Raw genomic sequence first — 111,176 nt, 5'->3', positions numbered from 1 at the left:
GATGTCGATGCGGCCATCGCCATGGGCCGGATGATACGCAAGAACAAGCTCGACATCGCGGTCGGCAGGACGTGGTTCGTCGGCTGCGAGCCGGGGATGAAAAACTGCAAGGAGAACGACGCCAGAGGCGCGCACTATATCGGCAGCCCCTATGTGCTCGGCAGCTATTGCGCGTCCGCTTGTCCAATGATGCTGGCCGGCGGCACCAGGCGCCTGGTCGGGCCGCTGGCCTATCTCGGCGTCCACCAGATCACGACCACGATCGTGCAGATGAACGTGCAGTATCAGGTCCGCTACCGGATCGTGAAAGGCAAGAAGCGGGTCATCAGCAAGAAGGTCGTCAGCCGCAAGAACACCGGCAGCTACAAGACCTACGAGATGAGCAAGGGGGTGGAGCGCAAGCTGTCCGCCTATTTCAAGGAGATGGGTGTCGACCTCAGCATCATCGAGACGATGAAGAGCACGCCGGCCAGCGACATCCAGCAGATCGACCTCAGCGACATGCTGACAATGAAGCTGGTCACCAGCGACGACGCTGCAGATTTGCTGACCAGCGCAAGCCTGTGCAGGCTGAACCTTCCGGCTCCGAATTGCCGGGAGATACCGGAGAACAAGCCAGCCGGCGGCCTGCCGGACGTGGCAAAGGCTGCGCCGCTGCCGGTGAAGCCGGAGAGCGCGCCGCACGATGACGGCATGCGCTTTGTCGTGGTTCGCGGCAGCAACCCGCTCTGCAATCCCGACTGCCCGGAATGGATTGCAGCGCAAGGCGCGATTACGCCCCAGACGCCGCAGAAACTCAGCCAATTGCTCGCCACGCTTGGCAACCGGCGGCTGCCGGTGGTGATCAGCTCGCGAGGCGGAGACCTCTCCGGCGCCCTGGCGGCGGGCCGGATCATCCATGAAAAGAAGCTCGACGTTGCCGTTGCCCGCACCGATTTCGTCGGCTGCGACCCGGCAGAGTGGAATTGCCTGGCCAAGGACGGCGCCTATGCCGGGCTGAGCGTCGATGGCGACGGCGAGTGCGATTCGGCCTGCGCGCTCATGCTGGCCGGTGGCGCCAGGCGGCTTGTCGGTTCCCAGGCGCGGCTCAGCCTCTATCTGATGGGGCAGAAGCAGGCGGTCAAATCCTACCTCGACGAGATGGCGATCAGCCCCGCTTTGTTCCGGGCGCTCCAGGGCAGTTCGGTCGAGCGTCAGCTCGAACCCGACATGATGCTGGAGGTCGGCCTGACGACCGGGCGCCAGTCGGTGGATGCGCTGACGGGGTCCAGCATCTGCAGATCGGCGCCGAAACCTGAGAATTGCCGCGTGGTGCCGTCGTCCAATGGCTGATCGCGCCTATCGTCATGGAAGAGAAGCCTTGCTTCGCCTTCCGTGAAGGCGGCCGCACCGTCGTGCCGGCGTCGTCATCACCATCGAGAAATAGTCGAGCCGGTGTCAGCCGGATGGACCAGGAAAAGGGCGGTCTTTGGGGCTGCCTTTTTGTTTCCGGCGTTGCGCGGCACAAGTATTGCACGATTGTTTCAAAGCTATTGCAAGCACCGTCGCCGCAACTATTATGGATTGCATTGAGGGGTTTGCCGGGCGTGGTTTTGGGACAACGTTCAGACACTGTGGGACGGTGGCGGCGCGGGCTGGTCCGGCTGTCGACGGTGGCCGCGATGGCGATGGCTGCCTTCGCCGCGAAGGCCGAGGATGCCTCCCCCGGGACATGGCAGACAGTACCCCCTCTGCAGGGAGTGCTCTATCCGACCGATCCGACGATATGGACCGACGATCACTCGGAGATGCAGTTTGTCGTCACGCGCAGCAGCGCACCTGGCTGCGAGCCCAATTGTCCGGAGTGGATCTCCGCCGAAGGCGACATCTCAGCCGGCACGCCAGCCTTGCTCAAGCGTACCTTGAAGAAGCTTGGCAGCCGCAAACTGCCCATCATCGTCAATTCCTTTGGCGGCAACGTCAATGCAGCGCTCGAACTTGGCCGGATAATCCGCAAGAACAAGCTCGATATCGCCGTAGGCAAGACCGAGTTTTCCGACTGTTGGCCCGGGACGGATGGTTGTGGTTTTAGTTACGGCAAAGGTTCCGCCTATCTCGGCCGGGCGTCTGATGGCGCCAGCTGCAACTCCGCCTGTCCGCTGATGTTTGCCGGTGGCGTCCGCCGCGTGGCCGGCGGCTGGAACTATCTGGGTGTTCATCAGATCACCACCACCTGGTTCCCCTCCACAACGCACTACCGGACCACATATCGCGTCAAACGGGGCAAAAAATATCGGGTCACCACGCAAACGGTCACTCAAGGTGAAAGCTACAAGACCTATGAGATGAGCAAGGGGTACGCGAGAAAGATCTCGGCCTATCTCCGAGAGATGGGTATCGGGCAGGGCGTGCTGGACTTGATGAAGGCGACGCCGGCGAGCGACATCAGGCAGATCGGCCTCCACGATATGCTGACGATGAAACTGGCGACCAGCACGGACACTCTTGAGCTGTTTACCAGAGCAAGTTTGTGCATGTTCGACCCGCCGGCTCCGAACTGCCGGGAAGTGCCTGGACCGGCAGGCAAGCCGACGCCGCCGGTCGCTGCCACGACGGTCGCAGTCAAGCTCGCGAATGTGGCAGCCAAGCCCGCCGCTGTCACAAAGCCTTTGCCGGACCCCGCAGCGGCTCGTGTGGATATGAGCTTTGTCGTGGTCCGCGGCAGCGACCAGCATTGCACGCCGCAGTGTCCGCAATGGATTTCTGCGCAAGGCGCGATCACGCCTCAGACACCGCAAAAATTGCGCCAATTACTCGACACGCTTGGCAACCGGCGGCTGCCCGTGGTGATCAGCTCACGAGGCGGAGACTTGTTCAGCGCTCTGGCGACCGGACGGATCATCCATGAAAAGAAGCTCGACGTCGCCGTTGGCCGCACCGATATCGGTGACCCGGTCGAGGACGGCATCTATGCCGGGCTGAGCTTCGACGCCGGAGCCGACTGCGATTCGGCCTGCGCGCTCATGCTGGCCGGTGGCGCCAGACGGTTTGTCGGCCCCCAGGCGCGACTCAGCTTCTACCTGATGGGACAGAAGCAATTGGTGAAGACGTATCTGAATGAGATGGCGATCAGCCCCCGTCTGTTCACAGCGCTTCAGGACCGTTTCGCCGAGCGTGAGCTCGACCCTGATATGATGCTGGAGGTCGGGCTGACGACCGGGCCCCAGTCGGTGGATGCGCTGACGGGTCCCGGCATCTGCAAGTCGGTGCCGAAAGCTGAGAACTGCCGCGTGGCGCCGTCGCCCAACGCCCAGGCCGAAGCGCCGGCCAAATTGTAGCGCGGCGGGTTCACACTCGCCATCGAGGCAGGTTGAGCAGGGCGCGATTTCCGCTATCGTCGTGCCGGCGCCGGGCTGGCGGAGGATCGACAATGAGCCAGGACATCCCGACACTCTACGAATGGGCCGGCGGCATCGAAGCCCTCAACCGGCTGACGGAAACCTTTTACGACAAGGTGTCGCGCGACCCGGTGGTCGGCCCAGTGTTCAAACACATGTCGCCGGATCATCCCGCGCATGTCGCGGCCTTCATCGGCGAGGTTTTTGGCGGACCCAAGACCTACAGCGAACAGCATGGCGGCCATCGCGAGATGGTCATGCATCACTTGGGCAAGCATCTGACGGAGGAACAGCGCCGCCGCTGGATCAGCCTGCTTGCCGATGCCGCCGATGCGGTCGGGCTGCCGGACGATCCCGAATTCCGTTCCGCCTTCATGGGCTATGTCGAATGGGGGTCACGGCTTGCCAAGATGAATTCCACCCTCGGCGAGACCTGCGACCCGCAGACCGAACCGATGCCGGCCTGGGGCTGGGGCGTGCCGGGCGGGCCGTACAAGCCGCCGGCCGGGGGCTGAGCGCCGGCATGCGGCTTCAGGCAGGCGAAAAATCGAGATAGGCAGGGACGGGCTGGTCATCACCTATTCGGATTTTGGCAAAGGATCTGAAAGCGCGTCAGACAACTCTTTACAGCGCGCCCGGAAGCTTTTAGGAAGCGCCTGCGCTGAAACGCGCGTACGGGCATAGCTCAGTTGGTAGAGCGGCGGTCTCCAAAACCGCAGGTCGTAGGTTCGAGCCCTGCTGCCCGTGCCATTTTCCTCGTTGGAATCCGGCATTTTAGAAACGCCTTGTTTTGGCTCCTCGTTTGGTTGGGCTGAAGCCGCGTACTCGACGAGCGACGTTCCGAAGGCATGCGCAGAGCGAGAGCGCTGATGCGCAATGCCGAAGTCGGCGTATTTCCACGAACCAATTTCCTTGATTCAACTGCCATTGGCGAGCCAATTGCCATTTGCGTTCACAATTCAGAATAGGCCTATTTTGCTGCCGCCAGCTGCTTTTCAGCGGCTGCGAATTATTGGAAGCGGGATGCTGGCCTGGCTACTGGAATTTTTTTGAACAGGGCTCTTGAACCGGTTTTCAGCCCTTCCTAATTCGTTTCCCGCCGAGGCCGATTGGCTTGGCAAAAGGCGGCGCTGCTGGGCGGCGCCCTTGTACCCATGTTGCTTCAAGGAGGATGTGGCTATGAGAACCTTTGACTCTCTCTATCGCAGCACCGTCGGTTTTGACCGTCTTTTCGACATGCCCGACAATGGTACGCGGCCCGACTGGCCACCCTATAACATCGAGAAGGTCGACGAGAACGATTACCGTATCTCGATGGCCATCGCGGGCTTCAGCCAGGATGAGGTTGAGTTGACCCAGCATGGACCCGAACTGGTCGTGGCAGGCCAGAAGGCTGATGACCAGAGCGGACGCCAGCTGCTGCACCAGGGCATCGCCTACCGCAGTTTCAGGCAGACGTTCAAGCTTGCCGACCACATGAAGATCAAGGCAGCAAACCTTGAGAACGGTCTCCTGACCATCGACATCGTCCGTGAGATTCCCGAAGAGCTGAAGCCGCGCCGCATTAGCATCGGGGCCGGCGACGCCCAGGTGGGCAAGCAGATCGCCCAGGATACGGAACGCACCCGCAAAGCGGCCTGATCGTATCGATTCAGTTATCCCTGCGGTCCGCCTCCCGGCTTCGGCCGGGAGGCCCAGATTGCGGAGAATGGAGATGGACAACTTCTACGAGACACCGACACTTTCTGCGGCACGCTCGGGCAAAATTGAAACTTCTTTGTGCCTGCTCGACAATCCAGACGACGTCATCAACCATCCACGCCTCAGCCGTGGAGAAAAGCGGGCACTGCTTTCCTCGTGGGCGTCCGATGCCTGCGCGGTGGAAAACCAGCCTGCCTTGCGCCGCCTGGACAACGGCACGGTAATCCCTGTCGACCAGATTCTGAGGGCGTTGAAGGCTCTGGATGAGAAACCCACGCTGGGGAAAGAGACTTCAGGCCGGGTGCTGCCTTGGCGACCCTCCTCGCGCCGCAGCGGTCTCAAAGCTTGGCGGCGTCGTGGCCGTTCTTTCGGCCCCGACGATGACGACGACCCGCCCCCGTGCCCGGCAGTGATCGCGCCGCGCCCACGCCCACCATGCGGAATCGGCGCAGTGGCCGGGGTCGAACTCGCCTGTGCCTAACTAACCCTGGGTTGATCCAGCTGCCTCGGCATGGGCAGCTGGATTCCAATCTTGCGTGCGCTTCATTTGGTTTCCAAAACAGCAGGTCGCAGGTTCGTCCGCAACGCCATTTCCTCGAACTTGTAATCGCGTGCCTGATTTCCGGATCCACCTCCTGGAATTGGGGTCAGGCATTGAAAAAGGGCAGGTGGCTTGCCATATTGGGCGAACTGAGGCATAAGGCCTCGATAGCCGGGACGGGACGACTGGATGGTTCCGAGGCGGCGTTTGGTCATAAAGCGGACACTTGCCACTTGCGTGGATCAAGAATCGGTTTTATGTAGACACAACAGACACGCGACGCGTGGAGCTGGGAAGCCGGCTTTACGCGTCCGATTTGCATGGGCGAAATGGCGCTGATTCGGCGCCGACTTGAACCCAGGCGGCACGTCCCGGCCAGCGGGATCATCCAGGAGACCCGGCCAACGGGTCTTGAAGACAGAGCGGCATATGGCTTCGAAAACCACAAATCCTTTCGTCTTTCTCCAGCAGGTCCGCGCGGAAACTGCCAAGGTGACTTGGCCGTCGCGCCGGGAGACGATGATCTCGACGGTGATGGTGCTCGTATTCGCGGTCATCGCGATGATCTTTTTCTTCACCGCCGACGTGGCCATGGGCTACGCGATCGAGCGGTTACTGAGCCTCGGCCATTAAGTCCGGCGATTACGGAGAAGTCTTGAAATGACCGCGCGCTGGTACATCGTCCACGCCTATTCGAACTTCGAAAAGAAGGTCGCCGAGGACATTGAGAACAAGGCCAAGCAGAAGGGCCTGTCCGCCGATATCGAGCAGATCGTGGTGCCGACCGAGAAGGTCGTCGAAATCCGCCGCGGCCGCAAGGTCGATGCCGAGCGCAAGTTCTTTCCGGGCTATGTGCTGCTCAAGGCCAATCTGACCGATGCGGTGTTCTCGCTGGTCAAGAACACGCCGAAGGTCACCGGCTTCCTCGGTGACTCCAAGCCGGTGCCGATCACCGAAGCCGAGGCGCAGCGCATCCTGAACCAGGTTCAGGAAGGCGTCGAGCGGCCGAAGCCCTCGGTCACTTTCGAGATCGGCGAGGCGATCCGCGTTTCGGATGGTCCGTTCGCCTCGTTCAACGGTTTCGTCCAGGAAGTGGACGAGGAGCGGGCGCGGCTCAAGGTGGAAGTTTCGATCTTCGGGCGCGCCGTGCCGGTCGATCTGGAATTCGGACAGGTCGAAAAGGGCTGATCCGAAAACCCTGCGCCGGTTCGCCGGCAAGGGGAGGCGGCGCGGAAAGCGCGCGGCCATGAACGGGTGGGAGGCGAATGCGGCTTTAGCCGGCCGCGCGGACCGCACCACCAGACTGCAACCGCCGGTGTTCCCGATACTGGGGCCGGCATGAGATAAAGGCAGGAAAGAGATGGCTAAGAAAATTGCAGGCCAGCTCAAGCTCCAGGTCAAAGCGGGATCGGCTACGCCGTCTCCGCCGATCGGCCCGGCACTTGGTCAGCGCGGCATCAACATCATGGAATTCTGCAAGGCGTTCAACGCGCAGACCCAGGAAATGGAAAAGGGATCGCCGATCCCGGTCGTCATCACCTATTACCAGGACAAGTCCTTCACCTTCGTCATGAAGACGCCGCCGGTGAGCTACTTCCTGAAAAAGGCGGCGAACTTGACGTCAGGTTCGAAAGAGCCGGGCAAGATCAAGGCCGGCACGATCGGCCGCGACAAGGTGCGCGCCATCGCCGAACAGAAGATGAAGGATCTGAACGCAAACGACGTCGAGGCGGCCATGCGCATGGTCGAGGGCTCCGCCCGCTCGATGGGTCTGGAAGTGGTGGGCTGAGATCATGGCGAAGATTGCAAAGCGTGTATCGAAGTCCCGCGACGGCATCGACCCCAACAAGGCCTATGCCCTTGGTGAGGCGCTGAAGCTGCTCAAGGACCGTTCGACGGTGAAGTTCGACGAGACCATCGAAGTTGCGATGAACCTCGGCGTCGACCCGCGCCATGCCGACCAGATGGTCCGCGGCGTGGTCAACCTGCCGAACGGCACCGGCCGCTCTGTCCGCGTCGCCGTGTTCGCACGTGGCGGCAAGGCCGATGAGGCTCGCGCCGCCGGCGCCGACATCGTCGGTGCCGAGGATCTGGTCGACATCGTCCAGAAGGGCACGATCGACTTCGATCGCTGCATCGCCACGCCGGACATGATGCCGCTGGTTGGCCGTCTGGGCAAGGTGCTCGGCCCGCGCGGCATGATGCCGAACCCGAAGGTCGGCACCGTCACCACCGACGTCGCCGCCGCCGTCAAGGCATCGAAGGGCGGCGCTGTCGAGTTCCGCGTCGAGAAGGCCGGCATCGTTCATGCCGGCGTCGGCAAGGTCTCGTTCGACGTCAAGGCGCTGGAAGAAAACGTCCGCGCCTTCGCCGATGCCGTGACAAAGGCAAAGCCGGCTGGCGCCAAGGGCAACTACGTCAAGAAGGTGTCGGTCACCTCGACGATGGGCCCGGGCCTCAAGCTCGACGTCTCGACGCTCGCAGCGTCTTGATACGAACATCTGGATCGGCTGCCAAGGCGCTGATCCGCAAGTGAATTCCGGGCCTCCGACTTGTCGGCGGCCCGGTACCGGAAGTCGAGAGGCTTCCGGACATCCTGTCCGAGATTGCAGGCGGCCCAGAAGCCTTAATTGAATTGGGCCTGCATGAGACGGGTGAAAACCGGACAACGGAGCGACAAGCTCCAATGAAAGGTTCGAACCGTGTTTGCCTTTTGTCTGCGCATCTCCGGCTTGCCGTCGATGTGGCGAAAGGGGGCAGGATCCTCGAGCGTCGTTCGGGAGATCTGTAATGGATGGCCCGGCCGGCAAAAAGGCAACCCGACGCCTGTCCCACTAGCGGGGCAGGGGTCAACTGGAGATAGGCAGTGGACAGAGCGGAAAAACGCGAACTCGTCACGGGCCTGAATGGTGCTTTTGCAGGCGCTGGTTCAGTCGTCGTGGCCCACTACGCCGGTATCACCGTCGCGCAAATGAACGACCTTCGGTCGAAAATGCGCGCTGCCGGTGGCACCGTCAAAGTCGCGAAGAACCGTCTCGCCAAAATCGCTCTTCAGGGCACGGACTCCGCATCGATCATCGACCTGTTCAAGGGACAGACGCTGATCGCTTATTCGGAGGATCCGATTGCGGCGCCGAAGGTCGCGTCCGATTTCGCCAAGGGAAATGACAAGTTGGTCATTCTCGGCGGCGCAATGGGCACCACCTCGCTCAACGCCGACGGTGTGAAGGCACTCGCCACACTTCCGTCGCTCGATGAGCTGCGCGCCAGGCTGGTTGGCATGATCGCCACGCCGGCAACCCGGATCGCCCAGATCGTCAATGCGCCAGCGGCTTCGGTCGCGCGCGTCATCGGCGCTTACGCCCGGAAGGACGAGGCGGCATGAGGCCGTTCCTCGCTATCACAAACACACGTTCGAACCTGATGAAGGAATACAACAATGGCTGATCTGGCAAAGATCGTAGACGACCTTTCGAAGCTGACCGTCCTCGAGGCGGCCGAGCTGTCGAAGCTTCTGGAAGAAAAGTGGGGCGTTTCGGCTGCTGCTCCGGTGGCGGTTGCCGCTGCCGGCGGCGCTGCCGCTGCTGCTGCTCCGGCTGAGGAAAAGACGGAATTCGACGTCGTCCTCACCGAGGCAGGCGCTCAGAAGATCAACGTCATCAAGGAAGTCCGCGCCATCACCGGCCTGGGCCTCAAGGAAGCCAAGGATCTGGTCGAAGCAGCTCCGAAGCCGGTCAAGGAAGCCGTTTCCAAGGCTGACGCTGAGAAGTTCAAGGCCCAGCTGGAAGCAGCCGGCGCCAAGGTCGACCTGAAGTAAGCGTAAAAGCGGCGGGCGGCCTCGCGCCGTCCGCCACTCCCTTCATCAGAGGGGAGGATGCGTAGCGCGAGATGTACGAGAACCTCTTTCCTGAGGGCCGAAACCGGCCTTCAGGAAACGGGTTTTCTCCCGTTTTAGCCGTCGCCGCCAGGCGGCGGGAAACAGATCAGGGGCCGCCGCCGAGGTGGCCGCGCATGCAAGGTGAGCCGCGGCGAGGCTCGCCCCGAGTTTATAGCTAAGGAGCGACGATGGCCCAGACCCAGACTTTCAATGGCCGCAGACGCGTACGCAAGTTCTTCGGAAAGATTCCGGAAGTTGCGGAGATGCCGAACCTGATCGAGGTTCAAAAAGCATCCTATGACCAGTTCCTGATGGTGGCGGAGCCCAAGGGTGGGCGTCCGGACGAGGGACTGCAGGCCGTTTTCAAGTCGGTTTTCCCGATCTCCGATTTCTCCGGCTCCTCGATGCTGGAGTTCGTGAAGTACGAGTTCGAAGGACCGAAATTCGACGTTGACGAATGCCGTCAGCGCGACCTGACCTATGCCGCGCCACTCAAGGTGACGCTGCGCCTCATCGTGTTCGATATCGACGAGGATACCGGCGCAAGGTCGATCAAGGACATCAAGGAGCAGGACGTCTATATGGGCGACATGCCGCTCATGACGCTCAACGGCACCTTCATCGTCAATGGCACGGAGCGCGTCATCGTCTCGCAGATGCACCGTTCGCCGGGCGTCTTCTTCGACCATGACAAGGGCAAGTCGCACTCCTCGGGCAAGCTTTTGTTTGCGGCGCGCGTCATTCCCTATCGCGGTTCGTGGCTCGACATCGAGTTCGATTCCAAGGACGTCGTGCATGCCCGCATCGACCGCCGCCGCAAGATTCCGGTGACGTCGCTCTTGATGGCGCTCGGCATGGACGGCGAAGAGATCCTGTCGACCTTCTACAACAAGATCACCTACAAGCGCGCCGGCGACCACTGGCGCATCCCGTTCAACGTCGAGCGTTTCCGCGGCCTCAAGGCCGTTGGCGACCTCGTCGATGCCGACACAGGCGAAGTTGTCGTCGAGGCCGGCAAGAAGATCACCGCCCGCCAGGCAAGGGCGCTTGGCGAAAAGGGTTTGAAGGCGATCAAGGCGACCGACGAGGATCTGCTCGGCAATTACCTGGCCGAGGACATCGTCAACTACGGCACCGGCGAGATTTTCCTCGAAGCCGGCGACGAGATCGATGAAAAGACGCTGAAGGTGCTGCTCGGCACGGGCGAAAGCGAGATCAAGGTTCTCGACATCGACCACGTCAATGTCGGCGCCTACATCCGCAATACGCTCAACGTCGACAAGAACGAGAGCCGCCAGGACGCACTGTTCGACATCTACCGTGTCATGCGCCCGGGCGAGCCGCCGACGCTTGAAACCGCCGAAGCCATGTTCAACTCGCTGTTCTTCGACTCGGAGCGCTACGACCTGTCGGCCGTCGGCCGCGTCAAGATGAACATGCGCCTCGAGCTCAAGGCTGAGGATACCGTGCGCGTGCTGCGCAAGGACGACATCCTGGCCGTGGTCAAGACGCTGGTCGAGCTGCGCGACGGCAAGGGCGAGATCGACGACATCGACAATCTCGGCAACCGCCGCGTGCGTTCTGTCGGCGAGCTGATGGAGAACCAATACCGCGTCGGCCTGCTGCGCATGGAGCGCGCGATCAAGGAACGTATGTCCTCGATCGAGATCGATACGGTGATGCCGCAGGACCTGATCAACGCCAAGCCGGCGGCTGCCGCCGTGCGCGAGTTCTTCGGTTCCTCGCAGCTGTCGCAGTTCATGGATCAGACCAACCCGCTGTCGGAGATCACCTACAAGCGCCGCCTGTCGGCACTTGGCCCGGGCGGTCTGACCCGCGAGCGCGCCGGCTTCGAAGTGCGCGACGTGCACCCGACGCATTACGGCCGCATCTGCCCGATCGAGACGCCGGAAGGCCCGAACATCGGTCTGATCAACTCGCTGGCGACCTTCGCGCGCGTCAACAAGTACGGCTTCATCGAAAGCCCGTACCGCAAGATCGTCAATGGCAAGCTGACCAATGAGGTCGTCTATCTCTCCGCTATGGAAGAGTCCAAGCACCACGTTGCGCAGGCCAATGCCGAGCTCGACAAGAATGGTGGTTTCGTCGACGAATTCGTCATTTGCCGCAGCGCCGGCGAAGTGATGATGGCGCCGCGCGAAAACGTCGATCTCATGGACGTGTCGCCCAAGCAGATGGTGTCCGTGGCCGCGGCGCTGATCCCGTTCCTCGAGAACGACGACGCCAACCGCGCGCTGATGGGCTCCAACATGCAGCGTCAGGCCGTGCCGCTGGTGCGCGCCGAAGCGCCGTTCGTAGGCACCGGCATGGAGCCGATCGTTGCCCGTGACTCGGGTGCCGCCATCGGCGCCCGCCGCGGCGGCATCGTCGACCAGGTGGACGCGACGCGTATCGTCATCCGCGCCACGGAAGATCTCGATCCCGGCAAGTCTGGCGTCGACATCTACCGGCTGATGAAGTTCCAGCGTTCGAACCAGAACACCTGCATCAACCAGCGTCCGCTGGTGCGCATGGGCGACCGCGTCAACAAGGGCGACATCATCGCCGACGGTCCGTCGACCGAGCTCGGCGATCTGGCGCTCGGCCGCAACGTGCTGGTCGCGTTCATGCCGTGGAACGGCTACAACTACGAGGACTCGATCCTGCTCTCCGAGCGCATCGTGGCCGACGACGTGTTCACCTCGATCCACATCGAGGAATTCGAGGTCATGGCCCGCGACACCAAGCTCGGACCGGAGGAAATCACGCGCGACATTCCGAACGTTTCGGAAGAAGCGCTGAAGAACCTCGACGAAGCCGGCATCGTCTATATCGGCGCGGAAGTGCAGCCGGGCGACATCCTGGTCGGCAAGATCACGCCGAAGGGCGAAAGCCCGATGACGCCGGAAGAAAAGCTCCTGCGCGCCATCTTCGGTGAAAAGGCGTCGGACGTTCGCGACACCTCGATGCGCATGCCTCCGGGCACCTTCGGCACCGTCGTCGAAGTGCGCGTGTTCAACCGCCACGGCGTTGAGAAGGACGAGCGCGCCATGGCGATCGAACGCGAGGAGATCGAACGCCTCGCCAAGGACCGCGACGACGAGCAGGCGATCCTCGACCGCAACGTCTATTCGCGCCTTTCCGACGTTCTCGTCGGCAAGGAAGCGATTGCCGGGCCGAAGGGCTTCAAGAAGGGCTCGAAGCTGTCGAAGGACACGCTTGACGAGTATCCGCGTTCGCAGTGGTGGCAGTTTGCGGTGGAGAACGAAAAGCTCCAGAGCGAACTGGAAGCCCTGCGTGGCCAGTACGACGATTCCAAGAAGGCGCTCGAGCAGCGCTTCATGGACAAGGTCGAGAAGGTCCAGCGCGGCGACGAAATGCCTCCGGGCGTCATGAAGATGGTCAAGGTCTTCGTGGCCGTGAAGCGCAAGATGCAGCCGGGCGACAAGATGGCGGGACGTCACGGCAACAAGGGTGTCGTGTCGCGGATCGTTCCGGTCGAGGACATGCCTTTCCTCGAGGACGGCACGCATGCCGATATCGTGCTCAACCCGCTGGGTGTGCCGAGCCGCATGAATGTCGGCCAGATCCTGGAAACGCATCTGGGCTGGGCATGCGCGGGCATGGGCAAGAAGATCGGCGAGCTGATCGACGCGTACAAGACGGCTGGAGACATCAAGCCGTTGCGCAAGACGCTTGAGAGCTTCATCCCAGCCAACGACCGCAACGAGCCGGTCCGCGAATATGACGACGAGAGCATCGTTCGCCTGAGCGAGCAGATGCGCCGCGGCGTCTCTATCGCGACACCGGTGTTCGACGGCGCGCATGAAGTCGACATCAACATCATGCTGGAGCAGGCAGGCCTGCACACCAGCGGTCAGTCGCAGCTCTATGACGGACGCACCGGCGAGCCGTTCGATCGCAAGGTGACGATGGGCTATATCTATATGCTCAAGCTTCACCACCTGGTGGACGACAAGATCCACGCGCGTTCGATCGGTCCGTACTCGCTCGTTACCCAGCAGCCGCTGGGCGGCAAGGCGCAGTTCGGTGGCCAGCGCTTCGGCGAAATGGAGGTCTGGGCGCTGGAAGCCTATGGCGCCGCCTACACGCTGCAGGAAATGCTGACGGTGAAGTCGGACGATGTCGCCGGCCGCACCAAGGTCTACGAGGCGATCGTGCGCGGCGACGACACGTTCGAGGCCGGCATTCCCGAGAGCTTCAACGTGCTCGTCAAGGAAATGCGGTCTCTCGGCCTCAATGTCGAGCTGGAGAACACCAAGCTCGACGACAACCCTGTCCGGCTGCCAGATGCTGCCGAATAGGGGCGCGGCCGAGTAAGCAAGACATCCGGTCGCGGAACGCCGCGACCGGATGCAACAAATTCTACGGCCAGTGGGCCGACCACTCAGCGGGCATTTGGCCCGCGTTAGATGCAAGGGGTTTTCGAGGACCCCGAAAAGGAGAACGGCATGAACCAAGAGGTCATGAATCTCTTCAATCCGCAGGCGCCGGCGCAGGTGTTCGATTCCATTCGGATATCGCTCGCCAGCCCTGAGAAGATTCTGTCCTGGTCGTTCGGCGAGATCAAGAAGCCGGAGACCATCAACTACCGCACCTTCAAGCCGGAGCGTGACGGTCTGTTCTGCGCTCGCATTTTTGGCCCGATCAAGGACTATGAATGTCTGTGCGGCAAGTACAAGCGCATGAAGTACAAGGGCGTCATCTGCGAAAAGTGCGGCGTCGAAGTCACGCTGTCGCGCGTTCGCCGCGAACGCATGGGCCATATCGAGCTGGCGGCACCCGTCGCTCACATCTGGTTCCTGAAGTCGCTGCCGTCGCGCATCGGCACGCTGCTCGACATGACCCTGAAGGACATCGAGCGCGTCCTCTACTTCGAGAACTACATCGTCACCGAGCCTGGCCTAACCGCGCTGAAGGAGCACCAGCTGCTCAGCGAGGAAGAGTACATGATCGCCGTCGACGAGTATGGCGAGGATTCGTTCACCGCCATGATCGGCGCCGAGGCCATTCATGACCTTCTGGCCGGCATGGACCTGGAGAAGATCGCCGGCGACCTGCGTTCGGAACTGGCTTCGACCACGTCCGAGCTGAAGCAGAAGAAGTATCTGAAGCGACTCAAGGTCGTCGAGAACTTCATGGAGTCCGGCAACCGTCCGGAATGGATGATCATGAAGGTGGTTCCGGTGATCCCGCCGGACCTGCGCCCGCTGGTTCCTCTGGATGGTGGACGTTTCGCGACGTCCGACCTGAACGATCTCTATCGCCGCGTCATCAACCGCAACAACCGTCTGAAGCGGCTGATCGAGCTGCGCGCCCCCGGCATCATCGTGCGCAATGAAAAGCGCATGCTGCAGGAAGCCGTCGATGCGCTGTTCGACAACGGCCGTCGCGGCCGCGTCATCACCGGCGCCAACAAGCGTCCGCTGAAGTCGCTGTCCGACATGTTGAAGGGCAAGCAGGGCCGGTTCCGCCAGAACCTGCTCGGCAAGCGCGTCGACTATTCGGGCCGTTCGGTCATCGTCACCGGTCCGGAGCTCAAGCTGCACCAGTGCGGCCTGCCGAAGAAGATGGCGCTCGAACTGTTCAAGCCGTTCATCTACGCCCGCCTCGACGCCAAGGGGTTCTCCTCGACCGTCAAGCAGGCCAAGAAGCTGGTCGAGAAGGAGCGTCCGGAAGTCTGGGATATCCTCGACGAGGTCATCCGCGAGCATCCGGTGCTGTTGAACCGTGCGCCGACGCTGCACCGCCTTGGCATCCAGGCGTTCGAGCCGATCCTGATCGAAGGCAAGGCGATCCAGCTGCATCCGCTGGTCTGCACGGCCTTCAACGCCGACTTCGACGGCGACCAGATGGCCGTTCACGTGCCGCTCTCGTTGGAAGCGCAGCTTGAAGCCCGCGTGCTGATGATGTCGACCAACAACATCCTGCACCCGGCTTCCGGCGCGCCGATCATCGTGCCTTCGCAGGACATGGTCCTGGGTCTCTACTATCTCTCGATCGTCAATCAGAACGAGCCGGGCGAAGGCATGGTGTTTGCCGACATGGGCGAACTCCAGCACGCGCTCGAGACCAAGGCGGTGACGCTGCACTCCAAGATCAAGGGTCGTTTCCGCACGGTCGACGCCGAAGGCAAGGTCGTGTCGAAAATCTACGACACCACGCCTGGCCGCATGATCATCGGCGAGCTGCTGCCGAAGAACGTCAATGTGCCTTACGAGACGGCCAACCAGGAGATGACCAAGAAGAACATCTCCAAGATGATCGACACCGTCTACCGCCACTGCGGTCAGAAGGAGACGGTCATTTTCTGCGACCGCATCATGGCCCTCGGCTTCAGCCACGCCTGCCGCGCCGGCATTTCGTTCGGCAAGGACGACATGCTGATCCCGGACGCCAAGATCAAGCTGGTTTCCGACACCGAGGCTTTGGCCAAGGAATACGAGCAGCAGTACAATGACGGCCTGATCACGCAGGGCGAGAAGTACAACAAGGTCGTCGACGCCTGGGCGAAGTGCTCGGAAAAGGTCGCCGACGAGATGATGGCCCGCATCAAGGCCGTCGAGTTCGAGGACAGTGGCCGTCAAAAGCCGATGAACTCGATCTACATGATGTCGCATTCGGGTGCGCGTGGTTCGCCCACCCAGATGCGTCAGCTCGCCGGCATGCGCGGCCTGATGGCAAAGCCCTCGGGTGAAATCATCGAGACGCCGATCATCTCGAACTTCAAGGAAGGCCTGACCGTGCTCGAGTACTTCAACTCGACCCACGGCGCCCGCAAGGGTCTGGCCGACACCGCCTTGAAGACGGCGAACTCGGGCTACCTCACCCGTCGTCTGGTCGACGTGGCGCAGGACTGCATCGTCAACTCCGTGGATTGCGGCACCGACAAGGGCCTCACCATGCAGCCGATCGTCGATGCCGGTCAGGTCGTCGCTTCGGTCGGCCAGCGCGTGCTGGGCCGCACCTCGCTCGACGACATCACGCATCCGGTTTCGGGTGAGGTTCTGGTCAAGGCCGGAACGCTGATGGACGAACGTGACGTGGAAAAGATCGAAAAGGCCGGCGTGCAGTCGGTCCGCATTCGCTCGGCACTGACCTGCGAGGTCAGGATCGGCGTCTGTGCGGTCTGCTACGGACGCGATCTTGCCCGCGGCACCCCGGTCAACCAGGGCGAAGCCGTCGGCGTCATCGCGGCGCAGTCGATCGGCGAGCCGGGGACCCAGCTCACCATGCGTACCTTCCACATGGGCGGTACGGCGCAGGTGGTGGACAGCTCGTTCCTTGAAGCCTCGTATGAGGGCAAGGTCGAGATCCGCAACCGCAACGTGGTGCGCAACTCGGACGGCCAGCAGATGGTCATGGGCCGCAACATGGCGGTGCTGATCCTCGACGAAGCCGGCAAGGAGCGTGCCTCGCATCGCCTTACCTATGGTTCGCGCATCTTCGTGGACGATGGCGACAAGGTGAAGCGCGGCCAGCGTATCGCCGAATGGGATCCCTATACCCGCCCCGTCCTCACCGAAATCGAGGGCAAGGTGTCGTACGAGGATCTGGTCGACGGCATTTCCGTTCAGGAAACGGCCGACGAATTGACCGGCATCACCAAGCGCGAGGTCATCGACTGGCGCTCGACGCCACGCGGCAACGACCTCAAGCCGGCGATCGCGATCCTTGACCCCAAGGGCAAGGTCGGCAAGCTGTCGAAGGGCGGCGACGCCCGCTTCCTGCTCTCGGTCGAGGCCATTCTTTCGGTCGAGCCGGGTTCGCAGGTTCGTCCCGGCGACGTTTTGGCGCGTATCCCGATGGAAAGCGCCAAGACCAAGGATATCACCGGTGGTCTGCCGCGTGTTGCCGAACTGTTCGAGGCACGTCGTCCGAAGGATCACGCCATCATCGCAGAGATCGATGGCACGATCCGCTTCGGCCGCGACTACAAGAACAAGCGCCGCATCATCATCGAGCCGCATGACTCGACGCTTGAGCCGGTCGAATACCTGATCCCGAAGGGCAAGCCGTTCCATCTCCAGGACGGCGACGTCATCGAGAAGGGCGACTACATCCTCGACGGCAATCCGGCGCCGCACGACATCCTGGCGATCAAGGGTGTGGAAGCACTTGCTTCCTACCTCGTGAACGAAATCCAGGAAGTCTACCGTCTGCAGGGCGTGTCGATCAACGACAAGCATATCGAGGTGATCGTTCGCCAGATGCTGCAGAAGGTCGAGATCACGGTGCAGGGCGACTCGACCTACATTCCGGGCGACCACGTCGACGTGATCGAACTGGAAGAGGTCAACGAGCGCCTGGTCGAGGACGGCAAGAAGCCGGCCGAAGGCCAGCCGGTGCTGCTGGGCATAACCAAGGCCTCGCTGCAAACGCCGTCCTTCATCTCGGCCGCCTCCTTCCAGGAGACGACCAGGGTGCTGACCGAAGCTGCGGTTGCCGGCAAGACCGACATGCTGCAGGGCCTGAAGGAAAACGTCATCGTCGGCCGGCTGATCCCGGCCGGTACCGGCGGCACGATGAGCCAGATCCGGCGCATCGCCACCTCGCGCGACGAACTGATCATCGACGAGCGCCGCAAGGCCTCCGGTGTCGAGGTCGCCGAGCCGATGCTGACCGACATGGTCAACGCCGCGCAGTAAGCGCGGTAGGACGAGAAGAAGGAAGGGGGCCCCAGTGGCCCCTTTTCGCGTTTTGACCCCTAATCGAATCGAGGAAAACATGAGCAAGAAGGTTTGGACTGACGTCGACGACTACATCGTTTCCTCTCTCTTCGAGGCGGATCCCGTCCTTGACGCGGTGCTTGCGGCCAACCGCGACCAGGGCCTGCCGGCCATCGACGTATCGCCGGCGCAGGGCAAGCTGCTGTCGCTGCTGGTCCGCATCAGCGGCGCCAGGAAGGTGCTGGAGATCGGCACGCTCGGCGGCTACTCGACCATCTGGATGGCAAGGGGATTGCCCGTCGGCGGCAAGATCGTGACGCTCGAACTCGAGCCGCATCATGCAAAAGTCGCGCACTCGAATCTCGAGCGGGCAGGGGTGTCGGACAAGGTCGAGCTCAGGATCGGCCCCGCGCTTCAGTCGCTTGAGACGCTGGCTGCCGAAAATGCCGGTCCGTTCGATCTGATCTTCATCGACGCCGACAAGCCGAACAATCCGAATTATCTGTCATGGGCCATGCGCCTGTCGCGGCCGGGGACGGTCATCATCTGCGACAACGTCATCCGCGACGGCACCGTGCTCAACGACGATGGCCGTGACGCCTATGTCGAAGGCGCACGCGGTGCGTTTTCATTCATCGGCGGCGACAAGCGCCTGGACGGCACCGCCATCCAGACCGTCGGCGCCAAAGGCTATGACGGCTTTGCGATTGCGATCGTCGAGTAAGGCTGCATGGTGAGTGTCCGGACTGCGGTCCGGCAGAACTCATCGTTCAATCGAAGAACGCTCCCACCACATTGCGCTTGCCGAGCATGAAGGCGTCGGCCACGTGCTGCAGGGGTGCCAAATCGACATCGGAGACGCCGGCGCGTACGATTTCAGCGAAGCGCCGGTAAAGCTGGGGATATTCGGCCTCCGGCTCGTCGTGAACCACCTTGCCGTCGATGGCGAGCTTGGTGCCGCCGCCGGACAGCACCATCTTGCCCTTGTCGGTGTCGGCCAGGATGTCCCAGCTCTGTGGTCCCGTCTGCAGCCAGTCGAGCTCCATGGTCACCGGCAATCCATCCGAGGTGCGGAAGGTAACGTGGGCCGCCACAGGCGAGGCGCGGTTTTCCGGGAAGTCGAGGACGGCCGAGGTGATGAACATCGCCGGCAGGATGTGGGTTGCGATCGACAGTGCGTTTATGCCGGGATCGAAGACACCGAAGCCGCCCGGCGCCCAGATCCAATCCTGGTTCGGATGCCAACGGCGGACATCTTCCTTCCAGACGATGGCGGCCGAGTTGACCTTGGCCGACGCCAGGAAGGCACGCGCGGCTTCCACCGCCGGCGCGTAGCGCGAATGCCAGCTGGCGAACAGTGAGACGCCACTGGCTGCCGCCAGTCTCTTCAGGTCCTCGACCTCGCTGACGGTGGCGCCCGGCGGCTTCTCCAGGAAAACATGCTTCTTCGCAATCAGCGCCGTGCGTGCCGCGTCGTAGCGGAACTGCGGCGGCATGCACAGCGACACGGCCTCGAGTTCCGGCACCGCGTCGAGCATCGCCTCAATGGTCGGAAAATTCGGGATGCCGTCCACCTTGCCGTGCCGGCTGGCGGCGGCGATGAGGCGGTAGTCCGCATCCTTGGCCACTGCCGGCAGATGCTGGTCGCGCACGATCTTGCCGACGCCGACGATGCCGAGCTTGATGGGACCATTGTTCGAGGGCATGGGAACTCCGCGGATTCGAATTTGGCTGGTTAAGTCGCTCGGTTCTTAGCAGAGAACCGGTGCCGGGCAAGCCGGCGCGGTGACAGGCGCAAGCAGCCGGCCACGCTCAGAGCGGAACCTCGAACGTAACGATCGACACTTCGCCTTCGAGCGCACCCTGAAAGGCTGACAGATGCGGCTCCTCGTCGGGTTCGCCGTCCATATCGCCGATCTGGTCGAGCTCGACCTCGGCATAGCCTTCGGCCGCAAGCGATTCGAGCACCCGGCGCACGGCCGAATCGTCGTCGGGCGCAACCAGCATCACATGGACGCCTTCCGGCTTGCCGCCCTTCTTTTTCCAGACCCGGCCGGTGACGATGGTGACCGGGCGTTCCTCATTGTCGTTCACGGGCTGATTCCTCTTGAGACGGGGGCGGGCGAGGGGTTTTGGGCTGTCCATGGCGCCTTTTGCCATGAAGAACCCGCGCATGACAGCCAAAAGCCGGTCACTTTCTTGTCTGCCCCGGTCACTTTCTTCCTCTGCCTTGCAAAACGAAGAAAGAAAATTACATGCGTTTTTCGCATGGCTGCCAAGCCGTCGTCAGCGCGCAATATTTGGCGTGCCGGGGTTGACGGTTCACGGTCTTGCGAGTAGAAGCCGCCCAGTCAGAACCGATGTGAGGCTCTCCCTTCCGAAGCGACACGCTTTGGAGTTTGCCTCAAACAGGGTTCGTTTTACGAGCGAAAAGACATTTCCGGCGCGCATGAAGCGGTTCCCGCTTCCTCTGCATTTTGTTCGGGCAGGACCGCGAGGCGCGGTTTATGGCCCGAATTTGCGTATGGAATTGGCGCTTTGAGCGGCCCTGACCGGGCGAGACACGGAATTGAGAGACAAGAGGGTTTAATGCCTACCGTCAACCAGCTGATCCGCAAGCCGCGCATTGCGCCGGTGAAGCGCAACAAGGTCCCGGCCATGCAGCAGAACCCGCAGAAGCGGGGCGTCTGCACGCGCGTCTATACAACGACGCCGAGGAAGCCGAACTCGGCACTGCGCAAGGTGGCCAAGATCCGCCTGACCAACGGCTTTGAAGTGATCGGCTACATCCCCGGCGAAGGCCACAACCTTCAGGAACACTCCGTGGTCATGATCCGCGGCGGCCGCGTAAAGGATCTTCCGGGCGTGCGCTACCACATCATCCGCGGCGTGCTCGACACGCAGGGCGTGAAGAACCGCAAGCAGCGCCGTTCGAAGTACGGCGCCAAGCGTCCGAAGTAAGGGGCGTCCGAAGTAAGATTTTCCGGCCCTGGCGCTGCTTGAATGCGTCGGGCTACGAGATTGAGAGACAAAAGCCATGTCGCGTCGTCACAGTGCAGAAAAGCGTGAGATCAATCCGGACCCGAAGTTCGGCGATCTGATCGTCACCAAGTTCATGAACGCCGTTATGTATGACGGCAAGAAGTCGGTTGCCGAGACCATCGTCTACGGTGCGCTCGACCAGGTTCAGTCGAAGACCAAGCAGGAGCCGGTCACCGTCTTCCATCAGGCGCTCGACAATGTCGCGCCGCATGTGGAAGTCCGGTCGCGCCGCGTCGGCGGCGCTACCTACCAGGTTCCGGTCGATGTGCGCCCCGAGCGCCGTCAGGCCCTGGCGATCCGCTGGCTGATCGCCGCGGCCCGCAACCGCAACGAGACCACCATGGTCGACCGCCTCTCCGGCGAGCTGATGGACGCGGCCAATAACCGCGGCACCGCCGTGAAGAAGCGTGAAGACACCCACAAGATGGCAGAAGCCAACCGCGCTTTCGCACACTACCGCTGGTAAAGCGCGAACGAGACTGAGAAGGCATCCAAGATGGCCCGCGAATATAAAATCGAAGACTACCGCAATTTCGGTATCATGGCGCATATTGACGCCGGCAAGACGACGACCACCGAGCGCGTCCTCTATTACACGGGCAAGTCGCACAAGATCGGCGAAGTCCACGACGGCGCTGCCACCATGGATTGGATGGAGCAGGAGCAGGAACGCGGCATCACGATCACGTCCGCCGCCACCACGACCTTCTGGAAGGGTCGCAGCGGCAAGATGTACCGCTTCAACATCATCGACACTCCCGGACACGTCGACTTCACCATCGAAGTCGAGCGTTCGCTGCGCGTGCTCGACGGCGCCATTGCGCTGCTCGATGCCAATGCCGGTGTCGAGCCGCAGACCGAGACTGTCTGGCGCCAGGCCGACAAGTATAAAGTTCCGCGCATGATCTTCTGCAACAAGATGGACAAGATCGGCGCCGACTTCTACCGCTCGGTCGAGATGATCGGCTCGCGTCTTGGTGCGCATGCCGTCGTCATGCAGCTGCCGATCGGCGCCGAGACCGAGTTCAAGGGTGTCGTCGATCTCGTCGAGATGAACGCGCTGGTCTGGCGCGACGAGACGTTGGGCGCTGCCTGGGACGTCGTCGAGATCCCTGCCGACCTTCAGGCCCGGGCCGAAGAATACCGCGAGAAGATGATCGAAGCCGCCGTCGAAATGGACGAGACGGCCCTCGAGAATTACCTCGAAGGCAAGATGCCGTCGAATGACGAGATCCGCGCGCTGATCCGCAAGGGCACCATCGCGGTCAAGTTCTACCCGATGTTCTGTGGCTCGGCCTTCAAGAACAAGGGCGTGCAGCCGCTGCTCGACGCCGTCGTCGAATACCTGCCGTCGCCGGCCGATGTTCCCGCCATCAAGGGCGTCGACGCCAAGACCGATGCCGAGATCGAGCGTCATGCCGACGACAACGAGCCGCTGTCGATGCTGGCCTTCAAGATTATGAACGACCCGTTCGTCGGTTCGCTGACCTTTGCCCGCATCTATTCGGGCAAACTGACCAAGGGCATCTCGGTCGATAACACCGTCAAGGGCAAGAAAGAGCGCATCGGCCGCATGCTGCAGATGCATGCGAATTCGCGCGCCGACGTCGAAGAAGCCTTTGCCGGCGACATCGTTGCTCTGGCCGGCCTCAAGGACACGACCACCGGCGATACGCTCAGCGATCCGCTGCACCCGGTCATCCTCGAGCGCATGGAATTCCCGGATCCGGTCATCCAGATCGCCATCGAGCCGAAGACCAAGAACGACCAGGAAAAGATGGGCCTCGCCCTTCACCGCCTGGCCGCCGAGGATCCGTCATTCCGCGTCAAGACCGACGAGGAAAGCGGCCAGACCATCATTTCGGGCATGGGCGAACTTCACCTCGACATCATCGTCGACCGCATGCGTCGCGAGTTCAAGGTTGAGGCCAATGTCGGCGCGCCGCAGGTGGCTTACCGCGAGACCATCACCCGCAGGCACGAGCAGGACTACACCCACAAGAAGCAGACCGGCGGTACCGGTCAGTTCGCTCGCGTCAAGATCGTGTTCGAACCGAACCCGGAAAGCTCGGAGTTCGAGTTCGAGACCAAGATCGTCGGCGGTGCGGTTCCCAAGGAATACATCCCGGGTGTCGAAAAGGGCATCAACAGTGTCATGTCGTCGGGTCCGTTCGCGGGCTTCCCGATGATCGGCGTCAAGGCGACGCTTATCGACGGCGCTTACCACGATGTGGACTCCAGCGTCCTGGCGTTCGAAATCGCCGGCCGCGCCTGCTTCCGTGAAGCCGCACCCAAGCTTGGCGTGCAGCTGCTCGAGCCGATCATGAAGGTCGAAGTCGTGACCCCGGAAGACTACGTCGGCAGCGTCATCGGCGACCTGAACGGCCGTCGTGGCCAGATCCAGGGCCAGGAAGCTCGCGGCGTGGCTGTCGTCATTAACGCGATGGTGCCGCTGGCCAACATGTTCAAGTACGTCGACAACCTGCGCTCGATGAGCCAGGGCCGCGCGGCCTACACGATGCAGTTCGATCACTATGAGCCTGTGCCGACCGCGGTCGCCCAGGAAGTCCAGAAGAAATACGCGTAACCTGAACGGGTTGCATCGGTAACTTAATTCAAGGCCCGTACGGGCGAGCAGATTGGAGACATCACATGGCAAAAGGTAAATTCGAGCGTAACAAGCCTCATGTGAACATTGGCACGATTGGCCATGTCGATCATGGCAAGACGTCGCTGACGGCGGCGATCACGAAGTATTTTGGCGAATACAAGCGCTACGACCAGATCGATGCGGCGCCCGAAGAGAAGGCCCGCGGCATCACCATTTCGACGGCGCACGTCGAATACGAGACGGCAGCGCGCCATTATGCCCATGTCGACTGCCCCGGCCACGCCGACTATGTGAAGAACATGATCACGGGCGCTGCGCAGATGGACGGCGCGATCCTGGTGGTGTCGGCCGCCGACGGCCCGATGCCGCAGACCCGCGAGCACATCCTGCTTGCCCGTCAGGTCGGCGTGCCGTCGATCGTGGTGTTCCTGAACAAGGTCGACCAGGTCGACGATGCCGAGCTGCTCGAACTGGTCGAGCTCGAGGTTCGCGAGCTTCTGTCGAAGAACGAGTTCCCCGGCGACGACATTCCGATCGTCAAGGGTTCGGCGCTGGCTGCTCTGGAAGATTCCAACAAGACCATCGGCGAAGATGCGATCCGCGAGTTGATGGCTGCGGTCGATGCCTATATCCCGACGCCGGTTCGTCCGCTGGACAAGCCGTTCCTGATGCCGATCGAAGACGTGTTCTCGATCTCGGGCCGTGGCACGGTCGTGACCGGCCGCGTCGAGCGCGGCATCGTCAAGGTCGGCGAGGAACTGGAAATCATCGGCATCCGTCCGACGACCAAGACGACCTGCACGGGCGTCGAGATGTTCCGCAAGCTGCTCGATCAGGGCCAGGCCGGCGACAACATCGGCGCGCTGCTGCGCGGCGTTGATCGTGAAGGCGTCGAGCGCGGCCAGGTTCTGGCCAAGCCCGGTACGGTGAAGCCGCACAAGAAGTTCGTGGCCGAAGCCTACATCCTGACCAAGGACGAAGGTGGCCGTCACACGCCGTTCTTCACCAACTACCGTCCGCAGTTCTACTTCCGCACGACCGACGTGACCGGCATCGTGTCGCTGCCGGAAGGCACGGAAATGGTTATGCCCGGCGACAACATCACGGTCGATGTCGAGCTGATCGTGCCGATCGCCATGGAAGAGAAGCTGCGCTTCGCCATCCGTGAAGGCGGCCGTACCGTCGGTGCCGGCATCGTCGTCACCATCAAAGAGTAATTTAGACTTAAACCGATCTGTCGCGGGCGCAGGATTTGCCCGCGCCGCGCCAGAACAAGGAAGTGACGCATGAACGGACAGAATATCCGCATCCGCCTGAAGGCGTTTGATCACCGCGTGCTTGACGCCTCGACGAAAGAAATCGTGTCGACGGCCAAGCGCACCGGAGCAAACGTCCGCGGCCCCATTCCGCTGCCGACGCGGATCGAAAAGTTCACGGTCAACCGGTCGCCTCACGTCGACAAGAAGAGCCGCGAGCAGTTCGAGATGCGCACGCACAAGCGTCTGCTCGACATCGTCGATCCGACCCCGCAGACGGTCGATGCTTTGATGAAGCTCGATCTGGCCGCCGGTGTCGACGTCGAGATCAAGCTCTAAGGGAATGAGAGCGCGGTAAGGGGCGGTGCCCCTGGCCCGGAACTCTAAAGGAATTGAACCGATGCGTTCAGGTGTGATTGCAAAGAAGGTGGGAATGACCCGCATCTATAATGATGCCGGGGAACATGTTCCCGTCACCGTTCTCCAGATGGAGAACTGCCAGGTCGTGGCTCAGCGCACGCAGGAGAAGAACGGCTATACGGCCGTCCAGCTCGGCGTTGGCCTTGCCAAGGTGAAGAACACGTCGAAGGCGATGCGCGGCCATTTCGCGACCGCTTCCGTCGAGCCGAAGGCGAAGGTCGCCGAGTTCCGCGTCTCCGCCGACAACATGATCGATGTCGGCGCCGAGATCACCGTCGAGCACTTCGTCGCCGGCCAGAAGGTCGATGTGACGGGCACGACGATCGGCAAGGGTTTCCAGGGCGTCATCAAGCGCCACCACATGGGTGGTGGCCGCGCGACGCACGGTAACTCGGTTTCGCACCGTACGCACGGTTCGACCGGCCAGCGTCAGGATCCGGGCAAAGTGTTCAAGGGCAAGCATATGGCTGGCCACATGGGCGACACCCGCGTCACCACACAGAATGTCGAGATCGTTTCGACCGACGCCGATCGCGGCCTGATCCTGATCCGCGGTGCGGTTCCCGGATCGAAGGGCGCCTGGATCCTGGTCCGCGATGCGGCCAAGGTGGCACTGCCGGCCAATGCGCCGAAGCCTGCCGCGATCCGCCCGGTTGCTGCAGCTAGCGCTGCCACGAACGAGGCTCCGGCCGCAGAGGGAGCAGAATAATGGATCTCAAGATCACAACGCTTGGCGGCAAGGACGCCGGCAAGGTGAAACTCTCCGAGGAGATTTTCGGCCTTGATCCGCGCGAGGACATCCTGCAGCGCGTCGTGCGCTGGCAGCTGGCCAAGCGCCAGCAGGGCACGCACAAGGCCAAGGGCCGCGCCGAAATCGCGCGCACCGGCGCCAAGATGTACAAGCAGAAGGGTACGGGCCGCGCCCGTCACCATTCGGCACGCGCTCCGCAGTTCCGCGGCGGCGGCAAGGCCCACGGCCCGGTCGTTCGCAGCCACGAGCACGATCTGCCGAAGAAGGTGCGCGCTCTGGGCTTGCGGCATGCTCTCTCGGCCAAGGCCAAGAGCGCGTCGATCATCATCATCGACGAGCTGAAGCTGACCGAGGCCAAGACGAAGGCGCTGATCGCGAATTTCGCGACGCTGGGCCTGACCAACGCCTTGGTGATCGGCGGTGCCGAGCTTGACCAGAACTTCAAGCTGGCGGCGACCAACATCCCGAACATCGACGTGCTGCCCATCCATGGCATCAACGTCTACGACATTCTGCGCCGCGGCACGCTGGTCCTTTCGACGGCCGCCGTCGAGGCTCTCGAGGAGCGCTTTAAATGACCGACCTCCGTCATTACGACGTGATCGTCTCGCCGGCGATCACGGAAAAGTCGACCATGGCTTCCGAGAACAACCAGGTTGTTTTCAACGTCGCCAAGAAGGCGTCGAAGCCGGAAATCAAGGCCGCTGTCGAAGCGCTGTTTGGCGTCAAGGTTACGGCCGTGAACACGCTTGTCCGCAAGGGCAAGATCAAGCGCTTCCGCGGCACGATCGGCCGCCAGAGCGACGTCAAGAAGGCGATTGTGACACTGGCCGACGGCCAGTCGATCGACGTCGCGACGGGTCTCTGAGCTAGGCCGCGAGGACAACAAACATGGCACTTAAAAAATTCAACCCGGTAACGCCGAGCACCCGCCAGCTGGTCATCGTCGACCGCTCGGGCCTCTACAAGGGCAAGCCCGTCAAGGGCCTGACCGAAGGCCTGACCAAGTCGGGCGGCCGCAACAATCACGGCCGCATCACGGCCCGCTTCATCGGCGGCGGTCACAAGCGTTCGTACCGCATCATCGACTTCAAGCGCCGCAAGTTCGACGTCGTCGGCACGGTCGAGCGCATTGAATACGATCCGAACCGCACCGCCTTCATCGCGCTGATCAAGTATGACGATGGCGAGCTGTCCTACATCATCGCTCCGCAGCGCCTTGCCGCCGGCGACAAGATCGTGGCCGGTGAATCGGTCGACGTGAAGCCGGGCAATGCGATGCCGCTGGCCTCGATGCCGGTCGGCACGATCGTCCATAACATCGAGCTGAAGCCGGGCAAGGGCGCCCAGGTTGCCCGCTCGGCAGGTGGCTACGGCCAGCTGGTCGGTCGCGATCAGGGCATGGCGATCCTGCGCCTCAACTCGGGCGAGCAGCGTGTCGTTCACGGCTCCTGCATGGCCACCGTCGGCGCCGTGTCGAACCCCGACCACGGCAACATCAACGACGGCAAGGCCGGCCGCACGGTCTGGCGCGGCAAGCGCCCGCACAATCGCGGCGTGACCATGAACCCGGTCGACCATCCGCATGGCGGTGGCGAAGGCCGCACCTCCGGTGGCCGTCATCCGGTCAGCCCGTGGGGCAAGCCGACCAAGGGCAAGAAGACGCGGTCCAACAAGGCGACCGACAAGTTCATCCTGCGCTCGCGCCATCAGCGCAAGAGCTAAGAAGAGGTAACGCCAAGTGACTCGTTCTATTTGGAAAGGCCCCTTCATCGACGGCTACCTTCTCAAGAAGGTGGACAAGGTTCGTGAAGGTGGTCGCAATGAGGTGATCAAGATGTGGAGCCGTCGCTCCACCATCCTGCCGCAGTTCGTCGGCTTCACCTTCGGTGTCTACAACGGCCAGAAGCATGTTCCCGTCTCGGTGAACGAGGACATGGTCGGTCACAAGTTCGGTGAATTCGCTCCGACCCGGACCTATTACGGTCACGGCGCGGATAAGAAGGCGAAGAGGAAATAATCATGGGCAAGGCCAAAGCTCCGCGCAGGCTTGCTGACAACGAAGCGCGCGCCGTTCTGCGCACGATCCGTATCAGCCCGCAGAAGCTGAACCTGGTTGCCGCGCTGATCCGCGGCAAGAAGGTCGCGACAGCGCTTTCCGATCTCGAATTCTCGGCCAAGCGGATTTCCGGCACGGTCAAGAAGACGCTGGAATCGGCGATCGCCAACGCGGAAAACAACCACGACCTTGACGTCGATGCGCTGATCGTGGCGGAAGCCTATGTCGGCAAGTCGATCGTCATGAAGCGGTTCCATGCTCGTGGCCGCGGTCGCGCCAGCCGTATCGAAAAGCCGTTCTCGCACCTCACGATCGTCGTTCGTGAAGTCGAAGAAAAAGGGGAGGCCGCATAATGGGCCAGAAAGTCAATCCGATCGGTCTGCGCCTCGGCATCAACCGCACCTGGGATTCGCGCTGGTTCGCGAACACCGGCGAGTACGGCAAACTGCTGCATGAGGACATCAAGATCCGCAAATATCTTGAAAAGGAACTCAAGCAGGCTGCGATTTCGAAGGTCGTGATCGAGCGCCCGCACAAGAAGTGCCGCGTCACCATCCATGCGGCGCGCCCGGGCCTGATCATCGGCAAGAAGGGCGCCGACATCGAAAAGCTTCGCAAGAAGCTGATGGAGATGACGAAGTCCGAGACGCACTTGAACATCGTTGAAGTGCGCAAGCCGGAAATCGACGCGACCCTGGTCGCCCAGTCGATCGCCCAGCAGCTCGAGCGTCGTATCGCGTTCCGCCGCGCCATGAAGCGCGCCGTTCAGTCGGCGATGCGCCTGGGCGCCGAAGGCATCCGCATCAACTGCGCCGGCCGTCTCGGCGGCGCCGAGATTGCGCGCATGGAATGGTACCGAGAAGGCCGCGTGCCGCTGCATACGCTGCGCGCCGATGTCGACTACGGCACGGCCGAAGCGCATACGGCTTACGGCATCTGCGGCGTCAAGGTCTGGGTGTTCAAGGGCGAAATCCTCGAGCACGATCCGATGGCTTCGGAGCGTCGCGCGACCGAGGGTGATGCTGCGCATGGCGGTGGTGGCGATCGCGAACGCGGTCGTCGTCGCGAAAACGCCTGATTATTTAGGAATTTGGAGTTAGAACGATGCTGCAGCCAAAGCGCACAAAGTTCCGCAAGCAGTTCAAGGGCCGTATCCATGGTACCGCAAAGGGCGGCACCAACCTGGATTTTGGTGGTTTCGGGCTGAAGGCGCTTGAGCCGAACCGCGTCACCGCGCGTGAGATCGAGGCGGCCCGCCGCGCGATCACTCGTGAGATGAAGCGTGCCGGCCGCGTGTGGATCCGTATTTTCCCTGATGTGCCGGTGACGTCGAAGCCGACCGAAGTGCGCATGGGCAAGGGCAAGGGCGCTGTCGATTACTGGGCGGCGCGCGTCAAGCCGGGCCGCATCATGTTCGAGATCGACGGCGTCAACGAAGAAACCGCCCGTGAGGCGCTGCGTCTCGGCGCGGCCAAGCTCTCGGTCAGGACGCGCTTCGTACAGCGCATCGCAGAATAAGGACGGGCTGATCATGAAAGCCGAAGACATCCGGACGAAGACCCAGGACCAGCTGACCGACGATCTGGCCAGCCTGAAGAAGGAGCAGTTCAACCTGCGCTTCCAGAAGGCCACCGGCCAGCTCGAGAAGACCGCGCGCGTGCGGCAGGTTCGCAAGGACATTGCGCGTATCAAGACCATCGCTGCGGAAAAGTCCGCGGCCAAGAAGGCTTAAGGACGAAAATCATGCCAAAGCGCATTCTGCAGGGCACTGTCGTCAGCGACAAGAACGAGAAGACGGTAGTCGTCAAGGTCGAACGGCGCTTCACGCATCCCGTGATGAAGAAGACCGTGCGCATGACCAAGAAGTACAAGGCGCACGACGAGAACAACGCCCACAAGGTCGGCGATCAGGTGTTCATCCAGGAATCGAAGCCGATTTCCAAGGACAAGCGCTGGATCGTCGTGTCTTCGGACCAGGCGTAACAAACCGAATTTTGGACAGACCGGGGAGGGGCTTTGAGCCCGTCCCGTTAGAAGAGAAGAAGGCGGCCAGTCATGATTCAGATGCAAACAAACCTCGACGTCGCGGATAATTCCGGCGCCCGTCGTGTCATGTGCATCAAGGTGCTGGGCGGCTCGAAGCGGAAATACGCTTCCGTAGGCGACATCATCGTGGTGTCGATCAAGGAAGCCATTCCGCGCGGCCGCGTTAAGAAGGGCGATGTGATGAAGGCGGTCGTGGTTCGCACGGCCAAGGACATCCGCCGCCCGGACGGCAGCGTGATCCGTTTCGACAAGAACGCGGCCGTTCTCGTCGACAACAAGAAAGAGCCGATCGGCACGCGTATCTTCGGACCGGTTCCGCGCGAACTCCGCGCCAAGAACCACATGAAGATCATCTCGCTCGCGCCTGAAGTGCTGTAAGGAGCCGGACCAATGCAAAAGATTAGAAAAGGCGACAAGGTCGTCGTGCTGGCCGGCAAGGACAAGGGCCGTTCGGGCGAAGTCCTCTCGGTTCAGCCGAAGGAAGACACCGCGCTGGTGCGCGGCGTCAACATGATCCGTCGTCACCAGAAGCAGTCCCAGTCCCAAGAGGGCGGGATCATCACCAAGGAAGCGCCGATCCAGCTGTCGAACATCGCGCTCGCCGACCCCAAGGATGGCAAGCCGACCCGCGTCGGCTTCATCTTCCAGAAGGACGGCAAGAAGGTGCGCGTCGCCAAGCGCTCGGGAGAAGTCATCAATGGCTAAGGCTCAAACCACGAAGCCCAAGGCTGAAAGCAAACAGTCCAAGGCCCAGAACACGCCGCGCCTCAAGCAGGTCTACAACGAGACCATCCGCAAGGCGCTGCAGGAGCAGTTCGGCTACGAGAACGAGATGCAGGTTCCGCGCATCGACAAGATCGTGCTGAACATGGGCGTCGGCGAAGCGACCGCGGATTCGAAGAAGCCTTCGATCGCGGCCGAAGACCTGGCGATGATCGCCGGCCAGAAGGCCGTCGTCACCCGCGCCCGTAATTCGATCGCCGGCTTCAAGGTCCGCGAGAAGATGCCGATCGGCGCCAAGGTCACGCTGCGCAAGGAACGCATGTACGAGTTCCTCGACCGTCTCGTGAACATCGCACTGCCGCGCGTCCGCGACTTTCGCGGACTGAATCCGAAGAGCTTCGATGGCCGTGGCAACTACGCCATGGGCATCAAGGAACACATCGTGTTCCCGGAGATCAACTACGACAAGGTTGATCAGATCTGGGGCATGGACGTCATCGTTTGTACGACTGCGAAGACGGACGACGAAGCCAGGGCATTGCTCAAGGCCTTCAACTTCCCCTTCCGCCAGTAACGGCAGCGAGAAAAGGAAAAATCTGAAATGGCAAAGACCAGCTCAGTCGAGAAGAACAACAGGCGCCGCAAGCTTGCCGACCAGTACGGTCCCAAGCGCGCTGCCCTGAAGGCGATCATCATGGATCAGTCCAAGCCGATGGAAGAGCGTTTCCGCGCTCAGCTGAAGCTTGCTGCCCTGCCGCGCAACTCGGCCAAGATCCGCATCCGCAACCGCTGCGAAGTTACCGGCCGTCCGCGCGCCTATTATCGCAAGCTCAAAGTATCGCGCATCGCGCTTCGTGATCTCGGCAATAACGGCCAGATCCCGGGCCTGGTCAAGTCGAGCTGGTAAGGAGGACATAACATGTCATTGAGCGATCCTCTCGGCGATATGCTGACCCGCATCCGCAACGCGTATGGCCGCAAGAAGTCGAGCGTTTCGACGCCGGCCTCGCGCCTGCGTACCCGCGTCCTCGACGTGCTGAAGGCTGAAGGCTATATCCGCGACTACAGCCAGACCGACTTCGACAACGGCAAGTCCGAGATCGAAATCGAGCTGAAGTATTTCGACGGTGCTCCGGTCGTGCGCGAAATCGCCCGCGTCTCGAAGCCGGGCCGCCGCGTTTACGTCTCGGCCAAGTCGATCCCGCACGTCGCCAACGGCCTCGGCATCGCCATCCTTTCGACGCCGAAGGGCGTGATGGCCGACCACGAAGCACGCGAACAGAATGTCGGTGGCGAGATCCTCTGCCAGATCTTCTGATCTGGCAGCTGACCGCAAAGTGGAATCCGGTCTTCGGATCGTTCCCGAAGACAGAGACCTGAAACAAGAGAAGTGACGAGGACAACCAAATGTCTCGTATTGGAAAGAAACCCGTTTCGCTGCCGCAGGGCGTGACCGCGACCGTCAACGGCCAGACCGTGACGGCGAAGGGCCCCAAGGGCGAGCTGAAGTTCGTGGTGAACGACGAAGTGCTGGTCAAGATGGAAGGCAGCGAAATCGCTGTCCAGCCGCGCGACCAGACCAAGACCGCCCGCTCCAAGTGGGGCATGTCGCGCACGCAGATCGTCAACATCCTGCAGGGCGTCAAGGACGGTTTCGAGAAGAAGCTCGAGATCACCGGCGTCGGCTATCGCGCGGCACTCCAGGGCAAGAACCTGCAGCTGGCACTTGGCTTCAGCCATGATGTCGTCTACCAGACGCCGGCTGGCATCACGATCACTGTGCCGAAGCCGACGGAAATCACCGTGACCGGCATCGACAAGCAGCAGGTCGGCCAGGTTGCCGCCGAGATTCGCGAGTATCGCGGTCCCGAGCCCTACAAGGGCAAGGGTGTCCGCTATGCCGGCGAGAAGATCGTCCGCAAGGAAGGCAAGAAGAAGTAGTAGGCCTGGCCCCGAAAAGTTGCAGACTTTTCGGAAAAGGCCAAGCCAAAGAACTGCAACGCCGCGGGGAGCGGTCGCGGGAGGCGCTTTCGCCTACCGCACATGGCGGCCCCCCGTTTTTTGAAGGCAAGGAAGACTATCATGGCTACCAAGGAATCCATCCAGCGCCGCGCGCAGCGCGTTCGCCGTCAGATCAAGAAGGTCGCCGGCGAGCGCCCGCGTCTCTCGGTTCACCGCACGTCGAAGAACATCTACGTGCAGGTCATCGACGACGCCAAGGGCCATACCATCGCGGCTGCATCGACACTCGAGAAGGACCTCAAGGGTTCGCTCAAGACCGGCGCCGACACCGAGGCAGCAGCCGCTGTTGGCAAGCTGATCGCCGAGCGTGCTTCGAAGGCCGGCGTCAAGGAAGTCGTCTTCGACCGCGGCGCCTATATCTATCACGGCCGCGTCAAGGCGCTGGCCGAGGCTGCCCGTGAAGGCGGTCTGAGCTTCTAATTGCCTGATCCCGAACCGAAGGTCAGCGCAGCAAAAAGTTGCAGACTTTTCGGACAAGATCATGCAAGGAAAAATAATTCGCCCCCGGTGACCCAAAGAGGCGCACCGGATCTTATCAGCAACCGTGCTTCCGGAAAAAAACAAGGAACAGGATATGGCACAGGAACGTAGGGATGGCGGCCGCGGCCGCGATCGTGAAGAACGCGATGACGGCATGGTGGACAAGCTCGTCCACATCAACCGTGTCGCCAAGGTCGTCAAGGGCGGCCGTCGCTTCGGTTTTGCAGCACTCGTCGTCGTCGGCGACCAGAAGGGCCGCGTCGGCTTCGGTCACGGCAAGGCGCGCGAAGTGCCGGAAGCGATCCGCAAGGCAACCGAGTCGGCCAAGCGCGACATGATTTTCGTGCCGCTGCGCTCGGGCCGCACGCTGCACCACGACGTCGAAGGACGCTGGGGTGCCGGACGCGTGCTGCTGCGCGCTGCCAAGCAGGGTACCGGCATCATCGCCGGCGGCCCGATGCGCGCTGTCTTCGAGACGCTCGGCATGCACGACGTGGTCGCCAAGTCGATGGGTTCGTCGAACCCCTACAACATGGTTCGCGCCACGTTCGACGCGCTGAAGAGCCAGATGCATCCCAAGGATGTGGCTGCTGCGCGCGGCATCAAATATTCGACCCTTCAGGCCCGCCGCGGCACCGCCGTTGCGGCTGAAGAATAGTCGATCTGACCAGGGATTTTGACCATGGCCAAGAAAGCAACCAAGACCATCACCGTTGAGCAGATCGGTTCGCCGATCCGCCGCCCGAAGGAACAGCGCGCAACGCTGGTCGGCCTCGGCCTCAACAAGATGCACAAGCAGCGCACGCTGGAGGACACTCCCTCGGTGCGCGGCATGATCGCTGCCGTCCAGCATCTCGTCCGCGTCGTGGACGAGGGCTGAGCAAAAGCGCAGGAGAACCCAGATGAAACTCAACGATCTGCGTGACAAGGACGGCGCGACGCACTCCAAGAAGCGTCTCGGCCGTGGCATCGGCTCCGGCTCGGGCAAGACCGGCGGTCGCGGCGTCAAGGGCCAGAAGGCGCGCTCCGGCGTTGCCATCAACGGCTTCGAGGGCGGCCAGATGCCGCTCTATCGGCGCCTGCCGAAGCGTGGCTTCAATAACATCTTCGCCAAGAGCTTTGTCGTCGTTTCGCTGGCTCGTATCCAGACCGCGCTCGATGCCAAGAAGCTTGACGCCAAGGCGACCGTGACGGCCGAGGCACTCGTTGCCGCCGGCGTTATTCGCCGCGTCAAGGACGGCGTGCGCATCCTCTCGGACGGCGAGCTCAAGGCAAAGCTTGTCTTCGACGTCGCCGGCGCCTCCAAGGCCGCGATCGAGAAGATCGAAAAGGCCGGCGGTTCGGTCAAGCTGCCGGAAGCGGCAGCGGAGTAACGGCAATTTGAAGTGCGGCCGGCAGGAACGGTATCCGTTTTTGTTCACGATTGCGCTTTGATCCGATCAATTAGGCGGCCGCGTCAACGCGGCCGCTTGCATGTTTAGAGCCCGGAGCTTATCTCGTGAGCTTCGGTGCCACGCGCCGCCTGAGCTGCGGGCATCGAGCGTGACATACAAATCAAAGAAGTAGCGCATGACGTTGTCCGAAAACCGCTTCACACTTTTCGGCATCATGCTCTAGCGGAGAATCAGGCATGGCTTCGGCTGCTGAACAACTAGCCTCGAATCTGAATTTTGCGGCTTTCGCCAAGGCGGAGGACCTGAAGAAGCGAATCTGGTTCACCGTCGGCGCGCTGCTCGTCTATCGCCTCGGCACCTATATCCCGCTGCCCGGCATCAATCCGGATGCATTCGCGCAGGCCTTCTCTTCGCAGGCCAAGGGCGTGCTCGGCATGTTCAACATGTTCGCCGGCGGCGCCGTGCAGCGCATGGCGATCTTCGCGCTCGGCATCATGCCTTACATCTCAGCCTCCATCATCATGCAGCTGATGACCTCGGTCATTCCGTCGCTGGAGGCGCTGAAAAAGGAAGGCGAGCAGGGCCGCAAGGTCATCAACCAGTACACGCGCTACGGCACGGTACTCCTGGCGCTGGTGCAGGCCTACGGCATTTCGGTGGGCCTGGAAGGCGGCAACGGCATCGTCAACGATCCCGGCATGTTCTTCCGCATCTCGACCGTCGTCACGCTGGTTGGCGGCACCATGTTCCTGATGTGGCTGGGCGAGCAGATCACCGCCCGCGGCATCGGCAACGGCATTTCGCTGATCATCTTCTCCGGCATCGTCGCCGGCCTGCCGCGCGCCATCTCCGGCACGCTGGAGCTCGGCCGCACCGGCGCTCTATCGACCGGGCTGATACTCGCGATCATCGTGCTGGCCATAATCGTCATCGCGCTGATCGTGTTCTTCGAGCGCGCGCAGCGCCGCCTGCTGATCCAGTATCCGAAGCGCCAGGTCGGCAACCGCATGTTCCAGGGCGATACCTCGCATCTGCCGCTGAAGCTCAACACGTCGGGCGTCATTCCGCCGATCTTCGCGTCGTCGCTGCTTTTGCTGCCGGCAACGGTCGCTGGCTTCTCGCAGACGACAAACCTGCCGGCCTGGGCAAGCACCGTGCTCGCTTCGCTCGGCCACGGCCAGCCGCTCTACATGCTGTTCTATGCGGCAATGATCGTGTTCTTCGCCTTCTTCTACACGGCCATCGTGTTCAATCCGAAGGACACCGCCGACCAGCTCAAGAAGCATTCCGGCTTCATTCCGGGCTACCGTCCGGGTGAGCGCACCGCCGATTACATCGACTATGTCCTGACGCGCATCACCGTCGTCGGCGCCATCTATCTGGTGCTGGTGTGCCTGCTGCCCGAGTTCCTGATTTCGGCAACTGGCGTACCATTCTACCTCGGTGGCACATCGCTTCTGATCGTGGTCAGTGTAACCCTCGATACGGTGGCGCAGATCCAGGGTCACCTGATCGCGCACCAGTATGAGGGCCTGATCAAGAAGTCGAAGCTGCGCGGGGGGAAGAAGGCCAGATGAGATTGATATTGCTTGGGCCGCCAGGAGCGGGCAAGGGGACGCAAGCACAAAGACTGGTAGAAAAATACGGCATACCGCAGCTGTCGACGGGCGACATGCTGCGGGCCGCCGTACAGGCCGGCACTGAAGTCGGCAAGCGCGCCAAGGCGGTGATGGATGCCGGCGAGCTGGTTTCCGACGCCATTGTCAACGCGATCGTGGCCGAGCGCATCGACCAACCCGATTGCACCAGCGGTTTCATCCTCGACGGATATCCGCGCACGCTGGTGCAGGCTGATGCGGTTGAATCGATGCTCGCCGAGCGCGGCATTGGCCTCGATGCCGTGATCGAGTTCGTCGTCGACGACAAAGCGTTGGTCGGCCGCATCGTCAAGCGCGCCGACGACGCCAAGGCCGCCGGACAGCCGGTGCGCAAGGACGACAATCCGGTGGTGTTCGAAGAGCGCCTGCGGGAATATTACAAGAAGACGGCGCCGCTGATCGGCTATTATTACGCCAAACGCTCGCTTAGGAGTGTCGACGGCATGGCTCCTGTCGACACCGTGACGGCGGAGATTGAAGCGCTGCTCGCGGCGGTGACGCGGGAGACCGTTACGGTAAAGTAAAGATTGCGCTTGACTGGAACGGTTCGCTGGGTTATGGCGGCCCGTCTTCCTATCAGGCATGAGGCTTGCTTGTCCGCAAGGGCAAGGCAGCCGCATTGAAACTAGGGAACTCCCGCAAGGGCCGGCCTCCACCGGACGCGGGGTAATTTGAACAGCGCCGCGCATGCCTTGTTTTGAAGGCCGGCCGGTCCCACATGGAGAAGAGAAGAATATGGCTCGTATAGCCGGCGTCAACATTCCGACCAACAAGCGCGTCGTCATTGCGCTTCAGTACATTCACGGCATTGGCAAGAAGTTCGCCCAGGAGATCGTCGACAAGGTCGGCATCCCGGCCGAGCGCCGCGTCAACCAGTTGACCGACGCGGAAGTGCTGCAGATCCGCGAGACCATCGACCGCGACTACCAGGTCGAAGGCGACCTGCGCCGCGAAGTGTCGATGAACATCAAGCGTCTCATGGACCTCGGCTGCTACCGCGGTCTGCGTCACCGCCGTTCGCTGCCGGTTCGCGGCCAGCGCACGCACACCAATGCACGCACCCGCAAGGGCCCGGCCAAGTCGATCGCCGGCAAGAAGAAGTAAGTGAGCGAATAGCGAGTAGCCATTAGCGAGTAGGGGTCCCTATTCGCTGGTCCCTATTCACTACTCGCTTTCAAAGGTGGAGCCGCTGGCATTACGGCGGTGTAGAGATCAACTGAAAGGACTATCATGGCCAAGGAAGCCGCTCGTGTTCGCCGTCGCGAACGCAAGAACATCTCGTCGGGCGTTGCCCACGTCAATTCGACCTTCAACAACACGATGATCACCATCACCGACGCGCAGGGCAATTCCATTGCCTGGTCGTCGGCCGGTGCCCAGGGCTTCAAGGGTTCGCGCAAGTCGACCCCGTTCGCCGCCCAGATGGCTGCCGAAGACGTCGCCAAGAAGGCCCAGGAACACGGCATGCGCATGCTCGAAGTCGAGGTCTGCGGACCCGGCTCCGGTCGTGAATCGGCGCTTCGCGCCCTGCAGGCGGCCGGCTTCACCATCACTTCGATCCGTGATGTGACGCCGATCCCGCACAATGGCTGCCGCCCGCGTAAGAAGCGCCGCGTCTAAGACATTACCGAACGCCGCGTGAGCGCCTCAAGGCGCTCCTCCACGGCACTCCAGGTCGCCCGCCACGATTGGATGGTGGCGGGTCAACGGAAGGAAAGCATCATGATCCAGAAAAATTGGCAGGAACTGATCAAGCCGAACAAGATCGAGTTCTCGTCGAAGAAGAAGACGCTGACCACGCTGGTCGCCGAGCCGCTCGAGCGTGGCTTCGGCCTGACGCTCGGCAACGCGCTGCGCCGCGTGCTTTTGTCTTCGCTGCGCGGTGCGGCTGTCACCGCCGTGCAGATCGACGGCGTTCTGCATGAATTCTCGTCGATTGCCGGCGTGCGTGAGGACGTGACCGACATCGTCCTCAACATCAAGGAAATCGCCATCCGCATGGAAGGCGATGGTCCCAAGCGCATGGTCGTTCGCAAGCAGGGCCCGGGTGCGGTTCTGGCTGGCGACATCCAGACGGTTGGCGACGTCGAGATCCTCAACCCCGACCACGTCATCTGCACGCTGGACGAGGGCGCTGAAATCCGTATGGAATTCACAGTCGACACCGGCAAGGGTTACGTGCCGGCAGACCGCAACCGCGCCGAAGACGCGCCGATCGGCCTGATCCCGGTCGACAGCCTGTATTCGCCGGTCAAGAAGGTCTCCTACAAGGTCGAGAACACCCGCGAGGGCCAGGTTCTCGACTATGACAAGCTGACCATGACCATCGAGACCGACGGTTCGATCTCGGGCGAGGACGCGGTGGCTTTCGCTGCCCGCATCCTGCAGGACCAGCTTGGCCTGTTCGTCAATTTCGACGAGCCGCAGAAGGAAGTCGCCACCGAGGCCGTCACCGAGCTCGCCTTCAACCCGGCGCTGCTCAAGAAGGTGGACGAGCTCGAGCTTTCGGTGCGTTCGGCCAACTGCCTGAAGAACGACAACATCGTCTACATCGGCGATCTCATCCAGAAGACCGAAGCCGAGATGCTGCGCACCCCGAACTTCGGCCGCAAGTCGCTGAACGAGATCAAGGAAGTGCTCGCGGCGATGGGCCTGCACCTCGGCATGGAAGTGCCGGACTGGCCGCCGGAAAACATCGAAGACCTCGCCAAGCGTTACGAAGACCAATATTGAGCATGAATTTCCAAGGATCGGCGGCGTGAGCCGCTCGATCCGACGGTCATGCGGAAAACCATCAGAGGCCACGGCCTCTTGAACAACTGAAGAAGGAAAAGAGCCATGCGCCACGGTTTTAAAGGCCGCCGCTTCGCCCGAAGCATTAGCCATCGCAAGTCGATGTTCGCCAACCTCGCCGTGTCGCTGCTCGAGCACGAACAGATCGTCACCACCCTGCCGAAGGCGAAGGATCTGCGTCCGATCGTCGAGAAGCTGGTGACGCTCGGCAAGCGCGGCGACCTGCATGCGCGCCGCCAGGTGATTGCCCAGATCGGCAATGAAGGCGTCGTCAAGCGTCTGTTCGACACGATCGCGCCGCGCTACGCCACCCGCAATGGCGGCTATCTGCGCATCATGAAGGCGGGCTTCCGCCACGGCGACAATGCCGCCATGGCGGTCATCGAGTTCGTCGACCGCGACACCTCGGCCAAGGGCGCCGGCGACCGCGCCCGCATCGAGGCCGAAGGCACCGACGAGGAAGCCGCTGCCGCATAAGGCTCGGTTTTTCAGGAATGACTTCAAGGGGCCTTCGGGCCCCTTTTTTGCATTGTCGCGAGGGCATGCTTCGCGAGGCTTTTTTGCCTGCCGGCCAAGTGCTTTTGCACGACAATCGCCGCATTTCAGTGCATTAGCCTTTCATTCTGCACAATCGTCGGGACAATGCCCCCGAACTTGCCTTGGAGGATTCGCGAATGCGCGCCAACCGACTGTCTCTTGTTCTGCTCTTCGCCATGATGGCGTTCGCAGCCGCGCCGACAGTCAGGCAGGCGCTGGCCGAGGACGCCGCCAAGCCAGCCGATCCGGGGCTCTCCGATGTGCTGACCGACCTCTTGCATGGCGTCGAGGGCGAGAACGGCACCTCCGGTCCCGACAAACGCGTGCCGTTCGGCCGCGAGGAGGTGCAGCTTTCGTTCGCGCCGCTGGTCAAGCAGACGGCGCCGGCGGTGGTCAATGTCTATGCCTCACAGACGGCCAAGGTCACGTCGCCCTTTGACGGCGACCCGTTCTTCGAGGAATTTTTTGGCCGCGCACAGCCGCGCGCGCAATCCTCGCTCGGCTCGGGTGTGCTGGTTGACCCGAGCGGCGTCGTCGTCACCAATTTCCACGTGATCAAGGATGCTGACGAGGTCAAGGTCGCGACCGCCGACGGGCGCGAATTCACCTCGAAGGTCATGCTCAAGGACGAGACGCTTGACCTCGCCGTGCTCAAGATCACCTCCGACAAGCCGTTCCCGGTGATTGCCATCGGCGATTCCGACGCGCTCGAGGTCGGCGACCTGGTGCTGGCCATCGGCAATCCGTTCGGCGTCGGCCAGACCACCACCAGCGGCATCGTGTCGGCGCTTGCCCGCAGCCATATCGGCGTTTCGGATTCGGGCTACTTCATCCAGACCGACGCCGCCATCAATCCCGGCAATTCCGGCGGCGCGCTGATCAACATGGGCGGCCAGCTGGTCGGCATCAACACCGCCATCTACAGCCGCAGCGGCGGCTCGATCGGCATCGGCTTTGCCATCCCCGCCAACATGGTGCGCGCCTTCGCCGACGCGGCCAAGGCCGGGCTCGATTTCTTCGAGCGGCCCTATATAGGCGCCGAGTTCGAAGCGGTCACACCGCAGATCGCTGAATCGCTTGGCATGGAGAAGCCGACCGGCGCGCTGGTGTCGTCGGTTGAGGAAGCCGGACCGGCGGCCAAGGCAGGGCTGAAGCCCGGCGATGTCGTGCTGCAGCTCAATGGCACGACGGTCGAAGGCATCGAGGCGCTGGATTACCGCATGGCGACCCTGTCGATCGGCACCAAGGCGACCTTCGCCATCCTGAGCAAGGGCCAGCAGGCGACGATGGAGATTGCACTGGAGCGCGCGCCGGAAGGCGCCAAGGCGTCGGAAGTGACCCTGCATGGCCGCAGCCCGTTCTCCGGCGCCAAGGTCGCGGAACTGTCGCCCAGGCTCGCCCAGCGGCTCGGCCTGCGCACCGACCTCAAGGGGGTAACCGTGGTCGACATCAACCGCGATTCGCCGGCCGCCGATTTCGGCTTCCAGCCGGGCGACATCGTGCGCGAGGTGAACGGCACGACGGTCGATACGGCGGCGACACTGGCGCAGCTTGCCCAGCAGGATACACGCTGGTGGCGCTTTACCGTCGAGCGCGGCGGGCAGATACTGCGCCAGGTGTTGCGTTACTGAGGCGATCTTCCCATTTCTGAGGATCGTGCTCCAACCAGAAGACCTAGATGGCCGATCTGTTCAGCGTCGATGAACCGGAAAGAGCGCCGCCCGGCCGGCCTTTGGCCGATCGGCTGCGTCCGAAAAACCTCGGCGAGGTTGTCGGCCAGGAGCATTTGACCGGGCCGGACGGCGCGCTGACGCGGTTGATCAACTCCGGTTCGCTCGGCTCGATGATTTTCTGGGGGCCACCCGGCACCGGCAAGACCACGGTGGCGCGGCTGCTGGCCGGCGAGACCAGCCTTGCCTTCGAGCAGATCTCAGCGGTGTTTTCCGGCGTTGCCGATTTGAAGAAAGTGTTCGAGGCGGCAAAGCTGCGTCGCACCAATGGCCGCCAGACGCTGCTGTTCGTCGACGAGATCCATCGCTTCAACCGCGCCCAGCAGGATTCGTTTCTCCCGGTCATGGAGGACGGCACCGTCGTGCTGGTTGGCGCCACGACCGAAAATCCGTCCTTCGAGCTGAACGCCGCGCTTCTGTCGCGCGCGCGGGTGCTGGTGTTTCACTCGCTGGGCGAGGACAGCATTGCCAAGCTGATGACGCGCGCGGAGGAGACGGAGGGCAGGGCGCTGCCGCTCGACGACGAGGCGCGGGCGATGCTCATCCGCATGAGCGATGGCGACGGCCGGGCCTCGCTGACGCTGGCCGAGGAAGTCTGGCGCGCCGCCAAACCCGGCGAGGTTTTCGATCCCGAAGGGCTGCAGCGCATCGTCCAGCGCCGCGCGCCGATCTATGACAAGGGCCAGGACGGTCACTACAATCTGATCTCGGCGCTGCACAAATCGGTGCGTGGGTCCGACCCGGACGCGGCGCTTTATTATCTTGCCCGCATGTTCGACGCCGGCGAGGATCCGCTCTATCTCGGCCGCCGGCTGGTGCGCATGGCGATGGAGGATATCGGGCTGGCCGACCCGCAGGCGCTGGTTATCGCCAACGCCGCCAAGGACGCCTACGACTATCTCGGCTCGCCCGAAGGCGAACTGGCCTTCGCCGAGGCCACCGTCTATCTCGCCACCGCGCCCAAATCCAACGCCGTCTATACAGCCTTCAAGGCAGCCACGCGGGCGGCGAAGGAGTTCGGTTCGCTGCTGCCGCCCAAGCACATCCTCAACGCGCCGACCAAGCTGATGAAAGAGGAGGATTACGGCGCCGGCTACCGCTACGATCACGACCAGCCCGATGCTTTTTCCGGCCAGGACTATTTCCCCGAAAAGATGGGCCGGCAGACCTTTTATGATCCGCCCGAACGCGGCTTCGAGCGCGATATCAAGAAACGGCTGGACTATTGGGCAAAGCTGCGCAGCGAGCGGGAAAAATAGGTGCGCGGGACAAACGGGACGAACTCGGCCTGCCCGCGATGAACTGAAATTCTGTCCCCGCCAGTCACAGCAGTGTGATTGTACCGCATGACAAAAAGCCCTATCACGTCGCATGACTCGGCCGGGAGGCTGCCAGGACGGGCGATAATTCGGAACGGGGACAGCGCGCCGCGCGAACAGAAATGACAAAATCCCTTCGCAAAACGCTTCGCCAGGCTGTGATTGCTGTCCCGCTGCTCGCGCTCGGCTTCTATTTCATTCCGATCCTGACCACGATCTGGATCGTCTGCGGCCTGATCGATGTGCTGCGCAACGCCAGCAAGGATCTGTCGCTGTTGCGCGGCTATTTCCTCGGCAATGGCATCTTCACCTGGCTGCTGTCGCCCTTCAATCTGCTGGTGGACCTCGTTTGCTACCGCAACCCGGGTGTGTGGAAGCTGGAGCAGTTTCCTGCCGATTATCAGCGCGAGGTCAACGAGGTTCTTGACGTCTTCAAGGCGCGCAAGGACGAGATCATCGCCGATATCGACGCCAATTTCGGCACCGGTCGTCGCGGCATGTATGTCTATCAGTGGTACGGCAAGCACCGGATCGACAATGTTGCGGAATTCAACAAGGATTTCAAATACATCAAGACCATTGCCGTGTCTGTCTTCAGAGGCAAGGAATCGACTTCCTGGCATTTCGGACCGCTGCGGCTCAGCCTGCGCATCCTCTACAATCTCTTGCCGGTGAAGGCAGAGGTTTTCGTCGAATGCAACGGCGCCAGGAATTACTGGCACGACAACCCGCTCTATATTTTCGACGACACGCTGCTGCACCGCTCGGTCAACGAGTATGATGGGCGCCGCTACTGCGTGTTCATGGACATCATCCGCCCGTCGCCGTTCCCCGGTTTCATCGCCGGACTTCTGGCCATCGTTTCGGTCACCGTCGAGCGCATCAATTCCATGTTCTACAAGAACTGGAAGATGATCGGCTCGAGCAAGGCAAAGAAGGTCGAGACGACCTGAGGCGTTAGCCTGAAGGGATTGACCGCACTGCCTTGGCCGGGCAGTAAACGGGCATGTTCAATCTGCTTCTTGTTGTGGTCGGCGGCGGCATCGGCGCCGGCATCCGCCACCTGACCAACATCGGCGCCTTGCGCCTCGTCGGCCCCAACTACCCCTGGGGGACGATGGCGATCAACATCCTCGGCTCCTTTGTTATGGGGCTGTTCGTCGCCGCGCTGATGCGGCGCGGCGGTTCCAATGAGCTCCGGCTGTTCGTCGCCACGGGCATCCTTGGCGGCTTCACCACCTTCTCCGCCTTTTCGCTCGATTTCGCGACCCTGTGGGAGCGCGGAGCGACGCTGACGGCGTTGGGATATGCGCTTGCCAGCGTCGTTGGCGCCATTATCGCCCTGTTTCTGGGACTTTGGCTCGCAAGAACCGTTTCATAGTGTTATTGCCCCGACCTGGAGCACGCCGCATCCTCTGGACGCGCTGCAGAAACTTTGATCTTGCGCATGATCCTTTCCGAAAGCCGGAGTAGATTTTCGGGGTCACGCGTTAGAAACGGATAAAGCGAAAATCATGGCAGGCGTAGAACAGATCACGGTGGAGGCCGGCGAGGCGGGCATGCGGCTCGATCGCTGGTTCAAGACCCATTTCCCCGGCCTCGGCTTTGGCCATCTGCAGAAGTTGCTGCGCTCGGGCCAGATCCGCGTCGATGGCGGCCGGGTCAAGGCCGACAGCCGTGTCGAGCCCGGCCAGGTGGTGCGTGTGCCGCCGCTCGAGGTCGACAAGAAGGGCGAGAGTGCGCTTACGGGTTACTCGATCCGCAACCAGGGCGACGCCGATGTGCTGGCCAAGATGCTGATCCACGAAGATCCAAAAGTCTTCGTCTTCAACAAGCCGGCCGGCCTGGCGGTGCAAGGCGGCTCGGGCGTCACCCGCAATGTCGACGACATGCTGGAGGCCTGGCGCAGCCAGAAGGGCGAGAAGCCGCGCCTGGTGCACCGGCTCGACCGCGACACGTCGGGCGTGTTGGTGGTTGCCCGCACCAGGCTTGCGGCGATGAAGCTTTCCGAGTCATTCCGGGCGCGCGAGACCAAGAAGACCTATTGGGCGCTGGTCAAGGGCGTCCCGCCCAAGCGTGAGGACAAGATCTCGACCTGGCTGATCAAGGAGCCGACCGAGGACGGCGACCGCGTGCGCGTGGCAGCCCATGGCGAAAAGGGCGCCGACCACGCCGTGTCCTACTATCGCATCATCGAGCAGGCGGCTCAGACGATGACCTGGCTGGAAATGGAGCCGTACACTGGCCGCACCCACCAGCTGCGCGTTCATGCCGCCTATATCGGCTGCCCGATCCTCGGCGACCCCAAATATTTCGAGGCCGACACCAACTGGGACTTTCCGGGCGGCATTCAGAACCGCCTGCATCTGCATGCGCGCCGCATCGTCATTCCGCACCCGGACAAGGGCGTCATCGACGTCACCGCGCCGATGCCGCCGCATATGCGCCAGAGCTGGAACCTGATCGGCTTCGACGACGCCAGCGCGGAGGACTGACATTGGCCGTCGCCTCGGCATTGGATCGCCGCGATGCGGTCGATCTGGCGGCTGCTTCCATCATGGTCGGGCTGACCTTTTCCTGGGGGCTGAACTACGTCGCCGCCAAGATCTCCTATGCCGGCTTCGATCCGGTTTTCGTCTCGATCGCACGTTCGATCATCGGCGGGCTCTGTGTGCTCGGCTGGTGCTGGCTGCGCGGCATCAGGCTGTTTAAGGCCGACGGGTCGCTTGTCGCCGGCATCATCGTCGGCGTGCTGTTCGGCGTCGAGTTCCTGTGCCTCTATATCGGGCTGGAATACACGACCGTTGCCCGCAACACACTGCTGGTCAACACCATGCCGTTCTGGGTCCTGATCGGCGGCCATTTCCTGCTCGGTGAGCGTATCAACGCGCGCAAGCTTGGCGGGCTCGTGCTTGCCTTCTGTGGCCTGGTGGCGGTGTTTTCCGACGGGATTGCCGGCGGCACCGACGTGACCTTGATGGGCGATCTGCTCAGCCTCGGCTCGGGCATCCTGTGGGCGGCGACCAGCATCGTCATCAAGCGTTCGAAACTGGTCGAGACCAGTGCCGAGAAATTGCTGCTTTATCAGCTGGCCGGTGCGGCCATTGTCGGTGTCCTGGTTCTGCCTTTCGCCGGCCCGCCGATCCGCGCGGTCAGTGCCTTGCCGACATTGGCGCTGCTGTTCCAGTCGCTCTATATAGTTGCCTTCACCTATGTGCTGTGGTTCTGGCTGCTCCGGCGCTATCCGGCATCGGGCCTGTCGAGCTTCGCCTTCCTGTCGCCGGTGTTCGGCGTCCTCTGCGGCGCTATCATTCTTGGCGAGGCGCCAACGACCAGGATCTTTGTGGCGCTTGGGCTGATCGCAGTCGGCCTGATCATCGTCAACCGGCCGGCGCGCAAGCAGGTACCTGGATAGAAAGTTCGACCATGCGTGACATCCTCAACGACCTCGAAGCGGGAAAGCATCTGTCCGATCCGGATCCGGTCCGCCGCGCCCAGATCCAGATGAAGACGCACCTGCCGAAGCGCTTCTACAAGGACGTGTCGGTCGTAGCTGTGGAGGACGGTTTTGCCGTCCACCTCGATGGCAAGCTGGTGCGCACGCCGGGCAAGGCGCTGCTGGCGCTGCCGACCGAAAAGGCCGCCGCCCTGGTCGCCAATGAGTTCGCTGCACAGGGCGAGACCATCGACCCGGTCACGATGCCGGTGCTGCGTCTGGTCAACACCGCCATCGACGGCGTCGCCAGCGACCCGCAGGCGGTGCTGGAGGACGTCTTGCGCTTCGCCTCGTCCGATCTGACCTGCTACCGCGCCGACGCGCCGCAGGGGCTGGTCGAGCGGCAGAACCAGCATTGGGATCCGGTGATCGACTGGGCGAGGGCGACATTAGGGGCTCGGTTCAACCTCGCCGAGGGCATCATCCATGTCGAGCAGCCGCGCGAAAGCCTCGCCGTCCTCGGCGCCCATCTTGCCCAGCGTGCCGAGCCGCTGCGGCTGGCTGCAATCCATGTCATGACTTCGCTGACCGGGTCGGCGCTGCTGGCGCTGGCGGTCGATTACGGCGCGCTCGACGGCGACGCGGCCTGGGCCGCCGGCCATGTCGACGAGGACTGGCAGGTCGAGCACTGGGGCCAGGACGCCGAGGCTGTCGCACGCCGCTCGGCCCGCAAACGCGACATGATGGCGGCCGTCGGCCTGCTCGACGCGCTGAAGACCTGATCCTCGGCCTTTTGCCGCACTGCACCTAATACCAAAGTCATAAATCCAAGGTCTGTCTGCCTCCGGCGGTCGCTTTCTGTCATTTTTTACGCCGATGGCTGGTTCGAGTCGCGTTCAGAGGGAACGCCGACGATGACGCCCAGCCTCGAGGACAGACGGGATTTCACGGGAGGACAGTTCAATGGCATTGGCATCGACCGCCGGCGGAGCCAGCCGCGGCATGACACGAGAGGAGAAGAAGGTCATCTTCGCCTCCTCGCTGGGCGCGGTTTTCGAATGGTATGATTTCTATCTCTACGGAGCGTTGGCCGGCGCGATCGGCTTGACCTTCTTCAACTCGTTTCCCGAAAGCACCCGCTACATCTTCACGCTGCTGGTCTTCGCCGCCGGCTTCATCGTGCGCCCGTTCGGCGCGCTGGTGTTCGGCCGCATCGGCGATCTCGTCGGCCGCAAATACACATTCCTTGTCACCATCATGATCATGGGTCTGTCGACTTTCCTTGTCGGCCTGCTTCCGGGCTCAGAGACACTGGGCATTCTGGCGCCGATCCTGTTGATCGCGCTGCGCATGCTGCAGGGCCTGGCGCTTGGCGGCGAGTACGGCGGCGCCGCGACCTATGTCGCGGAACATGCGCCGGACGACCGTCGCGGCTTCTACACGTCATGGATCCAGACGACGGCGACGCTCGGCCTGTTCCTGTCGCTGATTGTCATCCTGCTGGTGCAGAATTCTGTAAGCAAGGACGCCTTCAACGCCTGGGGATGGCGCATTCCTTTCCTGGTCTCGGCCATCCTGCTCGGCATTTCGGTCTGGATCCGGCTGTCGCTTTCGGAATCGCCGACCTTCCTGCGCATGAAGGAAGAGGGCAAGAGTTCCAAGGCGCCGCTGTCGGAAGCCTTCGGCCAGTGGAAAAACGCCAAGATCGCCATCCTGGCGCTGTTCGGCCTCACCGCCGGTCAGGCCGTGGTCTGGTACAATGGTCAGTTCTACGCACTGTTCTTCCTGGCCAATGTGCTCAAGGTCGACGCGCAGTCGGTGAACATCATGATCGCCATTGCGCTGGCACTCGGTACGGGCTTCTTCGTCTTCTTCGGCTGGCTGTCCGACAAGATCGGCCGCAAGCCGATCATCATGGCCGGCCTTGCGCTGGCGGTCGTCACCACCTTCCCGCTGTTCAAGGCGTTGACCTGGGCCGCCAATCCGGCGCTCGCCACCGCACAGCAGAACACGCGCGCCACGGTGACGGCGGCTCCGGGAGACTGCAACTTCCAGTTCAACCCGACCGGCACGCGCGTACCGGTCAGTTCGTGCGATATCGCGACCGACTTCCTTGCCAAGAACTCGGTGCCTTACGACATCGTCTCTACCGCGGCGGCGGGGACCCCGGCGAGTGTCATGATCGGCAGCGAAACTGTGGCGTCTTATGATGCCAAGGCCGCGGGCGACAAGAAGGCTGCAAGCGACGCTGCCTTCAAGAAGGGTATCAACCTCGCGCTTCAGGGTGGCGGTTACCCGTTGAAGCGCGCTGCCGCCAAGGTTGCCGACCAGAAGCTCGACGCCTTTGTCGCGGCCAATCCTGAACTGAAGCTCGATGCGGCAGCCATCCGCGCCGGCGAAAAGACCGCGGTCCCGACCGAACAGGCCATCAAGGACAAGGTGCTGACCAAGGATGAGGCCGCGGGCGCCACCGAGGTGACCGTGTACAGCGTTCCGGCAGCGGGCGCGTTCGCGATGTTTGCCGACCCCGCACAGGTCAACTGGGCAAAGGTCATCGGCATCCTGTTCATCCTGGTCCTCTACGTGACCATGGTCTACGGGCCGATCGCGGCGATCCTGGTCGAGATGTTCCCGACACGCATCCGCTACAGCGGCATGTCACTGCCCTATCACATCGGCAATGGCTGGTTCGGCGGCCTGCTGCCCGCGATCGTGTTCGCGTTCAGCGCCTACAAGGGCGATATCTATTACGGCCTTTGGTATCCGGTGGTGATCGCGGCGGTGACGCTGATCATCGGCATGATCTTCGTCAGGGATACGCTCGGCACCGACCTGCATACCAAGCAGTAGCCGACGGCTCTGTATCAAACAAAAAACCCGGCGCGAGCGATCGCGCCGGGTTTTGATTTGTGGGCCTGTTCGATCTATCAGCGCGGAAGACGCCTAGCTCTTGCGAGGCTGTTCGGCCTCCGCAATGGCGGCCTCATGATACCAGGCCTCGCCATGGGCAAGCGGGTGATCGCGCAGCGAAGCAAGCTCTGCCGCAAACTTGGCCTTTACGCCTAAATTTGAGGCACCCGCACGCGCTGCCACCGGGAACATCAGGATTTTGGCCGACGGACGGGCTGAGGTGATTTCCATGGTCGGTCTCCTTTCTTCTGGAGAGGCTCTTCGATTCATCTTTCCATCAAAATAGGTCCTGCAAACCACTTAGGCAAGATGCCTAAAGAAAGATCAGCATTTGCCTGTTATTTAAGCAAATTCTGCCTTTGATCGATCCCGGCGCATTGCTTAGGCGGCTTGGATGCATCGCCGGGATGAAAGGGCATTTTTGCCGCACCCCGCGCAGCGGAAATGGCACATGACTTGCATTTTATCGACCGGCAGCTGGGCTGCTGGATGGCTCGGCGCGCCGGCGTCATCCAGGTTCGGTGATCAAGCAACGAGAGGCTCTAGAATGACGAAATACAAGCTCGAGTATATCTGGCTCGATGGTTACACGCCGGTCCCCAATCTTCGCGGCAAGACCCAGATCAAGGAGTTCGCCGAGTTACCGACGCTCGAGCAGCTGCCGCTGTGGGGCTTCGACGGTTCTTCGACGCAGCAGGCCGAAGGCCACAGCTCCGACTGCGTGCTGAAGCCGGTCGCCGTGTTCCCGGATCCGGCCCGCAGCAATGGCGTGCTGGTGATGTGCGAAGTGATGATGCCAGATGGCGTGACGCCGCATGTGTCCAACAAGCGCGCCACCATCCTCGACGACGAGGGCGCCTGGTTCGGCTTCGAGCAGGAGTATTTCTTCTACAAGGACGGCCGTCCGCTCGGCTTCCCCGAGAGCGGCTATCCGGCGCCGCAGGGCCCGTACTACACCGGCGTCGGCTATTCGAATGTCGGCCCGATCGCGCGCCAGATCGTCGAGGAGCATCTCGACCTTTGCCTCGCAGCAGGCATCAACCATGAAGGCATCAACGCCGAAGTGGCCAAGGGCCAGTGGGAATTCCAGATTTTCGGCAAAGGCTCCAAGAAGGCCGCCGACCAGATGTGGATGGCCCGCTATCTCTTGCAGCGCCTGACCGAAAAGTACGAGATCGACATCGAGTATCACTGCAAGCCGCTCGGCGACACCGACTGGAACGGCTCGGGCATGCACGCCAACTTCTCGACCGCCTATATGCGCGAAGTCGGCGGCAAAGCCTATTTCGAAGCGCTGATGGCTCAATTCGACAAGAACCTGATGGACCACATCGCCGTCTACGGCCCGGACAACGACAAGCGCCTGACCGGCAAGCATGAGACCGCTCCGTGGAACCGCTTCAGCTACGGCATCGCCGACCGAGGCGCCTCGATCCGCGTGCCGCATTCCTTCGTCAACAATGACTACAAGGGTTACCTGGAAGACCGCCGTCCGAACTCGCAAGGCGACCCCTACCAGATCGCTTCGCAGATCCTGAAGACCATCGCGGAGGTTTCGACCAGCGCGCAGGTTTCGGCGGCTGCCTAAGCATCTATAGCGGCGCAGGCTTCGTAAGCCTGCGCCGTAGCCTGCTGCTACCACGTCTACGGTCTGCTATTGGTCAAACAAAAACCCCGGCGTCTGAACTGACGCCGGGGTTTTTCCTTGTCGCTGAGGCTTATCGTTCAGACCGAATAGTACATGTCGTATTCGACCGGATGCGGGGTCATTTCGAAGCGCATCACTTCGGCCATCTTGAGCTCGATATAGCTGTCGATCTGGTCGTCGTCGAAGACGCCGCCGGCTTTCAGGAAGCCGCGGTCCTTGTCCAAGCTTTGCAGCGCTTCGCGCAGCGAACCGCAGACGGTCGGAATCTTCTTCAGTTCCTTCGGCGGCAGATCGTAAAGATCCTTGTCCATCGGCTGTCCCGGGTGGATCTTGTTCTTGATGCCGTCGAGGCCGGCCATCAGCATGGCGGCGAAAGCGAGGTAGGGGTTCGCGCCCGGATCGGGGAAGCGGACCTCGACGCGCTTGGCTTTCGGCGACGAGCCGAACGGAATGCGGCAGGAGGCCGAACGGTTGCGCGCGGAGTAGGCGAGCAGCACCGGGGCTTCATAGCCAGGCACAAGGCGCTTGTAGGAGTTGGTCAGCGGGTTGGTGAAGGCGTTGATGGCCTTGGCGTGCTTGATGATGCCGCCGATGTAGAACAGGCACGACTCCGACAGGCCGGCATATTCATTGCCGGCGAAGGTCGGCTTGCCGTTCTTCCAGATCGACTGGTGGACGTGCATGCCCGAGCCGTTGTCGCCGAAAATCGGCTTCGGCATGAAGGTGGCCGTCTTGCCATAGGCGTTGGCGACCTGGTGCACGACATATTTGTAGATCAGCATCTTGTCGGCGTTGCGGACCAGCGTGTCGAACTTGATGCCGAGCTCGTGCTGGGCAGCGGCAACCTCGTGATGGTGTTTTTCGACGCGCACGCCCATTTCGGCGAGCACGGTCAGCATTTCGGAGCGCATGTCCTGCGCGCTGTCGATCGGCGGCACAGGGAAGTAGCCGCCCTTGACGCGCGGGCGGTGGCCGAGATTGCCGGTCTCGTAGTCGGTGTCGTCATTGGACGGAAGTTCGGTCGAGTCCAGCTTGAACCCGGTGTTGTAGGGATCGGCCTTGTACTTGACGTCGTCGAAGACGAAGAACTCGGCTTCGGGGCCGACATAGATGGTGTCGCCGATGCCTTCGGCCTTCATGTAGGCCTCGGCCTTCTTGGCAGTGCCGCGCGGATCGCGGTTGTAGGATTCGCCGGAGACCGGATCGAGAATGTCGCACAGGATGACCATGGTCGACTGGGCGAAGAACGGATCCATGTGGACGGTGTCCGCATCGGGCATCAGCACCATGTCGGACTCGTTGATCGCCTTCCAGCCGGCGATCGAGGAGCCGTCGAACATGACGCCGTCGGCGAACATGTCTTCCTCGACCTCGATGACATCCATCGTCACGTGCTGCAGCTTGCCCTTCGGATCGGTGAAGCGCAGGTCGACGAATTTCACGTCGTTGTCCTTGATCTGCTTCATGATGTCTTTGGCTGTCGTCATGTCGTTTCTTCCCTGTGTGATGACGTTTCGAGGAGACGTTAATCTGAAATCAGAAAGCTCAGACGGCGTCCATCCCCGTTTCGCCGGTACGGATGCGAACGACCTCCTCGATGTTGGAGACGAAGATCTTGCCGTCGCCGATGCGGCCGGTCTGCGCCGCCTTGCGGATGGCTTCGATGGCGCCTTCGACGGCGTCGTCGCCCAGCACCACTTCGATCTTCACCTTGGGCAGGAAGTCGACGACATATTCGGCGCCGCGATAGAGTTCGGTATGGCCTTTCTGGCGGCCAAAGCCCTTGGCCTCGGTGACGGTAATGCCTTGCAGACCGGCCTCCTGAAGCGCTTCCTTCACTTCGTCTAGCTTGAACGGCTTGATGATCGCTTCGATCTTTTTCATGTAAAAAGTGGCCTCCACTGCCAAAAAAAACGGGTTGTGCGCCCCGCTTGCGCCTCCATCAAGCACGAACTGTGCCAATTTCAGCCCACGCGAAGCGGTTTCGCGCAATTCCAATGCCGCGCCGCGCCGGGATGCACATTCGCGTCATCCTCTGCTTCGGCTGCGGCAAAGCTGCCCGAAGCCTACACATTGCCGCTTCGGGCGTCTGCACGATTATTAGGCAGATTGCGCATTTTGCAGGCCCGCGCGGATCCGGCGCGCCAGTCTGCGAAAGGATTGGCCGCATGCCAACGCAGCGCCTGGCCGTTTGCTTCGAACCCGAAACTGGACAATGCTCGACCGAAACAGAAGTCGAGCGAAATGCGGATCGGCAATCCATGAGCAATGAAGTCCTGTCGCCGGCCGAGATGGGCGAGGCCGACCGGCTGGCAATCGCAGCCGGTCCGCTCGACGGCTATGGCCTGATGCAGCGTGCCGGCGAGGCGGTCGCTGCTGTCGTGCTGGCGCGCTATCCCGCGGCGAGCCGTGTCCACGTGCTGTGCGGCCCCGGCAACAATGGCGGCGACGGCTATGTTGTAGCGCGGTTGCTGGCCGAGGCCGGTGTGAATGTGGCGCTCTGGGCCGAAGGCAAGCAGAAGCCCGGGAGTGATGCGGCGCGAGCTTCCGAGGCCTGCAATCTGCCGGTCGAGCACATCGGACACTGCTACCCGGAACCGGGTGAAGTCGTCGTGGACGCGCTCTATGGTGCGGGATTGTCGAAGAAGATATCCCTGCATGCCTCTGCCGTCTCAGGATTGGCCGCGGCGGAGCGCGTGCCTGTGGTGTCAATCGATCTGCCTTCTGGTGTGTCGGGCGAGACCGGCTTGAGCAACGCTTATTTCAAGGCCGACGTGACGGTGACGTTCGTGCGGAAAAAGCCCGGCCATCTGCTGATGCCGGGGCGCAGCCTCTGCGGTGAGATCATCATCGCCGATATCGGCATTCCGGATGCGATCGTCGATGAGTTCAAGATCAAGACGTTCGAGAACACGCCTGACTTTTGGCTATACAGTTTTCCGAAAACGGCGGTCGATACACATAAGTATAAGCGCGGCCACGTCAGCGTCTTTTCCGGCGGGCCGAGCGCGACAGGTGCGGCGCGGCTGTCGGCGATGGCTGCAGCCAGAGCCGGGGCAGGGGCGGTGACCGTGCTCTCGCCTGAAAATGCCATGCAGGTAAACGCCGCGCATCTGACATCGATCATGCTGCGCGAGGCCGGTTCGATGGAGGAAGTGCAGGAATTTTTGTCGGCGAGGCACCCCGAAGTACTTGTGTTCGGACCAGGGCTCGGGCCGAAACCCAAAGTGGGGGATTTCGCGTTGCAATTGATCGCGACGGTCGCTGACCTAAACCGCACGTCGACGAGTTCATTCGGAATTCAGCGCCCTGCCATTGTCTTGGATGCTGACGCCATCACGTCATTGGCGCATCAGCCTCAGGCCCTGTTCGACGCCGCGCTGCTCCCGTTGGCGCCGGTATTGGTGCTGACGCCGCATGAAGGCGAATTCGCCAGACTTTTTCCCGACATCGCGAAGGACAAGAAGCAGTCGAAACTCGCCAAGGCGCGCGCAGCCGCTGAACGAGCCAACGCCATCATGGTCTACAAGGGCGCCGACACCGTCATCGCGGCTTCCGACGGCCGCGCCGCGATCAACGCCAATGGCGCGCCATGGCTGGCCACCGCCGGGTCAGGGGACGTGCTTGCCGGCATAATTGCCGCGCTGCTGGCGCAAGGCATGTTGCCCTTCGAAGCAGCTTGCGCCGCTGTCTGGATCCATGCCGAGGCCGGCAGCCGCTTCGGTGCTGGATTGATCGCGGAGGATCTGCCGCTGGCCCTGGTGCCGGTGCTGCGTGAACTGGTCGATGCACGGCAGAAGGTGGCGATCAGATGAAGCATTTCGCGTTCGTCGTTGCGGCCATCATCGCGCTGTTCGCATCGCATGCCGTGCGCGCCGAGCAACCGGTGACCATTGTCGACGATCCGGCGGTGCTCGCCGCCCTCGATGCCAAGGGCTTTGGTTTCGCCGGGGTTTTCGCCGTCGATGGCGAGGACGATTTGAAGTCGCTCTACGGCGAGGCGCCGGCCTATCGTGCAATCGTCGACATGGTGGCGACCGATATTGCCACGCTGCGGGCCGAGATAAAGGCCGGCGGGCGCACGCTCTACGAGGTGACCGACGGCAATGTCGGCCGCATCATGGATATGCGCTGGCTGAAGACCGAGGCCGCGCGCTTCCGCCTGGTCGGCGTCGTCAACCGGCTGGACCGGCGTGACTTCACCGCGCTGCAAGGTGACAAGAGCTGTGGCGAGGTGCGCTTTGTCTATCGCCTGGCCTACAGTTTCCGCAAGAACGGCAAGGTTCTGGCATCGCGGCTGCCATTCAATTTCAACGCCGTCTACAGCGTGGCGCCGGATGCCGATGGCGGCTGCGTCGGCGTTGCCGGGCGCTGGACACCGCAGATCGACGAAAACGTCGATGCCGGCTGGCTGGTCGGCGGGCCGCTGGCACCGGAGGAACTGACTTTCAAACAGCTCGAACTCAACGCGCAAGTGGTGCGCTTTCCCTCGGGCCAGGAGACCGAGTTCGGCGGGCAGGCGGCCTATCTGATGCGGATCTTCGGCATCGATGGCGCTGCCATCAGCGAGAAGCCGCTGGAGAATACGCCTGACGTTGCGCGGCTCTCGGACAATGCTGCACTCAAGAAAAGGCTCGCCGACTACGTCAGCGCCAATGTCGCGGCCGTCGATCTCGGCGTCTACGAAATCCCCGACGAATTCCTGGCGAAGAAAATCATCTCGTGGTCGACCTTCGGCAGCGCGAGACGGGCCAACCATCCGTTCACGCCGCTGTTCCAGCCAGCGGATTTCGCCGGCCTGGACTATGCGGCGCTGAAACTGGTGCGGACACCGGAGGCGCTGGTCGAGCGGCTGGACAATGGCGCCTGCCAGGGCTGCCACCAGGCAGGCTCGACGGCCGGCTTTCACTTCATCGGCCTCGACGACAAAACGACGTCGCCTCTCAACCGGATCGAGGTCGGCATCTCGCCGCATCTCCATGCCGAGATTCCGCGACGTGAGGCCTGGCTGCGCGCGACGGAAGAAGGCAAGGAGCCGAACCGCTACCGGCCGCTGTCCTTCGCGCCGCCGGCGACATGGACCGATGCCGGCGATGTCGGCTACGCCCCGGCCGAGATCGCGATGCCGTGCCTGATGCCGGATGATGCAAAACGCTTCGGCGCGACTTGGCAATGCGGTGGCGGCACCGTCTGCACGCCGCTGGCGACGGCCTCAGGCGTGCGCACCACGCTGGCGCAATGTCTGTTGCCCAAGGACAGTCCAAAGATGTTTTCGGGCCATCCCTGCCTGACCGGGTCGATCTCCAGCAACCCGTCTCAGCCGTTCAACGACCGCTACAAGATCACCGGCCAGTTCGCCGCTTTTGCGCCGACCCTTTCGCGGACCGCCTACACCTGCCGGCCACCGAAAATCGGCGTACCGGCAGGCATCGCTTATCGCGCCTGCGACGACAAGGACCGCAGCTTCGCCGCCTTCAAGACGGGCAAGCCGATGCCATCGGAAATTTGCGGCATGGTCGGCGGCAAGAAATTCGACACCTGCGTCGCCACCAACAATTTCGACCAGTGCCTCGGCGGCGCGGTCAACCGCGGCAACCGTCCCGCATGTTCGGCCGATCATTTCTGCCGCGAGGATTATATGTGCCAGTCGCTGCCGCCGGACACGCCGGGCGCCGACAAGGTAAAAGGCATCGGCTACTGCTCGCCGACCTATTTCATCTTCCAGATGCGCATCGACAACCACGCAACGCCTTGGGCGACCGCGACCAGCGCCCCCAGGGATGCGGGGTTCGGCGCGGCGGAAGAGGAGTGAGCCTGCGAGTTGGGCGACCACCAGTTCAGCGCTGGAGATAGTCTTCCATCCGCGCAGTCCATTTGGTGTCGAATTCCGCAATATGCCGCTGTGCTACGCTCGAGTTCAGCAGCGTCGAGAGCGCGGTCACGGCGATCGGGTCCAGGTCGGGCGGCTCCGTGTAGCCAAGCGCCGCCAGCCGTTGAGCCCATGATGGATGGGTAGACTTTGCGTCATCCGGGCTTGCCCACGCCTTGCGGGCGCAAACATTGAGGCAAATGGGTTCTCGCAGCTGGCCGGCAGCTTCCAGCACGCGCTCGAGCGGCGCTCGCGGCGGACGCAAAGCACCTCGCAATTCATGCTGCAAAGGGTCATAGACCGTCTCCGTGAAATGCACGTCTGCCGTGGCAAGAAGCAACAGCGCGCGTGCGGCGTGCTCGGCGTCGCCGGAGGATGCCGCGTGTCGATCTGCCTTGATCTCCGCTTCGCGCGAAAGCCGGATTTCTTCCCGCTCGAACGATTGCGCCAGCCAGCCGATAGCGGCGTGGAGCAGGCTGCCTGTGATCGTGGTTCCGGGCGGGGCATACTCGAAGACAAATCCGAAACCGTTTTCGAACTCAGCGAGATTGAGGCTGCCATTGGTATCCTTGTTGCGCACATGCGCGTCCTCATGGGCAAGGATCGCGGCAAGCGCTCTTTCATCGGTCACTGCGAGGAGAGGGATGCCAATGGTTAGAAACAGCCGATTGCCGAGAAGGCCGAGAAGCGTGCGCTCTTCGCGCACGCTGGCGTTCAGGTTGCCCTCTAGTATGACAACCGTGCGCGCAGCACGGCGCGGTCCGGCGACGCTCCGCCACAGCGCCCACAGGCCGGGCGCTTCTGCTTCACTGACGCCTTTGATCTTGCTGCGTCGGAAGCCCGCAAACAATGTGCCGAACAGAAATGCCAAGGCCGTGGTGGCGATCGGCATGACGACGAAGCCGCTGGCGATAAACCAGATTGGTTGGTTGTCGAGCAGGGACATCCAGACGCAGAAGATGATGAGAGCGGGAACAACGAAAAACAGGACCGTGAACCTGCCAAACCGCCGACCGGCGCTGATGATCAGTCGCGACATTGGATGTTACAACGGGATGTTGTCGTGCTTCTTCCAAGGGTTCTGCATGTCCTTGTTGCGCAGCATGCGCAGTGCCCGGGCAATGCGGCGGCGGGTCGAATGCGGCATGATCACCTCGTCGACATAGCCGCGTTCGGCGGCGACGAAGGGCGACAGGAAACGGTCCTCGTAAGCCTTTGTGTGAGCTGCGATCTTTTCGGCGTCGCCAATATCCTTGCGGTAGATGATCTCGACCGCGCCTCTCGCCCCCATCACCGCGATCTGCGCCGTCGGCCAGGCATAGTTCATATCGCCGCGCAGGTGCTTTGAGGCCATCACGTCATAGGCGCCGCCATAGGCTTTGCGGGTGATGACCGTGATTTTCGGCACGGTCGCCTCGGCGTAGGCAAACAGGAGTTTCGCGCCATGCTTGATCAGGCCGCCATATTCCTGCGCGGTGCCGGGCAGGAAGCCGGGTACGTCGACGAAGGTGACGATGGGAATGGAAAAACAGTCGCAGAAGCGCACGAAGCGCGCCGCCTTGCGGCTTGCGTCGGAATCGAGCACGCCGGCCAGCACCATCGGCTGGTTGGCGACGAAGCCGACGGTGCGGCCTTCGACGCGGCCGAAACCGGTGACGATGTTCTTGGCAAAGTTCTGCTGGATCTCGAAGAAATCGCCTTCATCGGCAACTTTGAGGATCAGCTCCTTGATGTCGTAAGGCTTGTTGGCGTTGTCTGGGATCAGCCGGTCGAGCGACAGATCATGGTCGGTGACCGACTGGTAGCACTCGATCTCAGGAAGCTCCGACGTATTTGACGCGGGCAAAAGGTCTACCAGCCGGCGCATCTGCAACAGCGCCTCGACGTCATTGTCGTAGGCGCCGTCGGCAATCGACGATTTGGTCGTGTGGACGGACGCGCCGCCAAGGCTCTCGGCCGTCACCGTCTCGTTGGTGACCGTTTTGACCACATCCGGCCCGGTGACGAACATGTAAGAGGTGTCGCGGACCATGAAGATGAAGTCGGTCATGGCCGGCGAATAGACGTCGCCGCCGGCGCACGGGCCCATGATCACGGAAATCTGAGGAATGACGCCGGATGCGAGCACGTTGCGCTGAAAAATCTCGGCATAGCCGCCTAGCGCCGCCACGCCTTCCTGGATGCGGGCGCCGCCGGCGTCGTAGATGCCGATGATCGGCGCGCGGTTGCGCAGCGCCATCTCCTGCACCTTGATGACCTTTTCGGCGTGAGCCTCCGACAGCGAGCCGCCGAAGACGGTAAAATCCTTGGCGAAGAGATAGACCGGACGGCCATTGACGGTGCCCCAGCCGGTGACGACACCATCGCCGGCGATCTTGGTTTTCTCCATGCCGAAGTCGGTCGAGCGATGCTCGACATACATGTCGAACTCCTCGAACGAGCCTTCGTCGAGAAAGACATCGATGCGCTCGCGCGCGGTGAGCTTGCCCTTCTTGTGCTGGGCGTCGATGCGGGCCTGGCCGCCGCCCATGCGGGCGATCTCGCGGCGGCGCTCAAGTTCCTTCAGCACGTCCTTCATCGCTCGGTCCCCAGAAATGGCAGCTGCCTTTGTGGTAATGATGCCTGCAGGCGTGTGCAAGCGCCGCTTTCGGCCTCGATTATTGCGCTGCAACGTGTGGCCCCTTGCATTCCGGAGCGAACTCAGCCATATGCAGCCCATAGGCGCTTGGGCCGGAGATTCCGGCCTTCTCGACAAATGAGACTGGTTGCGTCTGTTTTCCCTCTTTCCGGTATATCGGCCTCTCTTTCCGATACATCACGAAGTGGCGAAAGAGCCCCGTGGCATGACGCCTGCGGGCACGACAGCGCAGCCGAGTGGACGTTACCGTCCGCCCGCCTTGTCGTTTCATATCAAATTTTTCGACGGCAGGTTGCGCCCTGCCGCCATCGATGTTTGCGGCCAAGACCGCGTGAAAGAAGACTATTTTGACCAACGAAAACACCTCAGCCGGTAACGCAATCTCGGCCGGCAACACTACGGAACTCACCGGTTTCGCAGCTCTTGGAATTACCGGCGCGCTGCTCAAGGCGACGCATGGCGCCGGCTTCACCGAGCCGAAGCCGATCCAGACGCAGGCGATCCCGCCGCAGATGGAAGGCCGTGATATCTTCGGCATCGCCCAGACCGGCTCGGGCAAGACCGCTGCCTTCGCGCTGCCGATCCTGTCGAAGATCATCGCGCTCGGCACCAAGCGCCGAGCCAAGACCACTCGTGCGCTGATCCTGGCGCCGACGCGCGAACTCGCCGTCCAGATCGAGGACACCATCAAGATCCTCGCCAAGGGCGCGCATGTCTCGACCGCTCTCGTGCTTGGCGGCGTCTCGCGCTTCAGCCAGGTGAAGAAGGTTGCGCCCGGCGTCGACATCCTGATCGCCACGCCCGGCCGCCTGACCGACCTGGTGCGCGAGGGCGACCTCATTCTCTCCGACACCAAATGGCTGGTGCTGGACGAGGGTGACCGCATGCTCGACATGGGCTTCATCAACGACGTCAAGCGGATCGCCAAGGCGACCGCGCCCGACCGTCAGACGGTGCTGTTCTCGGCCACCATGCCCAACGAAATCGCCGAGCTGGCGAAGGGCCTGTTGAAGAACCCGATCCGCGTCGAAGTCGCGCCGCAGAGCACCGCGGCCGCCGAGATCGTGCAGGGCGTCGTCTTTGCCCGCACCAAGCAGAAGCGCCAGGTGCTGTCGACGATGCTCGCCGACGAGGCAATGAAGTCCGTCATCATCTTCTCGCGCACCAAGCATGGCGCCGACCGGGTGACCAAGGACCTCGAGCGCGACGGCTTCAAGGCCGCCGTCATCCACGGCAACAAGTCGCAGAACGCCCGCCAGAAGGCGCTCAACGATTTCCGCGAGGGTTCGGTGCGCATTCTCGTCGCGACCGACATCGCGGCGCGCGGCATCGACGTTCCCGGCATCAGCCATGTGGTGAATTTCGACCTGCCGGATGAGGCCGAAAGCTATGTCCACCGCATCGGACGTACCGGCCGTAACGGCATGGACGGCATCGCCATCACGCTTTGCGATCCTTCCGAAAACAGCAAGCTGCGTCAGGTCGAGCGCATCATCCGCAGCAAGCTGCCGATCGTTGCCGACCATCTCGGCAGCCCGGATCCGGTGCGCAATCCGGCCGAAAAGAACGAGCGCTTCGAGCCCGCCAACGATCGCAACGACCGCAATGGCCGTCGCGACGGCAGGCGGCCCGGTGGCCAGAACAACGGCTTCGCCAAGAAGCGTTTTGGTGACAAGCCGGCCTTTGCGGGTGCAAGCGAGCGCAAGCCGGAAGGCGCCAAGGCCTTCAAGGGCAACAACAAGCGCCGCTTCGGCGGCAAGCGGCCCGCGGCGCGGGCTGCCTGATCAGACGAACCGGTCAGGCTCGTCGAGCCTGGCTTGATTGCTGACGATTGAATATGAGGACGGCCGGGGCAATGCTTCGGCCGTCCTTTTTCGTTTAGGGCTGCCCGGTAATTGCCTGAACCCACACGACGATCCGCTGCGCCAGGAATGCCGTGGTCGAGGGCGACAGCGCGTCGCCGGCAATGACGTGGTTGTCGGGATCGCCATTGTCGTCGACGGGCACCAGTTCATGCGGTGCGCCCCAGCGGCCGGCGATTTCGCGGGTGCGATCCTGGCGCACCACCTTGTCGGAATCCGAGAAGATGAACAGCGCCGGTATGGTTGCCTTCTCCACAGGCGCTGCGTAGGCAAGGTTGGTCAGCGCCGCCATCGGCAGCACGGCTGCCATTGGATATGTGTGCGTCCAGAGTTTCTCGTGCAGCGCATTGCGGGTCGGAAAGCTGCGCTCCTTGCCGCCGACGAACTCGGCGATCTGCCTGCCCCAGGGCAGGGTCAGCAGCTCGGCGCCTGAAGCCCTGATGCCGAAATTCGGCGAGATGAATGCGATTGCAGCGACGCCGTCCGATGCGCCAGGCTCAGTCGCCGCCCATGCCGCCAGCGATCCACCGGTCGAGGTGCCGATGACGATCACCTTGTCGCCGATGGCCCGGCCGATGGCGAGCGCCTCCTCATAGTCGTTGATCCAGGCATTGACGCTGCCTTGCGCCATCGAGGCGCCGTCCTGCCCATGACCGGTGAGGCGGGTGTAGAAAAGGTTGGCGTCGAGTTGGTCGGCGACCTCGTCGGCCAGCGGGCGAACCTCGCCCTTCGATGCCGAAAAGCCATGGATATAGACGATCGCCAATGGCGTCCTGGCGTGAACCATCGGATCGGCCCAGATGATTTCTTTCTCGAGCGCGTCGCGGACGTTGGGCACGGCAGCCTCTTCGCGCGCGATATACGCTTGCGGATCGTCGCCGATCACCTTGGGGTCGAATCTGATGGTTGTGTCGACGGGAACGCGCGGACCAAGCAGGAAGGCCAGGACAAGGATGATGACGACGCCCAGCACCGCAAGCACGATCCGCCGCCCCATCTCAGACTCCACGACAATTCTAAAGCTATGGCGGCCGGTGCAGTCAGGCAACAGCCGGGCTGTGGACAGCTATTCGTTCGGCGGCTTGCGGTCGAAATTCAGCGGCCGCCCTGTCCAGCGGGTCGCCGTGCTGATGAACCACCGGCAGACTGGCCTTGGCAGCAGTGCCAGCAGCTTCAGCCCCCAGCTCAGCCGGTGAGGGAAGGTGACCTCGAAGCCGCCATGCTCGATGCCGCGCAGCATGCGGCGCGACGCGCGGTTGACCGGCATCAGTCCCGGCATCGGCAGCATGTTCTTTTCGGTCAGCGGCGTGTCGATGAAGCCCGGATTCATCACCTGGATGCGTACATTCATCTTGTCGAAATCGTATTTCAGCGACTCGGCCAAGATGTTGATCGCCGCCTTCGAGCCGCCATAGGCCGCCGTGGTCGGCCAGCCGAAATAGGCGGTGACCGACCCGACAAGCACGATATGGCCGCGCGCACGGATGCGCATGCGCTCCATGAGCGGGACGAGGCCATTGATGATACCGAAATAGTTGACCTCGAAGGTCTGGCGAAAGTCGCGGACCCTGAGGTCTTCGCCGGGCGTGGCGATGTAGTTGCCGGCGTTGAAGACGGCGAGCACGATCGGCCCGAGCTCCTTTTCAATCGCTGCCACCGTGCTTGCCATGCGCGGCTCATCGATGACGTCGCAAGGGTAGGCCACGACACGTCCCGGCATCTGCGCCGTCTCGACGATGAGCGCGTCGAGTGGGTCGCCGTCGAGTGCGGTGACCGCGACGACAAAGCCCTTTGCCGCGAGGTCCTTTGCCAGCGCACGGCCGATGCCGCTGCTGCCGCCGGTTATCCAGGCGACGCCGTGCTTCGGGTTGGCCCGGTAAAGTGTCATTCTGCGCCCTGCCGATCTGTCATTAGTGCTCTAGCGGTGAAAAAATCGAATGAAAAGAGCGCTTTTCCGTACTGGTTGAAATGATCGTCATCGCGCGTTGTCCGGCCGCGGGAGATTGCAGTGCCCGAAATGCGACTGGACCAGGCGAATTCTTGCCTTGAAACGCAAGCTTCGGGTTTCTAGGGTCTCGCCGCAGCTACATAAGGAATCCCGGATGCCCCGTTCTGTGATCGAAGCGATCGGCAACACGCCCCTGATCCGCCTCAACAAGGCCTCGGAGCAGACCGGCTGCGAGATCCTGGGCAAGGCCGAGTTCATGAACCCCGGCCAGTCGGTCAAGGATCGCGCCGGCCTGTTCATCATCCGCGACGCCGAACAGCGCGGGCTGTTGAAGCCGGGCGGCGTCATCGTCGAGGGCACGGCAGGCAATACCGGCATCGGCCTGACGCTGGTCGCCAAGGCGCTGGGCTATCGCACAGTGATCGTCATTCCCGACACCCAGAGCCAGGAAAAGAAGGACACGATCAAGCTGCTTGGCGCCGAGCTGATCGAAGTGCCGGCGGTGCCTTACAAGAACCCCAACAATTACGTGAAACTGTCGGGGCGGTTGGCCGAGCAGATGGCGAGGTCGGAGCCGAACGGCGCGATCTGGGCCAACCAGTTCGACAACGTTGCCAATCGCGACGGCCATATCCGCACCACGGCGGAAGAAATCTGGACGCAGACCGGCGGCAAGGTCGACGGTTTCGTCTCGGCGGTGGGTTCGGGCGGAACGCTGGCCGGCGTCGCCTTCGGGCTGAAGGCCAGGAGCAGCAACGTCAAGATCGCACTCGCCGATCCGCTGGGTGCGGCGCTCTATTCCTTCTACACCAGTGGCGAATTGAAGTCCGACGGCAGCTCGATCACCGAAGGGATAGGGCAGGGGCGCATCACGGCAAATCTCGATGGGTTCACGCCGGACTTCTCGTTCCAGGTGCCGGACGAGGAAGCGCTGCCGATCGTCTTCGACCTGATCCAGGAAGAAGGCCTGTGCGTCGGCGGTTCGACCGGCATCAACATTGCCGGCGCGATCCGGCTGGCGCGCGAGCTTGGCCCCGGCCACACCATCGTGACCATCCTTGCCGACTATGGCACGCGCTACCAGTCGAAGCTGTTCAACCCGGAATTCCTGCGGGATAAGAACCTGCCGGTGCCGGGCTGGATGGATGAGCGCAGCACAATTTCGGTGCCGTATGAGAAGGTCGCCTGATGGCGCACAGAACAGAAGCGCTGTTTCGCGACGACGCCTATCTCAGAGCGGCTGACGCCACCGTTGTCACCATCAACGAGCGCGGCGGCATCATTCTCGACCGGACCATCTTCTATGCCACATCGGGCGGCCAGCCTGGCGATACCGGCACATTAGAGCGCGCCGACGGCAGCCGCATCGCCATTGCCGCCACCATCACCGGCGAGACCAAGGACGAGATCATCCATGTACCGGCGCCGGAGCAGCCGGCACCCGAGGTCGGCGAGCGGGTGAAACTCGCCATCGACTGGGAGCGGCGGCATCTCCTGATGCGCATGCACGCAGCTTGCCATTTGCTCACCGTAGTCTGTCCGTTTCCGATTACCGGTGCTGCGGTTTCCGAAGATGACAGCCGGGTCGACTTCGACGCTCCCGATGCCGGCTTCACCAGGGAAGACGTCACCGCCGGGCTGATGGAGCTGGTGCGAGCCGATCATCCGATCTTCATCAGGCTGATCACCGACGAGGAACTGGCAGCCAATCCTGGCCTGGTGAAATCCAAGAATGTCCGGCCGCCCGCAGGCACCGGCAAGATCCGCCTGGTCTGCATCGGCGACAACGCTTCGATCGACAGCCAGCCCTGCGGCGGCACCCATGTCAAAAGCACCGGCGAAGTCGGTGAAATCCATATCGGCAAGATCGAGAAGAAGGGCCGCGAAAACCGGCGTTTTCGCATTCGCTTCGGACCGCCGCCGGTAGCTTGAACGAACCATGATCCCGAAAAGTGGAAGCCGGTTTTCGGGGACGATCATGGTCAACAGGAAGCAATGCCTCGCCAAGGCGGAGCAGGAGAAGAACAATGGCCGATGACAGCCCTTTCACCGTCGATGCGGACTGGTTGCAGAGCCGTCTTGGCGAGCCCGGCCTGACGATCGTCGATGCATCCTGGTATCTGCCGGCGCAGAAGCGCGATGCGCGCGCCGAGTATGAGGCTGCGCATATTCCGGGCGCGCGATTCTTCGATCATGATGCGGCCTCCGATCCTGATGCCAAGCTGCCGCACACGCTGCCCTCGCCACAGCATTTCGCGCAATATGTCGGCGCCATGGGAATTTCGGCCGACGACACCATTGTCGTCTATGACGGTCCGGGTTTCTTCTCGGCGCCGCGCGCCTGGTGGATGTTCCGCGTCATGGGCGTGTTCCAGGTCTATGTGCTCGACGGCGGCTTCGACCGCTGGAAGGCGGCGGGCCGGCCGGTGACGGCGGAGCCGACCAAGATCGCGCCGAATGTGTTTCATGCCGATTTCGATGCCGCTCGCGTCGCCAGCCTTGCCGACATGCGCCGCATCGTCGAGACTGGCGAGAGCCAGATTGCGGACGCCCGAGGCGCGGGCCGCTTCACCGGCGCCGAGCCAGAGCCCCGCGCGGGTGTTCGCTCCGGCCACATGCCCGGCGCGCACAATTTGCCTTATTCGGCGCTGTCACAGGACGGCGCGCTGTTGTCGAAGGACCAGTTGCGCAAGGCCGTTGAGGATGCCGGTATCGATCTGTCGAAACCGGTCGTCACCTCTTGCGGTTCCGGCATCACGGCGGCTGTCGTCACTCTGGCGCTGGAGACGCTCGGCCACACCGACAACCGGCTCTACGACGGCTCATGGACGGAATGGGGCGGGCTGGCAGACACGCCCGTGGTGACGGGCAAGGAATGATGGCGATGGAAAATGGCGCGCTGGACGACATCGAGGTTACGGTCACGTTTCTGGAAATGCATGTGCCGCCGGCCTATTCGCCGCCGTTGCCCTACAACAGGCAGATCGCGCTGCTCAGGACCAAGGACATTCCGCTGCATTTCTACCGCTATCTGATGGATCGGGTCGGACGCAAATGGCACTGGGTCAATGTGCTGAGGCTGGACGATGACGAGCTTGCCGCCGGCATCCACCGCGAGGACCGCGACATCAGGGTGCTTTATCTCGACGGCGCGCCGGCCGGGTTCTTCGACCTCAAGCCGCATTTGCCAGAGGAAGTCGAACTCGCTTATTTCGGCATGATGGAACATGCGACCGGGCAAGGCATTGGCCGTTGGTTCCTCGGTGCGGCGATCGCCGCAGCATGGTCGTATGGGCCGAAACGGGTGACGGTGCAGACCTGCACGCTCGACCATCCGGCTGCCTTGCCGCTCTACCAGAAGCTCGGTTTTGCGCCGGTGGCGCAAAAGAAGGAGACCGTGCATCCGCTGTCGTTCGCCGAGCGCTCGGCCAGCGTCATGCGGCCGTGACTTTCTCCGATTGAAGGCCGAACCGACCGTTCATGGCGAGGAATTCCTGCTCGTGCGGACTCAGGACGAGAACTGGCGCAGCCGCCGGGTGACGCTGCGCCGCTTCGACGATTTCATCCGCTGAGCCGGCGCGGGACCTGCCCAATGCCGAAGCAGTCCGGCCTGAGACTGGCCGGGCTGCTGACAGTTGACAGGAATCGGGTGGGAAGCACCTCGGCGGGGGCATAATTTCCGGTCAACCACACCGGAGATTTAGCCATGACCGTCCAGTTCAAAGCCTTGCCGACTGAAGATGTGAGAGCGCTGCAGCGCGGCGGGGCGGACGCCTATGGCCAAACGCCGGAGCGGAAGGTTTCCGATGGCGACGGCGTGCCGTGCCGGCATTGCCTGAGAAACGTCGCCGAAGGCGATGGCTATCTGATCATGGCCTATCGGCCGTTTCCGGCGTTGCAGCCTTACGCCGAGACAGGGCCGATCTTCCTGCATGCGCAGGAATGCGAACGCGCAGCCGAGACGGAAGCGCTTCCAGAGATCCTTGAGAGCAGCGACTATATCGTGCGCGGCTATGGTGCGGACGACCGCATCGTCTATGGCAGCGGCGGCGTCATTCCGACTGGCGGCATTGCGGCGCGGGCAGAGACGCTGTTTGAGCGCGACGACATCGCCTATGTCCACGTCCGCTCGGCGCGCAACAATTGTTATCAGTGCCGCATCGAGCGTTTCTGACAAAAAGATGCCCGCCGGTGGTCTGGCGGGCAGTTGGGAACCGTGTGACGGCTCGATCAGTCAAGTTGGCATCCCTGTCTGCGCATGTTTTTCGAATGGCTGATGTGAAGCACTTCACATAAGCGCCGCGATCGTCGCCGGCGTGGTGGCGCGCCGATTGCCGGTGAGCTGTCGCACTCCCGTCGCGTCCATTAAAAGACGAGTGTCGATGGATTTGCCGACCGCGGATGAACCGGCGGGGATCTCGACAACCGAGGAAGCGGGGCTTTGGCTCCGCTTTTTGTTGTCCGCCGGCCTGTTCAATGCCGATGTCAGGTTTTGCGCAAAGAAAAAGCCCGCCGGAATTGACCGACGGGCTTCGACCGTTGCCGGAGCGGCTTTAGTTGAATTTATACTTCGCGCCGAGGCGAACGGTCTGGAAGGAAGGCTCGTCGGTCAGGAAGCCGCCCGAACCGAAATCCTCTTTCTCATACTGCGAATAGCGGTATTCGAGACCAAGCGTCATGTTGCTGGAGACGGCCGTTTCCAGGCCGCCGCCGACCGAGAAGCCGCTTGAGCCCCAGTCGGTGATGTCGCCGCCAGGCGAAGCATGCAGGTCGAAATGCTGCCAGCTGTAGCCACCGAGGACATAGGCCAGCGTCGATTCGTTGACCTTGGCGCCGATGCGGGCCAGGGCATCGAAGCCATAGTCGGCATCGCCTTTGATCGACCCACCCGGAATGTCCAACTTCGAGCGTATGCCGGAATAGCGGGCGTCGACCAGAACGCCGGCGACCCAGCCGCCGAAATCATGGTCGTAACCGATGCTCGCCTCGCCGAACACGCCTTCGCCGCCGATGCCATCCAATTCGAGGGCGCTGGCGAGCGTCAGGTCATGCACCACGGTGCCGGCGCCAAGCGCGCCGCCGACATAGAAGCCGGTCCAGTTGTAGGTCGGAGCAGCAAACGAGGCACCGCCGCCATTCTGGGCGCCGAAGCGGTAGTTGGCCGCGATGTGGAAGGTGTGGCTGGACGGCTCGACATCCAGAGAGGTTCCCGGGCCGCCGATAATGCCGAGGTCAGCCACCGAGTTGTCGCCATAGTTGGCGTAGCGGTACTCGGTCTTAATCGTCCAGTTGCCGCGCAGCACGGTTTCCATGCCAACGCCGACGACATAGCCGCCACGGTTCTCCGTGAAATCAAGACCGTCGGCAAAGCCCGAACCCTCGAGCTTGAAATGGTTCCAAGTGTAGCCGCCGAGCACATAGCCGAGCGTATCGGGGTTCAGGAGATAGCCGGCGCGCAAGCCGACGTCGAAGCCATAAGCGTTCGTCAGGTCGATATCAGCGCCCGGAAGGCTGATCGACGGACCGATATTCCCGATGTTGGCGTCGATGAAGCCGCCGAGCAGGAAGCGTTCAGAGACCATGTAGTCGTAGCCGGCGGTGATTTCGCCAAACACGCCGTTGCCGCCGATGCCATTGAAGTCGAGAAACGGGTCGACGCTGATGCGGTGCACGGTGGCGCCGAAGCCGCCGCCGATGCCGACATAGGCGCCGCTCCAGTTGAAACCGGCAGGTTCTTCCACTGGCTGCACAACATCGGCGGCATGCGCTACCGATATCAAAGCCATTGCCGAAACGGCCCCGAGAAGAACGGATTTAGCAGAGATGAACATTTTAGCCCCTTAGCATAAGAACAAACCCGTCCGTGTTCTAACAGGACGCTCGCCAATATTGGAATGACAAAAATGCCACATCGGCAGGCAAAAGCACCGCCAAGCCGGGCCGTTTCGCCGTGATGTTGCCTTAGAGCCCGCAATTTGTGAGCACGCGGCCAATAAAAAACCCGCCGGCGCAACCGGCGGGTGAGGGAGGCAGAACTGCTTGAGTCGATTAAGGCGTCTGGTCAGGCAGCCAGAACCACTTTCGGTTCGACCAGCTCATAGCCGAGTGCTTCGGCGACGGCGCGATTGGTGATCTTGCCCCTGTGGACATTGAGGCCGTTGCGCAAATGGTGGTCGTCGACCAGCGCCTTCAGGCCCTTGTCGGCCAGCTGCAGGCCATAATGCAGCGTCGCGTTGTTGAGCGCGTGCGCCGAGGTCACCGGCACGGCTCCCGGCATGTTGGCGACGCAGTAGTGGATCACGCCGTCGACCTCATAGGTCGGCTCGGCATGGGTAGTGGCGTGCGAGGTCTCGAAACAGCCGCCCTGGTCGATGGCGACGTCGACCAGCACCGAGCCCTTCTTCATGCCCGACAGCATTTCGCGAGTCACCAGCTTGGGTGCAGCAGCACCCGGGATGAGCACGGCGCCGACGACGATGTCGGCCGAGAAGCATTCTTCCTCAAGCGCCTCGACTGTGGAGTAGCGGGTGTGGACGCGGCCTGTAAAGAGGTCGTCCAGCTGGCGCAGGCGCGGGATCGAGCGGTCGATGATGGTGACGTCGGCGCCGAGGCCGACCGCCATGCGGGCGGCATGCAGGCCGACGACGCCGCCGCCGAGCACCGTGACCTTGCCGGGCAGTACGCCGGGCACGCCGCCGAGCAGCACGCCGCGGCCACCATTGGCCTTCTGCAGCGCGGTCGCGCCGGCCTGGATCGACAGGCGGCCGGCAACTTCCGACATCGGCGCCAAGAGCGGCAGGCCGCCGCGGTCGTCGGTTACGGTCTCATAGGCGATTGCGGTGACGCCGGACGCGAGCAGGCCCTTGGTCTGCTCCGGATCCGGGGCCAGGTGAAGATAGGTGTAGAGGATCTGGCCGTCGCGCAGCTGCGCCCATTCGTTGGGCTGCGGCTCCTTGACCTTGACGATCATGTCGGACTTGGCGAACACGTCGGCGGCGCTCTTGGCAATAGTGGCGCCGGCGGCGCGATACGCATTGTCATCGGCGCCGATACCGGCGCCGGCGCCGCTTTCGACCAGCACTTCATGGCCATGCGCGACATATTCGCGGACGGAGCCCGGCGTCAAGCCGACGCGGTATTCGTGGTTCTTGATTTCCTTGGGGCAGCCGACGCGCATAGTCTTCTCCTGATCCGGCCCTTCGGGCTCGTTCCCTGTATCAACCGAGTGAACCACGAATTGTTGCGCAGGTGTTTGCGAATGCGCTTGCGCGGGGTTACGCGTTTCGATAATCGTTGCGCGAAATCAAGGAAATTTCGCAGGAATCACGAGAAATGCCGCTCGACAGGATCGATATCGCCATTCTCGAGGCTCTGCAGAAGGATGGGCGCATACCCAATGCGGCGCTCGCCGAAAGGGTCGGCCTGTCGCAGTCGGCCTGTTCGCGCCGGCTCGACAATCTGGAGAAATCCGGCACCATCCGCGGCTATCACGCCCGGCTTTCGAATGCCGCGCTCGGCCACCAGATGACGGCGATCGTGCACATATCGCTGTCGGGGCAATTCGAAAAGACGCTGTCGGATTTCGAGGCGGCGATCAAGCGCTGCCCCAATGTGCTGTCGTGCCACCTGATGTCGGGCGAATATGACTATATCCTGCGCATCGCCGCCAAGGACCTGGTCGACTATGAGCGCATCCACAAGGAATGGCTGTCGGCGATGCCGCACGTGACCAAGATCAATTCGTCGTTTGCCCTGCGCGAGATCGTCGATCGCACGGCGATGGGCATGAAGCCGGAACTGGCCTAGCCCTGAGCAGTCTCGGTCACCAGCCTATCCATCGGGATGTCGTGCGGCTGCGGGTAGATGGTGGGGATGCGCTGCAGTTCGTAGCCGACGCCGATGACCAATGGCTTGAACGGCATGGCAGCCAGCGTGCGGTCGAAGAAGCCACCGCCATAGCCCAGGCGGTAGTTTTGCGGGTCGATGCCGACGATCGGCGAGATGACGATGTCGGGCAGCACCGGGTCGCCTTCGGCGGGGATAGGGATGTTCCAGACGCCTTTTTCCAGCCGGTCGCCGGGTACATAAGCGCGGAAGATCAGCGGCTGGCCCTTCTCGATGACGACTGGCAGTGCCGTGCGGCCGCCGCGCTGGTTGATCGACGCCATCCACGGCCGCAGGTCCGGCTCGCCGCGAAACGGCCAATAGAGGCTGACCATGCGGCCGGCAATGTCGCCGATTGCCGCGTCGAGCCCTTCGGCGATAGCCCGCGACATCGCCACCCGCGCATCGGCGGAAACCGCCAACCGTGCCGCGATCAGACGCTCGCGCTCGGCCTTGCGCCAACGGCGCACATCGGTCCAGTCGGTCAATGGCGCGCGAAATTCCGGATCGAGTTCGTGCATGAAGCAAGGCGGAGAAGAATATTGCGCCCGCCCTTTGCGATCTTTGTCATCGTCGTTGGCCATGCTTCACTCCCGTGGTTCCAGCCCCTGCAAAGCTATACCCGTCCAGGCTTGCCGACATAGGCATTCGCGACATCCGGCGACGAGTCCTGGGCAGCCTTACGCGCGGCAGTCTAGCGCGCCGCGACATTGTTGCGGTGCACAAAAATCACTAGATAAAGAGAGACAAACAGGGGTGAATGCGATGAGTGAAACCAGCCATCATGTCGTTGTCGTCGGCGCAGGGTTCGGCGGTCTCGAACTCACCCGGGCGCTGGCCGGCGCACCCGTGCGCATCACCATGATCGACAAGCGCAACCATCACCTTTTCCAGCCGCTGCTCTACCAGGTGGCGACCACCTCGCTGGCGACCTCGGAAGTTGCCTGGCCGATCCGTCATCTGCTGCGCAAGCGCGAGGACGTGACGACCCTGCTCGGCAACGTCACCGGCGTCGACCGTCCAGGCAAACGCGTGCTGCTTGAGGACGGCAGTTCTGTTCCCTACGACACGCTGGTGCTCGCCACCGGCGCGCGTCATGCTTATTTCGGCCACGACGAATGGGAGCCTTTCGCGCCTGGGCTGAAGACGCTTGAAGACGCAACCACCATTCGCCGGCGCATCCTGCTCGCCTTCGAGCAGGCCGAGCGCGAGACCGATCCGGCCAAGCGCCAGGCACTGCTGACACTGGTCATCGTCGGCGGCGGCCCGACCGGCGTGGAGCTTGCCGGCACCATTGTCGAACTCGCGCACGAAACGCTGCGCGGCGAATTCCGCAACATCGACACGCGTGAGGCGCGTGTGGTGCTGGTCGAGGCCGGAGACAGGATCCTCGCCAATTTCGCGCCAAAGCTGTCCGACTATGCGCGCAAGGCGCTGGAGCGGCGGGGCGTCACGGTCGAGCTTGGCCGCGCCGTCACGCGCCTCGATGCCGAAGGCGTCGTCTTTGGCGATACGCATCTGCCGGCGCGAACCATCCTGTGGGCCGCCGGCGTAGCGGCTTCGCCCGCTGGAGAGTGGCTGGGAGCGCCGGTGGACCGGGCGGGCAGGGTAATGGTCGAGCCCGATCTGACCGTGCCGAACAGTCCTGAAATCTTCGTCATCGGCGACACCGCGCATGTCTTGCGGCCGGACGGCAAGCCGGTGCCAGGCGTGGCGCCTTCCGCCAAGCAGGAGGGCAAGCACGTCGCCGCGACGATCAGGGCGCGGCTGGCCGGCGATGGCGCGCCGCGCCCTTTCCGCTACAAACATGCCGGCGACCTGGCGACGATCGGCAAGTGGGCAGCCGCGATCGATTTCGGCCGGATCAAGCTCACGGGATGGCTTGCCTGGTGGCTGTGGGGCGTGGCGCATATCTACTTCCTGATCGGCTTCCGCAACCGGCTGTCGGTGTCGCTTAGCTGGCTATGGATCTATTTCACCGGCCAGCGGAGCGCGCGACTGATCACCCAGGGCGATGATAACAAGGGCTGAGGTTCTCAACCGCGGCCAAGGATATTCATCCAGCCGTCACCTTTTGCTGATCGACTGACTTCCCGATGGACATGGCCGGTTTTCGGCGCGAAGCTTCCGCCCGGGGCTGGGATCTTGTCACGTCGCTGGGAAGGAAAACCAATGTCACATTTGCTCAACCCCGTCTCCCGCCGTAGTTTTCTTGCCGGTGCGGCCGCCAGCGGGGCGCTGATCATGCTGCATCCGTTTTCCGCCCGCGCGCAGGCCAACCAGGCGCATCTGAGGATCATGGAGACCACCGACATCCATGTGAATGTGCTGCCTTACGACTACTACGCCGATAAAGCCAACGACACGATGGGCCTGTCGCGGACGGCCTCACTGATCGCGGCGGTGCGCAAGGAAGCCACCAATGCGATGCTGATCGACAATGGCGATCTTTTGCAGGGCAATCCGATGGGCGATTACATCGCCTATGAGAAGGGCCTCAAGGAAGGCGATCTGCATCCGATCATGAAGGGCATGAACCTGCTGGGCTATGAATGCTCGACGCTCGGCAATCACGAGTTCAATTACGGCCTGTCGTTCCTCGACAAGGTGCTGGCCGGAGCCAATTTCCCCTTCGTCTGCGCCAATCTGATCCGCGGCACCGAGCTTGCCGCCAACCCGCGCGACGACAAGCTCTACCTCAAGCCCTATGTCATCCTCGACAAGAAGATCAAGGACGGGTCGGGCGTCGAGCAGCCGATCAAGATCGGCATCATCGGCTTCGTGCCGCCGCAGATCATGGTCTGGGACCTGAAGAACCTGGAAGGCAATGTCAGGACGCGCGACATCGTCGAGGCGGCCAGGGCATGGGTGCCGCAGATCAAGGAGGAGGGCGCCGACATCGTCATCGCGCTCTCGCATTCCGGCATCGATATCAAGCAGGGCGACGGCATGGAGAACGCCTCCTTCTTCGTCGCCGGCGTCGAAGGCATCGATGCGGTGTTCACCGGCCATCAGCATTTGGTCTTCCCCGGCAAGAAGGATTTTCAGGCGCTCGATGGCGTCGACACCGAGAAAGGCACGCTGCAGGGCAAGCCCGCCGTGATGGGCGGTTTCTGGGGCTCGCATATGGGACTGATCGATCTGCTTCTGGAACGGGACGGATCGAAATGGCGCGTAGCCTCGGCCACATCTGAGGCAAGGCCGATCTACGAGCGCGTCGACAAGGCAAACAAGCCGACGGTGGCGGACGACCAGCGCGTCGTCGATGCGCTGAAGGCGGACCATGAGGCGACACTTGCCTATGTCCGCCGACCGGTCGGCAAGACCTCGGCGCCGCTCTATTCCTATTTCGCGCTGGTCGCCGACGATCCGTCGGTGCAGATCGTCAACCAGGCGCAGAGCTGGTACCTCAAGGACATATTAAAAAGCACGCAGTGGAAGGACGTGCCGCTGCTGTCGGCGGCGGCGCCCTTCAAGGCCGGCGGGCGCAACGGCGCCGACTACTATACCGACGTGCCGGTGGGCGACATCGCCATCAAGAACGTCGCCGACCTCTATCTCTATCCGAACACGGTTCGTGCCGTCGAAATCACCGGCGCGCAAGTGAAGGAATGGCTGGAAATGTCGGCCGGCATTTTCAGGAAGATCGAGCCGGGCAAAGCCGACCAGGCGCTCATCGACACCGAATTCCCGTCCTACAATTTCGATGTGATCGATGGCGTCAGCTACGGAATAGACCTGTCGCAGCTGCCGAAATACGATGCCAAGGGTGGCGTCGCCAATGCCGGCTCGAACCGCATCGTCGGCCTCAGCTTCGACGGCAAGCCGATTGATCCGGCAGCGAAATTCGTCGTCGCCACCAACAATTACCGCGCCGGCGGTGGCGGCAATTTCCCCGACATCAATGCCTCGAAGATCATCTACGAGGCGCCGGACACCAACCGCGACGTGATCGTGCGCTACGTCGTCAGCGAAGGCACGATCAACCCCTCGGCCGACGACAATTGGTCGTTCACGCCGCTGCCCGGCACCAGCGTCGTGTTCGAGACCGGCCCCAAAGCGAAGGATTTCATATCTGGGGTGAAATCGCTCAAGATCGAGCCGGCCGGCGAGGGCGAATCCGGGTTTGCGAAGTATCGCATCCTGCTTTGAGGCAACGTGCAGCTAACAGGGAAAACGAGCGGGCATACGCCCGCTCAATCACGCTTCGGATCAGGCTTTGTAGACCACTTGGCGCACGTCGATGTAGCTGGCTCTAAAGCCGGCTTCGCAATAGTGGAGATAAAATTCCCAAAGCTTCTTGAAGCGGTCGTCGAAGCCGAGCGGGACGATCTTTTCCCACGACGCCCAGAAGCGGTTGCGCCATTCGGCAAGCGTGCGGGCATAGTCGTCCGGAAAGACGCGCTCGCGCAGATGGGCAAGGCCATGGTCGCTGCCCAGCGTCTTCAGGATCGACGGCGTCGGCAGCATGCCGCCTGGGAAGACATAGCGCTGGATGAAATCCGGCCTCGCCCGATAGGTGTCGTAGGCGGCCTCGTTGATGGTGATGATCTGCAGGCCGGCGGTGCCGCCGGGCCTCAAGCACGCCTTCATCTTGCCGAAAAATACCGGCCAATATTTTTCGCCGACCGCCTCGAACATCTCGATCGAGGCGATGCGGTCGTAAGTGCCCGTTTCGTCTCGGTAATCCTGCAGCTTGATGTCGACCTTGTCAGACAGTCCCGCCTTCTGGATGCGCGCCTTGGCGAAATCGTGCTGTTCGCGGCTGATGGTCAGGCCGGTGACGCGGCAGCCGATCTCGCGCGCGGCAAATTCGGCAAAACCGCCCCAGCCGCAGCCGATCTCGAGCACATGGTCCTTCTTGCCGATGCCGGTATCCTTGGCCAGCGCGCGGTATTTGGCGGCCTGAGCGCTTTCCAGGTCGTTGGCGCCGGTCGCATAGAGCGCCGACGAATAGGTCATGCTGGGATCGAGCCATTGCTTGTAGAAGGCGTTGCCGAGATCGTAATGCGCCGAGATGTTGCGCTTCGAGCCGGTGCGGGTGTTTTCGTTGAACCAGTGGCGGATGCGCTGGACCGTGTTGATGAGCCAGTTGGCGCCGCCGGCAATGCGTTCCCCAACGGCCGAGTTGACGACGAACAGTTCGAGGAAGCTGGTTACATCAGGGCTTTCCCAGTCGCCGTCCATGTAGGATTCGGCAACGCCGATGGTGCCGCCGGAAAAGGCACGGCCGGGCAGGCGCCAGTTCTTCAACACCAGCTCGGCATCCGGCCCGGGTCCGTTGCCGCCGACAAGCACCGCCCGGCCATCCGGCATCCTCACCTTCAGCGAACCGCGCGGCAATTTCATCGCCGCCGACAGCACCATGCGCGCCTTGGCCGGCAGGCCCTTGACGATCTCGGCGAAATTGAGTTCGTCCAGCCTGATGGCGTCGCCGATGCCTTTGTATTCCCTGACAGCCATCTCACACCCCCCTGGACTTCCGCGGGGGCGGCGCAAGATCTGCCGGCCTCCACATCCTCCACTTTCATTCGCCAGGCGCGAACGCCGTAGCCTGCTTAAATTTTCGCCACAATCTTCCACCGCATCGACCGGAACTTCAAGAGGCAAGCCGTGCCCGGCACTGGCCCAGGTGGCGTGCCTGGGGCCAGAATCGGTGAGGGCGAGCAACCGCCGGTGAAATCGCTATGGTTAGGAACAGCCACATACGTTAGTTTCAGCCATGCGTTACGTCATCGTCATCACCGCCATCGCCTTTTTCCTGATCTGGGATGGCCTCTATAATCAGGGCCGCTATCTCGACACGACGGTCAGGGAAATGTCGCGCGTCGTGCGCTACGTCACCGGCAAAGCCTAGCTTTTGCGCCTCTGCAAAGTCGCCTGCCGGCATTGCCGGGCGCGACATCGTGGCGGTTGACGCGACGGTCCCGCTCACACAAAACATGCCGCAAATCGAACGTGGAGGCAGGTGTGATCCGGCATATCGTTTTCTTCAGCGCGCGGCGCAAGGACGATGTCGAGGCCGTGCGCACGGGCTTGCTCGCGCTGGGCAAGATCCCGCATTCAAGCCTCTTCGAGGTGACGCTCAACACCAAGGTCGATCCGCTGTCGGATGCGATCGACGTGGTCGTCTATGCCGAGTTCGAGGATGATGCCGCGCTTGCCGCCTACAAGGCGCACCCGCTCTATGCCGAGACGACCAGTCGGGTGAAACCATTGCGCGAATTGCGCTATTCGGCCGATGTCGTGGCGATGGCCTGATCGGGCTGGCAAGAGGCCTTGAACCGATTTCCGGAATGATGCACACCGCGCCGGCATGACCAGCACGATCCATCCGCTTGACCATCTTGTGTTGCCGACGGCGAGCCTCGCCGTGGCGCGGGCGCGGCTGACATCGCTTGGCTTCATCGTCGCACCAACCGGCATCCACCCTTTCGGCACCGAAAATTGCTGCGTCTTCTTCGCCGACGGCACCTACCTCGAACCGCTGGCGGTCGGGAATGAACAGGCTGCAGACGAGGCATTTGCCGGTGGCAATGTCTTTGTCGCGCGCGACCGGCTCTATCGCGCCAGGCTGGGCGATGAGGGCTTTTCCGCCGTGGTGCTGGCCACCGACGATGCCGATGCGGACCATGCGCGCTTTATCAAAGCCGGCCTGTCGGCGGGAGACGTACTGAGCTTTTCCCGCGCCTTCACCGACACGGCCGGAAAGAGCGACATGGCCTCGTTCAAACTGGCTTTCGCCGCCGGCGCCGAGACGATGGACGCCTTTCTGTTCGCTTGCGAGCGGATCAACGCCCCTCAAATCGACCGTACGGCACTGCAGGCTCATGCCAATGGCGTGACCGGCATTGCCGAAATCGTTGCGGTCAGCGGCGTGCCATCCGAAAAGCGCCACCTGATCGAGACAGCGACGGGTTCGAGGCAGAGGAGCAGCACGGCGTTCGACCTGGCGAACGCGCGTTTGAGCGTTCTCAAGCCCGCGGCTTTCGCTGAGCGCTTCGGCATGTCGGCTGGCGCGCCGACGGACCTTCGCTTCGCCGCGATCGTCTTTTCGGCCCGCAGTGTCGGCGCTGTCGCGAGGCTGCTTGCAGACAACGCCGTCGGGCACGATATAGCGGGCAACGAAATCGTCGTGCAGCCGGCATCCGGACAGGGCGCGGCTTTCATCTTCCGGGAGACCCCATGAGCAAGCCGCAAGGGCCTAATTCGATGGCGCCGAATTCGTCGGTAACCGTCGGCAACGTCGTCTTCGACAACAGCGGGCCCTTGGCGTTGATCGCCGGCCCGTGCCAGTTCGAATCGCGCCAGCACGCTTTCGACATGGCCGGCGCGCTGAAGGAACTGACCGGCAAGCTCGGCATCGGCCTCGTCTACAAGACCAGCTACGACAAGGCCAACCGCACCTCGCTGTCGGCAACGCGCGGCGCCGGCATGGACGCGGCGCTTCCGGTGTTCGACGAGTTGCGCAAGGCGTTTTCGCTTCCCATTCTGACCGATGTCCACACCGAGGAGCAGTGCGCGATCGTAGCGCACCATGTCGATGTGCTGCAGATTCCGGCCTTCCTGTCGCGCCAGACCGACATGCTGGTCGCCGCGGCCAAGACCGGCAAGGTGATCAACGTCAAGAAGGGGCAGTTCCTGGCGCCCTGGGACATGAAGAACGTGGTGGCCAAGATCACCGGCTCCGGCAACCCCAATGTGCTGACCACCGAGCGCGGCGCTTCCTTCGGCTACAACACACTGGTGTCGGACATGCGGGCTTTGCCCGTGATGGCCGAGATCGGCGCGCCGGTGATTTTCGACGCCACCCATTCGGTGCAGCAGCCGGGCGGGCAGGGCGGTTCCTCCGGTGGCGAGCGCCGCTTTGTCGAGACGCTGGCGCGGGCTGCCGTTGCCGTCGGCGTCGCCGGCGTGTTCATAGAGACCCACCAGGATCCCGACAATTCGACCTCCTCCGACGGGCCCAACATGCTGCCGCTGAAGGACATGCCGGCGCTGCTCGAAAGACTGATGGCATTCGACCGCATCGCCAAGAATGCTGCTGACCTGAACCGAGGCTGATGGATTCGGCGATGGCGCGCGCGCTGCCCTGCTTGTGGAAGGCATAAGCCGGCTGTAGGCTCGCTGCTGCAAATGAGCGTCTTGGCAGGAGGAAGCCATGTCCGTCGCCCGCGTCACCGAAATCACGTCGTCGTCGAAAAAGAGCTTTCAGGACGCCATCGAGAAGGGGATTGAGCGCGCCTCAAAGACCCTGAAGAACGTGGAAGGCGCCTGGATCCAGGACCAGAAGATCGTCGTCGAGGACGGCAGGATCGCGGCCTATCGCGTCAACATGAAGGTGACGTTCATCCTCGCGGAGTAACCGCCCGCCGCTCGAAAAAACGGGAACTTTCGCCCGCGCCCCTCATTGTCAAAGTATCGATCAACGACATGAGGAGCAGCAGCCATGACCACCCAGACAGGCCACACCGAAGCCATCGCCGCTTCGCGCGTCATCGGCACGTCGGTCTACAACACCGAAGGCACGAGCATCGGCAGCATCGAGGACATCATGCTCGACAAGACGTCGAACGGCATCATGTTCGCGGTTATCGGGTTCGGTGGATTTCTCGGCATTGGCGAGAAGTATCACGCCATTCCGTGGGCGAGCCTCGACTATGACGAGGACAAGGGCGGCTATGTCGTGCCGTTCTCGAAGGAGCAGCTGAAGGCAGCACCCGCCTATTCGATCAATGAACTGGCCGGCGCCGATGGCGAGGCCGCGCGTGATGCTTCCTATGATTACTACAAGGTCACGCCGTATTGGCATTGATCAGCTGCGCTGACGCCTGACGTGAAAAGGCCCCCGAATTCCGAAACGGGGGCCTTTTCAGTGCAACCCGACAGTTTCTAAATTATTCTGCCGCATGAAACGTGGACAGCTGCGTCGCCGCCCTTGGCGGCTGCTGCGTATCGCAGGACGTCAGGAACGCCGCCGCGATCAGGAACAAACTCACGATACCGCTCAACTCGGACATGGCGAAACTCCTCCTGTTTCGCCCCGCGCATCACCATCCTAGTCGACACAGAGATTGTTATCTCTGAATTATGATGACGTGGTGTTGTCGAACGTGATCCGAGGCATGCTCAGCCGAGGAGTCCGGCATTCTTCACCGCCTTGAAAACCTTTTCGTGCCAGGCGATCCGATCCGCTTCGCCATTGGCCTGCGTGGCGGAATTGGCGTTGCCGACGTTGATCGCGCGCGAGATCTTTTTGATCAGGCCGGCATCGGCAAAGGCATTGCAGCCTGACCCTTTCCATTCGGCGCAAGCTGCGAGCAGCGAAGTCTGCGGATCCTCGATCAGTTCAGGATGATTGGCGAGGTCAACCTTGGCGAGCTTGCCCTTGGCCGTGTACGCGTCGCGCCCGGTGGTCTGGAACGTGCCGCCGCCGCGGAAATTGAAGCCGTCCAACGTTCCTTTCACATTGCCCATGCGGCCGCCATAGGCCCAGTCGCCCAGGGCTTGCGGCTTGCGCAGCAGGTTGTCCCCGATCCACTGATCGGTCTTGCCCGCGGCTCGCGACCTCCATGCGTTCCGGATTGCCGCCACGGTCGTGTAGGTCAGGGATTCGCGAATGAGGGTGAAGCCACCGGTTTCCATCGCCGCTTGAGCGAAGAAATGCATCAGCCGATCATAGTTGTTGCACACCCCATGATCGCCAAGTGTCTTGAGGCCTTTTTCGGAGGTAAAGGCGCCGATGTAACCGTCATAGATTGTTCGCTTGGAACCGCTTGCCGGTCTGGGCGAGAATTTCTGGAAGACCGCTGCTGGCAAACCCTTGCTCGGATCGCCCGCAACGGCTTCGAGCACGCTCTCGACACTCTCGGTCGACAGCACCGGTTCGCCTTCGACGACCACCGAAGCATTGGGAATTCGCTTGCCGTTGCTTTTCGGGAAGCCACCGCCGGCAAAGGTTTTCAGATCGTCGATGAGGGCGATTACGCGTGTCCGGCTCTCCGTGAAATCCATGTCGGAAAGAGGACCGCTCACCTTCTTCGTCGGGTTGATGCATCCGACGCTGGACAGGAAATTGACGCCCGGATGGATCAGGATTTCGGTGCGCTTGTTGGTCTTCAGCAGTTCGAGTCCAGGTTTGGGTGGCGTCTTGCCGCCAGTGTAGCCGATGGTCACATATTTGCCTCCGGCCTGCGTCGCCAGTGGATAGGTGCCGGGCTCGATGCGCCTGCCATTGTCTTCTTTGGAATTGTCGCCTGGGCCGCGAGATTCACACACGAACCCCGATAGACCCGTTACTGCCGTGCCGTTGTGAAAGACTTTATAGGTACCAACTGTCCTGCGTCTGGTGCCCCTCGTATGCTCGACTTGGCGACTAATAAGAAGTTCCCAGCCAGTACCTGAAATCGCTGCCATTGCCGCCTCCCCAAAGAGTTCAAGTTTGTTGATTTCACTGTGGTCGCCAAATAGTTCGCGTTGTAGATGTGACCCTAACATCTTCGAATTCTCTGCATTGTGAAGTTTGTCACGTTGGCGGTAGCCTCTTTTGAAGCATCGGGTGGAGTTTGTGTGCCGCCTGGTTTCGTGACAAAGGCATTGCCGCAGGGGCGGGGCACCCACCCCATGCCGCGCCAGACATATGACGTCAGGGCGGGCTGTTTGCGTTCAGATGGCGTCGCCCATGCCCCACGGCCTGAGCGCATGGGGCGACTGTCACCATTATTTCATGCCATTCCTGATTGCCTTTTGCGGCACTTTGGCTAAGAGGGGCGCGACGCTTTCAATCGATCAATCGGGGACATCGCAATGACCGCCATCATCGACATTGTCGGGCGTGAAATCCTGGACAGCCGTGGAAATCCGACCGTCGAGGTCGACGTCGTCCTCGAAGACGGCTCGATGGGCCGCGCCGCGGTGCCGTCGGGCGCGTCGACCGGCGCGCATGAGGCCGTCGAACTGCGCGACGGTGGCGCCCGCTATCTCGGCAAGGGCGTGCTCAAGGCGGTCGAGGCCGTCAATGGCGAGCTGTTCGAGGCGATCGGCGGCTTGGAAGCCGAAAACCAGATCCACATCGACCAGACCATGATCGAGCTCGACGGCACGCCCAACAAGAGCCGGCTCGGCGCCAACGCCATCCTCGGCGTCTCGCTGGCGGTCGCCAAGGCCGCGGCGGAAGCCGCCGGCCTGCCGCTCTACCGCTATGTCGGCGGCACCAAGGCGCATTTGCTGCCGGTGCCCATGATGAACATCATCAATGGCGGCGCGCATGCCGACAATCCGATCGATTTCCAGGAATTCATGATCCTGCCGGTCGGCGCGCCGACGCTGCGCGAAGGCGTGCGCTGGGGCTCGGAAATCTTCCACACGCTGCGCAAGAAGCTCAAGGATGCCGGCCACAACACCAATGTCGGCGACGAAGGCGGCTTCGCGCCCAATCTGAAGAGTGCGCCGGTGGCGCTCGATTTCATCATGGAATCAATCGAGAAGGCCGGCTTCAAGCCGGGCGAGGAGATCGCGCTTGGTCTCGACTGTGCGGCGACCGAATTCTTCAAGGACGGCAATTACGTCTATGAGGGCGAGAAGAGGACCCGCGATCCCAAGGCGCAGGCCAAGTACCTGGCCAAGCTTGCCGCCGACTATCCGATCATCTCGATCGAGGACGGCCTGGCCGAGGACGACTGGGAGGGCTGGAAGTACCTGACCGACCTGATCGGCAACAAGACGCAGCTGGTTGGCGACGACCTCTTCGTCACCAACACGGCGCGGCTGCGCGACGGCATCCGCATGGGTGTCGCCAATTCGATCCTGGTCAAGGTCAACCAGATCGGCTCGCTCACCGAAACGCTCGACGCTGTCGAGACCGCGCACAAGGCAGGCTACACAGCCGTCATGTCGCACCGTTCGGGCGAAACCGAGGATTCGACCATCGCCGACCTCGCCGTCGCCACCAATTGCGGGCAGATCAAGACCGGTTCGCTGTCGCGCTCGGATCGCATGGCCAAGTACAACCAGCTGATCCGCATCGAGGAAGAGCTCGGCAAGCAGGCGCGCTACGCCGGCAAGTCGGTGGTCAAAGCTTAAATTCTGCCGAACTGGCGAAAACGACGATGGGCGGGATTTTCCCGCCCTTTTTCGTTGCGGCCGCTGGCTAATGCACCTGTCCGTAACCGTCCATTAAGCACAATCGAGCGACAAATGGCGGTCAAAGGATTGCGACCATGTGGACACGCCAGCACAAGCAGAGAAACACCGGCCGGCTGATCATCCCGTCGTTTTGCGTGGCGTTCCTGGCCTATTTCGGCTTCCATGCCTATCATGGCGAGTTCGGCATCAATTCCAAATATCAGCTCGAAGCGCAGACCATCGAATTGCAGGCCAAGTACGATGCCATCAAGGCGCGCCGGATCGATCTGGAGCGGCGCGTCCAGCTGATGCATGAGGGCACGCTTGAAAAGGATATGCTCGACGAGCAGGCACGCCGGGCGCTCAATCTGTCCCAGCCCGATGAAATCACCATCATGCTGCCGGCCAATTCGAAATAACCGAATTTCGGTTAATCGCTGTTATCTCTAACGATTCTGGGCGTTTAGGCGCATGCCAGCCATGCGTTTTTCTGCATGGCGAAACGCGGTCTCGCATGTTAGCTTCCTTCCAATCGGTGGGGAGGAGCTGATCCTCCCCGGAGCAGACATGGTCTGCTTTAGTGTCCGCGAAGAGACGCCAACAGGGAGTGATGCATGGCCACCGCCGCCAAAAAAGCGCCTGCCAAATCCGTTAAATCGACATCCGCCAAATCAACCGGGCTTTCCGCCCCCAAGCCGGCCGACTTCACCAAGGACGAGGAGCTTGCCGCCTACCGGCACATGCTGCTTATCCGCCGCTTCGAGGAAAAGGCCGGCCAGCTCTACGGCATGGGCTTTATCGGCGGCTTCTGCCACCTCTATATCGGCCAGGAAGCGGTCGTCACCGGCATGAAGATGTCGCTGATCAACGGCGACCAGATGATCACCGCCTATCGCGACCATGGCCACATGCTGGCGATGGAACTGTCACCGCGGGGCGTCATGGCAGAGCTGACCGGACGCCGTGGCGGCCTGTCGAGGGGCAAGGGCGGCTCCATGCACATGTTCTCCAAGGAGAAGCATTTTTACGGCGGCCACGGCATTGTCGGCGCGCAGGTCTCGCTCGGCACCGGTCTCGCCTTCGCCAACCGCTACCGCGACAACAACAATGTGTCGCTGACCTATTTCGGCGATGGCGCTGCCAATCAGGGTCAGGTCTATGAAAGCTTCAACATGGCCTCGCTGTGGAAGCTGCCGGTGATCTACATCATCGAGAACAACCGCTACGCCATGGGCACTTCGGTGTCGCGCTCGTCGGCCGAAACCAATTTTTCGCATCGCGGCGCCTCGTTCAAGATTCCCGGCATTCAGGTCGACGGCATGGATGTGCGTGCGGTCAAATCCGCCGGCGATCAGGCGACCGAATGGTGCCGTGCCGGCAACGGTCCGATCATCCTCGAGATGCAGACCTATCGCTATCGCGGTCACTCGATGTCGGATCCCGCGAAATACCGCTCCAAGGAAGAAGTGCAGAAGATGCGCTCGGATCATGATCCGATCGAGCAGGTCAAGGCGCGGCTGACGGCCAAGAAGTGGGCGACCGAGGACGAGCTCAAGAACATCGACAAGGAAGTCCGCGACATCGTCGCCGACGCCGCCGAATTTGCCCAGCACGACGCAGAGCCGGATCCGTCCGAGCTCTGGACCGACATCGTATTGTAACGGGAGGGCAAGGACATGCCGATCGAAATTCTCATGCCCGCTCTCTCGCCGACCATGGAAGAGGGCAATCTTTCCAAGTGGTTGAAGAACGAGGGCGACAAGGTCGTCGCCGGTGATGTCATCGCCGAGATCGAAACCGACAAGGCGACGATGGAAGTCGAGGCCGTCGATGAAGGCACGATCGGCAAGATCGTGGTTCCCGCCGGCACCGAAGGCGTCAAGGTCAATGCGGTGATCGCCGTGTTGCTGCAGGACGGCGAAAGTGCAGGCGATGTCGAAAAGAGCGGCCAGCCTGCCTCAACCCAGGATGCCGTTTCCGCTGGCGGTCAGCGGACCGATGCAGCCGAGGAAGGCTCAAAGGCGGCTCCCCAGGATTCCGGCGAGGCTCCGAAGGCAGTTCCCGCCGCTCCGGCAGCCAAACCTGCCGCCGATCCGGATATTCCCGCCGGCACCGAGATGATCTCGACTACGGTGCGCGAGGCCTTGCGCGATGCCATGGCCGAGGAAATGCGCCGCGACGGCGATGTCTTCGTCATGGGCGAGGAGGTCGCGGAATACCAGGGCGCCTACAAGATCACGCAAGGGCTGCTGCAGGAATTCGGGCCGCGCCGCGTCGTCGACACGCCGATCACCGAGCACGGCTTTGCCGGCGTCGGCGTCGGTGCGGCGATGGCCGGCCTGAAGCCGATCGTCGAGTTCATGACCTTCAACTTCGCCATGCAGGCGATCGACCAGATCATCAACTCCGCGGCCAAGACGCTCTATATGTCGGGCGGCCAGATGGGCGCACCGATCGTGTTCCGCGGACCGAACGGTGCGGCCGCCCGCGTCGGCGCCCAGCATTCGCAGTGCTATGCCGCCTGGTACAGCCATATTCCCGGGCTAAAGGTGGTGATGCCGTACACGGCTGCCGACGCCAAGGGCCTGCTCAAGGCGGCGATCCGCGATCCGAACCCGGTCATCTTCCTTGAAAACGAAATCCTCTACGGCCAGTCCTTCGACGTGCCGAAGCTCGATGATTTCGTGCTGCCAATCGGCAAGGCGCGCATTCACAAGCAGGGCAAGGACGTCACCATCGTCTCGTTCGGCATCGGCATGACCTACGCCATCAAGGCGGAGGCCGAACTGCGCGGCATGGGCATCGATGCCGAGATCATCGATCTCAGGACCATCCGCCCGCTCGACCTCGACACCGTCATTGCCTCCGTAAAAAAGACCAACCGCCTGATCGTGGTGGAAGAAGGTTTCCCGCAAAGCTCGGTCGGCGACCACATCGCCAATCAGGTGTCGCAGCGCGCCTTCGACTTTCTCGACGCGCCGGTCATCACCATCGCCGGCAAGGACGTGCCGATGCCCTATGCGGCGAACCTCGAAAAGCTGGCCTTGCCCAATGTCGGCGAGGTCATCGAGGCGGTCAAAGCCGTCACGTATCGCTGACGGTCTTTCTTGCGGGGGAGGCAGAAATGGCGACGATGGCAGATGTGAGGAGAATAGCTTGGTCTCTATTTTGGCGGAGCTTCCTGTATAGTATCGCTTGTGGATTTGTTGCTGGCGCGATTGTTGGGTTCGTCATTGGGTTCATTGGCGGTTTTTTTGGACTTCGCCATGAGGCAATTCAAGTACTGAGCTCTGTTGGGGGAGCATGCCTTGGGCTTGTAGCATCATTCCTTTGTTTGAATTTCTTCTTGGCCCGATCGATTGGCAAGGAATTCAAAGGCAAACGTCTAGAACTTGCCGTGGTTAGCCCGGCTGGCTTGCAGGGAGAGTAACTATGCCAATCAACATCACCATGCCGGCACTCTCGCCCACGATGGAAGAGGGCAATCTTTCCAAGTGGCTGGTCAAGGAGGGCGACAGGGTTTCGCCGGGCGACGTGATTGCCGAGATCGAGACCGACAAGGCGACGATGGAAGTCGAAGCGGTCGATGAGGGCACCGTCGCCAAGCTGGTCGTTCCGGCCGGCACTGAAGGCGTCAAGGTCAATGCTCTGATCGCCATTCTGGCTGGCGAAGGCGAGGATGCAGGGGCGGCGGCAAAGGGCGGCGGCGATGCCGCGCCCGCGAAAGCCGATGCCAAACAGGATAAGGCGTCAATCTCCCCACCCGTGGGGGAAATGTCGACGAAGTCGACAGAGGGGGGCGCTGCCCCGCCGACCTCTCAGTCTGTCGCGCCCCCCTCTGGCCTGCCGGCCATCTCCCCCACAAAGGGGGAGATCAGCCAATCGTCAGGCGAGCGCACCCTCGCCTCGCCGCTAGCTCGCCGCATCGCCAAGGACGCCGGCGTCGATGTGTCCGCCGTGAGTGGCACCGGCCCGCATGGCCGTGTCGTCAAGGCCGATGTCGAGGCGGCGATTGCCGGCGGTGGCGCCAAGGCTGCACCGGCCGCGAAAGCCGCACCTGCCGGCGCTCCGGCACCTGCGGCTCCGGCTGCGGCACCCAAGGCGATGTCGGACGAACAGGTGCTGAAGCTGTTTGCCGAAGGATCCTACGAGCTCGTCCCGCACGACAATATGCGCAAGACCATTGCGCGCCGCCTGGTCGAGGCCAAGACAACCATCCCGCATTTCTACCTGACGCTCGACTGCGAGCTCGATGCGCTGCTGGCGCTGCGCACACAGATCAATGCGGCGGCTCCGATGAAGAAGACCGACAAGGGCGAAGTGCCCGTCTACAAGCTGTCGGTCAACGACATGGTGATCAAGGCGATGGCGATGGCGCTGATGGCGGTGCCGGATGCCAATGCATCGTGGACCGAAAGCGCCATGGCCAAGCACAAGCACGCCGATGTCGGCGTTGCCGTGTCGATCCCCGGCGGCCTGATCACACCGATCATCCGCCACGCCGACGAAAAGACGCTGTCCACTATCTCCAACGAGATGAAGGATCTGGCGAGCCGTGCGCGCAGCCGCAAGCTGAAGCCTGAGGAATATCAAGGCGGCACGACGGCGGTTTCCAATCTCGGCATGTTCGGCATCAAGGACTTTGCCGCCGTCATCAACCCGCCGCATGCGACGATCCTGGCCGTGGGTGCGGGCGAGCAGCGGCCGGTGGTCAAGAATGGCGAGATCAAAATCGCCAACGTCATGTCGGTGACGCTGTCGACCGATCACCGCGCCGTCGACGGAGCGCTCGGCGCCGAACTTCTGGTCGCCTTCAAGCGCATGATCGAAAATCCGATGGGCATGCTGGTCTAGGAAGGAAAAAGGCTGTGCGGAAATTCGTCACCAGCCTTTTCGCCCTGATCCTTTCCGGCCTGGCCGGCGGGCTGGTGGCGCTGTGGCTGGCAATCGTCACCAATGCGAATTCCGAATACATCCTGGTCTTCATGGTTTCGGCGCTGGTCACCATCGTTGCGACGGTGGCGTTTTTCATCGCGCAGTTCGTGCCAAACCCGCAAAGGGCGATAAACCTGACGGGGCTTGTTGGGATTGCGTTGTTCGTGCTGGCCGGGATCGGGCTGATTGCCTGGACCTTCTCTCAGCCGCCGGGCAAGGCCCAGTGGTCGGGCGATCTCCCCGTTGTCGCCGGTCTGATTTTGCCAAGCATCGCCACGGTTATCGTGCAGTGGCTGCTCGTGGGATGGCGCGTACGGCGCGGGCTTAGGGCGGAGGCGGGTGCGGGTGCATGAAGACGATCCTCTGCTACGGCGATTCCCTGACCTGGGGCTATGACGCGGCGAGCCTCGGGCGCCATGCGCTGGAAGATCGCTGGCCGAGCGTGCTCAAGGCGGCGTTGGGCGACGATGATATCGAAGTCATTGCCGAAGGTCTGAACGGCCGCACCACGGCTTTCGACGATCACCTGGCTGGTGCCGACCGCAATGGCGCCAAGGTGCTGCCGACGATCCTGACCAGCCATGCGCCGCTCGACCTGATCATCGTCATGCTCGGCGCCAACGACATGAAGCCCTGGATCCACGGCAATCCGGTCGCGGCCAAGCAGGGGGTGCAGCGGCTGATCGACATCGTGCGCGGCCACGATTATCCGTTCGACTGGGCCGCGCCGCAAATCCTGATCGTCGCGCCACCAGCGGTCAGCCGCACCGACAATGCCGAATTCAAGGAAATGTTTGCCGGCGGCGACGAGGCCTCGAAGCGGCTGGCGCCGCAATATTCCGCGCTCGCCGACGAGGCCGGCTGCGGCTTTTTCGATGCCGGCACGGTGGCCGAGACCACACCGATCGACGGCGTCCATCTCGATGCCGAAAACACGCGCAATATAGGTGACGCATTGGCGCCATTGGTGCGTGTGATGCTGGAACTCTAGAGAAAATCAGGGAGAAACCCCGTGGCTGAATCCTACGACGTCATAATCATCGGCTCAGGCCCCGGCGGCTATGTCACGGCGGTGCGCTCCGCCCAGCTCGGCTTCAAGACGGCGATCGTCGAGCGCGAGCATCTCGGCGGCATCTGCCTCAACTGGGGCTGCATCCCGACCAAGGCGCTGCTGCGCTCGGCCGAGATCATGCACTATTCCGATCATCTGAAGGACTACGGCCTGAAGCTCGAAGGCGGCAAGGTCAGCGCCGACACGGCCGCTGTCGTCGACCGCTCGCGCAAAGTGTCGTTGAGGCTCAATGGCGGCGTCGCCTTCCTGATGAAGAAGAACAAGGTCGACGTTATCTGGGGCGAGGCCAAGCTCTCCAAGCCGGGTGAAATCGTCGTCTCCAAGACGGCGAAGAAGCCGATGGAGCCGCAGCCACCGGTGCCCAAGGGCGTCAAGGGCGAGGGCACCTATACCGCCAAGCACATCATTCTCGCCACCGGCGCCCGGCCGCGCGCGCTGCCCGGCATCGAGCCGGACGGCAAGCTGATCTGGACCTATTTCGAGGCGATGGTGCCGAAGGAGATGCCGAAGTCGCTGCTGGTCATGGGTTCGGGCGCCATCGGCATCGAGTTCGCCTCCTTCTACCGCACCATGGGCGCCGAGGTGACGGTGGTCGAGCTTTTGCCGGCGGTGATGCCGGTCGAGGATGCCGAGGTCTCGAAATTCGCGCAGAAGCAGTTCGAGAAGCAGGGCATGAAAATCATCCTCGAGGCCAAGGTGACCAAGGTCGAGAAGGGTGCCAACTCGATCACCGCCCATGTCGAGATGAAGGACGGCAAGGTCGAGAAGATCACCGCCGACCGCATGATCTCGGCCGTCGGCGTGCAGGGCAACATCGATAATCTCGGCCTCGAGACGCTCGGCGTGAAGACCGATCGCGGCTGCCTCGTCATTGACGGCTATGGCAAGACCAACGTTCCCGGCATCTACGCTATCGGCGATGTCGCCGGACCGCCGATGCTCGCCCACAAGGCCGAGCATGAAGGCGTGGTCTGCATCGAGAAGATCGCCAATTTCCCCGGCGTGCATGCGACAGACAAGCTGAAGATCCCGGGCTGCACCTATTGCAACCCGCAGGTCGCCTCGGTCGGGCTCACCGAAGCCAAGGCCAAGGCCGAAGGCAAGGACATCCGCGTCGGCCGTTTCCAGTTCGGCGCCAACGGCAAGGCGATCGCGCTTGGCGAGGACCAGGGCTTCATCAAGACCATCTTCGACAAGAAGACCGGCCAGCTGCTCGGCGCGCATATGGTCGGCGCCGAGGTGACGGAGCTGATCCAGGGCTTTGTCGTGGCGATGAACCTGGAGACCACCGAGGAAGAGCTGATGCACACCATCTTCCCGCATCCGACGCTGTCGGAGATGATGAAGGAAAGCGTGCTCGATGCCTATGGCCGTGCGCTCAACGCGTGATAAATTGGTGCCGCGAGACTCAGACGCATGCGCCGGAGGAACCTTACGGCAAGACAGTTCGTTTCCGGATGCATTTTCACCTGACACTGGAGGAGTTGGCATATGGACGTGAATGGCGTGGGCTGGATTGCGGCCATCATCATCGGCGGTTTGGCCGGGTGGCTGGCCGAGATGGTCATGAAGAGCAATACCGGCGTCTTGATGAACATCATTATGGGCATTGTCGGCGCGGTGGTGCTGAACGCAATTCTCAGGGCGCTCAACATCGAACCCTTCGGTGTCGGCTGGCTCGCCTACCTGATCACCGGCTTCATCGGCGCCTGCCTGCTGATCTTTGCCGGGCGGCTCATACGCCGCTAGACTACCGCTATGCGAAAAAGGCTGTGGCGGCATGCGCCGCCGCGGCCTTTTTCTTTGCACCGAAAAGTCCTAGATGACGTCAGAAGGGCGAATGCCGACGGGCAGACGCCAACAAGTCAGGTTTGAGATGGTCACTGTTCTCGACACGATCGCCAACGCGCCGCGCCTGCGGCACCCCGAGAAGGCACACAAGCCTGATCAGGACGTGCTGCGCAAACCCGACTGGATCCGCGTCAAGGCGCCGATGTCGAAGGGCTATGCCGAAACCCGCGAGATCGTGAAGTCGCACAAGCTGGTCACCGTGTGCGAAGAGGCCGGCTGCCCCAATATCGGCGAGTGCTGGGAAAAGAAGCACGCCACCTTCATGATCATGGGCGAGATCTGCACGCGCGCTTGCGCCTTCTGCAATGTCGCCACCGGCATTCCCACCGCGCTCGATGCCGATGAGCCGGCGCGTGTCGCGCATGCCGTCAAGCAGATGGGGCTGACCCATGTCGTCATCACCTCGGTCGACCGCGATGATCTCGCCGATGGCGGCGCGCAGCATTTCGCCGAGGTTATCCGGGCGATCCGAGCAGCGACGCCCTTGACCACGATCGAAATCCTGACGCCCGATTTCCTGCGCAAGGAGGGCGCGCTGGAGATCGTCGTGGCGGCCAAGCCCGATGTCTTCAACCACAATCTCGAAACCGTGCCGTCGAACTACCTGACGGTGCGGCCGGGTGCTCGCTATTTCCACTCGATCCGGCTGTTGCAGCGGGTCAAGGAGCTCGACCCGTCGATCTTCACGAAGTCCGGCATCATGGTCGGCCTCGGCGAAGAGCGGAACGAGATCCTGCAACTGATGGATGACCTGCGCTCGGCCAATGTCGACTTCATGACCATTGGCCAGTATCTGCAGCCGTCGAAGAAACACCACCCGGTGATCCGCTTCGTCACGCCGGAGGAGTTCAACTCCTTCGCGACGATCGGCAAGACCAAGGGTTTCCTGCTGGTGGCGTCGAGCCCGCTGACGCGCTCCTCGCATCATGCCGGTGACGATTTCGCCAGGCTGCGGGCGGCGCGTGAGGCGCAGCTTAAAAAAGCCAGTTAAAATCCTGCTTCAATGCCGAAATTCGAAGCCACACGCCGCGTTGCCCACACGCCGGAGCAGATGTTTGCTCTGGTCGCCGATATCGAGACCTATCCGCAATTTCTGCCGCTTTGCGAGGCGCTGACGGTGCGCTCTCGCAAGGAGCGTGATGGCCGCACCATTCTCCTCGCCGATATGAGCATCGGCTACAAGGCGATCCGCGAGACCTTTACGACGCAGGTGCTGTTGAAGCCGGACGAGAACACAATCGACGTCAAATACATCGATGGGCCGTTCAAATATCTAAGCAATATCTGGCGCTTCGAGCCGGCCGACGGCGGCGGCTGCAACGTTCGCTTCTTCATCGACTACGAGTTCAAGAGCCGTATCCTCGGCGTGTTGATGGGCACCATGTTCGATCGCGCCTTCCGCATGTTTTCCGAAGCGTTCGAAAAACGTGCGGACGTCATCTACGGAACGACGCCCATCTCATGAGTGTCGCCCAGCGCGCGCAGGCCGATCTCCAGCGCATGCTTGACCGTCTCGCGGCGGATGAAGTCACGGCCATTGTCGGCAAACATATTGAGCTCGGCAGCCACCGGCCCACCTCTTAGGGCAACTCCGAACCAGACGAGGCCGACCGGTTTTTCCGGCGAGCCGCCGCTTGGGCCGGCAATGCCGGTGACGGCAAGCGCAAGCCCGGCGCGCGAGCGGGCCAGAGCGCCCTCCGCCATCTCCAGAACCGTTTCGCGCGAGACGGCGCCATGCGCCTCGAGTGTGGCGGGCGAGACGCCGAGCATCTCCATCTTTGCTTCATCGGAATAGGTGATGAGGCCGCGATCGACGACAGCGGACGAGCCGGCAATGTCGGTCAGTGCCGAGATGATCATGCCGCCGGTGCAGCTCTCGGCCGTCGCCAGCATGATGCCGCGTTGCTGGCAGACCTGGAGCAGGGCGTTGGCAAGATCGCTGTTGTTCATGCGGGAACCTCCCCGGGGAAGACGACACTGGCGGTGGCGATGGCGGCGATGCCTTCCTCGCGGCCGACAAAGCCGAGTTTCTCGTTCGTCGTCGCCTTGATCGAGATGCGATCGCTGGAAATGCCCAGCATCGCCGACAGCGCATTGGTCATGGCCCCGCGATGCGGGCCGACGCGCGGCGCCTCGCAGATCAGCGTGATGTCGGCATTGGCGATGCGGCCGCCGCGTTCGCGCACCAACCTGGCCGCATGCTCGACGAAGATCTTTGACGCCGCGCCCTTCCATTGCGGATCGGAAGGCGGGAAATGCGTGCCGATGTCGCCGGCGCCGCAAGTGGCGAGCAGCGCATCGGTCAGCGCGTGCAGGCCGACATCGGCATCCGAATGGCCGGAAAGCTTCTTGCGGTGCGGAATGGCGACGCCGCACAGGGTGACATGGTCGCCGGCCTCGAAGGCGTGCACGTCATAGCCATTGCCGGTGCGAATGTCTGGAAAACGCTCGCCAGTAAGCCGTTGATCTGCCATCGCAATATCCCTTGCCCAGGTCAATTTGACATTGTCCGGCGACCCCTCGACGATTTTTACCGGAATATGCGCCCATTCGGCGATCGCGGCATCGTCGGTGAAATCCGCCTTGCCGAGATGATGGGCCTTTTCATGCGCGGCGAGCAACGGCCAGAACGGAAAGCCTTGCGGCGTCTGGGCGGCATGAAGGCCGGCCCTTGGCACCGTCTCTTCGATCATGCCGGTCGTCGACTCGCGCTTCAGCGTATCGGCGACGGGCAAAGCGGGCAGCGCGCCCTGGCGCTCGCCAATGGCGGCGATGATACGGTCGATCAGGGCCGTGTCGACAAACGGCCGCACCGCGTCATGGACAAGGACACGGCCGGGCGTACGTTCCCTCAGCGCCAGCAGGCCGAGCCGGACCGAGGCCTGGCGCGACTCGCCACCGACCACGGCGGTAACCCGCTCGGCATACGCGCCGGCTGCCTTGTCGAAAAGCGCGCGGTCATCGGCATGGATGGCGACGACGACGGGGCCAATTTCGGGATGCGCCAGGAAAGTCTCCAGCGTGCGCGCGATGACGGCACGGCCACCAATGCGCTGATATTGCTTCGGCCCGTCGGCCTTTCCGGCACGCGCGCCGCGACCGGCGGCAACGATGACCAAGCCGACCTTGTCGGTCGTCGCTTCGGCCGGTTTTTCGCTTGCGTCTGTCATGCCGAGAGGCTTAGTCGCGGCTTATGGCGAAGGCCAGCATTTTCCCAAATGCGCCGCAATGTGACGTCATTGCGCGTTGCACAATGCCTTTCTTATGGCTAGAGAATGTGCAGCAATCCGATATGCTTGGTTTTTGTGCATGCCTGAAGTGACAAAATTGGCTTCGCCGCTCGACGTTGGCGGCGTGACGATCCGCAACCGCGTCTTCCTCGCGCCCATGTCGGGAATAACGGACGAGCCGTTCCGGCAGCGCGCCTACGCGCATGGCGCGGGCCTAGTCGTGTCGGAAATGGTGGCGAGCGGCGAGCTTGCCAAGGGCAGGGTCGGATGCGACCTGCGCATCCGTCATTCCGGGCTGCCCGTCCATATGGTTCAGCTTGCCGGCCGCGAGGCCGAGCACATGGCCGAGGGCGCGCGCATCGCTGCCGGCGAGGGCGCCGACATCATCGACATCAATATGGGCTGCCCGGCCAAGAAGGTGACCGGCGGCTATGCCGGCTCGGCGCTGATGCGCGATCTCGACCACGCGCTGTCGCTGATCGAAGCGGTGATCGGCGCGGTCCAGGTGCCGGTCACGGTCAAGATGCGGCTCGGCTGGGACGACAATGCGCTCAATGCACCCGTTTTGGCGCGCCGCGCCGAAGAGGCCGGTGTTGAAATGGTGACCGTGCATGGGCGCACGCGCTGCCAGTTTTATCAAGGCAAGGCCGATTGGGGCGCCATCGCCCGCATCAAGGACGCCGTCTCGATCCCGGTGGTCGCCAACGGCGATGTGGGCTCGCCCGCGGAGGCCGCCGAAATCCTTGAACAGTCGGGCGCCGACGCGGTGATGATCGGTCGTGCCCATTATGGCGCGCCATGGACGGCGGGCCGCATTGCGGCGAAGGCTGCGGGCGACCCGCTCTCCGGCGTGCCGGAAAGCCCGCAAGCCATGGCCGACTACATCGTTTCCCACTACGAGGACATGCTGACGCTTTACGGCGTCGAAAGCGGCTTGCGCCAGGCGCGCAAGCATCTCGGCTGGTATCTCGACCGCCACGCTGCTGGCGTTTCCGATGAGCGGCGGAAAGCCATCCTCACCTCTTTCGAACCCGCCCGCGTCATTGCCTTGCTGCATGAGGTGTTTTCCGGCGAAGCCACGCCCTTGCGGAGCGCCGCATGAACGCCACCGTCACACCGAGCTCCGACATGGCGGATGCCGCCAGTATAGTGCTGAACACCATCCGCCGTCCCGTCATCATGGTCGATCCGGACGGGTTCATCACCTACGCCAATGCCGATGCGGAAGACTTCTTCCGCTCAAGTGCCAACATGCTTGCCCGCAACACACTCTCCAAGCTGATCCCGTTCGGCAGCCCGCTGTTGCAGCTGGTCGACCAGGTGCGCGAGCGCCGTGCGCCGGTCAACGAATACCGTGTCGACGTGTCGTCGCCGCGTCTCGGCATCGAGAAGGTCGTTGATCTCTATGTCGCGCCGGTGCCGGAATTCCCAGGCTCGATCGTGGTGATGTTCCAGGAACGCTCGATGGCCGACAAGATCGACCGCCAGATGACACACAGGGGTGCCGCGCGTTCGGTCACCGGCCTTGCCGCCATGCTGGCACATGAGATCAAGAACCCGCTGTCCGGCATACGTGGCGCCGCACAGCTGCTCGAACTCTCGGCGTCCGACGAGGATCGCGCGCTGACCCGCCTCATCACCGACGAGACCGATCGTATCGTCTCCCTGGTCGACCGCATGGAAGTGTTTTCCGACGAGCGGCCGATTGACCGCTATCCTGTCAACATCCATGTCGTTCTGGACCATGTGAAGGCAATCGCGAAGAACGGTTTTGCCAAGCGAATCAGGATATTGGAGGACTATGATCCATCATTGCCTCCGGTTTTCGCCAACCGCGACCAACTGATCCAGGTGTTCCTCAACCTGGTCAAGAATGCCGCCGAGGCGATCGGCGGCGATCCGCAGGGCGAGATCGTGCTGTCGACGGCGTTCAGGCCGGGCATCCGCGTTTCCGTTCCCGGAACCCAGGACCGCGTCTCGCTGCCGCTGGAATTCTGCGTGCGCGACAATGGGTCGGGCGTCTCGGAAGACATTCTGCCGATCCTGTTCGATCCGTTCATCACCACCAAGCCGAACGGCTCGGGGCTCGGCCTGGCGCTGGTGGCGAAAATCGTCGGCGAGCATGGCGGCATCATCGAATGCGATTCGACGCCGCGCGGCACCACCTTCCGAATCCTGATGCCGGCCTGGAAAGAAACACCCATCGACACTGCCGATGATGAAGGCGAAGGAGACCGCAAATGACGGTTCGCGGCAATATTCTCGTCGCCGACGACGATGCGGCCATCCGCACCGTGCTCAATCAGGCGCTGTCGCGCGTCGGCCATGAGGTGCGCGTGACCTCCAACGCCTCGACGCTGTGGCGCTGGGTGGCGGCGGGCGAGGGCGATCTCGTCATCACCGACGTGGTGATGCCTGATGAAAATGCCTTCGACATGCTGCCGCGCATCAAGAAGGCGCGGCCGGAGCTGCCGGTCATCGTGATGAGCGCGCAAAACACTTTCATGACGGCGATTCGTGCTTCCGAAACAGGTGCTTACGAGTATCTGCCGAAGCCGTTCGACCTGACCGAACTGCTCAACATCGTCAACCGGGCGCTGTCAGAGCCGCGCCGACCGAAGATCGATACGCGACCGGAAGAACAGCCTGACGCGATGCCGCTGGTCGGCCGGTCGGCCGCCATGCAGGACATCTACCGCATGCTGGCGCGCATGATGCAGACCGACCTGACGGTGATGATCTCGGGCGAGTCCGGCACCGGCAAGGAATTGGTGGCGCGCGCGTTGCACGAATATGGCCGTCGCCGCGGCGGTCCGTTCGTCGCCATCAACATGGCGGCGATCCCGCGCGATTTGATCGAATCGGAGCTGTTCGGCCACGAGAAGGGCGCCTTCACCGGCGCACAGAACCGCTCGACCGGCCGCTTCGAGCAGGCCGAGGGCGGCACGCTGTTCCTCGACGAGATCGGCGACATGCCGATGGAGGCGCAGACGCGGCTGCTGCGCGTGCTGCAGCAGGGCGAATACACAACGGTCGGCGGGCGCACCCCGATCAAGACCGATGTGCGCATCGTCGCCGCCACCAACAAGGATCTGCGCACGCTGATCAACCAGGGGCTTTTCCGCGAGGATCTGTTCTATCGCCTGAATGTCGTGCCGCTTCGGCTGCCGGGTTTGCGTGAGAGATCGGAAGACATTCCCGATCTGGTGCGGCATTTCTTCAAGATCGGCGCCAGCGAAGGCTTGCAGACCAAGCGCATTTCGACCGGCGGCATCGAATTGATGAAGCGCTATCCGTGGCCGGGAAACGTGCGCGAGTTGGAAAACCTGGTGCGCCGGCTTGCGGCGCTCTATTCGCAGGACGAAATATCAGCCGAGATCATTGAAGCCGAGCTGAAGACAGGCGAAAGACCGGTCGTTCCCGGCGGCGGCAATTTGATCCCGGACGATCTATCCATCGGCCAGGCGGTGGAGCACTTCCTGCAGCGCTATTTTGCCTCTTTCGGCGGTGAGTTGCCGCCGGCAGGTCTCTATCAGCGCATCTTGTCCGAGGTCGAATATCCGCTGGTCCTTGCCTCGATGACGGCAACCCGCGGCAACCAGATCAAGGCCGCCGAACTGCTGGGCCTCAACCGCAACACGTTGCGCAAGAAGATTCGCGAGCTGGGTGTCAACGTCTACAAATCGTCGAGATCATGAGCGCCTGCTGCCCGAAGTGACGCGAGGTCATCCCCTTTTCAGGGGATCGGCGGCCGAAAGATTTCCGTCACGGCCACACTTGTTGCATAATCGCCACAATGCGTTGCATACATCCAACGCAATCACTGGCTCTTAGACGGCGACATGGCTTCGCAAGCTCTGACATCAAACGAACCGCTTTTCAGCAGACCCGGCCAGAGGGATGGACGGCGGCTGCTTGCGTTGCCTGGCGTTGTGGCAATTGCCGGCGCGCTGGTTACGGCGGCAATCTCGTTTGCGATTCTTGTCGGCGCCACGCCGATCACGCCAGACGCAAACACAACGCTGACGCTGATTGCGGCCAATGCCTTATTTGTGCTGGCGCTGATTGCTCTGGTCGGCCGCGAGGTGCATCGCATCACCATGGCGCGCCGGCACGGCAAGGCGGCGTCACGGCTGCATGTGCGCATCGTGACGATGTTTGCGCTGGTCGCGGCCATCCCCGCCATCATGGTGGCCATCATTGCCTCGATCACGCTCGATATCGGCCTCGACCGCTGGTTCGAAATCCGCACCAAGGCGATCGTCAACTCGTCGCTGTCGATCGCCGACGCCTATGTGCAGGAAAACGCTCGTAATCTTCAGGGCACGACGCTGTCGATGGCCTATGATCTCGACGCCTCGCGCACGCTTTACGGCCTCGATCGAACCGGCTTTCTCGACCTGATGAACAAGGAAGCCGTGGGCAGGAGCCTGGTGCATGCGGCGCTGGTCAGGGAAGACGGCTCCTTTGTCATGAGCGCGAAGACCGATGCGGATTTCTCTATGCCGCCACCGCCGGAGGGCGCGGTCAGCGCCGCGGCCGACGGCAAACCGGTGCTGATCGAGCCGAAGACGCGCAACATCATGGGCGCCATCATCAAGCTGCGGGAGATCGAAGGCCTCTACCTCTACACCAATCGCCTGGTCGACCCCGAAGTGATCAAGGCGAGGGCGATCGTCCAGTCCAACACCGCCGAATATCGCGGCCTGGAAGACAACAGGCGGACGTCGCAGGTGGCGTTCGCGCTGCCCTATCTGTCACTGACGCTGATCATCATCCTGTCGGCCATCTGGACCGGCATAGCGGTGGCCGACCGTCTGGTGCGGCCCATCCGTCAACTCATCGGCGCGGCTGACGAGGTTGCGACCGGCAATCTCGATGTCGCCGTTCCGGTACGGCCTTCCGACGGCGATGTCGCCTCGCTTGGCGATACGTTCAACAAGATGCTGCTGGAGCTTAAATCGCAGCGCAACGAGATCCTGTCGGCCAAGGATTTGATCGACGAACGGCGTCGTTTCTCGGAAGCGGTGCTGGCCGGCGTCACCGCCGGCGTCATCGGCGTCGATCCCTACGGCATCGTCTCCATCGTCAACAAATCGGCCGAAACGATGCTGGCCATATCGGCCACGGCGGCGCTGGGGCAGAACCTGTCCGCCGTGCTACCGCATGTCGGGCGTGTCTTCGAGATCGGCCGCAAATCCGGCAAGCCGGTCTATCGCGAGCAGGTCACCTTCTATCGCACCGGCGCCGAGCGTACCTTCAACGTGCAGATCACCATCGAGGCCGGCGACGACGGCGAGGAGGAGAAATCCTACGTCGTGACTGTCGACGACATCACCGATCTGGTCCAGGCACAGCGCTCGTCGGCCTGGGCGGATGTGGCGCGGCGTATCGCACATGAAATCAAGAACCCGCTGACGCCGATCCAGCTCTCGGCCGAGCGCATCAAGCGACGCTTCGGCAAGGTCATCACCGAGGACCGCGAGATTTTCGACCAGTGCACCGACACGATCATCCGGCAGGTCGAGGATATCGGCCGCATGGTCGACGAGTTCTCGGCTTTCGCCCGCATGCCCAAGCCCGAGATGAAAGCCATCGATCTGCGTGAATTGCTGCGCGAGGCGTCGTTCCTGGTCGAAGTCAGCCGCGCCGACATTGCTTTCGAACGCGTGTTCGGCAACGAGCCGCTCAAGGGCACGTTCGATAGCCGATTGATGGCGCAGGCTTTCGGCAACGTCATCAAGAACGCGGCCGAGGCGATTGACGGGCTGGAACAAAAGGACGGTTCGCACGGCATAATCCGGATTCAAGCTGCCCGGCAGAATGGCGCGATCAGAATCGACGTCATCGACAATGGCAAAGGCTTGCCGCGCGAGAACCGCCAAAGGCTGCTCGAGCCCTACATGACGACGCGCGAGAAGGGCACCGGGCTCGGTCTCGCCATCGTCAAGAAGATCGTGGAGGACCATGGCGGGCGGCTCGAATTGCACGATGCGCCCGCGGATTTCCACGGTGGACGCGGCGCGATGATCTCGATCATCCTGCCGCCAGCTGCCGCAACCGCGCCGCCACGCGGTCAAGGCGAAACGGAACACGAACGAGAAACTGAAAAGGTCGGTAATGGCGTCTGATATTCTCATCGTCGATGACGAGGAAGACATCCGTGAACTCGTCGCGGGCATATTGAGCGACGAAGGGCATGAAACCCGCACGGCATTCGATGCCGACAGCGCGCTCGCGGCAATCGCCGACCGGGCGCCGCGGCTGATTTTCCTCGACATCTGGTTGCAGGGCTCGCGCCTCGACGGGCTGGCGCTGCTCGACGAGATCAAGACGATGCATCCGAGCCTGCCGGTGGTGATGATCTCCGGCCACGGCAATATCGAGACAGCGGTGTCGGCCATCCGCCGCGGCGCCTATGATTTCATCGAGAAGCCGTTCAAGGCCGACAGGCTGATCCTGATCGCCGAGCGGGCGCTCGAAACCTCGAAATTACGGCGCGAGGTCTCCGACCTCAAGCAGCGCAGCGGCGAAACTTTCGACTTGATCGGCATGTCGTCGGCGATGAGCCAGCTGCGCCAGACCATCGAGCGCGTTGCGCCGACCAACAGCCGCGTCATGATCATCGGTCCGTCCGGTTCGGGCAAGGAGCTCGCCGCGCGCGCCATCCACACGCTGTCGACGCGCAAGGGCGCGCCGTTCGTGACGCTGAGCGCGGCCAACATCACGCCCGAGCGCATGGAGATCGAGCTGTTCGGCACCGAATCGAACGGCACCGAGCGCAAGGTCGGCGCGCTTGAAGAGGCGCACCGCGGCATTCTCTACATCGACGAAGTGGCCGACATGCCGCGCGAGACGCAGAACAAGATTTTGCGCGTGCTGGTCGAACAGCAGTTCGAGCGGGTCGGCGGCACCAAGCGGGTCAAGGTCGACGTCCGCATCATCTCCTCGACCTCGCAGAACCTGGAGGCGATGATCGCCGACGGCCGTTTTCGCGAAGACCTCTATCATCGCCTGGCGGTGGTTCCGGTCATGGTGCCGGGCCTGGCCGAGCGGCGAGAGGACATTCCCTATCTCGTCGACAATTTCATGAAGCAGATCGCTCGCCAGGCCGGCATCAAGCCGCGCCGCATCGGCGACGATGCGCTTGCCGTGCTGCAGGCGCACAACTGGCCGGGCAATGTCCGCCAGCTGCGCAACAATGTCGAACGGCTGATGATCCTGGCGCGTGGCGACGATATCGATGCGCCGATCACCGCCGACCTGTTGCCGTCGGAGATCGGCGATGTCATGCCGCGCACGCCGAACCAGTCCGACCAGCACATCATGGCGCTGCCGCTGCGCGAGGCGCGCGAACAGTTCGAGAAGGACTATCTGATCGCCCAGATCAACCGTTTCGGCGGCAACATCTCGAAGACGGCCGAATTCATCGGCATGGAGCGCTCGGCGCTGCACCGGAAACTGAAGTCGCTGGGGGTCTGACCCCCGTTGTTGTTGGTCCAGCGGGCTGTGGCCCATTCAATTGCCGGTTACGGCAGCGGCGGAATCGCATAGAAAAACCGGGACTTTTCTGAGGGATCACCCATGCCGCGCATTACCTATGTGAACGGGCGCTATGTCGCCCATGCCGACGCTGCCGTGCATATCGAGGATCGCGGCTATCAATTCGCCGACGGCGTCTACGAGGTCTGCGAGGTGGCGCAGGGCTTTATCGTCGACATGCCGCGCCATCTTGCCCGGCTGAGCCGCTCCCTTAGCGAATTGTCGATCGACTGGCCGGTCACCAAGGGTGTGCTGCCGCTTCTTCTGCGCGAAATCGTCCGGCGCAACCACGTCGTCAACGGCCTGGTCTATGTCCAGGTTACGCGCGGTGTTGCCAGCCGCGACTTCGTTTTCCCCGCCGATACACCGTCATCGCTGGTGATTACGGCCAGAAAGGCCGACCCGGCGGCGGCCGCCAAGCGAGCCGAGGCGGGCATCAAGGTCATCACCGTGCCGGAAAACCGTTGGGACCGGGTCGACATCAAGAGCACCGGCCTGCTGCCCAACGTACTGGCCAAGCAGAAGGCCAAGGAGGCCGGCGCCCAGGAGGCCTGGTTCGTCGACACCGATGGCAACGTCAAGGAGGGCGGCTCGTCCAACGCCTGGATCGTTACAAGGGACGGCGTTCTGGTCACCCGGCCGGCGGAGCATGGCATCCTGCGCGGCATCACCCGCACGACCATGTTCGAAGTGGCGGCAAAGCTCGGGTTGACGATCGAGGAGCGCGGGTTTTCAGTCACTGAAGCCAAGGCGGCGCGAGAAGCTTTCATCAGTTCGGCAACGACAATCGCCATGCCGGTCGTGGCAATCGACGGTGCCGCGGTCGCCAATGGGCACCCCGGTTCGATAACACTTTCATTGCGGCAAGCCTTTTTTGACGTTGCGGAAAAAAGTCCAGCCTGATAACCGCACAGACGGACTGCACATCAATATATCTCGTTCTGCTTGTCGTTACTGACGGCAAGGGGGTGTTTGCAAGCTTGACATGTGCCCGCTAATTTGGCGCATTAGCCTGCAAACCGAAGGGGATCGGCGAAAGACAAGAACAATGGCGGAACGATCGCAAAACCTTCAGGACCTGTTCCTGAATTCTGTTCGCAAGAGCAAAAATCCACTCACCATCTTTCTCATCAACGGCGTCAAGCTGACCGGCGTGGTCACTTCCTTCGACAATTTTTGTGTTCTGCTGCGCCGTGACGGCCACTCCCAGCTCGTCTACAAGCATGCCATTTCCACGATCATGCCGAGCCAGCCGGTTCAGATGTTCGATGGCGAGGAAAGCCAGGGCGCCTGATTGGCACGTGAAAAAGACGCGGACCGCGGCGTCCGCGGGAAACCAGCACATAATTCCGGGACGGAAGCCACAGGTCCGACCCGGGCGGTTGTCATTGTGCCGGTGCTTACCCGGCATCAGCGCAACGATGATGAAACGAACCGTCCACGGCTGACGCGTTCGGCGGATGCGCGCCACGACGAAGCGGTCGGCCTTGCCCGCGCCATCAACCTAGATCTGATCCACACGGCGGTGGTCACCGTCAACGATCCACGCCCGGCAACCTTGCTCGGCAGCGGCAAGGTCGCGGAATTCGCCGAGATCGTCAAAGAGGGTCACGCGGAGGTGGTCATCGTCGACCATCCGTTGACGCCGGTGCAGCAGCGCAATCTCGAAAAAGAAATGAATGCCAAGGTGCTCGACCGCACCGGATTGATCCTGGAGATTTTTGGCGAGCGCGCGCGGACCAAGGAGGGCACGCTGCAGGTCGAACTTGCCCATCTCAACTACCAGAAGGGCCGCCTGGTGCGGAGCTGGACCCACCTTGAACGCCAGCGCGGCGGAGCCGGCTTCCTCGGCGGCCCCGGCGAAACCCAGATCGAGTCGGACCGGCGGCAGCTGCAGGAAAAAATCATCAAGCTCAAGCATGAGCTGGAAACGGTGCGCCGCACCCGCGACCTGCACCGCGCCAAGCGCAAGAAGGTGCCGTTCCCGGTGGTGGCGATTGTCGGCTACACCAATGCCGGAAAGTCGACGCTGTTCAACAGGCTGACCGGGGCCGACGTGCTGGCCGAAGACATGCTGTTTGCAACGCTCGACCCGACGCTGCGCCGCGTGCGCCTGCCGCACGGCACGCCGATCATCCTGTCGGACACAGTCGGCTTCATTTCGGACCTGCCGACGCATCTGGTCGCCGCCTTCCGGGCCACGCTGGAAGAGGTCGTCGAGGCCGATCTGGTCATCCATTTGCGTGATATCTCAGATCCGGATACGGCCGCCCAGGCCGAGGACGTCGAGCGCATCCTTGCCGATCTCGGTGTCGACGCTGGCGATGCGAACCGGGTCATCGAGGTGTGGAACAAGGTCGACCTGCTCGATGACGGCAACCGCGAGCGGCTTCTGGCCGATGGCGCCGATGCCAAGGCGCCGCCGATCGCCATCTCGGCCATCACCGGCGAAGGTATCGATGCGCTGAAGGCGCTGATCGAGACCAGGATGTCGGGCGAGCTCGAAGAGATGGCGGTGACGATCGAGCCGGCGCAGTTCGGTCTCGTCGACTGGCTCTACCGCAATGGTGACGTCGTTTCGCGGGTAGACAATGAGGATGGCAGCGCGACCATCTCGCTCAAGGCCACGCACACCGCCCGGCAAGAGATCGAAAGCCGATTGCACCGTAAAAACAAGGCGTAAGTCCGCCTACTTCTGGCCCTTGGCCTGCTGCCAGAGCGCTTCCATTTCATCCAGCGTGGCTTTTTCGAGCGTGCTTCCCGAGGCATCGATGGCGCGCTCGACATAGTGAAAGCGTGTGCGGAACTTTTCGTTGGTGCCGCTCAGCGCTGCTTCCGAATCGAGCTTGAGGTGACGCCCCAGATTGACGACGGCGAACAGCATGTCGCCGAACTCGTCCTTGATCTCCGCCGTTTCGCCCTTGGCCAGCGCCTCGCGCAATTCGCCGATCTCTTCCTCGATCTTGTCGAGGATGGGTGCTGCCTCGCTCCAGTCGAAACCGACACGGGCAGCCTTTTCCTGCAGCTTCAGCGCCCGCGTCAAAGCGGGCAGGGCGACGGGCACGCTGTCCAGGAACCCCTTGCCATTGTCTTCGGGGTCGAGGCCGCGGGCGAGGCGGGCGCTTCGCTTTTCGGCTTTTTCCTCAGCCTTGATCTTTTCCCACATGCCCTTTGCCATGCCGGCGCTGCGCGCCTTCTCGTCGCCGAAGACATGCGGATGGCGGCGGATCATCTTGGTGGTGATGGCCTCGACCACATCACCGAAGGCAAAATCGCCGGCTTCCTCAGCCATCTGCGCGTGGTAGACGACCTGCAGCAGGAGGTCGCCGAGCTCGTCGCGCAGATCGTCGAGATCGCCGCGCGCAATGGCGTCCGCCACCTCATAGGCTTCCTCGATCGTATAGGGCGCGATGGTCGAGAAATCCTGCTCGATGTCCCAGGGACAGCCGGTCTTCGGCGCCCTGAGTGCCGCCATGATCTCGATCAGCCGGGAAATGTCGCGCGAAGGTTTCATGCGGCGAATGCTATCCCGCTGCCTGTCGTGCGGCCAACGCTGTCAGCTGGCGGCCTGACCTTGTCCACAGCTCAGCCGTATCAGCCGAGTACCGACACAACCGCCTTGGCGAGGTCATCCATGCCGTCCTCGGGCAGGCCGGCGACGTTGATGCGGCTGTCGCCGACCATGTAGACGCCATACTCGGCACGCAGCCGCTCGACTTGCGCCTCGGTCAGGCCAAGCCTGGAAAACATGCCGCGATGGCTGGCGATGAAGTCGAAGCGGTCGGAGTTGGACTGCCGGCGCAGCGCGTCGGCGAACTGGACGCGCAGCCTCAGCATGCGCAGCCGCATCTCCTCCAGCTCCGCCTCCCAGTCGGCGCGAAGGCCATCATCTTCCAGCACCATGCGCACGGCGGCGGCGCCATGGTCCGGCGGCATCGAATACATGGCGCGCGCCGCCGCCAGCATCTGGCTCATCGCCACATCGGCTTGCGCACCATCCTTCGCCAGGATCATCGCCGCGCCGACGCGGTCGCGGTAGACGGCAAAGTTCTTCGAGCAGCTCGAGGCAACGACCATTTCAGGCACCTTGCCCGCGAGAAGGCGCAAGCCGGCCGCATCGGCGTCCAGGCCTTCGCCAAAGCCCTGATAGGCAATGTCGACAAAGGGCAACAGCCCGCGCTCGACGACAAGATCGGCGACGCTGGCCCATTGCGCGATATCGAGATTGGCGCCGGTCGGGTTATGGCAGCAGCCATGCAGCAGCACGATATCGCCGGGCTCGGCTGCGCCAAGCGTTGCCAGCATCTCGTCGAAGCGCACCGCGCCGGAAGCGGCATCGAAATAGGGATAATCGCGCACCGTGAGGCCGGCCCCGCGCATCACCGGCGGGTGGTTCGGCCATGTCGGGTCCGACAGCCAGACGGTTGCGTCGGGGCGGGTCCGCTTCAACAGCTCCGCCACCAGCCGCAGCGCGCCGGAACCGCCAGGCGCTTGCGCGGCGCGGATGCGCGTCATGTCGGCAGCGGGGCCGAAGGCCAGCTTGACCATCGCCGTGTTGAAGCCGGTGTCGCCGGCGAGGCCGAGATAGGTCTTGGTGTCCTGGTCCTGCAGCAACCGCTTCTCGGCCTCGCGCAGGGCGCGCATGACCGGCGTCCTGCCGTCGCGGTCCTTGTAGACGCCGACGCCGAGATCGATCTTGCCGGGGCGCGGATCGGCGCGATAGAGGCCGATCAAGGCGATGATCTTGTCAGCCGGGGCAGGTTGCAGGGTCTCGAACATCAATACGGCTCCAATGGCGGCGGAGTAATACGCAAAGCGGCCGCGTTTCGCCAGTGCTTCCATCTGCGCCAGTCCGCTAGCGTACTGGACCGTTACGCCAAGCTTTGTCTGTACGGCAGGGGTCGGCGGCTATGGCGACGGGTTCATTCCAATCCGCCGGATAAGCACCCGTCCAATCACGGCGAGACCGATGCCGGTCAGCAGGGAGAAACCGCCGAGCATGCCGGCCAGCCCGGCAAGGAACCAGCGTCCGGCGAAGCTGTCGACGGAGGCATTTTGCGGATTGGTTGGGTCGTAAGCGACAGGGACGCTGTCGCCATCACCCCAGAACGAGCTGTGGACGGCATTGTTGAAGCGGATGACGGTGCCGTCGGCGGTCGAGAACTCGATGCGGGGATTGTATTCGGCGGCGACAATCCTGCCTGTCGCCGAAGCGGTACGAGGGCCGTACATCTCGACGATGGCCAGCACGCCGGAAGCGATCAGTCCGACAATGCCAAAGATGATGAACACCCTGCCGACGATCGGCAACGCTGCAAAACCCGTTACACGACTACCATTGGCCATCTTTTGCTCCTGGGACAGACGGATAAGGCTAGACTTCATCCATAAAGCAAACATCTGCCGCACGGGAGATGGGTAAGTGCGCAGCGGACTTCTGATTGCATGATGCCTATTGTGGCGACGCAAAAAAGTTTTGGTGGCGATGGATTAAGATCCCCGCCTGTTTCGTAAACGGGGCATGAAACGGTCGATGCCACGCTTCGATATTGTCGGACAGCTGGGTTCGCTCAGGCGCTACGCACGCTCGCTGACGCGCGACGGCACTGACGCCGAGGATCTGGTGCACGATGCGCTGGTGCGCGCCTACGAGCGGCGCGACACATTCCGCTCGGGCGGCAATCTGCGGGCATGGTTGCTGTCGATCGTCCACAACGCTTTCATCGACAAGATGCGCTCGCGCCGGTCGGAAGCAGCGCGTGTCGAGCAGGCCGGCTATCTCACCGATGCCAGCACGCCGGCGCCTCAGGAACATTCCGTGCGACTGGCGCAGGTGCGCGAGGCCTTTTTCAGTCTGCCGGAGGAGCAGCGTTCGGCGCTGCATCTGGTCGCCATCGAGGGCCTTTCCTACCAGCAGGCCGCCGACGCCAGCGGGGTGCCGCTGGGCACGCTGATGTCGCGCATCGGCAGGGCGCGCGCAGCACTGCGCGAGATGGAAAACGCTGCACCTTCGCCGGCCAAAAGCCATCTGAGGATCGTGGGAGACCCGTCATGACCGACCTGTTGCGGGACCCGGTGACCGATACCGATCTCGATTCTTATGTCGACGACCAGCTGGATGTCGCGCGCCGCATCGAGGTCGAGGCGTTCCTCTCGGTTCGTCCGGAGGCTGCGGCGCGGGTGATGTCCGACTTGAGGACGCGCGACGAACTGCGCCTGGCGCTGGCTGCTTCCACAGGCATGGCGCGGCCGGCGACGACTGAAGTCGCGCGCCGGCTGGGCAGGGGACTGGCCAGTCGCCGCGTCTTCGCCGTGCTGCAGCGGGCGGCCGCGGTCGCCGTCTTTGTCGCTGCCGGCTGGCTGGCGAACGGCCTCTTCGGGCCGCTGCTGGTGACCAAGGTCGTGGCTTCGCCGCCGCCGCCCGCCTATGTCGAAGAAGCGATCCGGGCGCACAAGACGACGCTCATGCGCGAGGCGATGCCCTCGCAGCTGGAGGCGCCCAACTACAATGGCGACGAAATCCGCGCCGCCACCGCAATCGTCATGCCATCGCTGCCCAAGGACTGGAAGGTTCGCGACGTGCAGATCTATCCGTCGCGCTTCGGGCCGAGCGTCGAAGTGGCGCTGGAGACGAAGGATATGGGGCTGGTCTCGCTGTTTGCGATCCGGCCTGGAACCTTCGACGTCGTCAAGCCTGCCATCGCGCCATCGGGCGACATCTCCTCTGCCTATTTCCAGATCGGCGAGGTCGCGTACGCGGTCGTCGCGCGCAGCGATGTCCACGACCTCGACCGCGCCGCCGAGACGCTTGCCAAGACACTTTACTGATCAGGACACTTTACTGAGACCACATAAGGAGAACCCGCAATGAATACCCCTGACCTCGGATACCGCATGGGCACTGGCGCACGCGCCGGCGCCATCTATGACGAGGGCCTGCGCAGCCACATGCTGCGTGTCTATAACTACATGGGCATCGGCCTCGTCGTCACCGGCATCGTCGCCATGGTGGTCGCTTCGACGCCGGCCCTCTACGTGCCGATCTTTTCCAGCCCGCTGAAATGGGTGGTGATGCTGGCGCCGCTCGCCTTCGTGCTGCTGTTCTCGTTCAAGATGCAGACGATGTCGGCGGCGAGCGCCCAGTTGATGTTCTGGGCCTTCTGCGCGGTGATGGGGCTGTCGCTGGCTTCGGTGTTCCTGGTCTTCACCGGCACCAGCATCGCGCGCACCTTCTTCATCACCGCCACCATGTTCGGCGCCACCAGCCTCTACGGCTACACGACCAAGCGCGACCTGACCCAGTTCTCGTCCTTCCTGATCATGGGCCTGATCGGCGTGGTGATCGCCAGCGTCGTCAACATCTTCCTTGGCTCGACCGCGCTGCAGTTCGCCATCTCGGTGATCGGCATTGCCGTCTTTGTCGGCCTGACCGCCTGGGACACGCAGACGATCAAGGAACAGTATGCGGAGAATTTCGACGCGGAATCGCAGCAGAAGCTCGCCGTCTTCGGCGCGCTGTCGCTGTACCTGAACTTCGTCAACATCTTCCAGCTGTTGCTGAATTTCACCGGCGAGCGCGAATAGTCGAACCGTAGCAGGGCAACAATTTCGATCTCGCAGTGGCCGGAGGAGAATCTCCGGCCACTGTCGTTTTGCCGTGGAGACATCGCTCCTCTATCAGCGCGATGTCGCTGCGCCCTTGAGTCCATGCGGGCTTTTGCTAACCTGCCGCTCGCACGCAGCTTTCCGCGAGAACGCATGGAACAAGTGACGCTTCACGGCGACGGCATCTCGGCAACCATTGTCGGGCAGGGGGCCGAGCTCGTCTCCTTGCGCAATGCCGAGGGTCTGGAGTTTTTGTGGCAGGCCGGGCCGGAATGGCGGCGGCATTCGCCGGTGCTGTTTCCGATCGTCGGCCGGCTGGCGGGCGACCAGCTCCGCCATCGGGGCCAGGTCTATGCCCTGACGCAGCACGGATTTGCCCGCGACAAGCCATTTGTGTGGGCTGACGCGAGCCCCCGATCCTGCACGCTGGTGTTGACCGACGATGCCGATACACGCACGCGCTATCCGTTCGCCTTTCGCCTTGCCATCACCTATACGCTCGAGCGTCGGGAACTTGGTGTGAGCTTCGAGATTGCCAACACCGGCGACGAGACGCTGCCAGCCTCCATCGGTGCACATCCGGCTTTCAATTGGCCATTGCAGCCGGGGCTCGCCAAGACCGACTACCACCTGACCTTTGCCCAGGACGAGCCGGCGCCGATCCGCCGGCTGAAGGATGGCCTGGTGGTGGCTGCACCACAGCCGACGCCCATCGAAGGCAAAACGCTGGCGCTTTCCGAACAGCTGTTCGAGGCAGACGCCGTGATCCTCCACCGGCCGGCCAGCACCAGCGTGCGCTATGCCGCCGCGAACGGTGCGGCGATCGAGATGTCGTGGCAGGGTTTTAGGGAATTGGGCATCTGGTCGAAGCGGGGCGGCGCTCCGTTCCTGTGCATTGAACCCTGGCACGGGCTTGCCAGCCCCGTCGATTTCGATGGCGAGTTCGCGGCCAAGCCGGGCGTGATGCTGATCGCGCCCGGTGAAAAGCGTGTGCTGAGCTATCAGGTACGGCTCTACCATGCGCCACTGTGACCGATGAACCAGAGATAGGCGCGATGAAACTTGGCTTCATCGGCACGGGTGCCCTTACAGCGGCCATTGTCAGCGGGCTCAAATCCGTCGCGGATAACTCCGTCTCCGTGCTGCTGTCGCCGCGCAATGAAGAGATCGCCGCAGAGCTGGCAGCCCGTTATCCGGATGTGCGTATTGCTGATGACAATCAGGCGGTTCTCGATCAATGCGAACTAGTCATGCTGGCTGTCCGGCCGCAAATTGCGCATGACGTCCTGCCGGGTTTGCGGTTTCGGCGCGAGCATCACCTCATCAGCTTGATCGCCACGCTGCCGCGCGAGGAGATTGCCCGCTTGACCGCACCCGCGCACCAGGTGACGAAAGCGCTGCCCATGCCGATGATCGCCCACCGGCTGGGGGCAACGATCATCTGCCCGCCGGATGCCACTGTCGCTGCCTTGTTCGGCAATCTGGGGAAAGTGATCGAGGTCGAGAACCCAGCCGAATTCAACGCGTTGAGCGTGGCCACCGCAACCTATGCCAGCTACTTCAGATATCTCGATACGATTAACAGCTGGCTCAAGA

Annotated in this window: 116 protein-coding genes, 1 tRNA gene and 1 pseudogene (2 of these 118 running past the window's edge); 98 read left to right on the top strand and 20 right to left on the bottom strand. The window is 62.4% G+C overall.

What is annotated here, in order from left to right:
* The 15 genes from ACYG9V_RS21000 to ACYG9V_RS20930 all read left to right on the top strand — a co-directional run.
* A protein-coding gene (locus ACYG9V_RS21000) for a COG3904 family protein (RefSeq protein ID WP_245272012.1) crosses the window boundary here: on the top strand, positions 1-1,332 show its 3' portion. 168 nt of this gene lie to the left of the window's left edge; 1,332 of the gene's 1,500 nt are visible here — the last part of the coding sequence; its start codon lies off the left edge, out of view; its stop codon occupies positions 1,330-1,332.
* A gap of 113 nt (positions 1,333-1,445) precedes the next feature.
* Positions 1,446-3,317 (top strand): COG3904 family protein, encoded by a 1,872-nt coding sequence (locus ACYG9V_RS20995; RefSeq protein ID WP_245274250.1) that lies wholly within the window; start codon positions 1,446-1,448, stop codon positions 3,315-3,317.
* A 92-nt stretch (positions 3,318-3,409) separates the two neighbouring features.
* The gene (locus ACYG9V_RS20990) at positions 3,410-3,892 is read left to right on the top strand and encodes a group II truncated hemoglobin (protein WP_023694880.1); all 483 of its coding nucleotides are present in this window, start codon (positions 3,410-3,412) and stop codon (positions 3,890-3,892) included.
* 159 nt (positions 3,893-4,051) lie between these two features.
* A tRNA-Trp gene (locus ACYG9V_RS20985) sits at positions 4,052-4,127 on the top strand.
* Positions 4,128-4,556: 429 nt separating this feature from the next.
* A complete protein-coding gene (locus ACYG9V_RS20980) occupies positions 4,557-5,018 on the top strand; it encodes an Hsp20 family protein (protein WP_023667441.1) in 462 nt (153 codons plus the stop codon).
* 73 nt (positions 5,019-5,091) lie between these two features.
* Positions 5,092-5,559: a hypothetical protein gene (locus ACYG9V_RS20975; protein ID WP_352500700.1), complete on the top strand. Its 468-nt coding sequence runs from the start codon at positions 5,092-5,094 to the stop codon at positions 5,557-5,559.
* Between the two features lie 489 nt (positions 5,560-6,048).
* A complete protein-coding gene (gene secE, locus ACYG9V_RS20970; protein WP_023667439.1) occupies positions 6,049-6,252 on the top strand; it encodes a preprotein translocase subunit SecE in 204 nt (67 codons plus the stop codon).
* A gap of 27 nt (positions 6,253-6,279) precedes the next feature.
* Positions 6,280-6,807: a transcription termination/antitermination protein NusG gene (nusG, locus tag ACYG9V_RS20965; RefSeq protein ID WP_006333333.1), complete on the top strand. Its 528-nt coding sequence runs from the start codon at positions 6,280-6,282 to the stop codon at positions 6,805-6,807.
* Positions 6,808-6,979: 172 nt separating this feature from the next.
* Positions 6,980-7,408, top strand: a complete 429-nt coding sequence (gene rplK, locus ACYG9V_RS20960) for a 50S ribosomal protein L11 (RefSeq protein ID WP_006333334.1) — start codon at positions 6,980-6,982, stop codon at positions 7,406-7,408.
* A gap of 4 nt (positions 7,409-7,412) precedes the next feature.
* Positions 7,413-8,111 carry a 50S ribosomal protein L1 gene (gene rplA, locus ACYG9V_RS20955; RefSeq protein WP_023667438.1) on the top strand — a complete coding sequence of 233 codons (699 nt, stop codon included), beginning with the start codon at positions 7,413-7,415 and terminating at the stop codon, positions 8,109-8,111.
* A 374-nt stretch (positions 8,112-8,485) separates the two neighbouring features.
* Positions 8,486-9,004, top strand: coding sequence for a 50S ribosomal protein L10 (gene rplJ / locus ACYG9V_RS20950; RefSeq protein ID WP_023667437.1), 519 nt, complete (start codon positions 8,486-8,488; stop codon positions 9,002-9,004).
* Positions 9,005-9,058: 54 nt separating this feature from the next.
* Positions 9,059-9,436 (top strand): 50S ribosomal protein L7/L12, encoded by a 378-nt coding sequence (gene rplL, locus ACYG9V_RS20945; RefSeq protein WP_023667436.1) that lies wholly within the window; start codon positions 9,059-9,061, stop codon positions 9,434-9,436.
* A gap of 248 nt (positions 9,437-9,684) precedes the next feature.
* Complete coding sequence (gene rpoB / locus ACYG9V_RS20940; RefSeq protein WP_460222010.1) at positions 9,685-13,821, top strand: DNA-directed RNA polymerase subunit beta; 4,137 nt, start codon at positions 9,685-9,687, stop codon at positions 13,819-13,821.
* A gap of 147 nt (positions 13,822-13,968) precedes the next feature.
* Positions 13,969-18,165, top strand: coding sequence for a DNA-directed RNA polymerase subunit beta' (gene rpoC, locus ACYG9V_RS20935; protein WP_460222009.1), 4,197 nt, complete (start codon positions 13,969-13,971; stop codon positions 18,163-18,165).
* Between the two features lie 79 nt (positions 18,166-18,244).
* Positions 18,245-18,910 carry an O-methyltransferase gene (locus ACYG9V_RS20930; RefSeq protein ID WP_023818204.1) on the top strand — a complete coding sequence of 222 codons (666 nt, stop codon included), beginning with the start codon at positions 18,245-18,247 and terminating at the stop codon, positions 18,908-18,910.
* Between the two features lie 46 nt (positions 18,911-18,956).
* Here the strand turns inward: ACYG9V_RS20930 and ACYG9V_RS20925 are convergent, their stop codons facing one another.
* Together ACYG9V_RS20925 and ACYG9V_RS20920 are read right to left on the bottom strand one after the other, a co-directional pair.
* Positions 18,957-19,892, bottom strand: a complete 936-nt coding sequence (locus ACYG9V_RS20925; RefSeq protein WP_352765931.1) for a Gfo/Idh/MocA family protein — start codon at positions 19,890-19,892, stop codon at positions 18,957-18,959.
* A 106-nt stretch (positions 19,893-19,998) separates the two neighbouring features.
* Complete coding sequence (locus ACYG9V_RS20920) at positions 19,999-20,280, bottom strand: hypothetical protein (protein WP_023686022.1); 282 nt, start codon at positions 20,278-20,280, stop codon at positions 19,999-20,001.
* A gap of 495 nt (positions 20,281-20,775) precedes the next feature.
* On the opposite strand from ACYG9V_RS20920, the gene rpsL reads away from it, so the two are divergent.
* The 39 genes from rpsL (at position 20,776) to ACYG9V_RS20725 (ending at position 49,313) form a co-directional block, all read left to right on the top strand.
* Positions 20,776-21,147 (top strand): 30S ribosomal protein S12, encoded by a 372-nt coding sequence (gene rpsL / locus ACYG9V_RS20915; RefSeq protein ID WP_027062687.1) that lies wholly within the window; start codon positions 20,776-20,778, stop codon positions 21,145-21,147.
* 76 nt (positions 21,148-21,223) lie between these two features.
* Positions 21,224-21,694 carry a 30S ribosomal protein S7 gene (gene rpsG, locus ACYG9V_RS20910; RefSeq protein WP_008875664.1) on the top strand — a complete coding sequence of 157 codons (471 nt, stop codon included), beginning with the start codon at positions 21,224-21,226 and terminating at the stop codon, positions 21,692-21,694.
* Between the two features lie 30 nt (positions 21,695-21,724).
* Positions 21,725-23,815, top strand: a complete 2,091-nt coding sequence (gene fusA / locus ACYG9V_RS20905; RefSeq protein ID WP_023667430.1) for an elongation factor G — start codon at positions 21,725-21,727, stop codon at positions 23,813-23,815.
* A 65-nt stretch (positions 23,816-23,880) separates the two neighbouring features.
* Positions 23,881-25,056 (top strand): elongation factor Tu, encoded by a 1,176-nt coding sequence (gene tuf / locus ACYG9V_RS20900; protein WP_023723394.1) that lies wholly within the window; start codon positions 23,881-23,883, stop codon positions 25,054-25,056.
* A 69-nt stretch (positions 25,057-25,125) separates the two neighbouring features.
* On the top strand, positions 25,126-25,434 hold the full coding sequence (gene rpsJ / locus ACYG9V_RS20895) for a 30S ribosomal protein S10 (protein WP_010909272.1): 309 nt from the start codon (positions 25,126-25,128) through the stop codon (positions 25,432-25,434).
* A 61-nt stretch (positions 25,435-25,495) separates the two neighbouring features.
* Positions 25,496-26,224, top strand: a complete 729-nt coding sequence (rplC, locus tag ACYG9V_RS20890; RefSeq protein ID WP_023691244.1) for a 50S ribosomal protein L3 — start codon at positions 25,496-25,498, stop codon at positions 26,222-26,224.
* A complete protein-coding gene (gene rplD / locus ACYG9V_RS20885) occupies positions 26,224-26,844 on the top strand; it encodes a 50S ribosomal protein L4 (RefSeq protein ID WP_352763312.1) in 621 nt (206 codons plus the stop codon). Before rplC ends, rplD begins: the two co-directional genes overlap by 1 nt.
* On the top strand, positions 26,841-27,134 hold the full coding sequence (locus tag ACYG9V_RS20880; RefSeq protein WP_023672751.1) for a 50S ribosomal protein L23: 294 nt from the start codon (positions 26,841-26,843) through the stop codon (positions 27,132-27,134). Before rplD ends, ACYG9V_RS20880 begins: the two co-directional genes overlap by 4 nt.
* A 23-nt stretch (positions 27,135-27,157) precedes the next feature.
* Entirely contained in the window at positions 27,158-27,991 is an 834-nt protein-coding gene (rplB, locus tag ACYG9V_RS20875) for a 50S ribosomal protein L2 (protein WP_023706515.1), read from the top strand.
* 16 nt (positions 27,992-28,007) lie between these two features.
* On the top strand, positions 28,008-28,286 hold the full coding sequence (gene rpsS / locus ACYG9V_RS20870) for a 30S ribosomal protein S19 (protein ID WP_006205463.1): 279 nt from the start codon (positions 28,008-28,010) through the stop codon (positions 28,284-28,286).
* Positions 28,287-28,288: 2 nt separating this feature from the next.
* Positions 28,289-28,678 (top strand): 50S ribosomal protein L22, encoded by a 390-nt coding sequence (gene rplV / locus ACYG9V_RS20865; protein WP_006205462.1) that lies wholly within the window; start codon positions 28,289-28,291, stop codon positions 28,676-28,678.
* Positions 28,678-29,403: a 30S ribosomal protein S3 gene (gene rpsC / locus ACYG9V_RS20860; protein WP_023672753.1), complete on the top strand. Its 726-nt coding sequence runs from the start codon at positions 28,678-28,680 to the stop codon at positions 29,401-29,403. The genes rplV and rpsC overlap by 1 nt, the downstream gene beginning before the upstream one ends.
* Before the next feature lie 26 nt (positions 29,404-29,429).
* Entirely contained in the window at positions 29,430-29,843 is a 414-nt protein-coding gene (rplP, locus tag ACYG9V_RS20855; RefSeq protein ID WP_006205460.1) for a 50S ribosomal protein L16, read from the top strand.
* A 13-nt stretch (positions 29,844-29,856) separates the two neighbouring features.
* Entirely contained in the window at positions 29,857-30,057 is a 201-nt protein-coding gene (gene rpmC / locus ACYG9V_RS20850; RefSeq protein ID WP_006205459.1) for a 50S ribosomal protein L29, read from the top strand.
* Between the two features lie 11 nt (positions 30,058-30,068).
* Positions 30,069-30,308: a 30S ribosomal protein S17 gene (rpsQ, locus tag ACYG9V_RS20845; protein ID WP_010909280.1), complete on the top strand. Its 240-nt coding sequence runs from the start codon at positions 30,069-30,071 to the stop codon at positions 30,306-30,308.
* A gap of 72 nt (positions 30,309-30,380) precedes the next feature.
* Positions 30,381-30,749: a 50S ribosomal protein L14 gene (rplN, locus tag ACYG9V_RS20840; protein ID WP_006205457.1), complete on the top strand. Its 369-nt coding sequence runs from the start codon at positions 30,381-30,383 to the stop codon at positions 30,747-30,749.
* 12 nt (positions 30,750-30,761) lie between these two features.
* Complete coding sequence (rplX, locus tag ACYG9V_RS20835) at positions 30,762-31,076, top strand: 50S ribosomal protein L24 (RefSeq protein WP_013531428.1); 315 nt, start codon at positions 30,762-30,764, stop codon at positions 31,074-31,076.
* Positions 31,069-31,668 carry a 50S ribosomal protein L5 gene (rplE, locus tag ACYG9V_RS20830; RefSeq protein WP_023672755.1) on the top strand — a complete coding sequence of 200 codons (600 nt, stop codon included), beginning with the start codon at positions 31,069-31,071 and terminating at the stop codon, positions 31,666-31,668. The genes rplX and rplE overlap by 8 nt, the downstream gene beginning before the upstream one ends.
* 27 nt (positions 31,669-31,695) lie before the next feature.
* Entirely contained in the window at positions 31,696-32,001 is a 306-nt protein-coding gene (gene rpsN, locus ACYG9V_RS20825; RefSeq protein ID WP_010909282.1) for a 30S ribosomal protein S14, read from the top strand.
* Positions 32,002-32,013: 12 nt separating this feature from the next.
* Positions 32,014-32,412, top strand: coding sequence for a 30S ribosomal protein S8 (rpsH, locus tag ACYG9V_RS20820; protein ID WP_006205453.1), 399 nt, complete (start codon positions 32,014-32,016; stop codon positions 32,410-32,412).
* A gap of 89 nt (positions 32,413-32,501) precedes the next feature.
* A complete protein-coding gene (gene rplF, locus ACYG9V_RS20815; protein WP_023691246.1) occupies positions 32,502-33,035 on the top strand; it encodes a 50S ribosomal protein L6 in 534 nt (177 codons plus the stop codon).
* A 141-nt stretch (positions 33,036-33,176) separates the two neighbouring features.
* On the top strand, positions 33,177-33,536 hold the full coding sequence (gene rplR, locus ACYG9V_RS20810) for a 50S ribosomal protein L18 (protein WP_023682602.1): 360 nt from the start codon (positions 33,177-33,179) through the stop codon (positions 33,534-33,536).
* Between the two features lie 154 nt (positions 33,537-33,690).
* Positions 33,691-34,254 carry a 30S ribosomal protein S5 gene (gene rpsE, locus ACYG9V_RS20805; RefSeq protein WP_006333394.1) on the top strand — a complete coding sequence of 188 codons (564 nt, stop codon included), beginning with the start codon at positions 33,691-33,693 and terminating at the stop codon, positions 34,252-34,254.
* Positions 34,255-34,278: 24 nt separating this feature from the next.
* Positions 34,279-34,476, top strand: coding sequence for a 50S ribosomal protein L30 (gene rpmD / locus ACYG9V_RS20800; RefSeq protein WP_006205449.1), 198 nt, complete (start codon positions 34,279-34,281; stop codon positions 34,474-34,476).
* 22 nt (positions 34,477-34,498) lie between these two features.
* A complete protein-coding gene (rplO, locus tag ACYG9V_RS20795) occupies positions 34,499-34,969 on the top strand; it encodes a 50S ribosomal protein L15 (RefSeq protein WP_023682601.1) in 471 nt (156 codons plus the stop codon).
* 257 nt (positions 34,970-35,226) lie between these two features.
* Positions 35,227-36,567 carry a preprotein translocase subunit SecY gene (secY, locus tag ACYG9V_RS20790; protein WP_023672761.1) on the top strand — a complete coding sequence of 447 codons (1,341 nt, stop codon included), beginning with the start codon at positions 35,227-35,229 and terminating at the stop codon, positions 36,565-36,567.
* Entirely contained in the window at positions 36,564-37,172 is a 609-nt protein-coding gene (locus ACYG9V_RS20785; RefSeq protein ID WP_023682600.1) for an adenylate kinase, read from the top strand. The genes secY and ACYG9V_RS20785 overlap by 4 nt, the downstream gene beginning before the upstream one ends.
* A gap of 211 nt (positions 37,173-37,383) precedes the next feature.
* Positions 37,384-37,752: a 30S ribosomal protein S13 gene (rpsM, locus tag ACYG9V_RS20780; RefSeq protein WP_006205445.1), complete on the top strand. Its 369-nt coding sequence runs from the start codon at positions 37,384-37,386 to the stop codon at positions 37,750-37,752.
* Positions 37,753-37,878: 126 nt separating this feature from the next.
* Positions 37,879-38,268 (top strand): 30S ribosomal protein S11, encoded by a 390-nt coding sequence (gene rpsK / locus ACYG9V_RS20775; RefSeq protein ID WP_006205444.1) that lies wholly within the window; start codon positions 37,879-37,881, stop codon positions 38,266-38,268.
* Between the two features lie 102 nt (positions 38,269-38,370).
* Entirely contained in the window at positions 38,371-39,381 is a 1,011-nt protein-coding gene (locus ACYG9V_RS20770; RefSeq protein WP_023682599.1) for a DNA-directed RNA polymerase subunit alpha, read from the top strand.
* Between the two features lie 105 nt (positions 39,382-39,486).
* Positions 39,487-39,918, top strand: coding sequence for a 50S ribosomal protein L17 (gene rplQ / locus ACYG9V_RS20765; RefSeq protein WP_023682598.1), 432 nt, complete (start codon positions 39,487-39,489; stop codon positions 39,916-39,918).
* 197 nt (positions 39,919-40,115) lie between these two features.
* A complete protein-coding gene (locus tag ACYG9V_RS20760; RefSeq protein WP_023688416.1) occupies positions 40,116-41,609 on the top strand; it encodes a DegQ family serine endoprotease in 1,494 nt (497 codons plus the stop codon).
* A 47-nt stretch (positions 41,610-41,656) separates the two neighbouring features.
* Complete coding sequence (locus ACYG9V_RS20755; protein WP_023682595.1) at positions 41,657-42,967, top strand: replication-associated recombination protein A; 1,311 nt, start codon at positions 41,657-41,659, stop codon at positions 42,965-42,967.
* A gap of 182 nt (positions 42,968-43,149) precedes the next feature.
* On the top strand, positions 43,150-43,980 hold the full coding sequence (locus ACYG9V_RS20750) for an aspartyl/asparaginyl beta-hydroxylase domain-containing protein (RefSeq protein ID WP_023682594.1): 831 nt from the start codon (positions 43,150-43,152) through the stop codon (positions 43,978-43,980).
* 53 nt (positions 43,981-44,033) lie between these two features.
* Positions 44,034-44,408 (top strand): fluoride efflux transporter CrcB, encoded by a 375-nt coding sequence (gene crcB / locus ACYG9V_RS20745; protein WP_023682593.1) that lies wholly within the window; start codon positions 44,034-44,036, stop codon positions 44,406-44,408.
* A gap of 133 nt (positions 44,409-44,541) precedes the next feature.
* The gene (locus ACYG9V_RS20740; protein ID WP_023672769.1) at positions 44,542-45,522 is read left to right on the top strand and encodes an RluA family pseudouridine synthase; all 981 of its coding nucleotides are present in this window, start codon (positions 44,542-44,544) and stop codon (positions 45,520-45,522) included.
* 62 nt (positions 45,523-45,584) lie between these two features.
* A complete protein-coding gene (locus ACYG9V_RS20735; protein WP_081727411.1) occupies positions 45,585-46,442 on the top strand; it encodes a DMT family transporter in 858 nt (285 codons plus the stop codon).
* Positions 46,443-46,453: 11 nt separating this feature from the next.
* A complete protein-coding gene (locus tag ACYG9V_RS20730) occupies positions 46,454-47,245 on the top strand; it encodes an ATP12 family chaperone protein (RefSeq protein ID WP_352763315.1) in 792 nt (263 codons plus the stop codon).
* A gap of 181 nt (positions 47,246-47,426) precedes the next feature.
* Positions 47,427-49,313, top strand: coding sequence for an MFS transporter (locus ACYG9V_RS20725; RefSeq protein ID WP_023682590.1), 1,887 nt, complete (start codon positions 47,427-47,429; stop codon positions 49,311-49,313).
* Between the two features lie 93 nt (positions 49,314-49,406).
* Here ACYG9V_RS20725 and ACYG9V_RS20720 read toward each other — a convergent pair whose 3' ends face one another.
* Complete coding sequence (locus ACYG9V_RS20720) at positions 49,407-49,604, bottom strand: DUF2735 domain-containing protein (protein ID WP_023682589.1); 198 nt, start codon at positions 49,602-49,604, stop codon at positions 49,407-49,409.
* A gap of 316 nt (positions 49,605-49,920) precedes the next feature.
* On the opposite strand from ACYG9V_RS20720, the gene ACYG9V_RS20715 reads away from it, so the two are divergent.
* Positions 49,921-50,961 carry a glutamine synthetase beta-grasp domain-containing protein gene (locus tag ACYG9V_RS20715; protein WP_023682588.1) on the top strand — a complete coding sequence of 347 codons (1,041 nt, stop codon included), beginning with the start codon at positions 49,921-49,923 and terminating at the stop codon, positions 50,959-50,961.
* A 137-nt stretch (positions 50,962-51,098) separates the two neighbouring features.
* Here ACYG9V_RS20715 and glnA read toward each other — a convergent pair whose 3' ends face one another.
* Together glnA and ACYG9V_RS20705 are read right to left on the bottom strand one after the other, a co-directional pair.
* Entirely contained in the window at positions 51,099-52,508 is a 1,410-nt protein-coding gene (gene glnA / locus ACYG9V_RS20710) for a type I glutamate--ammonia ligase (RefSeq protein ID WP_023672775.1), read from the bottom strand.
* 58 nt (positions 52,509-52,566) lie between these two features.
* On the bottom strand, positions 52,567-52,905 hold the full coding sequence (locus ACYG9V_RS20705) for a P-II family nitrogen regulator (protein WP_006205430.1): 339 nt from the start codon (positions 52,903-52,905) through the stop codon (positions 52,567-52,569).
* 377 nt (positions 52,906-53,282) lie between these two features.
* Between ACYG9V_RS20705 and ACYG9V_RS20700 the strand changes: the two genes are divergently transcribed.
* The gene (locus tag ACYG9V_RS20700; protein ID WP_352511948.1) at positions 53,283-54,836 is read left to right on the top strand and encodes an NAD(P)H-hydrate dehydratase; all 1,554 of its coding nucleotides are present in this window, start codon (positions 53,283-53,285) and stop codon (positions 54,834-54,836) included.
* A complete protein-coding gene (locus tag ACYG9V_RS20695; RefSeq protein WP_352763317.1) occupies positions 54,833-56,833 on the top strand; it encodes a hypothetical protein in 2,001 nt (666 codons plus the stop codon). Before ACYG9V_RS20700 ends, ACYG9V_RS20695 begins: the two co-directional genes overlap by 4 nt.
* Before the next feature lie 25 nt (positions 56,834-56,858).
* On the opposite strand, the gene ACYG9V_RS20690 is transcribed toward ACYG9V_RS20695, so the two are convergent.
* Both ACYG9V_RS20690 and ACYG9V_RS20685 read right to left on the bottom strand, forming a co-directional pair.
* Positions 56,859-57,929 carry a M48 family metallopeptidase gene (locus ACYG9V_RS20690; protein WP_352763319.1) on the bottom strand — a complete coding sequence of 357 codons (1,071 nt, stop codon included), beginning with the start codon at positions 57,927-57,929 and terminating at the stop codon, positions 56,859-56,861.
* A 6-nt stretch (positions 57,930-57,935) separates the two neighbouring features.
* Positions 57,936-59,468 carry an acyl-CoA carboxylase subunit beta gene (locus ACYG9V_RS20685; RefSeq protein ID WP_023682585.1) on the bottom strand — a complete coding sequence of 511 codons (1,533 nt, stop codon included), beginning with the start codon at positions 59,466-59,468 and terminating at the stop codon, positions 57,936-57,938.
* A 407-nt stretch (positions 59,469-59,875) separates the two neighbouring features.
* On the opposite strand from ACYG9V_RS20685, the gene ACYG9V_RS20680 reads away from it, so the two are divergent.
* Positions 59,876-61,312, top strand: coding sequence for a DEAD/DEAH box helicase (locus ACYG9V_RS20680; RefSeq protein WP_023698795.1), 1,437 nt, complete (start codon positions 59,876-59,878; stop codon positions 61,310-61,312).
* Positions 61,313-61,406: 94 nt separating this feature from the next.
* Here the strand turns inward: ACYG9V_RS20680 and ACYG9V_RS20675 are convergent, their stop codons facing one another.
* Positions 61,407-62,387, bottom strand: a complete 981-nt coding sequence (locus ACYG9V_RS20675; RefSeq protein WP_023824960.1) for an alpha/beta hydrolase — start codon at positions 62,385-62,387, stop codon at positions 61,407-61,409.
* Positions 62,388-62,456: 69 nt separating this feature from the next.
* Positions 62,457-63,278, bottom strand: a complete 822-nt coding sequence (locus tag ACYG9V_RS20670; RefSeq protein ID WP_023736675.1) for an SDR family oxidoreductase — start codon at positions 63,276-63,278, stop codon at positions 62,457-62,459.
* Between the two features lie 214 nt (positions 63,279-63,492).
* Here ACYG9V_RS20670 and ACYG9V_RS20665 point away from each other — a divergent pair, with 214 nt between their 5' ends.
* The 6 genes and pseudogenes from ACYG9V_RS20665 to ACYG9V_RS20640 all read left to right on the top strand — a co-directional run bounded on the left by ACYG9V_RS20665 (position 63,493) and on the right by ACYG9V_RS20640 (position 67,512).
* Positions 63,493-64,527 (top strand): cysteine synthase A, encoded by a 1,035-nt coding sequence (locus ACYG9V_RS20665; RefSeq protein WP_023682581.1) that lies wholly within the window; start codon positions 63,493-63,495, stop codon positions 64,525-64,527.
* A complete protein-coding gene (locus ACYG9V_RS20660) occupies positions 64,527-65,270 on the top strand; it encodes an alanyl-tRNA editing protein (RefSeq protein WP_023824959.1) in 744 nt (247 codons plus the stop codon). The genes ACYG9V_RS20665 and ACYG9V_RS20660 overlap by 1 nt, the downstream gene beginning before the upstream one ends.
* Before the next feature lie 95 nt (positions 65,271-65,365).
* Complete coding sequence (gene sseA / locus ACYG9V_RS20655; protein WP_023691267.1) at positions 65,366-66,217, top strand: 3-mercaptopyruvate sulfurtransferase; 852 nt, start codon at positions 65,366-65,368, stop codon at positions 66,215-66,217.
* 5 nt (positions 66,218-66,222) lie between these two features.
* Complete coding sequence (locus ACYG9V_RS20650) at positions 66,223-66,786, top strand: GNAT family N-acetyltransferase (RefSeq protein WP_023682574.1); 564 nt, start codon at positions 66,223-66,225, stop codon at positions 66,784-66,786.
* A 19-nt stretch (positions 66,787-66,805) separates the two neighbouring features.
* Positions 66,806-66,910 (top strand): annotated as a pseudogene (locus ACYG9V_RS20645) (OmpA family protein); the annotation flags it as partial.
* A gap of 134 nt (positions 66,911-67,044) precedes the next feature.
* Positions 67,045-67,512, top strand: a complete 468-nt coding sequence (locus tag ACYG9V_RS20640) for a DUF1203 domain-containing protein (protein WP_023824955.1) — start codon at positions 67,045-67,047, stop codon at positions 67,510-67,512.
* Between the two features lie 379 nt (positions 67,513-67,891).
* On the opposite strand, the gene ACYG9V_RS20635 is transcribed toward ACYG9V_RS20640, so the two are convergent.
* Both ACYG9V_RS20635 and ald read right to left on the bottom strand, forming a co-directional pair.
* Positions 67,892-69,124 (bottom strand): outer membrane protein, encoded by a 1,233-nt coding sequence (locus ACYG9V_RS20635; protein WP_460222008.1) that lies wholly within the window; start codon positions 69,122-69,124, stop codon positions 67,892-67,894.
* Positions 69,125-69,399: 275 nt separating this feature from the next.
* On the bottom strand, positions 69,400-70,515 hold the full coding sequence (gene ald, locus ACYG9V_RS20630) for an alanine dehydrogenase (protein WP_023713244.1): 1,116 nt from the start codon (positions 70,513-70,515) through the stop codon (positions 69,400-69,402).
* A 155-nt stretch (positions 70,516-70,670) separates the two neighbouring features.
* Between ald and ACYG9V_RS20625 the strand changes: the two genes are divergently transcribed.
* On the top strand, positions 70,671-71,144 hold the full coding sequence (locus ACYG9V_RS20625) for an Lrp/AsnC family transcriptional regulator (protein ID WP_023668897.1): 474 nt from the start codon (positions 70,671-70,673) through the stop codon (positions 71,142-71,144).
* Here ACYG9V_RS20625 and ACYG9V_RS20620 read toward each other — a convergent pair.
* On the bottom strand, positions 71,141-71,806 hold the full coding sequence (locus ACYG9V_RS20620) for a 5-formyltetrahydrofolate cyclo-ligase (protein WP_352671784.1): 666 nt from the start codon (positions 71,804-71,806) through the stop codon (positions 71,141-71,143). The two genes, ACYG9V_RS20625 and ACYG9V_RS20620, sit on opposite strands and share 4 nt — an antisense overlap.
* Positions 71,807-71,987: 181 nt before the next feature.
* Here ACYG9V_RS20620 and ACYG9V_RS20615 point away from each other — a divergent pair, with 181 nt between their 5' ends.
* Entirely contained in the window at positions 71,988-73,253 is a 1,266-nt protein-coding gene (locus ACYG9V_RS20615) for an NAD(P)/FAD-dependent oxidoreductase (protein WP_023682568.1), read from the top strand.
* Positions 73,254-73,394: 141 nt separating this feature from the next.
* Positions 73,395-75,374: a bifunctional 2',3'-cyclic-nucleotide 2'-phosphodiesterase/3'-nucleotidase gene (locus ACYG9V_RS20610; protein WP_023682567.1), complete on the top strand. Its 1,980-nt coding sequence runs from the start codon at positions 73,395-73,397 to the stop codon at positions 75,372-75,374.
* A 60-nt stretch (positions 75,375-75,434) separates the two neighbouring features.
* Here ACYG9V_RS20610 and ACYG9V_RS20605 read toward each other — a convergent pair whose 3' ends face one another.
* Positions 75,435-76,685, bottom strand: a complete 1,251-nt coding sequence (locus ACYG9V_RS20605; RefSeq protein WP_023668904.1) for an SAM-dependent methyltransferase — start codon at positions 76,683-76,685, stop codon at positions 75,435-75,437.
* A gap of 259 nt (positions 76,686-76,944) precedes the next feature.
* Between ACYG9V_RS20605 and ACYG9V_RS20600 the strand changes: the two genes are divergently transcribed.
* The 6 genes from ACYG9V_RS20600 to ACYG9V_RS20575 all read left to right on the top strand — a co-directional run bounded on the left by ACYG9V_RS20600 (position 76,945) and on the right by ACYG9V_RS20575 (position 80,037).
* On the top strand, positions 76,945-77,079 hold the full coding sequence (locus ACYG9V_RS20600) for a hypothetical protein (RefSeq protein ID WP_023668905.1): 135 nt from the start codon (positions 76,945-76,947) through the stop codon (positions 77,077-77,079).
* A gap of 113 nt (positions 77,080-77,192) precedes the next feature.
* Positions 77,193-77,483: a Dabb family protein gene (locus tag ACYG9V_RS20595; RefSeq protein WP_023682566.1), complete on the top strand. Its 291-nt coding sequence runs from the start codon at positions 77,193-77,195 to the stop codon at positions 77,481-77,483.
* Between the two features lie 55 nt (positions 77,484-77,538).
* Positions 77,539-78,411: a VOC family protein gene (locus tag ACYG9V_RS20590; RefSeq protein WP_023714175.1), complete on the top strand. Its 873-nt coding sequence runs from the start codon at positions 77,539-77,541 to the stop codon at positions 78,409-78,411.
* Complete coding sequence (kdsA, locus tag ACYG9V_RS20585) at positions 78,408-79,286, top strand: 3-deoxy-8-phosphooctulonate synthase (protein WP_023706540.1); 879 nt, start codon at positions 78,408-78,410, stop codon at positions 79,284-79,286. Before ACYG9V_RS20590 ends, kdsA begins: the two co-directional genes overlap by 4 nt.
* 97 nt (positions 79,287-79,383) lie before the next feature.
* Entirely contained in the window at positions 79,384-79,587 is a 204-nt protein-coding gene (locus tag ACYG9V_RS20580; RefSeq protein ID WP_023668908.1) for a dodecin family protein, read from the top strand.
* Positions 79,588-79,671: 84 nt separating this feature from the next.
* Positions 79,672-80,037, top strand: a complete 366-nt coding sequence (locus ACYG9V_RS20575) for a PRC-barrel domain-containing protein (protein WP_023668909.1) — start codon at positions 79,672-79,674, stop codon at positions 80,035-80,037.
* A gap of 82 nt (positions 80,038-80,119) precedes the next feature.
* On the opposite strand, the gene ACYG9V_RS20570 is transcribed toward ACYG9V_RS20575, so the two are convergent.
* Positions 80,120-80,242: a hypothetical protein gene (locus ACYG9V_RS20570; protein WP_023668910.1), complete on the bottom strand. Its 123-nt coding sequence runs from the start codon at positions 80,240-80,242 to the stop codon at positions 80,120-80,122.
* 109 nt (positions 80,243-80,351) lie between these two features.
* On the bottom strand, positions 80,352-81,719 hold the full coding sequence (locus ACYG9V_RS20565) for a glycoside hydrolase family 19 protein (protein ID WP_198020369.1): 1,368 nt from the start codon (positions 81,717-81,719) through the stop codon (positions 80,352-80,354).
* Positions 81,720-82,028: 309 nt separating this feature from the next.
* On the opposite strand from ACYG9V_RS20565, the gene eno reads away from it, so the two are divergent.
* The 12 genes from eno to ACYG9V_RS20505 all read left to right on the top strand — a co-directional run bounded on the left by eno (position 82,029) and on the right by ACYG9V_RS20505 (position 92,668).
* Positions 82,029-83,303, top strand: a complete 1,275-nt coding sequence (eno, locus tag ACYG9V_RS20560; RefSeq protein WP_023701745.1) for a phosphopyruvate hydratase — start codon at positions 82,029-82,031, stop codon at positions 83,301-83,303.
* A 137-nt stretch (positions 83,304-83,440) separates the two neighbouring features.
* Positions 83,441-83,764 (top strand): FtsB family cell division protein, encoded by a 324-nt coding sequence (locus ACYG9V_RS20555; RefSeq protein ID WP_352763322.1) that lies wholly within the window; start codon positions 83,441-83,443, stop codon positions 83,762-83,764.
* Positions 83,765-83,959: 195 nt separating this feature from the next.
* On the top strand, positions 83,960-85,006 hold the full coding sequence (gene pdhA, locus ACYG9V_RS20550) for a pyruvate dehydrogenase (acetyl-transferring) E1 component subunit alpha (RefSeq protein WP_023682559.1): 1,047 nt from the start codon (positions 83,960-83,962) through the stop codon (positions 85,004-85,006).
* Positions 85,007-85,021: 15 nt separating this feature from the next.
* Entirely contained in the window at positions 85,022-86,443 is a 1,422-nt protein-coding gene (locus ACYG9V_RS20545) for a pyruvate dehydrogenase complex E1 component subunit beta (RefSeq protein WP_352763323.1), read from the top strand.
* Between the two features lie 26 nt (positions 86,444-86,469).
* Complete coding sequence (locus tag ACYG9V_RS20540; protein WP_352763325.1) at positions 86,470-86,775, top strand: hypothetical protein; 306 nt, start codon at positions 86,470-86,472, stop codon at positions 86,773-86,775.
* A gap of 2 nt (positions 86,776-86,777) precedes the next feature.
* Positions 86,778-88,199 carry a pyruvate dehydrogenase complex dihydrolipoamide acetyltransferase gene (locus ACYG9V_RS20535; RefSeq protein ID WP_352763327.1) on the top strand — a complete coding sequence of 474 codons (1,422 nt, stop codon included), beginning with the start codon at positions 86,778-86,780 and terminating at the stop codon, positions 88,197-88,199.
* 14 nt (positions 88,200-88,213) lie between these two features.
* Positions 88,214-88,633, top strand: coding sequence for a hypothetical protein (locus tag ACYG9V_RS20530; RefSeq protein WP_023832202.1), 420 nt, complete (start codon positions 88,214-88,216; stop codon positions 88,631-88,633).
* Complete coding sequence (locus tag ACYG9V_RS20525) at positions 88,630-89,271, top strand: SGNH/GDSL hydrolase family protein (RefSeq protein WP_023668918.1); 642 nt, start codon at positions 88,630-88,632, stop codon at positions 89,269-89,271. Before ACYG9V_RS20530 ends, ACYG9V_RS20525 begins: the two co-directional genes overlap by 4 nt.
* Positions 89,272-89,292: 21 nt before the next feature.
* A complete protein-coding gene (lpdA, locus tag ACYG9V_RS20520) occupies positions 89,293-90,741 on the top strand; it encodes a dihydrolipoyl dehydrogenase (protein WP_352763328.1) in 1,449 nt (482 codons plus the stop codon).
* A gap of 102 nt (positions 90,742-90,843) precedes the next feature.
* The gene (locus ACYG9V_RS20515) at positions 90,844-91,101 is read left to right on the top strand and encodes a GlsB/YeaQ/YmgE family stress response membrane protein (protein WP_023668920.1); all 258 of its coding nucleotides are present in this window, start codon (positions 90,844-90,846) and stop codon (positions 91,099-91,101) included.
* A gap of 127 nt (positions 91,102-91,228) precedes the next feature.
* Complete coding sequence (lipA, locus tag ACYG9V_RS20510) at positions 91,229-92,194, top strand: lipoyl synthase (protein ID WP_023688453.1); 966 nt, start codon at positions 91,229-91,231, stop codon at positions 92,192-92,194.
* A gap of 12 nt (positions 92,195-92,206) precedes the next feature.
* On the top strand, positions 92,207-92,668 hold the full coding sequence (locus ACYG9V_RS20505) for a type II toxin-antitoxin system RatA family toxin (protein ID WP_023710532.1): 462 nt from the start codon (positions 92,207-92,209) through the stop codon (positions 92,666-92,668).
* Here the strand turns inward: ACYG9V_RS20505 and ACYG9V_RS20500 are convergent.
* Together ACYG9V_RS20500 and ACYG9V_RS20495 are read right to left on the bottom strand one after the other, a co-directional pair.
* Positions 92,644-93,153 (bottom strand): CinA family protein, encoded by a 510-nt coding sequence (locus tag ACYG9V_RS20500; RefSeq protein ID WP_352534931.1) that lies wholly within the window; start codon positions 93,151-93,153, stop codon positions 92,644-92,646. The two genes, ACYG9V_RS20505 and ACYG9V_RS20500, sit on opposite strands and share 25 nt — an antisense overlap.
* Positions 93,150-94,373: a bifunctional 2-C-methyl-D-erythritol 4-phosphate cytidylyltransferase/2-C-methyl-D-erythritol 2,4-cyclodiphosphate synthase gene (locus ACYG9V_RS20495; RefSeq protein WP_352534929.1), complete on the bottom strand. Its 1,224-nt coding sequence runs from the start codon at positions 94,371-94,373 to the stop codon at positions 93,150-93,152. The genes ACYG9V_RS20500 and ACYG9V_RS20495 overlap by 4 nt, the downstream gene beginning before the upstream one ends.
* Positions 94,374-94,512: 139 nt before the next feature.
* On the opposite strand from ACYG9V_RS20495, the gene dusB reads away from it, so the two are divergent.
* The 8 genes from dusB to hflX all read left to right on the top strand — a co-directional run bounded on the left by dusB (position 94,513) and on the right by hflX (position 104,658).
* Positions 94,513-95,535 (top strand): tRNA dihydrouridine synthase DusB, encoded by a 1,023-nt coding sequence (gene dusB, locus ACYG9V_RS20490; RefSeq protein WP_352763329.1) that lies wholly within the window; start codon positions 94,513-94,515, stop codon positions 95,533-95,535.
* A complete protein-coding gene (locus tag ACYG9V_RS20485) occupies positions 95,532-96,677 on the top strand; it encodes a two-component system sensor histidine kinase NtrB (RefSeq protein WP_023706549.1) in 1,146 nt (381 codons plus the stop codon). The genes dusB and ACYG9V_RS20485 overlap by 4 nt, the downstream gene beginning before the upstream one ends.
* The gene (gene ntrC / locus ACYG9V_RS20480; RefSeq protein WP_352763331.1) at positions 96,674-98,131 is read left to right on the top strand and encodes a nitrogen regulation protein NR(I); all 1,458 of its coding nucleotides are present in this window, start codon (positions 96,674-96,676) and stop codon (positions 98,129-98,131) included. Before ACYG9V_RS20485 ends, ntrC begins: the two co-directional genes overlap by 4 nt.
* Before the next feature lie 144 nt (positions 98,132-98,275).
* Positions 98,276-100,564: a sensor histidine kinase NtrY-like gene (locus ACYG9V_RS20475; protein ID WP_460222007.1), complete on the top strand. Its 2,289-nt coding sequence runs from the start codon at positions 98,276-98,278 to the stop codon at positions 100,562-100,564.
* A complete protein-coding gene (gene ntrX, locus ACYG9V_RS20470) occupies positions 100,554-101,915 on the top strand; it encodes a nitrogen assimilation response regulator NtrX (protein WP_023668929.1) in 1,362 nt (453 codons plus the stop codon). The genes ACYG9V_RS20475 and ntrX overlap by 11 nt, the downstream gene beginning before the upstream one ends.
* Before the next feature lie 102 nt (positions 101,916-102,017).
* Entirely contained in the window at positions 102,018-102,878 is an 861-nt protein-coding gene (locus ACYG9V_RS20465) for a D-amino-acid transaminase (protein WP_023701734.1), read from the top strand.
* Between the two features lie 145 nt (positions 102,879-103,023).
* A complete protein-coding gene (gene hfq / locus ACYG9V_RS20460; protein WP_006202172.1) occupies positions 103,024-103,269 on the top strand; it encodes an RNA chaperone Hfq in 246 nt (81 codons plus the stop codon).
* The gene (gene hflX, locus ACYG9V_RS20455) at positions 103,270-104,658 is read left to right on the top strand and encodes a GTPase HflX (RefSeq protein WP_023832198.1); all 1,389 of its coding nucleotides are present in this window, start codon (positions 103,270-103,272) and stop codon (positions 104,656-104,658) included.
* 6 nt (positions 104,659-104,664) lie between these two features.
* On the opposite strand, the gene mazG is transcribed toward hflX, so the two are convergent.
* The 3 genes from mazG to ACYG9V_RS20440 all read right to left on the bottom strand — a co-directional run bounded on the left by mazG (position 104,665) and on the right by ACYG9V_RS20440 (position 107,321).
* A complete protein-coding gene (gene mazG, locus ACYG9V_RS20450; protein ID WP_352763334.1) occupies positions 104,665-105,489 on the bottom strand; it encodes a nucleoside triphosphate pyrophosphohydrolase in 825 nt (274 codons plus the stop codon).
* A gap of 80 nt (positions 105,490-105,569) precedes the next feature.
* Positions 105,570-106,754, bottom strand: coding sequence for an amino acid aminotransferase (locus ACYG9V_RS20445; RefSeq protein ID WP_352763336.1), 1,185 nt, complete (start codon positions 106,752-106,754; stop codon positions 105,570-105,572).
* A gap of 129 nt (positions 106,755-106,883) precedes the next feature.
* The gene (locus ACYG9V_RS20440) at positions 106,884-107,321 is read right to left on the bottom strand and encodes a DUF3592 domain-containing protein (protein ID WP_023706554.1); all 438 of its coding nucleotides are present in this window, start codon (positions 107,319-107,321) and stop codon (positions 106,884-106,886) included.
* A 175-nt stretch (positions 107,322-107,496) separates the two neighbouring features.
* Here ACYG9V_RS20440 and ACYG9V_RS20435 point away from each other — a divergent pair, with 175 nt between their 5' ends.
* The 5 genes from ACYG9V_RS20435 to ACYG9V_RS20415 form a co-directional block, all read left to right on the top strand.
* The gene (locus ACYG9V_RS20435) at positions 107,497-108,030 is read left to right on the top strand and encodes a sigma-70 family RNA polymerase sigma factor (RefSeq protein ID WP_023688465.1); all 534 of its coding nucleotides are present in this window, start codon (positions 107,497-107,499) and stop codon (positions 108,028-108,030) included.
* The gene (locus ACYG9V_RS20430) at positions 108,027-108,803 is read left to right on the top strand and encodes an anti-sigma factor family protein (RefSeq protein ID WP_023696103.1); all 777 of its coding nucleotides are present in this window, start codon (positions 108,027-108,029) and stop codon (positions 108,801-108,803) included. Before ACYG9V_RS20435 ends, ACYG9V_RS20430 begins: the two co-directional genes overlap by 4 nt.
* 39 nt (positions 108,804-108,842) lie before the next feature.
* A complete protein-coding gene (locus tag ACYG9V_RS20425) occupies positions 108,843-109,559 on the top strand; it encodes a Bax inhibitor-1/YccA family protein (protein WP_023745040.1) in 717 nt (238 codons plus the stop codon).
* Between the two features lie 174 nt (positions 109,560-109,733).
* Entirely contained in the window at positions 109,734-110,612 is an 879-nt protein-coding gene (locus ACYG9V_RS20420) for an aldose 1-epimerase family protein (RefSeq protein WP_352763339.1), read from the top strand.
* A gap of 23 nt (positions 110,613-110,635) precedes the next feature.
* Positions 110,636-111,176, top strand: the 5' portion of a protein-coding gene (locus tag ACYG9V_RS20415) for a pyrroline-5-carboxylate reductase (RefSeq protein WP_352499972.1). The gene runs 236 nt beyond the window's last position; 541 of the gene's 777 nt are visible here — the first part of the coding sequence; it begins with the start codon at positions 110,636-110,638; its stop codon lies beyond the right edge, outside the window.

Source organism: Mesorhizobium sp. W016, from assembly GCF_054719485.1.
This window is presented reverse-complemented; position numbering and strand designations above follow the sequence as displayed.

What these genes read in the sequence shown, in the direction of transcription:
- rpsQ (WP_010909280.1), top strand. Translation starts at nt 30,069, where the DNA reads ATGCCAAAGCGCATTCTGCAGGGCACTGTCGTCAGCGACAAGAACGAG.
- ACYG9V_RS20620 (WP_352671784.1), bottom strand. Translation starts at nt 71,806, where the DNA reads ATGGCCAACGACGATGACAAAGATCGCAAAGGGCGGGCGCAATATTCT.
- ACYG9V_RS20475 (WP_460222007.1), top strand. Translation starts at nt 98,276, where the DNA reads ATGGCTTCGCAAGCTCTGACATCAAACGAACCGCTTTTCAGCAGACCC.
- ACYG9V_RS20705 (WP_006205430.1), bottom strand. Translation starts at nt 52,905, where the DNA reads ATGAAAAAGATCGAAGCGATCATCAAGCCGTTCAAGCTAGACGAAGTG.
- ACYG9V_RS20770 (WP_023682599.1), top strand. Translation starts at nt 38,371, where the DNA reads ATGATCCAGAAAAATTGGCAGGAACTGATCAAGCCGAACAAGATCGAG.
- ald (WP_023713244.1), bottom strand. Translation starts at nt 70,515, where the DNA reads ATGCGCGTCGGCTGCCCCAAGGAAATCAAGAACCACGAATACCGCGTC.
- kdsA (WP_023706540.1), top strand. Translation starts at nt 78,408, where the DNA reads ATGAGCAAGCCGCAAGGGCCTAATTCGATGGCGCCGAATTCGTCGGTA.
- rpsL (WP_027062687.1), top strand. Translation starts at nt 20,776, where the DNA reads ATGCCTACCGTCAACCAGCTGATCCGCAAGCCGCGCATTGCGCCGGTG.
- ACYG9V_RS20635 (WP_460222008.1), bottom strand. Translation starts at nt 69,124, where the DNA reads ATGGCTTTGATATCGGTAGCGCATGCCGCCGATGTTGTGCAGCCAGTG.
- ACYG9V_RS20465 (WP_023701734.1), top strand. Translation starts at nt 102,018, where the DNA reads ATGCCGCGCATTACCTATGTGAACGGGCGCTATGTCGCCCATGCCGAC.
- rplX (WP_013531428.1), top strand. Translation starts at nt 30,762, where the DNA reads ATGCAAAAGATTAGAAAAGGCGACAAGGTCGTCGTGCTGGCCGGCAAG.
- rpsG (WP_008875664.1), top strand. Translation starts at nt 21,224, where the DNA reads ATGTCGCGTCGTCACAGTGCAGAAAAGCGTGAGATCAATCCGGACCCG.
- ACYG9V_RS20930 (WP_023818204.1), top strand. Translation starts at nt 18,245, where the DNA reads ATGAGCAAGAAGGTTTGGACTGACGTCGACGACTACATCGTTTCCTCT.
- ACYG9V_RS20435 (WP_023688465.1), top strand. Translation starts at nt 107,497, where the DNA reads ATGAAACGGTCGATGCCACGCTTCGATATTGTCGGACAGCTGGGTTCG.
- ACYG9V_RS20445 (WP_352763336.1), bottom strand. Translation starts at nt 106,754, where the DNA reads ATGTTCGAGACCCTGCAACCTGCCCCGGCTGACAAGATCATCGCCTTG.
- rplE (WP_023672755.1), top strand. Translation starts at nt 31,069, where the DNA reads ATGGCTAAGGCTCAAACCACGAAGCCCAAGGCTGAAAGCAAACAGTCC.
- ACYG9V_RS20575 (WP_023668909.1), top strand. Translation starts at nt 79,672, where the DNA reads ATGACCACCCAGACAGGCCACACCGAAGCCATCGCCGCTTCGCGCGTC.
- rpsE (WP_006333394.1), top strand. Translation starts at nt 33,691, where the DNA reads ATGGCACAGGAACGTAGGGATGGCGGCCGCGGCCGCGATCGTGAAGAA.
- rplV (WP_006205462.1), top strand. Translation starts at nt 28,289, where the DNA reads ATGGGCAAGGCCAAAGCTCCGCGCAGGCTTGCTGACAACGAAGCGCGC.
- ACYG9V_RS20540 (WP_352763325.1), top strand. Translation starts at nt 86,470, where the DNA reads ATGGCGACGATGGCAGATGTGAGGAGAATAGCTTGGTCTCTATTTTGG.
- rplP (WP_006205460.1), top strand. Translation starts at nt 29,430, where the DNA reads ATGCTGCAGCCAAAGCGCACAAAGTTCCGCAAGCAGTTCAAGGGCCGT.
- ACYG9V_RS20880 (WP_023672751.1), top strand. Translation starts at nt 26,841, where the DNA reads ATGACCGACCTCCGTCATTACGACGTGATCGTCTCGCCGGCGATCACG.
- sseA (WP_023691267.1), top strand. Translation starts at nt 65,366, where the DNA reads ATGGCCGATGACAGCCCTTTCACCGTCGATGCGGACTGGTTGCAGAGC.
- ACYG9V_RS20505 (WP_023710532.1), top strand. Translation starts at nt 92,207, where the DNA reads ATGCCGAAATTCGAAGCCACACGCCGCGTTGCCCACACGCCGGAGCAG.
- rpsK (WP_006205444.1), top strand. Translation starts at nt 37,879, where the DNA reads ATGGCCAAGGAAGCCGCTCGTGTTCGCCGTCGCGAACGCAAGAACATC.
- rplO (WP_023682601.1), top strand. Translation starts at nt 34,499, where the DNA reads ATGAAACTCAACGATCTGCGTGACAAGGACGGCGCGACGCACTCCAAG.
- ntrC (WP_352763331.1), top strand. Translation starts at nt 96,674, where the DNA reads ATGACGGTTCGCGGCAATATTCTCGTCGCCGACGACGATGCGGCCATC.
- dusB (WP_352763329.1), top strand. Translation starts at nt 94,513, where the DNA reads ATGCCTGAAGTGACAAAATTGGCTTCGCCGCTCGACGTTGGCGGCGTG.
- ACYG9V_RS20740 (WP_023672769.1), top strand. Translation starts at nt 44,542, where the DNA reads ATGGCAGGCGTAGAACAGATCACGGTGGAGGCCGGCGAGGCGGGCATG.
- ACYG9V_RS20605 (WP_023668904.1), bottom strand. Translation starts at nt 76,685, where the DNA reads ATGGCTGTCAGGGAATACAAAGGCATCGGCGACGCCATCAGGCTGGAC.
- ACYG9V_RS20565 (WP_198020369.1), bottom strand. Translation starts at nt 81,719, where the DNA reads ATGTTAGGGTCACATCTACAACGCGAACTATTTGGCGACCACAGTGAA.
- ACYG9V_RS20430 (WP_023696103.1), top strand. Translation starts at nt 108,027, where the DNA reads ATGACCGACCTGTTGCGGGACCCGGTGACCGATACCGATCTCGATTCT.
- tuf (WP_023723394.1), top strand. Translation starts at nt 23,881, where the DNA reads ATGGCAAAAGGTAAATTCGAGCGTAACAAGCCTCATGTGAACATTGGC.
- ACYG9V_RS20995 (WP_245274250.1), top strand. Translation starts at nt 1,446, where the DNA reads ATGGACCAGGAAAAGGGCGGTCTTTGGGGCTGCCTTTTTGTTTCCGGC.
- ACYG9V_RS20625 (WP_023668897.1), top strand. Translation starts at nt 70,671, where the DNA reads ATGCCGCTCGACAGGATCGATATCGCCATTCTCGAGGCTCTGCAGAAG.
- rpoC (WP_460222009.1), top strand. Translation starts at nt 13,969, where the DNA reads ATGAACCAAGAGGTCATGAATCTCTTCAATCCGCAGGCGCCGGCGCAG.
- ACYG9V_RS20545 (WP_352763323.1), top strand. Translation starts at nt 85,022, where the DNA reads ATGCCGATCGAAATTCTCATGCCCGCTCTCTCGCCGACCATGGAAGAG.
- rpsN (WP_010909282.1), top strand. Translation starts at nt 31,696, where the DNA reads ATGGCAAAGACCAGCTCAGTCGAGAAGAACAACAGGCGCCGCAAGCTT.
- rplR (WP_023682602.1), top strand. Translation starts at nt 33,177, where the DNA reads ATGGCTACCAAGGAATCCATCCAGCGCCGCGCGCAGCGCGTTCGCCGT.
- ACYG9V_RS20640 (WP_023824955.1), top strand. Translation starts at nt 67,045, where the DNA reads ATGACCGTCCAGTTCAAAGCCTTGCCGACTGAAGATGTGAGAGCGCTG.
- ACYG9V_RS20755 (WP_023682595.1), top strand. Translation starts at nt 41,657, where the DNA reads ATGGCCGATCTGTTCAGCGTCGATGAACCGGAAAGAGCGCCGCCCGGC.
- rplD (WP_352763312.1), top strand. Translation starts at nt 26,224, where the DNA reads ATGGATCTCAAGATCACAACGCTTGGCGGCAAGGACGCCGGCAAGGTG.
- ACYG9V_RS20675 (WP_023824960.1), bottom strand. Translation starts at nt 62,387, where the DNA reads ATGGGGCGGCGGATCGTGCTTGCGGTGCTGGGCGTCGTCATCATCCTT.
- secY (WP_023672761.1), top strand. Translation starts at nt 35,227, where the DNA reads ATGGCTTCGGCTGCTGAACAACTAGCCTCGAATCTGAATTTTGCGGCT.
- ACYG9V_RS20440 (WP_023706554.1), bottom strand. Translation starts at nt 107,321, where the DNA reads ATGGCCAATGGTAGTCGTGTAACGGGTTTTGCAGCGTTGCCGATCGTC.
- ACYG9V_RS20500 (WP_352534931.1), bottom strand. Translation starts at nt 93,153, where the DNA reads ATGAACAACAGCGATCTTGCCAACGCCCTGCTCCAGGTCTGCCAGCAA.
- ACYG9V_RS20555 (WP_352763322.1), top strand. Translation starts at nt 83,441, where the DNA reads ATGTGGACACGCCAGCACAAGCAGAGAAACACCGGCCGGCTGATCATC.
- ACYG9V_RS20665 (WP_023682581.1), top strand. Translation starts at nt 63,493, where the DNA reads ATGCCCCGTTCTGTGATCGAAGCGATCGGCAACACGCCCCTGATCCGC.
- ACYG9V_RS20660 (WP_023824959.1), top strand. Translation starts at nt 64,527, where the DNA reads ATGGCGCACAGAACAGAAGCGCTGTTTCGCGACGACGCCTATCTCAGA.
- rplC (WP_023691244.1), top strand. Translation starts at nt 25,496, where the DNA reads ATGCGTTCAGGTGTGATTGCAAAGAAGGTGGGAATGACCCGCATCTAT.
- hfq (WP_006202172.1), top strand. Translation starts at nt 103,024, where the DNA reads ATGGCGGAACGATCGCAAAACCTTCAGGACCTGTTCCTGAATTCTGTT.
- ACYG9V_RS20650 (WP_023682574.1), top strand. Translation starts at nt 66,223, where the DNA reads ATGGAAAATGGCGCGCTGGACGACATCGAGGTTACGGTCACGTTTCTG.
- ACYG9V_RS20570 (WP_023668910.1), bottom strand. Translation starts at nt 80,242, where the DNA reads ATGTCCGAGTTGAGCGGTATCGTGAGTTTGTTCCTGATCGCGGCGGCG.
- ACYG9V_RS20485 (WP_023706549.1), top strand. Translation starts at nt 95,532, where the DNA reads ATGAACGCCACCGTCACACCGAGCTCCGACATGGCGGATGCCGCCAGT.
- ACYG9V_RS20580 (WP_023668908.1), top strand. Translation starts at nt 79,384, where the DNA reads ATGTCCGTCGCCCGCGTCACCGAAATCACGTCGTCGTCGAAAAAGAGC.
- ACYG9V_RS20925 (WP_352765931.1), bottom strand. Translation starts at nt 19,892, where the DNA reads ATGCCCTCGAACAATGGTCCCATCAAGCTCGGCATCGTCGGCGTCGGC.
- ACYG9V_RS20750 (WP_023682594.1), top strand. Translation starts at nt 43,150, where the DNA reads ATGACAAAATCCCTTCGCAAAACGCTTCGCCAGGCTGTGATTGCTGTC.
- rplL (WP_023667436.1), top strand. Translation starts at nt 9,059, where the DNA reads ATGGCTGATCTGGCAAAGATCGTAGACGACCTTTCGAAGCTGACCGTC.
- rplQ (WP_023682598.1), top strand. Translation starts at nt 39,487, where the DNA reads ATGCGCCACGGTTTTAAAGGCCGCCGCTTCGCCCGAAGCATTAGCCAT.
- rpmC (WP_006205459.1), top strand. Translation starts at nt 29,857, where the DNA reads ATGAAAGCCGAAGACATCCGGACGAAGACCCAGGACCAGCTGACCGAC.
- secE (WP_023667439.1), top strand. Translation starts at nt 6,049, where the DNA reads ATGGCTTCGAAAACCACAAATCCTTTCGTCTTTCTCCAGCAGGTCCGC.
- ACYG9V_RS20695 (WP_352763317.1), top strand. Translation starts at nt 54,833, where the DNA reads ATGAAGCATTTCGCGTTCGTCGTTGCGGCCATCATCGCGCTGTTCGCA.
- ACYG9V_RS20785 (WP_023682600.1), top strand. Translation starts at nt 36,564, where the DNA reads ATGAGATTGATATTGCTTGGGCCGCCAGGAGCGGGCAAGGGGACGCAA.
- ACYG9V_RS20515 (WP_023668920.1), top strand. Translation starts at nt 90,844, where the DNA reads ATGGACGTGAATGGCGTGGGCTGGATTGCGGCCATCATCATCGGCGGT.
- ACYG9V_RS20525 (WP_023668918.1), top strand. Translation starts at nt 88,630, where the DNA reads ATGAAGACGATCCTCTGCTACGGCGATTCCCTGACCTGGGGCTATGAC.
- ACYG9V_RS20535 (WP_352763327.1), top strand. Translation starts at nt 86,778, where the DNA reads ATGCCAATCAACATCACCATGCCGGCACTCTCGCCCACGATGGAAGAG.
- ACYG9V_RS20600 (WP_023668905.1), top strand. Translation starts at nt 76,945, where the DNA reads ATGCGTTACGTCATCGTCATCACCGCCATCGCCTTTTTCCTGATCTGG.
- ACYG9V_RS20700 (WP_352511948.1), top strand. Translation starts at nt 53,283, where the DNA reads ATGAGCAATGAAGTCCTGTCGCCGGCCGAGATGGGCGAGGCCGACCGG.
- ACYG9V_RS20420 (WP_352763339.1), top strand. Translation starts at nt 109,734, where the DNA reads ATGGAACAAGTGACGCTTCACGGCGACGGCATCTCGGCAACCATTGTC.
- ACYG9V_RS20425 (WP_023745040.1), top strand. Translation starts at nt 108,843, where the DNA reads ATGAATACCCCTGACCTCGGATACCGCATGGGCACTGGCGCACGCGCC.
- glnA (WP_023672775.1), bottom strand. Translation starts at nt 52,508, where the DNA reads ATGACGACAGCCAAAGACATCATGAAGCAGATCAAGGACAACGACGTG.
- rpmD (WP_006205449.1), top strand. Translation starts at nt 34,279, where the DNA reads ATGGCCAAGAAAGCAACCAAGACCATCACCGTTGAGCAGATCGGTTCG.
- crcB (WP_023682593.1), top strand. Translation starts at nt 44,034, where the DNA reads ATGTTCAATCTGCTTCTTGTTGTGGTCGGCGGCGGCATCGGCGCCGGC.
- ACYG9V_RS20715 (WP_023682588.1), top strand. Translation starts at nt 49,921, where the DNA reads ATGACGAAATACAAGCTCGAGTATATCTGGCTCGATGGTTACACGCCG.
- nusG (WP_006333333.1), top strand. Translation starts at nt 6,280, where the DNA reads ATGACCGCGCGCTGGTACATCGTCCACGCCTATTCGAACTTCGAAAAG.
- rplF (WP_023691246.1), top strand. Translation starts at nt 32,502, where the DNA reads ATGTCTCGTATTGGAAAGAAACCCGTTTCGCTGCCGCAGGGCGTGACC.
- ACYG9V_RS20670 (WP_023736675.1), bottom strand. Translation starts at nt 63,278, where the DNA reads ATGACACTTTACCGGGCCAACCCGAAGCACGGCGTCGCCTGGATAACC.
- rpoB (WP_460222010.1), top strand. Translation starts at nt 9,685, where the DNA reads ATGGCCCAGACCCAGACTTTCAATGGCCGCAGACGCGTACGCAAGTTC.
- ACYG9V_RS20725 (WP_023682590.1), top strand. Translation starts at nt 47,427, where the DNA reads ATGGCATTGGCATCGACCGCCGGCGGAGCCAGCCGCGGCATGACACGA.
- rplA (WP_023667438.1), top strand. Translation starts at nt 7,413, where the DNA reads ATGGCGAAGATTGCAAAGCGTGTATCGAAGTCCCGCGACGGCATCGAC.
- ACYG9V_RS20730 (WP_352763315.1), top strand. Translation starts at nt 46,454, where the DNA reads ATGCGTGACATCCTCAACGACCTCGAAGCGGGAAAGCATCTGTCCGAT.
- ACYG9V_RS20990 (WP_023694880.1), top strand. Translation starts at nt 3,410, where the DNA reads ATGAGCCAGGACATCCCGACACTCTACGAATGGGCCGGCGGCATCGAA.
- ACYG9V_RS20495 (WP_352534929.1), bottom strand. Translation starts at nt 94,373, where the DNA reads ATGACAGACGCAAGCGAAAAACCGGCCGAAGCGACGACCGACAAGGTC.
- ntrX (WP_023668929.1), top strand. Translation starts at nt 100,554, where the DNA reads ATGGCGTCTGATATTCTCATCGTCGATGACGAGGAAGACATCCGTGAA.
- fusA (WP_023667430.1), top strand. Translation starts at nt 21,725, where the DNA reads ATGGCCCGCGAATATAAAATCGAAGACTACCGCAATTTCGGTATCATG.
- pdhA (WP_023682559.1), top strand. Translation starts at nt 83,960, where the DNA reads ATGGCCACCGCCGCCAAAAAAGCGCCTGCCAAATCCGTTAAATCGACA.
- rpsC (WP_023672753.1), top strand. Translation starts at nt 28,678, where the DNA reads ATGGGCCAGAAAGTCAATCCGATCGGTCTGCGCCTCGGCATCAACCGC.
- eno (WP_023701745.1), top strand. Translation starts at nt 82,029, where the DNA reads ATGACCGCCATCATCGACATTGTCGGGCGTGAAATCCTGGACAGCCGT.
- rplK (WP_006333334.1), top strand. Translation starts at nt 6,980, where the DNA reads ATGGCTAAGAAAATTGCAGGCCAGCTCAAGCTCCAGGTCAAAGCGGGA.
- rpsJ (WP_010909272.1), top strand. Translation starts at nt 25,126, where the DNA reads ATGAACGGACAGAATATCCGCATCCGCCTGAAGGCGTTTGATCACCGC.
- ACYG9V_RS20590 (WP_023714175.1), top strand. Translation starts at nt 77,539, where the DNA reads ATGACCAGCACGATCCATCCGCTTGACCATCTTGTGTTGCCGACGGCG.
- rplN (WP_006205457.1), top strand. Translation starts at nt 30,381, where the DNA reads ATGATTCAGATGCAAACAAACCTCGACGTCGCGGATAATTCCGGCGCC.
- ACYG9V_RS20735 (WP_081727411.1), top strand. Translation starts at nt 45,585, where the DNA reads ATGGTCGGGCTGACCTTTTCCTGGGGGCTGAACTACGTCGCCGCCAAG.
- mazG (WP_352763334.1), bottom strand. Translation starts at nt 105,489, where the DNA reads ATGAAACCTTCGCGCGACATTTCCCGGCTGATCGAGATCATGGCGGCA.
- ACYG9V_RS20975 (WP_352500700.1), top strand. Translation starts at nt 5,092, where the DNA reads ATGGACAACTTCTACGAGACACCGACACTTTCTGCGGCACGCTCGGGC.
- ACYG9V_RS20685 (WP_023682585.1), bottom strand. Translation starts at nt 59,468, where the DNA reads ATGAAGGACGTGCTGAAGGAACTTGAGCGCCGCCGCGAGATCGCCCGC.
- rpsM (WP_006205445.1), top strand. Translation starts at nt 37,384, where the DNA reads ATGGCTCGTATAGCCGGCGTCAACATTCCGACCAACAAGCGCGTCGTC.
- ACYG9V_RS20720 (WP_023682589.1), bottom strand. Translation starts at nt 49,604, where the DNA reads ATGGAAATCACCTCAGCCCGTCCGTCGGCCAAAATCCTGATGTTCCCG.
- ACYG9V_RS20690 (WP_352763319.1), bottom strand. Translation starts at nt 57,929, where the DNA reads ATGTCGCGACTGATCATCAGCGCCGGTCGGCGGTTTGGCAGGTTCACG.
- rplB (WP_023706515.1), top strand. Translation starts at nt 27,158, where the DNA reads ATGGCACTTAAAAAATTCAACCCGGTAACGCCGAGCACCCGCCAGCTG.
- rpsH (WP_006205453.1), top strand. Translation starts at nt 32,014, where the DNA reads ATGTCATTGAGCGATCCTCTCGGCGATATGCTGACCCGCATCCGCAAC.
- ACYG9V_RS20615 (WP_023682568.1), top strand. Translation starts at nt 71,988, where the DNA reads ATGAGTGAAACCAGCCATCATGTCGTTGTCGTCGGCGCAGGGTTCGGC.
- ACYG9V_RS20760 (WP_023688416.1), top strand. Translation starts at nt 40,116, where the DNA reads ATGCGCGCCAACCGACTGTCTCTTGTTCTGCTCTTCGCCATGATGGCG.
- ACYG9V_RS20980 (WP_023667441.1), top strand. Translation starts at nt 4,557, where the DNA reads ATGAGAACCTTTGACTCTCTCTATCGCAGCACCGTCGGTTTTGACCGT.
- ACYG9V_RS20610 (WP_023682567.1), top strand. Translation starts at nt 73,395, where the DNA reads ATGTCACATTTGCTCAACCCCGTCTCCCGCCGTAGTTTTCTTGCCGGT.
- lipA (WP_023688453.1), top strand. Translation starts at nt 91,229, where the DNA reads ATGGTCACTGTTCTCGACACGATCGCCAACGCGCCGCGCCTGCGGCAC.